The sequence below is a fragment of the Bacillus sp. YC2 genome (assembly GCF_019891195.1).
GTDB lineage: Bacteria > Bacillota > Bacilli > Bacillales > Bacillaceae > Bacillus.
The window spans coordinates 57,473-155,454 of sequence record NZ_JAHXDO010000009.1; the positions used below are offsets into that span (position 1 = coordinate 57,473).

A 97,982-nucleotide genomic window follows, 5' to 3' on the forward strand; every position below is an offset into this window, starting at 1 on the left:
AAGATCTTTCGCTTCTTGTAATCCTTTTTCAATGATCGCTTGAGCGTTGTCAGGTGCTGCGTTATGGCCTTCGATGACAACAGTATGCAGATCTTGGACTCCCCAGAAGCCGAGAACGGTTTTCATGAAGTTTAATGACATTTCAAGAGATGCCATCGGGCCTTCTGAATATACGCCTCCGCGTGCGTTTAAGAGTGCTACTTTTTTATCTCCCATCAAACCTTTAGGTCCTTCCGGAGTGTATGTGAATGTTACGCCTGCGCGAGACAGGTAATCAACATAAGTATGAAGCACAGCAGGTACTGTGAAGTTCCAAAGCGGGAATGCAAATACAACTTTATCAGCTTTGACAAATTGGTTTAGATAAATGTCAGCTGTTGTCGCTTGTTTTTTCTCTTCGTCTGTCATTTCCATTCCTTGAGCCGCTTTATATGTTCCGTTAATCATATCTCTTCCAAGGTAAGGAAGGTTTTCTTTATGAAGATCAAGTTCAATCACTTCATCATTCGGATTGTTTTCTTTATAAGCAGCTAAAAACGCTTCATATAATTTTACTGATACGCCTTCTTCAGCTGTACGGTCACTTGATTTAACAAATAATACTTGAGACATTTTATTTCCTCCCGGTAATCTTTTTATATTTACTTACAAATAGTATGTTACTTTCTTTTCTATATAAAGTCAATCAATTTATTTTGAATATGAGATTTTTTTACGCAAAAAAAACAGGCACTAATGAATGTGCCTGTTTTAGCGGTTACTGTGAATCCTGCTCCCGATCCAAGATTTCGTATGTTTGGGAGCTTTTTTGGTCAACGGTTTCTTTATTTGAAAGATCCTTCACCTGTTGATGAAACTCTCGCTCATACGAGGGGGCATCCGTCTTGAGATCACCCTCCGCCTCTTCCTGCGCTTCGACTGTCCTTCTGGCGTACGGGACAGCTTCCAGCCTTTCATAAGGGATTTCCTTTCCCGTTTTTTCGCATATGCCGTATGTTCCCTTTTCCATTCGTTCGAGAGCGGCATTTACCTCATCTAAAAGATTCTGATCCACTTCATCTAAGGTTTGGTTTGTGACCCTGTCCAGATAGATGCTGCTATGATCAGCTAAATGATTATCTACACCGTTTGAGAGTTCTCCCGTGTCTTCACTCATTGATTGATCTTCCTTTGACTCGCCATGGAGCCCTTCTTTTAAATCGATTAATTTATGATAAAGGCGGTCTCGTTGTTCTTTTGACAATGACACATTCATCATCTCCTTTTTCGTCTCTTTTCCGGCTGCCATAGTCTTTTCATACCCGTGAAAAAGGAGGCTGAAACACTATACATTAATGCTTTCCTGCCCTAATGGTGACATTTGGCGTTTTGTTTTGTGCCGCTCTTTGTTCTTTTAAATGATTTTTCTGATGTTTGTCCTGAAATTCTTCAGCATCAGCTTTTTTCAGCTGCTTATCCGGCGTATGGTAAGTCGCACCTATATTTAAGATACCGCTCAGCTCGTTAATACTGAGCCTTTCGAAATCGATATTGTATTCAACCTTGTCCACTTTGACGTGTTCGATATGGACATACGTTTTTTCTCCTTCTATCATTTGCGGATCAGCATGGCATTTATCCTCAAGTTCATCCAGCTGTTTTTCTAAGTTCTCAAGGCGTTCTAATTCTTCTTCGCATATTTTTTTGAAGAACTTTTTTATCATTTTTTTCAAAGAAAATCACTTCTTTCCCTGTTCACTCTTGGAAAGTTCTATGTCCTTCTCATCATGAATATATAAACATGGTATACAACAGAGGGGGTGAAATATGATGTTTTTTCCATCCGTTATCAATTTAGAAAACACTAAAATTAACAGTATCAGCGGCGGAGCGACTTTTACTACAGGCTCTTCCATGATGATAAGACGAACAGCTGTCAGTAAAAGAAATGAGGGATATGGTGAACAGAGCGGAGATTGCGTTGTCACAGTGATCCCTATCCTTAGTATCAATGATTATGATCAATTAGACAGCACCGCTAAGAAGACTAACCTTCGATAATAATGGGGCTTGCATTTCCTGTATGTTTGTCTATCGAAATATATAAAATCCCGTCTTTAAATACCGCCTGCATTCCCTTGGTTCCCTGAACAGAATGCGGAAGGTCCAGCTTCTTTTCAAAATCGCCGTATTTTCCGCTCTTCTGTTTAAAATCCTGTTCATTAAAAAAGGACTTCCTGGTGCCTTTCACTAAAATATATTCCCCATACGATAATAACTGAACATCTTGTTTTCTGTATCCGGGCAGGTATAGCAAATATTGCAGCTCATCATGGGTTTCAACAATATCTATAATAGGAAAATCACCCTCATTTCTTCTCATTTGCTGGTCTCCCTGCTGAAAAGGAAAATGAGAATGACCGCTTTGAAAAGATTTTATTTGCTCTTCATCGAAGACTGTTTTCCAAAAGTCGCCGCCGGACATGTTTTGCGCCATTTCCATCCATTGCTTCATCTTATCAAAGTCCATTTTTATCCTCCCTGTCTTAGCATACGGTAAAAAAAGACGGCATACACCTGTATTAAAGGAGGTTTGCCTGTGGTTCATCCAACTCCATATATCAATATTAATATTTTCATGTTGAAAATTAATTCCTTTGAAAATGCTTCAGCGGTTAATGTCGGACAGAATTTGCTGGCAGAATGGCAAAATTCAGATAAAAAGAATCAAGGTTACGGACAAAATTTCGGGGATGCAAGCGGATTTTTTGGAACAAACGGCAAAGTAGATGACCGCGACCAAATTGACTCACCTTCTTCATTTGAATCAACACCAGCCAACATACCTGCTGGAAAAGGAGGCCCATTATGATGTTTTCGCCGGCTTTGGTGAATGTAGGCGGATTTAAAGTAAATGCAATGGACCGGGGTTCTTCCGTCACGATTGGACCATATCAGCAAATTGACTATTTTTTATCGAATAAGATTAATTACGGGTTCGGTGAGGAGAACGGAGATTTGGCGCCAATTTATATTCCGATCAGTTCAATTGTTGATCCAGATCTCATTGATTCAACTTCTGGCAAAACAAGTATCGTGTAATAAAAAAGCCATCCGAATGTGAATTCGGATGGCTTTTTCGTGAAAATTATTTGCATAAATGCTTTGTCAGCACGGCTTGAACTTCGCTTAAATCCGTATCCTTTGCAAATTCTAATTCAAAGGTCTTGCTTCTTGTCATCAATAAAAGTCCGGTGTCCGGATCAAACATGCCGGCCTCTTGGATGGCAAAGCTTTCAATCGTTTTATATGGAAGAAATACGCGGACCTTCTTTTTAGAAAACATTTTATTATCAAAGAAAATGATCCGTTTATTTGTGAAGCAAATCTGGTCAACCCGGAGCTTATAGATTGATTCTATTCTTTCCCCCTCAACGAGCAAAGCCTCAAGCTTCTTTGTGTCAGTTGATCTGCTAACAGAAAAAATTCCCAATGAAGAACCCCACTTTCTGCTTCTATCTATTGTATTATCACGTTTTCCATAAAAAAAATAAGTTCTTTTTCCCTATATAAGAATACGACATAGACGGCATTTAAACCATTACGAACAGATTACATTTTTAGAACACCCTAATAAATGGAACCTTTTCCGCTCAGGAGATGCTGTTATAATGTAGTACGTGTAAGCAGGCGAGAAAGTTTCAGAATAAAGGATCTTTTTTTCGAAAAGTCAGTTTTTTACGTTTTTTTCTTTCTTTTTTCTTTATTTCCCTTTTTCTCAGGAAAAGCCCATAAAAAAACCGCGGCTTCTGAAATGCCGCGGTTTTCCTCATATTTCATCCCGATCCGTATCTTCGATTGTTCCTTCTTTATAGGTATCTGAGATTTGTTCAAGCGTGACGTCCGCGCCTTCTGCCGGATGCACTTGTTCTGTCTGGTCTGTTGTTTCGTTCTTACTGCCGTACTCTGATTTTTTCATTTTGCAGCCATCCTTTATGTGTAGTCTTTCTTTAGTATGGCTCGGGCAGCATGAATTCATTCGGTTTTAGATTTCTTCGAAGTATTCTTTATAAAATCCTCCGACCTTATTTGTATTATCAACGACAAAAATGAATTCTTCTGTTTCATTTTTGACTTCATACTCTGTTCCCGGCGTCAATACACGGTTGACAATGTATTTTTTTGCATCGGTATGTACGCATTTGACTTTTTTTACGGTTTCTTTCGTCCGCCAATTGTTATGAATCATGTAAAAAACTCCTTTTCTGATCGATAAGCTTATTGTAGCCGTTTTTTCTTGTGAATTGCAATAACGGTTATCAATTGATTTTATAAGGCGCTGTATTATAGAATGACTGTATGCGCTTACTTTGCGCGGACATCAAGATGCTCAAACAGACCATAAAAAAATTCGGGAGGTTTGTTACGAATGAGTTCTTTAACGATGCAGATCACAAAAAGGCTGGAAACATTTTTGCAAGGTACGAAGAAGCTTTACATTGACGGAAAGTTTGTCCCAAGTGCTTCAGGATCAACCTTTGTCACACCGAATCCGGCAACCGGCGAGACGCTGATGACTTTGTATGAAGCACAGGCAGAGGATGTCGACAGTGCAGTCAAAGCGGCACGCAAAGCCTTTGATCACGGCGAATGGCGCACAATGCCGGCCGCTTCCAGAAGCAGGCTGATGTATAAGCTGGCTGACTTAATGGAAGAGCACCAAACTGAACTCGCGCAGCTTGAAACACTTGATAACGGAAAACCGATTAATGAAACGACAAACGGAGATATCCCGCTGGCGATAGAGCATATGCGCTACTATGCCGGCTGGTCCACAAAAATAACCGGGCAGACGATCCCTGTCGCAGGCTCCTATTTTAATTACACCCGCCATGAACCCGTAGGCGTCGTCGGTCAAATCATTCCCTGGAATTTCCCTCTGCTCATGGCAATGTGGAAAATGGGCGCCGCCCTCGCCACAGGCTGCACGATCGTATTAAAACCAGCAGAGCAGACACCGCTGACAGCTTTGTATTTAGCGGAGTTAATTGATCAGGCCGGATTCCCTGACGGCGTCATCAATATTGTCCCGGGCTTCGGAGAGACTGCAGGAGAAGCGCTCACTAACCATGACGATGTCGATAAGCTCGCTTTTACCGGCTCTACAGAAATCGGCAAAAAAATTATGGAAAAGGCCGCAAAAACCATTAAACGCGTAACACTTGAGCTTGGCGGAAAATCGCCTAATATCATTTTGCCTGACGCCAATTTGAAAAAAGCGATCCCGGGCGCATTAAACGGCGTTATGTTTAATCAGGGACAAGTATGCTGCGCAGGCTCCCGTGTCTTTATCCATAAAGACAAGTATGATGAGGTCGTCAGCGAAATGGTGTCTTATGCCGAATCGCTTCGCCAAGGAGCCGGTCTGCACCAAGATACGCAAATCGGCCCGCTCGTCAGCCAGGAACAGCACGAGCGTGTGCTTTCTTATATTGAAAGAGGAAAAGCTGAAGGGGCAAAAGCCGTGACAGGAGGCGGCTGCCCATTTGAAGAAGGCTATTTTGTCTCCCCGACCGTATTCGCGGACGTGGATGACAGCATGACGATTGCCAAAGAAGAAATTTTCGGACCGGTTTTGGCCGCCATCCCGTATGAATCGGTAGATGAAGTCATTGAGCGGGCCAACCGTTCAGAGTACGGCCTTGCAGCGGGGCTTTGGACAGAAAATGTAAAGCATGCCCACTACATCGCTGACCGTCTTCAAGCCGGAACCGTTTGGGTCAACTGCTATAACGTATTTGACGCGGCGTCTCCATTCGGCGGCTATAAGCAATCCGGTCTCGGACGTGAAATGGGATCATACGCATTGAATAATTATACAGAAGTGAAAAGCGTATGGATCAATCTGGAAGATTAATCTCTTTATGAATAGAAACTGCTGCCTGTCAGCAGTTTCTTTTTTTGTCATGCGGTCATGTGTATATGAATATATATGCTTCTGAAGGAGTTGAGCGAGTGTGAGCACAATTCAGGAAAAGGTCAGAAGCCGACAAAAGAAAACCATCGCCCTATTAAGAGAAAAACAAAATGCGGACGGCTCATGGTCGTTTTGTTTTGAAGGGCCGATTTTGACAAACTCCTTTTTGATCCTCCTTCTCACCTCTCTTGATGACAAAGATAAAGAGCTGATCGCAAAGCTTGCAAAAGGCATTCGCGCTAAACAGCGCCCGGACGGGACATTCACCAACTATCCAGATGAACGGGAAGGAAATGTGACGGCAACGGTGCAAGGGTATGTCGGCATGCTGGCTTCAGGCTTATATCGCCGTTCTGATGCGCATATGGTTCAGGCAGAGCGCTTTATCATATCAAAAGGCGGCTTGCGCAACGTTCATTTCATGACAAAGTGGATGCTTGCAGCAAGCGGTCTTTATCCATGGCCTGCACTGCATCTGCCATTATCTTTCCTAGTGATTCCCCCTTCCTTTCCGCTTCACTTTTACCAGTTCAGTACATACGCGCGTATCCATTTTGTTCCGATGGCTGTGACGCTTAACAAAAGATTCACGCTGAAAAACCCCAACGTCCCTTCCCTCGGGCATTTGGACCGGCATATGACCAAAAATCCGTTTACATGGCTGCGGTCCGATCAAGAACAAGACCGAGATATGTCGTCTCTTTTGGCGCACTGGAAGCGTCTGTTACACATTCCGGGTTCTTTTCATCAGCTCGGCCTGCGGACGGCAAAAACGTATATGCTTGACCGGATTGAAGAAGACGGCACATTGTACAGTTATGCGAGCGCAACCATTTTTATGGTATACGGCCTGCTCGCTCTCGGTGTATCACGCCACTCCCCTGTTATCCGAAAAGCGCTGACCGGCACGAAGTCCTTATTAACAACATGCGACGGAACGCCATACTTAGAAAATTCAACATCAACAGTATGGGACACGGCACTTCTCAGCTATGCGCTCATCAAAAGCGGCATTTCTGAGAATGATCAGATGGTAACATGCGCCGCCCGATTTTTACGTGAACACCAGCATACGAAAATAGCGGATTGGTCCGTTCACAATCCTCACGCGGAACCGGGAGGCTGGGGCTTTTCAAGAATCAATACGAATAATCCTGATTGTGATGATACAGCCGCCGTGCTTAAAGCCATGCCGAGAAAGCTTTATCCTGCTTCATGGGAACGCGGACTGAGCTGGCTGCTGTCGATGCAAAACAGCGACGGCGGCTTCTCCGCCTTTGAGAAAAATGTAAATCATCCGCTCATCCGGCTGCTGCCGCTTGAATCCGCAGAGGAAGCAGCTGTCGATCCTTCGACAAGCGATTTGACCGGGCGGGTGCTGCGCTGTTTAGGAGAAACAGCGGGCCTTCTTTCTGACCATCCGCAGATTGAAAAAGCGGTTCAATGGCTGATCGATCATCAAGAACAGGACGGCTCCTGGTACGGCAGATGGGGAGTTTGCTACATTTACGGCACATGGGCGGCACTAACCGGCATGAAGGCTTGCGGCGTCAGCCAAAACCACCCGTCTGTAAAAAAAGCCGTCCGCTGGCTGAAGTCGATTCAAAACAATGACGGGAGCTGGGGAGAATCGTGCAAAAGCGCCGAAGTGAAATCATATGTCCCGCTTTCCTATGGAACGGTTGCGCAAACGGCCTGGGCGCTGGAAGCCTTGCTCCAATATGAAAAACCTCACCACCCGGCTGTCGTTAAAGGCATTGATTTTCTCATTGACGCCCGCCATTACGAAGGACCACCTTTCACATATCCTGCGGGAATCGGACTGCCGAAGCAGTTTTATATCAGGTATCACAGTTACCCGTATGTGTTTTCCTTACTGACGCTCAGCAGCTTTATGAAAGCAATTGAAAAGGAGGCGGAAAAATGAAACGGCACGCTTATCAAACGGAAATGCTGAATTGGTGTGAAACACTGAAGGAACAAGTCATTCAGCAAGGGCGCTTCGATCGCTTCGCGGCTCAAATTGACCGTATTTTTCACACCCTTCAGGATGACGGATTAACAGAAGCAGAGTGGTACGAACAGGCATCAGCCCTGTACCGGGACATTGCTGAGACAGAGGAGACGGAGGAACGCAGAGCCTACGTTCCGATCGGAAAACATGTTCTGCCTAATCTGCCTTACAGCTATTCTGCACTGGAACCGTATATATCGAGAGAAATTATGAAGCTGCATCACGACAAACACCATCAGAGCTATGTTGACGGATTAAATAAAGCAGAGTTGGAACTAAAAAAAGCGAGGCAGACCAAACAGTACGATTTAATTGCCCATTGGGAACGGGAATTGGCGTTTCACGGAGCCGGCCATTATTTGCACAGTATTTTTTGGTTTTCCATGAATCCAAACGGAAAAAGGCGTCCGACGGGTGCTCTGTTTCAAATGATTGATTTATCTTTCGGAAGCTATGCCGCCTTCAAGGAGCAATTTTCTCATGCGGCCAAAAAAGTGGAAGGAGTCGGCTGGGCTATTCTTGTATGGGCGCCCCGCTCCGGACGGCTGGAGATTTTAGCCGCTGAGAAGCATCAGCTCTTCAGCCAGTGGGACGTTATTCCATTGCTTCCGCTTGATGTGTGGGAGCATGCCTATTATTTACAATACAAAAATGACCGGGCAGCTTATGTGGACCAATGGTGGAACGTCATTGATTGGCGCGAGGCGGAAAAGCGGTTCGAGCAGGCGCACCGCGTGATGTGGCCGCTCTATTGAAAAACCCCCGTATCGCTGACGGGGGTTTTCTTTCTGTTTAAAAAATGCCGAGCACATGCAGAAAAACAATAATGATGGCTATAGGAGACAAGTATCGAATCAAAATAAGCCAGACGGCAAACCACTTCCGTTTTAAATCGGAGCCGCTTTTTAATTCATCAAACAGCGCCTGCTTCGGAATTTTTAACGGTACAAAAATGGCAATCATCAGAGCGCCAAACGGCATCAGTACGTTGCTGACAAGAAAATCGGCAGCGTCAAAAATAGACAGATGAAAAATCGAAACATCACTTAATACTCCGTATGACAGCGCCGACGGCACACCGACGGCAAAAATTGCAAGGCCGCCGAGCCAAGAATATCGTTTTCTTTTTGCTGTATCGCCTTTTGACAGAACTGCCACTAAAATCTCAAGCATGGAGAAAGCAGATGTCAAAGTCGCGAATAAAAACAACAGCAAAAAGGCCAATAAAAACACAATGCCAAACGGCATTTGGTTAAAGACAGTCGGAAGCACATTAAATAAAAGCTGCGGACCTTGATCCGGCTTCAGTCCGAACGAAAATACGGCCGGAAAAATCGCAATTCCCGCCATTACGGCAACAAGAACATTTAATACCGTAACCGATACAGCGGATTGAACGAGATTTTCTTCTTTTTCTAAATAAGCACTATACGTTACCATAACGGAAACACCGACGCTTAGAGAGAAAAATGACTGCCCCATCGCATATAAAACCGTATTGGCATTCATCGCCCCGAAATCAGGCATGAAAAAGAATTTTAATCCCTCCATTGATCCGTCTAACGTGACCGAACGGATGATTAAAAGGATAAAAAGAACAAAAAGCGCAGGCATTAAAACTTGGCTCACTTTTTCGATTCCGCTGCTTACCCCTTTAGCGACGACTAAAATCGTCAGCACGATAAACAGAAGCTGGCCGAAAACCGCCGCATAAGGGTTGGAGATAGTATTGATAAACAACGTATCAAAACCTGACGAAAGCGATAAACCGCCTGTAAAGCCTTTAAAAATGTAGATTAATATCCATCCCCCCACAACGCTGTAAAAGGATAATAGAATAAAACAAGTGATAATGCCGAGATAGCCGATCCAGTGCCACTTTTTCCCCGGCGCAAGAGCCTTATAGGACTCCACGGCATTTTTTTGTGTTTTTCTGCCGATAATAAATTCACCAAGCAAAAGCGGCAGTCCGATTAAAATCGTAAATAAAATAAAAATAAGCAGAAAAGCGCCGCCTCCGCTGGTTCCCGCTACGTAAGGGAACTTCCATATTGCGCCAAGCCCGATTGCAGAGCCGGCCGTAGCTAAAATAAATCCCAGCTTTGATGACCATTGATTAGCTTCTTTCACTTCAGCACTCCCAATTCATTCAGTATAAAGATTCATTGTAAGAATATATGTCTGAATAGTCAAGAAGATATTAGTTAACATAATATTTTTACGAACAACAAAAAATTAATATTGAATTATTCAGAATATTATTTATAATAGAGTGCAGAAAAGTCGGTTATATTTTCTGCTGACATACTTGTGCTACAGAAGGAGCTGTACTTATGGAATGGATTAAAAAAATAAGCGGTTTTGCGGGTCAAACCTTTGGCCTATGGGTTATCGTCTTTGCTGTCTTAGGGTTTTCCTTCCCTGGTTTGTTTTCTTGGATCACTTCTTATATGACCATTTTTCTGGGAATTATAATGTTTGGGATGGGACTTACCCTTCAAGCTGACGATTTTAAAGAATTAATCAGAAAACCGTGGCACGTTGTCATCGGGGTCTTCGCGCAATTCACGATTATGCCGCTTGCTGCTTTCGGGTTAGCGTTTGGACTGCATCTTCCCGCAGAAATTGCAGTCGGCGTCGTCCTTGTCGGGTGCTGTCCGGGCGGCACCGCATCTAATGTCATGACCTTTTTGGCGAAAGGCAATACGGCTTTGTCGGTTGCCGTCACCACGATATCGACATTGCTCGCACCGGTTTTAACGCCTGTATTGATTATGATGTTTGCCAAAGAGTGGCTGCCTGTTTCTTTCGGTTCGTTATTTGTTTCGATCATACAAGCTGTATTGCTTCCGATTGTTCTTGGTGTAATCATGAAACTGTTTTTCAAAAAGCAGGTTGCACAAGCGGTTCACGCGCTTCCTCTCGTGTCTGTCATCGGTATCGTAGCCATCGTTTCCGCCGTTGTCAGCAGCAATCGTGAGCATCTGCTTCAATCGGGTTTGCTGATTTTTTCTGTTGTTATTTTACATAACGGAATCGGATATTTGTTAGGCTATCTGGCTGCAAAGCTTTTTAAAATGGATTATTCCTCTCAAAAAGCGATTGCGATAGAAGTCGGCATGCAAAACTCCGGTCTGGGCGCGGCGCTTGCGACAGCGCACTTCTCCCCCCTTTCAGCCGTGCCGAGCGCGATATTCAGTGTTTGGCATAATCTATCTGGATCAATTCTCGCAACTTATTGGTCTAAGAAAAAAGAAAAACATAGTGCCGGAGGGGATGAAACGGCTAAGACTCCGCTTTCATGACTGAAAAAGGATAGGCGGCAGCCGCCCCTATCCTTGTTTTTTCTGCAGATCACAAAGCAGGCGCAAAAGCGCTTTTTTAGCATCCCCCTTAAATAAACCTCCATGATAACAAATCAATTGGCGGATATCATAATCGAGCAATCGGCGCACGGAACGGACTGCATCATTCATATGTAATGTATAGCGGGGGTTAGCGAGGTTAAGCTTTCCGTCTTCGATTACGACCGCATCACCTGCCACCATTGTTTTTTCGGCAGGCAGATAAAGGCTGATATGGCCGGGTGTATGGCCCGGCGTGGCCACAATGCGAATGCCTCCGCACCATGGCAGCAGCTCGCCGTCTGTTACCGTCCGGTGAACAGGAGCCGCTTCGACTGATTGAAGCGAGCGGATGAACTGTTTTGCATAAGGTTTTTCCTCCTCTTGCAATGAACAAAACGTTGATTCTGCCTGCTCAAGCCGTAATGATTTTTTAGAGCCATCAATATACGGCGCCTCACGTTCATGTGCTGTCACGCTGATATCCGGATGCGAACGGTGTAAGGCTGCAAGTGAGCCGATATGGTCTATATCATGATGCGTTGCAATGACTTTCGTCAGTGAATGAAGCGAAATTCCTTTTCGCGCAGAAGCCTCTTGAAGATGATTTATAAAACCGGGATATCCACAGTCTATTAAAATCGTGTCATGTTCGTCTTGCAGAAGAACCGGTGTGATAGAATGCAATTCTTGGTTATATTCAAATTCGATTTCAAGCGGATAACAGCTTTTCATATAAAGCCTCCTCCTTCTTTCATATAAAAAAGTACACCGCACTGCGAGCGGTGTACTTTTTTATTAGTCTGTCTCAATTTATCCTTCCAGTAACAGCTGTTCCGGATCTTCAAGCAGGTTTTTAATCGTTACAAGGAATCCGACCGCCTCTTTACCGTCTACAATTCTGTGATCATATGATAACGCAAGGTACATCATCGGACGGTTTTCAGAACGCTCTGCATCAATCGCTACAGGGCGAAGCTGAATTTTGTGCATGCCTAAAATCCCAACCTGAGGACTGTTTAAGATCGGTGTTGACATAAGCGAGCCGAATGTTCCTCCGTTTGTGATCGTAAAGGAACCGCCTTGCAGCTCACCCAATGTTAATTTATTGTTTCTTGCTTTTTTGGCAAGGTCGCCGATCTCTTTTTCGATGCCGGCAAATGTCAGGCGGTCGGCGTCACGCACGACTGGGACGACAAGCCCTTCTTCAGCCGCAACAGCGATTCCGATATCATAGAATTTTTTCACGATCAGCTCATCGCCTTGAATTTCAGCGTTAAGCAGCGGGTATTTTTTCAATGCTGCCACGACAGCTTTTGTAAAGAAAGACATGAAACCGAGCTTCACTTCATTTTGTTCAAGGAATTGGTCTTTACGGCGTTTTCTTAAATTCATAACGGCCGTCATGTCGACTTCATTAAAAGTAGTCAGCATCGCAGAAGTCTGCTGCACTTCAACCAGACGTTTAGCGATTGTCTGTCTGCGGCGCGACATTTTTTGCACTTCTACAGGTTTGTCAAAGCTTTGCTGTGTTTTTTGGGCCTGCTGCTGTTTCGGCTGTGCCGCAGGTTTTGCAGCCGGCTTTTCATAAGCTTCCACATCTTGTTTGCGAACGCGGCCGAGCGGGTCCCCTGTCGGAATTTGTGAAAGGTCAATTCCTTTTTCCCGTGCCAGCTTGCGTGCAGATGGAGACGCTACCGTTCTTGATTTCGTTTCTGATTGCGCTTCCTGGCTGACTTCTTGGGCAGCCGGTTCAGCTTTTGCTTCTTCTTTCGTTTGTTCAGTGCTTGCAGCATTTTCTGAAGGGGCAGGTGCAGAACTTTCTCCCGCGCCTTCTGTAATGGTACCGATAATTTCTCCAACTTGGACGGTATCACCCGAATCTTTCAATACCTCTTGCAGAACACCCGATTCTTCTGCTGTCAATTCAACATTTACTTTATCCGTTTCCAGTTCAAGCAAATACTCACCCTGCTCTACATAGTCACCGGGCTGCTTTAACCATTGGGCTATCGTTCCTTCTGAGATTGATTCTGCTAATTCAGGTACCTTAATTTCCGCCATTTTTTCATTTCCCCCTTAGTTTTTGCGAGTCAAGCTATCAGATACAATGCGTTCCTGTTCTTTTTTGTGAACCGTTGGGTCTCCCTCAGCAGGGCTGGATCGTCTTCTGCGGCCAATGTATTGAACACTTACCCCTTTTGGCGCTATTTCAGTCAGGTAAGGGCTGATATAACTCCATGCACCCATGTTTTGCGGTTCTTCCTGAACCCAAACGATCTCTTTTAAGTTCGGCAGTTTGGCGAAAAGCTCTTTCGCGTCTTTTGCCGGGAATGGGTACAGCTGTTCAATTCTGGCAATATGAAGCCAATCTTTATCGCCTTCCAGCTTATTAAAGTAATCGCTGATGTCAATAGACACCTTCCCGCTTGATAATACAAGGCGCGTCACTTTTTCATAAGCATGAGAAAGCCCGGACTGCTCATATACAGCCTTGAATTTGCTCTCGCTCAGTTCCTGTACCTCAGATACCGTATTCGGATTACGGAGCAGGCTCTTCGGTGTCATAATCACGAGCGGACGGATTTCCTCACGAAGCAGCATTTTCGCCTGTCTTCGTAAAATGTGGAAATACTGAGCCGCGCTGGTCAGATTCGCAACTGTCCAGTTGTTTTCAGCCGCCAGCTGAAGGAACCGTTCGATTCGGGCACTGGAGTGCTCAGGCCCCTGACCTTCGTAACCGTGCGGAAGCAGCATGACTAATCCTGATTTTTGTCCCCATTTTGCACGTCCGGCAGAAATGAATTGGTCAAAATACACTTGAGCCGCGTTGGCAAAGTCTCCGTATTGCGCCTCCCACAAGACCAGAGTCTCAGGCGAATGCACGTTATATCCATACTCAAAGCCGATAACTGATCCCTCAGACAGCGGGCTGTTATGCACCGCAAATGAAGAAGAGCAATCGTCTAAATGATGGAGCGCAACAAACTCTTTGCCTGTTTCACTGTCGTGCAGCACAAGGTTTCTTTGAGCGAACGTTCCGCGCTCTGAATCCTGTCCCGTTAACCGGATCGGCGTGCCGTCTTTAAGAATGGAAGCAAACGCAAGCGATTCAGCCAATGACCATTCCACTTTGCGGTCATCATCAAATGCTTTCGCACGTCTTTCCAAAATTCTTTTCAGCTTGCCGAAGACGTTAAAGGATTCCGGCCAGTTGACCAGTTCACCGTTCAGCTTGCGAAGAACGTCAAAATCAATGGATGTGTCAACATCAGGAAAACCGTTTGACACAGGTTCCGGCAATTCGATTTCGCGCACGGCATCTTCTTTTTTAGCGGGTACCTTTTTATAAGCGTCTTCTATTCGTTTGGTCACTGTTTGTTCAATGTTTTGCGCTTTTTCCTCGCTGATCAGTCCCTCTTTTACGAGTTTGTCCGCGAAGATCTGCTTGACAGTCGGGTGCTTTCTGACGGCGTCATACAGCATCGGCTGTGTCGTGGACGGCTCATCCATTTCATTGTGGCCGTACCGTCTGTATCCAATCAAATCTATTAAGAAATCTTTATTGAACCGTTTGCGGTATTCAACCGCAAATTTCACGGCTGCCAGGCATGCTTCAGGATCATCAGCGTTAACGTGAACGATCGGAATTTCATACCCTTTTGCCAAATCACTGGCATATTTCGTTGAGCGTGATTCTTCACTTTCAGTTGTAAAGCCGATCATATTGTTCGCAATGATATGAATGGCCCCGCCGACCTGATAGCCTTTCAGGGAACTGAGGTTCAAGGTCTCTGCGACGATACCCTCCCCCGGAAACGCAGCGTCCCCGTGAATTAAAATGGCAAGCGACTTTGTTTCATCCTGAACCGGATATCCTTTTTGCGTTCTTGTTTCCTGCGCGGCTCGTGTGCTTCCCTCAACGATCGGATTGATGAATTCCAGATGGCTCGGGTTGTTTGCAAGCGTGATTCGCGCGCTTTTCGTTTCAGCGTCCTGAAGCTGTCTGTCTGCTCCGAGATGGTATTTTACGTCGCCTGTCCAGCCGTAGCTGATTCCAGTGGAGCCTTCTGACGGCACAAGGTCTTTATTCGGCGCGTGCTGGAATTCCGAGAAAATAATCTCATAAGGTTTGCCGAGCACATGCGCCAGTACGTTCAAGCGGCCCCTGTGCGCCATTCCGATATTGACATTAGTCGTGCCTGCTTTTACAGACTGGGCGATAATGTCGTCAAGAACCGGTACAAGTGCGTCCAATCCTTCAATTGAAAAACGCTTTTGCCCGACGAAGGTACGGTGTAAAAATTGTTCAAATCCTTCTACTTCCGTCAGTCTTTCTAAAACGGCTGACAGCTTTTCCGGTGAGTTCTTTTGGAAAAGTTCGCCGGATTCGACCATTTTTGTAATCCATGCGCGCTCTTCGAAATCATGCACATGATCAAATTCGAAGGATATCGTTTTTTTATACGTATTGCGCAAATGCTGAATGGCTTCTATGCCGTTTGTTATATTGGCAGGTGCGTCCTTGCAAATGACGGACGCGGGTATAGCTTTGATTTCTTCTTCTGTAAGCCCGTAATCGGATAATGGAAAGAGCTCGCTCTTTTTTTGATCCTTTCTGAGCGGGTTGACGGAAGCGTTCAGATGGCCATAGGTTCGAATATCTTCTGCAAGTTTAACTGCTGATGCGATCTTTTGAATCAGATCTGCTGTTACGCGTCCCTGTTCCTTTGTTCCCGATGCCTCTTTGATCTGGCTTGGAGGAGCGCCGAGTTCATCAAACATGTCTTTCAGATCCGGGTCAATGCTGTTTGGATCTTCAACATATTGGTCGTACAGCTCCAATGCGTAGCCGAGGTTCGGTCCGTAAAAATCTTCCCAATTCATTCGTTGTTTCATACTATTTTGAAACATTTGAATATTACCCCCAACTTAGATAATCAGTGATGATTCACTATCTTGAAATAACTTTTGAACACTGTGCCCAAAATTATGTAATAAAAACGCTTCCAAGGGTATTTTACCACTGTTTGCGATTTGATTCTACCTTGATTGTTCACAAAATAGTAAAAAAATCATCTAATTAACGAAAAAATTAAATCATTTTAAAATAAAAAGCGAAAAAGCATAGGAAAAGCCCTATCCTATGCTTTTGTGAAGCAGTTTTTTCAAGAGAGGATACAGCACATCCGGCAGCTGATCGACATCCGGAACAAAAATGCTGAACTTTCCGTACATGTCTTGGATGGTTTTCATCTGCGATTCTTCTATTGCTGTATTGGACAGAAAAACATTTATCACTTCTATCCCTCTTTTTCTCGCTTCGATGACGGCCTCGCTCGTATCGACGATGCCGTTTTGCTCATAACCGAATGCCGCCGGTTCGCCGTCTGAAAACACGATTAAAAACTTCTGCGCCTCGCTCCGCCGCATCAATTGTTTCGTCATTTGTCTGATGGCGTAGCCGTCTCTGTTATCTTCCTCTGGTTCAAGCTGCATGATCAGCGGCCCTGCGGCCTGCTTCAGAGATTCTTCAAACGGGATGACCGTATTGAAATAGTTCGGCTGGCTCGTCTCGGTCGCATCGTTTGTGTCCTCCCAAAATCCGACGATCTGATGCGGGACGGACACGGATTTCAGTGCTTCATGAAAAAGAACGATGCCGCGTTTTGTTTCGTCCATTTTGTCGAACATGCTGGCGGAACAATCGACAAGCAAGGTAAAAGCGGCGTCAATCTCCGACGACGGATCCTGCTTTTTATAGAAAAGGCGCGGATTCCGCTCTGTAAAATAACGGAGCAATTTATTGTTCAGCCGTCCCGCGTGAAGGTCTGTCCGCGGTAACGTTTTCTTATGTTCAAGTGTTTTTTGAATCATTTGCTTCAGGCGTTTTTGATATGATTCTATTGTTTTTGCCTGCTCTTTATATGAAAGCTCTTCAGCGGGTGAGGATTTTTCGGGCGTTTTATAAATCGGGAAGGCAAATTTATTTTCTTTTCCGTCAGCCATCCCCGCTCCTGCCGGTTCATCCCGTTTGGATTCAAGGGCTTCCAGCTTGGAATAATCTTTTCTTTTCGTCTGGCGGGCGGAGCCTTGAACAGAGCCCAACGCCTGGTCACCGTCATCGCCTTCTCTCGCCGCGTCTTTTCCTAAATCTGATTTCGCGCCGTGCTCAATATCAAATTGAAGAAAACTTTTTGACGAAGCCTCGGTTTCACGATGCCATGTCGGCATTTCCTCGTCATGAATGTCTTCATCTCCGTCGGAAGATTCCGGGAGCGTAATATCATCACTTAATGACGGCGCTTCTTCGATGCTTTCAAATAAAGGCTGCTCGGCCGCTTTCTCGTAATCCAGTTCAGGCAGAAAGAAGTAAGTGTTCAGCATATCTTTTTCCAGCACTTCTTCAAGGCCTTCCATAAGGTCTTCGGTGATTTTTGCGATCTGCTCTGTAGAATCAGACTCATATACCCGAATGAGCTGCCCTTCGATAAACGGCCTCATCATATCGATGTCTTCACGCATTGAAGGAATGCCTTCCAGCGGAGACTCAGCTGTCAGTTTAACAAAAATCGCACAATACAGGGCATCGGTAAAAATGCTCCGTTCTAAATTCAATGTAAGCTGGGTCGTAAAATATTTTCTGTACATCTCTCTCCGCTTTGCAAATACATGCTTTGTTCCCGGACGCTCTTTTTTAATCAGTTCTTCAATTCTGATATCCTCAAGCAGCATAAAGAGCTGTTTTGCAAAGCTTTGATGGGTGAAACGGCGGTGAACGCCGTGTAAAAATCCGGCAAAATCCCTGAATGAGCTGCTGCGTGTTCCGACAGCACGCAAGTACACATCGCTTTTCAGACCGGCTTCCATATCTGCCGCCGACCTGTCCTTCCAAAAGTGACTCATATAAATTTTCTTTTCAAAAGGATTGTAATAGGATTGAACGCCGTACTCTACTTCCACTTCTTTGCTTTTGGTCAATGTTTTTGCCAAGTCGGTCAGCATCATGAATAAAAAGGAGTCAATCGTGCTGTCGTTGAATTTGATAAACTTCATTGTGAATCCCTCATTCGAACAGCGTTTCGGCAATATTTCGGACGGCGGCTTTTTCCCGGTCGTCATCAAGTTTTTCCACGATGCCTCTTTCGATCGCCCGTTTCGGCGGAATGTATGCCGCTAAATCACATGTATCAATTAAGGCTCTGATAGACGCTGCTTCCTCTGAGACTTGGCCGTTATGCGCTTGTACGATTAAATCAGATGACAATGTCATAAAGCGGTCAATCAGTTTCTCGTCTTTTAAAACAGATTGAGCAGTAAGCACTTGTTTTAACAAGCTCCCTTTAATATACGGAACATCAATGATGACAAAGCGGTTTTTGAGCGCTTCATTCAGCGGAACGGTGCCGACATACCCTTCATTAATGGCGGCGATCACACCGAATCCTTCACTTGCCTTAATGACCTCTCCGGTAAACGGGTTGGTCATCATTTTTCTGTAATCAAGCACGCCGTTTAAAATCGGGAGGGTTTCCGGCTTAGCCATATTGATTTCGTCAATGTATAAAAAATGCCCCTCATTCATTGCGGTCGTTACAGGTCCCGGAACAAATTCAATTGTCGCCTGCCCCTGTTCATTTTCAATCGTTTTATAGCCGACAAGCGCTTCTGCGTCGAGATCCACGGAGCAGTTGACGCTGTGCATCGGCTTATGAAAATAGCTTGACAGCGTTTCCGCTAATTTTGTCTTTCCTGAACCGGTCGGTCCCTTTAATAAGATATTTTTTCCCATTGACAAAGCGATGATCGCATCGAACAAAATGGCTTGATCTTCAGCTTCATAGCCCGGAGATCCGATCAAATGCTGAAATTCTTTGGAAACGGGATGATTTTGATAAGCTGTCAGCTTGTTTTTTATATCTGCCGGCAATGATAAGTGCTGTAATTCTGATGTCATAGGTGATGTTTCCTTTCCATTCGTATTCCATATCCGAGTATACTAAAAAAGCCCTTGTATACTCAATACAAAAGGGCTCATTCTCTGCGGGCGCTTTTTACCAGAGGAGCGCAGGCGATTCGGGCGCCGGAATTTCCGCTTGGGTTTGTTAAGTAATCATCCGTATGTTCATGAATAATAAACGCGCTTCCGTCCCCATCAAGCATGTTGAGCCTGCTCCCTTCTGTTAAAGATGTTTGCGGCGCATTCATAATGACATCAACTTTGCCGTCGGCACCAACCTCCAGATTAGGCAGATCCCCTGCGTGGTGGCCCATCGGATTGTTGAAGCCATGCTCTTTGTTCAAAGGATTAAACGGTCCGCCCGCTGATTCAAAATCCGGCGCTTTACAGGTCCCCTTTTCATAAATGTGAAAACCTAGTGAGGCTCCCGGCGGAAGATGGCTTGCTGATATGTGAACGTCCAGCCCTTCCTCCTTAGATTCCTTGACTTCGATATATCCGATGTTTTTTCCGTTTTTATCGATGAGTTCGGCATGCTCGCGGTATGAAGATGTTTCCAACGCGCGGCGTTCCGCTTGATCTTGCGGCCGTAAAGGCGCTTGTTTGCTGCCGCAGCCCTCAAGCACAAGCGATGCGAGCATGAAGAAAAGTAAGAGACGATACATGCTGCCTCCCCCTTATTTTTACCCTTCAGTCTTGTCAAAACTTAAAAACGGTAAACAAAAAAAGCCCCGAAAGGCTTTTTAAAAATAACTGCGTGCCCCTAAATAGGCTTTTTTCCAATAGGAATTGCTTAAGTTTGATATTTCAACGCCGGAGGAGCTTGCGTGAATAAAGCTGCCGCCGCCTAAATAAATTCCCATATGAGAAGGGCCCGCTTTATATGTCGTAAAAAAGACAAAGTCTCCCGCGGACGGCTGGCTGACATGTTTCATTGTATTCCAGTATCCGGCAGCACTCAGGCGGGAAACAGAGCTTACTTTATTCAAAAGGTAATAGATATAACCGCTGCAGTCGAATCCGGCAGGGGTATTTCCTCCCCAGCGGTAAGAAACGCCGACGTATTTTTTCGCTTCGGCTATCATTCTGTCAATCTTTGATCCTGTCTCAACGGGAGGAGATTCAGGCACAGGCGGCTTATTTCCCGGCTTCTGTACAGGTTCTTTCGTTTTATTCGTTCCGTTAATCACCAGAACTTGTCCGATTTGCAGCACATCGGTTGTGAGTTTGTTTTTTTCTCTGATGAATTGTGCGGTGATGCCGAACCGATTGGCAATTTTCCAGAGGGAATCGCCCGGTTTCACTGTATATGCAGAAGGCTTCTCAGAAGAATTTGGTTTAGAAGGTGTTTTTGTGCCGCTGTTTCCGCTCTTTGAAGAACCTTTAATTTTTAAGACTTGTTTCGGATACAGCATATTGGACTGTAAATGGTTTAACGTCTTTAATTCAGCGATTGTCATACCGGCTTGATTGGCGATTTTCCACAGCGAGTCGCCTGGCTTTACGGTATAAGTTCCTGATGGTGGCGCGCCTTTATCAGGATTAGTCTGTTTACCGCCTCCATCTGTGCTGCCGCCGGCTGAACCTTTAATTTTCAGTTTTTGGCCCGGATAGATAACGTCCGAACTCAAATGATTCAGGCTTCTTAGCTTTGAAACACTCATGCTGTGGTTTTTGGCGATGACCCATAACGAATCACCGTATGTAACAGTATAAGTTCCCGTACTGTTTTTGGCTTTTTTGGCTGCCTTATGTTTATTGCCGTCCGGTATGTTCAGCCGCTGTCCTGGGTACAGGATCGTTGATTTTAGTTTATTTTCCGACTGCAGGGCTGAAATGCTTGTATGATATTGACGGGAAAGTTTCCAAAGAGAGTCGCCGCTTTTCACTTGAATCGTTTTAGCTTCAGCGGGATGCACTGCGAATGTTGAAGTCATCACTGCAGAAACAGCCAAGCCGGCTGCGATCTTTTTTTTCATATAACGAAAAACCTCCTATTGTCATCATTGCTAAAGGAATCATCCGTTTTTTAGGACAATCTCTATCTTGCAGGATTTATTCAGAAGTCGACACCATTTTATTTCATTTGAGCCTATGATGAAGCAACGCCACACATTTTACATAAATAGAGATCATTTCACAAAAGACTTTGGAATCATTTTCATTTTTTTCGCGATTTTCCTCCTTTCTTGTCTGTTTTTCATACAATTCTCTTTTTAACGGGAAATTCCTTCCCAGAATGAGGCCAAAAAAAAGCCCGTTTCCTTTTTAGGAAACGGGGAGTCATTACAATGCTGCGGAATCAGCTGTTTTCACATCTTCTAATATCAGCTCGGCTGCGCGCTTTGCGCCTCCGGCAGTGCTCAGTGATTCTCCTATTTCATTTGCTTTTTCTTGATACTCAGGATTTTCACTTATTTCTTTTATCGTCTCTCTCAGCAGTTCAGCAGTTATATCTTCTTTTTTAAACAGCTTGCCTACACCTGTCTTTTCCACTTGTCGGCCGACAGCAAATTGATCACCGGCCATCGGAATCACGATCATCGGTGTTTTGTAATAAAGGCCTTCGCTCGTGCTGTTCATCCCTCCGTGAGTGATAAACAAGTCCGCCCTTTTCAGGATTTCAAGCTGCGGCACGTATGGTTTGACGATGACATGCGGCGGAATCTCATCCAGTTCAGCCGGGTCAAGATGCTTGCCGATAGACATGACGACCTTCCCCTCATAGTCCCTGCTTGCTTTTAGGCATTGATTAAATAATTCCTTTTGATTGTTGAAAATCGTGCCCATTGAAATAAACAGCACCTTTTCCCCTTCAAGCTGTTCAAATGGGAAATCGCTGTCTGCCGGCCTGTCGGTAATAGACGGCCCGACAAAAAGGTATGAGTCTCCGAAATACTCCTCCTTCGGCTGAAAAGCTCTTGAGGTAAACACGATCGTTTTCTTGCCGTCATTTGAGAAAACATCAAATGGAGCGGCAATATCTGCTCCGAACTCATTGTTTAATCGCCCGACCTTCTCAGTATATGCCGGATAAAATGGTGATTCTTCTGAAACCAAGCTCGCATTTGAAAAGACTTCTCTCACGAATTCTTCATTCATCGCAAACGTCGTACAAAGGGAATATGCCGGCAGTTTTAATATGTTTTTGACCAGTCTCCCTGCCAAGAAGTGGTGGTCGTACATCATGTAATCATATGATTCCTGCTTTACTTCCTCAATAATGCGGAGTGCGGCTTTTTTAGAGGTTTCGAGCATCAGTACTAAAAATTCTGTAGAATCTCTGTTCTCATCACCGGTAGCGTTTTTTCCGAATTGATCTTTTCGGAAATCCTCATATTCACGGAATTCCGCGCCGCTTGACACGATTTTATCTTCGTATTCCTTAACGCCGTAATACACAACGTTCTCACCTTTTGCCTTTAATTCCTTTACAACGCCTAAAGACGGGTTGATGTGGCCTTCTCCCGGAAAACCGATCATTAATACATTTGCCATCTCTCCACTCCCTTTTCCTTTTAAATTTTATGTATAATTCAACGATAACACGCATACAGAAAAAGGTAAAGATATTCACTTCATTAATATTTAAATGAGTACAATATTACTACGTTATTATTATTTATGAAGGGCGCGCTGAGATACAAGCGGATACAGGGCGCCATCTTTAGCGAAGGACATTTTTCCTGTTTCTTCTGAGACGACAAGAACAAGCGCATCAGTCACGGCCGAAAGACCCATTGCGGCCCTGTGGCGAGTGCCGAATTTGAGATCCACTTTTTTTGTTGTTAAAGGCAGTACGTTTGCAGCCGATACGACCCGGTTTTCCCGCACAAGTACGGCACCGTCATGAAGCGGGTTTCCGGGATAAAAAATGCTTTCAATTAAAGCGGAACTGATTTCCGCATGCAGACTGGTTCCTTTTTGGATAAGTGCGTCCAACGGGTCTCCACGCTCAATGACAATCAGCGCGCCGTGTTTTTCTTCGGCCAGATGCTGAACCGCCATCGCCAGCTCTGTATATGAAGGTGTAAAGTGTTCTATATATGACTGTAAGTAAAACGATGAGGCGATCGCCTGCATTTCCTGAAACGTATGGCCCAGTTCATCTAATTCGCAAAGAAGACATTGATCTTTTTCGTCCAATGTCCGCAATATCATTGCGGCATCCTCCGTAATTTGCTTCAAATAGGTTTGGACAGCAGCGGTAAACGCACTTTCGTTCATTTGGATTCGGCGCAAACATCATCAACTCCTTTCTCTTATTTTCCGCAACCCGCGCATGGATATGCGTTTTCGTGTACATCATAAAAAAGAAAGGAGGCGCGGCCCAATGGAGTTTGCACGATTGATGCAATATATCTGTACCTTTTTAGGGATCATTTCTCTTACATTTATTTATGCCCGGATGTTTAAAAAGCCGAAATCGGCGAAAAAAGAGTAGGCTAAGTGTCCATTGCTTTTTATACATAAAATGTTATAATTTCTCTCGTTAAAATAAAGAAACGGGGAACCCAACTTGAGAGAAACAATAACGAATGGTCAAAAGGTCAGACAGCTGTTACATATCTTCATTCCGATTTTAATTACACAGGCAGGCCTTTCTCTTATTACGTTTTTAGATACCGTCATGTCAGGGAAAGTGAGTGCAGCCGATTTAGCCGGCGTTGCAATAGGCTCCAGCCTGTGGACGCCGATTTATACGGGGCTTGCAGGGATATTGATGGCCGTTACGCCAATCGTGTCGCAGCTTTTTGGGGCGGTCAGGCATAAAGATGTCCCTTTTTCTGTCATCCAAGCCGTTTATGTAGCGGCAATTCTCAGCGCGGCCGTTATCCTCATCGGCTTTTGCACCATTGATTTGATTTTAGGAAGTTTGCATCTTGAACCGCATGTGCAGAACATTGCCAAACATTTTTTAGGCTTTTTATCACTTGGCATTTTTCCTTTATTTGTGTATGCGGTGCTGCGTTCGTTTATTGATTCACTTGGGAAAACGCGAGTCACCATGCTGATTACGCTTTGTTCATTGCCTATCAACTTTGCTTTAAATTATGTTTTTATTTTCGGAAAGCTCGGAATGCCTGCATTAGGCGGTGTGGGCGCCGGACTCGCTTCTGCCCTCACCTACTGGTGTATTTGTGCGATCAGCTTTTTTATCGTTTACAAATTCGAGCCGTTTGCCGGATATTCCGTGTTCCGTAAATTGTACCGGTTTTCTCTGTCCGAGTGCAAAAAGCTGTTAAAAATCGGCTTGCCCATCGGCTTTGCCGTGTTTTTTGAAACGAGCATCTTTGCGGCGGTCACATTGCTGATGAGCCACTTTCAGACAGTGACGATCGCAGCCCACCAGGCGGCAATGAATTTTGCTTCCCTGCTGTATATGCTGCCGCTCAGCGTGTCTATGGCGCTGACCATACTAGTCGGATTTGAAGCCGGCGCAAAGCGTTACAAAGATGCCCGTTCGTACAGTTTTATCGGTATTGTGATTGCCATTTGTTTTTCTTTATGCACGGCAGCTTTTATTCTGCTGCTCAGACCGCAAATTGCCGGGATGTATACGTCTGATCCGGATGTATTGCTTTTGACGCAGCACTTTTTAATCTATGCCCTGTTTTTCCAGCTGTCTGATGCGATTGCCGCCCCTATTCAAGGCGCTCTGAGAGGATATAAGGATGTGAATTATACACTCGGTACAGCTTTTGTCTCGTATTGGATCATCGGGCTGCCGGTCGGCTACGCTGTCGGCACCTATACGAGCCTGGGGGCATACGGCTATTGGATTGGTTTAATTGCCGGACTTGCCGCAGGAGCTGTCGGTTTGTTTTTCAGGCTGCTTAAGCTGCAAAAGCGTTATGTAAAAGAAACGAGGCTCTCATAAAGGAGGAGAATGATGCCAAAAAATATACAGCTATACGACTATTTAATGCAGCACGCGGAAAAGATAAGTAAAACTTGGTTTGAAACCATTCATGAAACGGACCAAAATTCTGTTTATGCTTCTTCTGATCCTGCGGTGATTGCAAATCTAAAAAAACAAAACCTGGCGTTCAACTATCAGATCAATCGTATTTTTTCTGATAATGAAGAAGTCTATACGTCCGCGTTAAAAGAGTGGGCGTTTGAAGCGGCTCAAGATAAGGATCATTTGAAAACGCCTATTCATTACATCATTCGGGAGTTTATCAGAGTGAGAGATTTGTATGTCGGCTATGTGAAACAGTTTATCAGGCTTCACCCTGACATCATGACGACAGAATACGCCGAGGATGCCTTTCATACGCTGATTAAATCGTTTGATTTGGTGATTCATATTTTTATAGAAGAAATGTATAAAAACACAAACACTCAGCTTGAAGCCCAGAAAGAATTGATAACTGAGCTGAGCTCGCCTGTGATTGTGCTGTTTCACAACGTCGGCCTGCTGCCCTTAATCGGGGATATTGACACTGCAAGAGCCAAACACATTATGGAGAATACGCTTCATCAATGTGCGCAAAAACAGATTACGCAGCTGTATATTGATTTGTCGGGAGTGGCGATGATCGATACGATGGTTGCCCAGCAGCTTTTCAGCTTAATTGAGGCACTCGGAGTGCTCGGGGTTGCATCGACATTATCGGGGATTCGCCCGGAAATTGCCCAAACGGCGGTTCAGCTCGGCCTGACATTTACCGAAATATCAGTACGGTCTTCACTTGCTGAAGCGATCGCTTCAGATCTGAAATTAAAAAAGGTATAAGGCTGAAAATCGCCTTATACCTTTTTTATTAATCTTTCCACGGGTATGTCCAATATACTTCTTCTTCAAACCACGTTTGGAGAACCGGTTCGTTATTTTTAATTTTTTCTTCAAGCTCTCTGAGCATGCCTTCTGTTTGGGTGCGGTGTGCTTTTAAGGCATTCATTTTAATATCAGCGACTTCTTTGATATCAAGTATGACGTCAGGCTTGCCGACAACTTCTTCCCTGTTGCGGGTGATCGCCATGCAAAGCGTGCGCGGACGATCCTCTTTTTTCTTCCTGTAAAGAGCTCTGATTACCGCTTCACCACAGGCATCATGATCCGGATGGACGCCGTGTCCCGGATAAAATGTAACGATTAGACTCGGCTTTACATCATCGATGATTTCTTCCATGATGTCCGCCAGCCACTCGTCATCTTCAAATTCAAGTGTTTTGTCACGTAATCCGAGCATCCTCAGATCGGTGATGTCCATCGCTTTACATGCATCAATCAGCTCTTGCTTTCTTAACAGCGGCAGTGTTTCACGATTGGCGAAAAAGGGATCTCCCATGTTCCGGCCCATTTCGCCAAGCGTTGCGCAAGCATACGTAACGGGAATATCTTTTTGTCTGTGTAAGGCAATCAGCCCTGCCACTCCGTATGATTCATCATCAGGGTGAGGCAGGATGACGAGTACGTGTTCTTTCATGATTTTCACCCTTTTCTTTAAACTGTAAACGGCTTTTCACTGATTTGAAGTGAAATTGCCAATTTTCCGCCCGGCAGATGCCCTGCCATTAAAAGACGGTTGTCGTCATCTACTGTATATTCAGTCAGGCCTTCTGCATAAATCCAGCCTTCTTCGGTTTTCAAACCGACGCGATACGGGCCGCTGCCTTTTATCTTCGCCTGCTGGTACGTCACTTTCGCATTGCGTATATAAGCTACAACCGTCATGTTTTTTTCATTCAGGTGTGCTGAATAAGAACCGGTTGTCGTTTCCAAATGGATATATACAGGACGATCCGCAAATCGTTCTAAAGAAGTTTGCACATCTTCTTTTATGATCGCTTTCATAGCTGCTCCCCTCTTTCTTCTCTTAAAAATTGCAAACGCTTCGTATGTAATTCAACCAATTCGCATTTCTCAATCGGTTCCAGCCGGGAATTCACAATTCGCTGCACCGCCAGCACAAACTTCTCCTGAAGCGGTTTTCGCAGCCTCGGATGTGTTCTTTGATCCAGCAGTTCAAGATCAATGGCCTCCTCCACTTCTTCAAGGGTTGAACCGGAGAGTGTACGGTTGTTCCACAGTGCGGTATAAGCTGCGGCTAAATCTTTATCAGTTCCCATTGTACAGCTCCTTTACATACTCGTAATGATTATACATAATTTAAGCTTCCGCTGGAAAGCGAAAGGCTTAGCGGCTTTTTAAAGGCCGTTTCCATTTCAGCTGTGAAACCGTAAACAACAGCAATGCGGCCCATATACAAATGAAGGTAAACACTTTTTGTCCTGAAAAAGGCTCGTGATATACAAATACTCCGAGCATAAGGGTAATGGTCGGCGCAATATATTGCAGAATGCCCACCTGATAAAGCGGCAGACGCTTTGCCCCCTCTGCAAACAGCAACAGCGGCAGCGCCGTAAATACACCGGCGAAAAAGAGCAGCGCCCATGTCCCTGCGCTCCATGAACCAGACGAGCTTCCATTAGCGGCATAACCTATATAAATAAGAGCCAAAGGCGTAATCAACAGCGTTTCCAGCGTTAATCCGATCGTGCTGGACAAGCTGGTTCTTTTTTTGCATAAGCCGTATAAACCGAAGCTGAATGCAAGGAGTAATGCGATATAAGGAACCGCGCCATACTGAAACGCGGAAAGGATGACGGCTGCTCCGGCAATAGACACTGCTGCGATTTGAAGCCGGTTCAGCTTTTCTTTTAAAAATATGATGCCCAAAAGTACAGAAACGAGCGGATTAATATAATATCCAAGACTTGCTTCAAGCAAAAAACCGTGATTTACGGCCCATATGTATACAAACCAATTGACGGAAATTAAAATGGAAGTGAAAAAAAGCGCCAACAGGCCTCCGTTCGCCTTCAGCAAACGCAGCTCCCGCCATCCCGTCCTCCACTTGCGAAGCACTGTCAAAAGCACACACATAAAAACAAACGACCATATGATACGGTGGGCTAAAATCTCCATTGCCGGGATATGTTCAAGAAGCTTCCAATAGACCGGAAACAGCCCCCACATGACAAATGAAACAGCGGTATAAATGATTCCTTTTCTTGCGGCATTATGTTGCACAGCCTTCCCCTTCCTTTCTGTAAACAGATTATATTATATCACGGGAAGCTTTAGGCAGGCATATACTATGTTGTCCGTTAAGAAAGGGTGAGATGCCGATGTTTGAATGGAATAGATATTTTCCCTTCCATAATCAGTTTTCTAAAGAAACGTTTAAAAATGCAGATCCGAAAGATGTCGAGTCATACGTCAACCGAGTGATGGAAAGTGTGTTCGGTTCCGATTATGCGGGGCAATTCCCATTTCGCGACCCGCTTTCCAAAAAAGCGGAGCCGGTCGAGGCCGAACCCCCGAAACCGGAAATTGACTTGTTCGAAACTTCTGACCATGTCTTTGCGAAAATTCCGGCTGAACAAGATGAACTTGATCATATCAGGATTAAGCATACGTCACACAGTCTTGTCATTGAAAACAGCAGTCTTTCGGAAGGGAAAAAAGAAATCGTTCTCCCAAGCCTTGTGAAACGGAAGGGAACGAAGGCGGTCTATAGAGACGGGATGATAGAAGTCATGTTTTCAAAACTAGAAGATTATAATTTGTCGGAAGTGGAAATTATGAGATAAAAAAACGGCCTGCATAACGCAGACCGTTTTTCTTTAATAAAAGGGCGGATAACCCGCCCCGGGTCCAAAGCCGCCGTATGGAGCTCCTCCGTATCCGTAACCGGCAGCACCGTACGGATACGGGGGCCTCGCAAACCCGGTAGCAAGCGCACCTCCGAGAAGGCCGCCTAAAAATCCGCCGACTAAAGGAGCGCCGAACAAAAAAGGACCTCTCGCCGGATATCCGCCCGGTCCGAAATTCCCGCGATACATTTCATGATGAGGGTACATGTTTTTTCCTCCTTTATGTCTGCCTATTCTTAAGAATATTCATAAAGGGCGGGTTTTGATTGGGCGGCCTTGCTGTTTGCAGCCATTACGCCTCTCAAAGCGTTTAACATCGAAATTGTAAGATTTATAATGTTCTTCAAATGAATGCGGCCTGATGTTAGCCAGAAAACGTTATGGCGAGATTTTGTACAATGAGTTTAAAATCTTACATTCCAGAGTTTGACGATATATTCTGAAGCATTTAGAAGAAAGATGCTGTTTCCCATAATTCAGCAGAAGGCGCAGCAAGTATTACTAAGATAAAGCCCCTCTCCTTAATGGATTGGGGCCTCATTCACCTTCGCAGCCAGGCTTCTTTTACATACGCAGCTGAAGTTTCTCTGCAGTTTTTTATTATCTGTACACCAGACCGCCATCAGTTAAGATGGCTTGCCCAGTAATATAATCTGAATCATCTGAAGCCAAGAAAGAGACTAAATTAGCAACATCTTCAGGTGTTTGATATCTTCTCAGGGCTATTTCTGAAGAGAATTTTTCAAATGCTTCTCCCGGATGTAAGTCATCACTATGTTTAACCATTTCTTCATCGATTCTATCCCACATTTTTGTTTTAGCAACCCCTGGACAATATGCATTAACTGTTATTTTATATTCCGCCAACTCTTTAGCAGCTGCATGTGTAAAAGCTTTTACAGCATGCTTGGATGCAGAATAGGTGCCGAGCATTTCAAATGATTCGTGACCAGCTATACTGCATGCATTAATGATTTTACCCTTTGTATTCTGCTTCATGAACTGGCCAGCGGCAGCTTGAGTGCCAAAAACAACACCATTTACGTTAACACGGAATAATTTATTAAGTTGTTCTTCCGTAATCTCTAAAAATGGAGAAACAGCTTCAATACCGGCATTGTTTACAAAAACATTGAGACGTCCAAACGTATTTGCCGCTTCCTTCACTAAATTAAATTGATCATGACGTTTCGACACATCCCCTTTTACGCCGATAACATCAAAGTTTTTTTCTTTGAAATCTGAAACAGTTTCGTTTAGCAGCGCTTCATTTATATCATGCAGCACGACACGAAAGCCATCCTTGCAAAGCCTTTCTGCTATGCCCCTTCCTAATCCTCCTGCAGAACCAGTAACGATTGCTGTCTTGGACATGAACATTCCCCTTTCGCAACGAGTCTTTAATCATAGTATGAACAGCTCAAAGTGTCTTAACAAGTTTGAAACTGCTGCCTCACATTCAGCTTATCTCAATTGAAATATTCATTGACAGTCGCCGATGTCAAAAGTGTCCGCCTATTTCAAAGGCAAAGATGCAATGGGAAGTACCGTTAGGATAAGCGAAGATAGGTAAATAAAAGATAAAAGAGGGATTTAAGTTGGGAAAAAAGTTATATTTATGTTTAATATGCGGGTTTAAAGGATTAGATGAAAGACTTTTGTATAACGGCGAGTATCAAAAAACATTTGAAATTTGTCCTTGTTGTGATTTTGAGTTTGGCTGCAGTGAAGATCATGATGTAAAATTAGGCTTTATTGTAACTCCGGATCATTTAATTGAGGCTGCATTTCAGATGTATCGTAAACAATGGATTAAGACTGGAATGAAAATTGCACACCCTGAAGATATTCCAGAAGAATTTGATTGCTTAAAACTCGATGTCTTATTAAAACAATTAAAAGACTTACATCTCGATTTAAATAATTTTGATATTGATGGTTTTCCGGAGATGTACCTGTAATAAAATAAGATGCCTAAGCCCTTCTCCTTTTAAAAATAGGAGCTTACAGCAGTTCTTTTGCATCAATAGCAGGTGCTTTCATTTCATTTTACCGTTTTATTGTCATACAGAAAGGCTGCCGGGAAAATATCCGGCAGCCTTCTGTCAAGGTCTGTCCTGCTCTTGTTCACATTTTTCGTCTCGTGCGGCCGCTCCCGGTTCGCAAAAACTGTCGGCCCACTTTTGCATTTCCTGAAAAACGGATTGCAGCGCCATGCCTTTGTCGGTCAGTTTATAAATGACTTTTACAGGGGTTTCAGGCAGCACCTGCCGCTCGACAATTTCATTTTGTTCAAGCTCTTTCAGCCGCTCCGCCAGCATTTTTTGGCTGATCATCGGTATAGTTTCAGTTATATCTTTAAAACGTTTCGGCCCGTCCATCAGCACATGGATGATAAGACCGTTCCAACGCTTTCCCAACAGCGAAAAAGCGGATTCCATTTTAGGACACATTGTATATCCCATGTGACTCCATCCCTTCATCTATTAATTGACAAGTTTTCAGTCATCCATTAAAATAAGTTTTCGAGTTACATTTAGTAAGCTTCTAACTTTTCTATTATGATAACACGTTTATCCGAAGGAGGAAACATTATGACATCCGTATTGGATCTTTTAAAAGAACGCGCATCTGTTAAAGAATACGATAAAGATGCGGTTATGACAAAAGAGGAATTAACAGAACTGCTTGAAATCACGACACAAGCGCCTTCCGCTTGGAATCTGCAGCACTGGCATTTCCAAGTATTTCACAGCGACGAAGCAAAAGCGGCTCTTCTTCCGGTAGCCTTTAACCAAAAACAAATTATCGAATCATCTGCGGTAGTTGCCGTTTTAGGTGATTTGAAAGCAAACGAAAACGGTGAAGAAGTATATTCTGAGCTGGCTCGTCAAGGCAATATCACAGAAGAAATCAAGCAAACGCTTTTAGGCCAAATTAACGGCGCTTACCAAAATGAACAATTCGCCCGCGATTCTGCATTTCTAAACGCTTCTTTAGCAGCGATGCAGCTGATGCTTGCCGCAAAAGCAAAGGGTTACGATACTTGCGCAATCGGCGGATTTAATAAAGATCAATTCGTAAAAGAATTCGATGTCAGCGACCGCTTCGTGCCCGTGATGCTTATTTCTATCGGTAAAGCTGTCAAACCGGCACATAAAAGCAACCGTCTGCCTGTTTCAAAAGTTTCAACTTGGCTGTAAGATAAAAAAAGCCTTAGTTCGCCTATACGAACTAAGGTTTTTTTTACATATGTTGCTCCCGGTACCACACGCGCGCTTGTTCTGCTTCATGCTGGGTAAGCTGATGGCCGCCCTCCTGCCAAAAAAGAGAAGCGGCTGCATTTGCTTCTGTCAGATAATGATGCAGCTCCTCAGACTCCTCTTTTGAACAAAGCGGGTCTTGCTTGCCTGCACCGATAAAAACAGGCAGCCCGGTCATATCCGGCAGCGCAAGTCCCCGGATCGGCACCATCGGATGATGCAGAATCGCCCCTTTTAATACATCTTGATAATGAAACAGGAGGCTCGCCGCAATATTGGCGCCGTTTGAATAACCGGCCGCAATGACGTTTCTTCTGTCAAATCCGTACGTTTGTGCCGCTTCATCGATAAAATTCTTTAGTTCTTTCGTCCGTTCAATCAAATCCTTTTCATCGAACACGCCTTCTTTCAGCCGCTTAAAAAAACGGGGCATGCCATTTTCGAGAACCGAGCCTCTGACACCGAGCAAATTCGCGTCGGGGTCGATAAAACGGCCGAGCGGCAACAGGTCATGTTCATTTCCTCCCGTTCCGTGCAAAAGCAGCAGAACGTTTTTTGACGTTCCTTTTTCATAAATATGTTTCATCGTATGCGCCTCCTTATATTTTCGGAAGAATGCCGGTAATTTGTTTGCGGTGTGCTTCCAGCCATTCCGGAAGCTTAAGCTCTGTACCGAGACCGTCAAATGTTTCATCTGTCATAAAGCCCGGTTCATCCGTTGCCATTTCAAATAAAATACCGCCGCTTTCTCTGAAATAAATAGATGTAAAGTATGACCTGTCAAGAATTTCAGAGGATGAGAGATGTGAAGCGGCAAGTATGTCCTTCCATTTTTCCTGTTCTTCGCCTGTTGTGCGGAAAGCGACATGGTGAACCGTGCCAAAGCCTCCGACACCGCTCTCTTTCGGCGCAAGATCAACATCTATCATATGTCCGATCGCAGCCTCCGACTGAAGCCTGACGATTTGATTTTCCTCCCCTATTTTCGAATAGCCGAAGCTTTCCGTCAGAAATCTGATAGTAGCTTCAGGACGGTATGAGTACAAAAGCACTCCCCTTATGCCTGTAATCGCTTCATTTTCCGTAATACCGTCGGGCGTCCATTGGCTTTTTCCGCTTCTTTCATCTTCCATGATTGCAAGCGGCAGATCCTCTGTATCATCGAACAAAAGCACTTGTTCAGATAGCAGCGTATGCTCCGTTACAGATAAGCCATTTTGTTCAAGGCGGTTCTTCCAATAAGGAAGCGCTCCTTTCGGCACGGAGAAATAAATCCTTCCGGCCTGGCCTTTTCCCACAGTGCCCCGGCGGCTGCCTTGAAAAGGGAAAAATGTAATAATTGTGCCCGGCTCACCGTTTTGGTTGCCGAAATAAAAATGATACGTGGCGGGGTCGTCAAAATTAACGGTTTTTTTAACAAGACGTAAGCCGAGCACCTCTGTATAAAAGCGCAAATTTTCAGCAGGGTCTTTCGCAAATGCGGTAACGTGATGCAATCCTGGTGTATTCAATATATCCACTCCTAAATATCTTGATTTCGAGATATTCATTATTTTAAATTGTTTCCGGTGCAAATGCAAACAAAGCGCTTCGGTTAAAATAATAATAGAAATCTTTTTTTTCTGAAAAATATCTTGTGATCTTATCTGACAACTGCTATTATAAGGAGCATTATCAGGTTCCAGGAGGAAAGTAAATGGTCAGAAAAGCACTAATTTTCATTCTTATCTTCATTCCTTTCAGCCAGCTTGCGTTTCTGTCGCTCGCTAATCGGATTGATCCCATTATATTCGGGCTGCCTTTTTTTCATTTTTGGCTGCTTTTATGGATAGCAGTCACTCCTTTATGTTCGTTTTGCATTTATAAGCTTCAGAAAAAACAAGGAGGATTGGATTGATGCCCGCAAATGTTACCGCACTTATTATTACAGCCATTATCGTTTTAACCGTCGTCTGTATCGGCTTTATCGCCGGAAGAGACAAATCAGCCCGCGCATCTGTTGAAGAGTGGTCTGTCGGCGGCAGGCGTTTTGGCGGATTGCTCGTCTGGTTTTTAGTCGGCGCCGACCTTTATACCGCTTATACGTTTTTAGGGCTGACCAGCACCGCCTATACCGGGGGAAGCGTGGCCTTTTTTGCGATACCGTATTCTGTGCTGGCATATTTTATTGCCTATTTCTTTTTGCCGAAGCTTTGGAAGGTAGCGAAAATACATAAATTGACAACACTTGCTGATTACGCCCGGGAGCGTTTTGACAGCAAGCTTTTGGCGAGCCTTGTCGCCATTGTCGGTGTCCTCATGCTGATTCCTTATATCTGTCTGCAGCTGAGCGGCATTCAGGATACGCTTCAGGTAGCCGGGACAGGTGTGATTAATGTCAACATGGTGGTCATCATTTCATTTGTTCTTGTTGCGCTTTATACCTTTTTCAGCGGGATTAAGGGTCCTACTTTTACAGCCATTATTAAAGATATTTTAGTATGGGTCATTATGCTGTTTATGGTTGTGTCACTCCCGCTGATTCATTTTCACGGCTGGATGCCGATGATTCACACGATGGCGCAAAAAGCGCCGCAAATGCTGACGATTCCTTCATCAGGGCCGAAAGGAATCCCTTGGTTTATTACGGCTTCCATCGTATCGGCGCTGGCTCTCTTTATGTGGGCGCATGCCGCGACAGGAGTATTTACGGCAAAAAGCGCTGATGCGGTCCGTAAAAACAGTATGTTTCTGCCGCTTTATAACATTGTCTTGATTCTTGTCATTTTTCTCGGCTTCATTGCGTTTCTTGTACTGCCGGAGGACACCAATCCGCGGCTCGCTTTGCTTAAGCTCATTCAAATGTCTTACGGCGGCGTCGCGCAGGGCTTTGCTTATTCAACCATCGCTCTTGCTTCTTTAATCCCGTGTTCCATTATGGCTATCGGGGCTTCTAACTTATTTGCGAATAACTTGTACCGCGATTTGATTCATCCGAATGTTTCACAAAGCAGGCTGACGATCATCACCCGTTCCATGGTGTTTGTTGTCATCGGTCTTGCGCTTTTGTTCGGAATGCTTTTCCCGACGGCGCTCGTTACGCTGCAGCTGCTGGGCGTTTCCGGAATGGTGCAGATTTTCCCGGCCATCGCCGTCAGCTTATTTTGGAAAAATCAAACGAAAGAAGCAACGATTATCGGTCTGCTCGTCGGTCTTATTGTGACGTTTACAGTAAACATAACCCAATCTTCCCACGGCATTTATGAGGGCTTCTGGGGTTTGGTTTCCAATTTGTCAGCCGTCGTTATTCTTAATCCGTTTTTTGTGAAAAAAGCGGCTTCAAACGCAGTGAAAGAAGGTTTATTCGGTAAAACATCCTCTGATAAATTGAATCAAAAAGGCGCGTAATATGAATAAGCCGGCACGTATCCCGTGCCGGCTTTGTGATGTGATTATTTCTTTTTATGAACCCATTTATAGGTTGCAACGGTTTTAGCCGGAATGACGGCTTCAAACTGCTCATCTTCCGAAACGGCACGGAATGTTTGATCCGAGGATGTTTGGTTGATGACGACCGTAACAATCGAATGGTCAGGATTAAGGAACGACACATTTGTCACTGTATTTTTGGAGCCGTAATTACTTTCAATCCGTTTTGCTCCTCGGTCCACAAATTTAGAAAAGTTCCCTGTTATATGGTAAATCGGTATGTTCCAATAATGATCAGGGTTCTTAGCATCCTGAATAAACAAGGTTGGATCAGGCGTACCTATCCAATGATGGGTTTGAATATGACTATCAAGCATTGTCACCCAGGCATTGTAGCTGGAAGCGCCGTTACGGAAATATTGAGCGATCCGATCCGCACCCTCTGTTCCCCACACAGAGCGTTCTGTTAAATGAATTGATTTTTCAGGATATCTCCTTCCGATCTCAGACATGACCGAAAGATCCCCGTCATAATCATGAAAAGCAATACCATCTGCTGCTTGATTTCCTTTTTTATTATCTAAAATCGGCGGGATATAGTTCCAAGCCCCGCTTGCATTATGATCATAGATCCATATTTTCGTATCTATTGAATGTTTTTTCATTTCCTTTTTCAATGTAATAGCGAGCACGCGCTGCTGGGCCGGCGGCATGTACATGCTCGGATAATCTATTTCCAGTAAAGGTTCATTTTGAAGAGTCATTGCGTAAATTGGAATCCCTTGTTTTTTATATGCTTCAATGAATTTTCGGTAATAGGCGGCCAATTCATCGACATATTGATTCTTAAGCTTTCCTCTGCTGAGACCTTCATTCGTTTTCATCCATGCCGGCGGACTCCATGGAGAAGCAATGATTTTAAGCTTAGGATTAATACGCAGCGCTTGCTTAATTGTTGCTGTAATGTTTAAATCAATATCCTTTTGAATAGAGAAATTTTTAAGCTTGGGATCCTTTTTCCCTTTAGGCATGTCATCATACGTATAAAACTCCTGAGCCGTAAAATCTGATGTCCCGATTGTAATACGCATCACATCCATACCAATACCCTCATGCGGATCCACCAGTTTTTTCAGCACTTCTTCTCTCTTCTCAGGAGACATTTTGGATAAATTATTTACCGTAGATTCTTCTAAAGACGAACCTATGCCTAACATACTTTGATAACGTTGTGACGGATCGATATAAATGGCTTGTGAGTCAGACGCTTTCTTCTTTTTTAACGTAAGGGGGGTTTGTTCGTCTAAAGCGTATGTGACTTCTTTTGGTCCATTATACCAGGAGCGGGACGCCGGGTCTTTTTCTGAGCTGTACCAGACTCGTACTTTATTTTCGCCGGTTCCCTTATGATCAGCCGCATGAACAGGATTGCCCATACTGCTTGTTAACAGTAAAGAAGTAAGCAGAAGAGCCGGCGATAATTTCAAAAAAGTCATATATCCAATTCCCTCCCCTTTTTTCATAATCCAATGGATGACAACTGTGAATCGGACTGATCCAATTCACCTCCTTTCGTTCATCTTCATCTCAAAAATCCACTGAGAATGCGCTTACAAAAAAGCGGATCCTCATAGAACAGACGGCGCCTTTGGATGAAGCTTTTCTAAACTTAAGCTGTACTCATTCTTCTCGGCTTATACGCAGTTTTGTCCATGCAAATAGCCGTTTTACAAGAAACTTGTTAAGCACACATCAGCCATGAAACTAAAATCATACTTTCCTCGTGAAACAGAAAACACCTGTTACATCATAACGCTAACGGTTTATGACGTAACAAGGTGTTTTTACTTGCGGCCTGCTATCGGGCTGCTACATTTTCTTTTTTATTGTTTCAATGGCTTTTTTCATTTGTGTATCGTTGTCGGCCAGCTTTTTCTGCAGATCCGTCATCAGTTTTGCCGTTGTGTCTCCCGTTAAGATTCCTGTTTGTTTCAAATTCTCTTTGGATTGGAATTGTTTAACGGCTGCTTCAAATGCTTTATCGTACGTGCTGTTTACATTCACTTTATATCCGAGTGCTTTCAGCATTTTTTGGGCATTTTTCACGTCTGTGCCAGAGTCACCGTATTGATATGTTTTTTTGGCATCTAAAAACGGCAGGTTCGCATAATCAGGAAGCTTTACTGCGTGTTGCGGCTTGATGCCTTTTTTATGGATCCATTCGCCATCGGCTGTCAGCCACTTCGCGATGGTCAGTTTAACAGTTGAACCGTCGCTGTAATCTTTTGCCGTTTGCACGGTGCCTTTTCCGAAAGTTTTTTCGCCAATCAGCGGAATGCGGGAGGATTCATGCAGCGCTGCCGACATAATTTCTGCCGCGCTTGCCGTACCGTCATTGACGAGCACGACTGTCGGTTTCGTCACTTTACGCTCTTCGGTCGCTTTCATGACTTCTTTCGTGCCGTCTTTATATTCCACCTGCATGATATTTTTTCCTTTATCAATAAACATATTGCTCATTTTAATCGCCTGATCCATCAGACCGCCGGGGTTGCCCCTTAAATCCAAAATATATCCTTTTGCACCCTGTTTCTCAAGGCTGTCAATAGCTGAGTTCAGCTCTTTTGCCGTTGATTCAGAGAAGGAAGTGATTTGAATTTCGCCGATGCCGCCTTTTTTCATTTCAGAATACACGGTTTCGACCGGAATGGTGTCGCGTTTAATCGACAGGTTTATATCGCCGACTCCCGCTCTATGTAACACAAGCTTGACGCTGGTTCCTTTTTTGCCGCGAATTAATGCAACAGCTTCGTTTACATTAAGGCCCTTAACGCTTTTGCCGTTCACCTTAATGACCTGATCATTCGGTTTAACACCGGCTTTTTCCGCGGGTGATCCTTTGATAGGAGATACGATCAGTATGCTGCCGTCTTTTTCTTCTACTTGCGCGCCAATGCCTTCAAATGAAGCGGAAATTGTTTCTTCAAAAGACTTTCCTTCCTGCGGATCCATATAAGATGAATACGGATCATCCAAGGAACTGATCATGCCTTTTATCGCTCCGTCTACTAATTTGCTGTCGTCTGTTTTTTGGTAATAATCACTTTTGATCTGCTCGTAAGCTTTATTGAATTTATCAAATTTGCTATTGCCAAGCGCTGTTGAGCCTTGTCCGAAAATGGTCGTATTGCCCGTGATAAATAACGTAAGGGCTGAGGCTGCAACTGCTGTGATCAGCACGATAAAAAACAGTTTAAATTGCCGTTTCAAGTAAACACCACCTTTTTATTCTTTCATTATTATCATAGACGAACTCTTATTCGTCAACTTCAAACGTGAGCGCCCTTCTTTCCCCTTTACCCAAACCTATACATTTCTCTCAACATATGCTGAGGGAGAAAGGAGGATTCGGACTTTGAGCAAATATTTAGAAATGCTGTCCTTATTCGGAGTCGGAGGGGCTCACCCCGGCGGACTCGCTTATTCTAAAGCTGTTCTCGCAAAAGCGGCTCCTCCTCCTGGCGAGCCGGTCCTTGACGCCGGCTGCGGAACGGGACAGACGGCCGCTTATCTCAGCCAGCTGCTGTATCCCGTCACCTGTGTTGATAAAGATCCTCTTATGCTTGAAAAAGCAGCAAAGCGATTTGCCGCTGAAGGCTTAACCATTCCGGTCTATTTGGCGGAGCTTGAGCGGCTTCCGTTTGCTGAAAACCATTTTTCTGCCGTCCTTTCTGAATCAGTTCTCACCTTTTCAAATCTTGATTCATCGCTGTCTGAAATACTGCGGGTCCTTAAACCCGGGGGCATGCTAATCGGCATTGAAGCAGCTTTAAAAAAACCTTTGCCGGAAAACGCCATCGCGCAGATAAAAGACTTCTACGGTTTTACCGTATTACAAGATGAAGCGGCATGGAAACAGAGATTGCTTCAGCAAGGCTTTCAGAAAGCGGATTTCATTCCCGCTTTCTATGAAAACAATGCGCAGGAGCCGACTACAGAAATGGATTTGTCGCCCGTTATCCAGCCGGTTCACTACGATACGCTGACGGCTCATTATGAGCTTATGCAGGCGTACGGTGAATATATGGGACACTGCGCTTTTGTCGCTTACAAGTAAAACGGCGATTGTCCTCCTGTTTTCGTCCAACCTTTTTATAGCACTCTATCATAAGCTGACATAGAAAGATAGGTTGGATAGGAGGAGAAAAGATGCAAAACTATTATCATATTTGCCGACAGCACCACGGAAAAGTAGCAAGGATTACAGAACGAAACGGCAGAGTCCATGTCGGAAGAATCGTACGGGTGACTAACAGCAAAGTGTATATCGCCCCTGTCGGCGGCCGTCACAGAGGCTACGGCTACGGGTATTGGGGAGGCTGGGGAGGCTGGGGAGCAGCCTATGGTATCGGCCTTGGTTTAATTACCGGATTTGCGCTTGGAGGTTTACTCTTCTGGTAATAAAGAAAGCCCGCTTTATGTTTATTAAGCGGGCTTTTTTTATTATTAAACTTTCTTTACTTCATTAAAGTATTCTTCAAGCGTTAATTGATGGTCATGGATGACTTTTGCCGCTTTTTTGCCTACATAACGCAAATGCCATGGTTCATACTCATACTTTGTCACATTTTCTTTGCCTTTAGGATAGCGGATGATAAAACCGTATTCATACGCATGGTCTTTCACCCATTTGCCGTCTGCCGTGTTTCCGAACGCTTCATTCAGCTCAAATCCGTTGCTTTTGCTGGAAATATCCATGGCAAGCCCTGTTTGGTGTTCGCTTTGCCCCGGAAATGCGACTGCTTCTTTCGCCTTCTTTTCACCTTTCAGGCTGACTTCATTATCGAAAATAACTTTCTGTCTGTCGTAAGAACGGTATCCTGATACAGCAACCAGGTCATAACCTTGCTTTTTCCCCGCTTTAAATAATTCCGCCAAGGCATCGGCAGCGGGTTTCCGAATATATCTTTTCTCTATTTTCTCAGTGAAAGAGAATTCAACTTTCGGTATGACGAGATCACTTGGTTTATAATCTCCCGGCAGTGTGTATGTCTTGTTCACAAGCGCGAGTGTGTTTTTAGGGTTTTGAATGGTCTCAAGCCCGTTCACTTCTTTAATATTGTTAAAATATTTACTTTCCAATAAAAAGTCGTTGTCTTGTGTCTTCGTTGTTTTTTTGTTTGATGCGTCGTCAGATTGTTTTGTTTCAGCAGTGGTTTTTGTGTCCTTATGGCTGTCGCTGCCTGAAATGCTGCAGCCGGTCCCCACGATAGCGGTTACGCTGAGAGCCGCAGCGAGCGAGAACCATTTACTGGATTTCTTCATTTTACCCTTACCTTTCTTTTTTTGAATCAGCTGCATAAAGAAGAGGCTGCTTTGTTTAGCATGCCCCTCATCTTGCTTTTACGATACAGTATGCAGCGCCAGCTTTATCATATCATGAAATGTCGTTTGGCGCTCTTCTGCCGTTGTTTCTTCTCCCGTTAATACATGATCGCTCACTGTCAGGATGGACAGTGCTTTTTTGCCGTATTTCGCTGCGAGCGTATACAATGCCGTCGTCTCCATTTCAACACCAAGCACGCCGTATCTGGCAAGCTTTTCGATTTGAGAGTCTTCATTGTAAAACTGATCCGCCGTAAATACGCTTCCTACCGCTACAGGCAGGCTGTTTTGCTGAGCGGCCTGATAAGCTTTATTAAGCAGATCAAAGTCCGCGCAAGGAGCATAATCTATGCTGCCGAATGCCACACGGTTCATTTGTGAATCCGTTGAAGAAGTCATGGCCAAAATGACGTCGCGCACTTTCACATCTTTGCGGATGGCGCCGCATGAACCGACTCTGATTAAATTTTGAACGTCATAGCTTTGAATCAGCTCATTCACGTAAATGGAAATGGACGGAACTCCCATTCCCGTGCCTTGAACGGATACCTTTTTGCCGTTATATGTACCTGTAAATCCATACATTCCTCTGACTTCATTGTAGCATTCCACGTTTTCAAGATACGTTTCCGCAATAAATTTTGCTCTCAGCGGATCGCCGGGTAAAAGCACTGTATCGGCAATCTGACCTTTTTCTGCGTTTATATGTACACTCATATCCTTTTCCTCCTGCCATATTAAAACTCCCAATCATTGTACACTGAATAACGTGATGAGACAATCATCAGCATTGATCATCCCGATTATGGGTAAAATAGCTAGCGATCATAAGCCGGAGAAGAAAAGGAGGGTCATGATGGGCAAAAAGCAGCGGAACCGGGTCACCGGCCAGAAGAAGAACAACCACATTCCCGTATCAGACGTGATTGCGGCTGATGAAGCACACGGAAAAGAGCATTCTGCCGCTAAACGGAAGCCATAATAAAAAAATGCGGATATCCGCATTTTTAGTGGGGAACAGCAGCCGGCCGGCCTTTTAAGCCGGCTGCTGTCTCATTTAGGCTGTACGAGCAAACGGTTAATTTTACTCCACCCCGCAGGATCGAGCCTGTAATAGGTCTTCCCTTTTCTGCCTTCGTCTATGAGAATAACATCTCCGGTCGCTATAAATCTGGCTTGATAGTCGTTTGGAACCGTGTCAGGCACGTTAAAAACAGAAAATGCCCTTTTCAGTGCGTCTTGATGATTGTCAGCAGCCAGCTCAGTCCGGTAGACGACTTTGTATCCTTTTTTCTCGCCATATCGGGGTGTTTGAAAAATCGTCACATCGTAGGCACAAGTCTTCTTTTTAAACACAGGCAGCGATAACAGCATCAAGATCCCTCCCTCTTATTTCTTAATAGTATTAGCGTTTTTTCTCCTTTTTCCTCTTTCTATTTTTGTCGAAACGGATGATACTTTTCGTCAAAGAACGCAAAAAGCGAGACGAGGCAAAGCCCCAGACTGAAGCCGGCAAGGACGTCCGTCGGAAAATGCGCGCCCAGATAAATTCTGCTTATCCCTATTAGGATAACGAGAATGCCGGTGCATACAGATACGATGCGCTTTTTTGCTGCAAAAAAGGGCACATGTTTGATAAAAAGGTAGGCGATAACGGGATAAATGACTGCCGCATTCATGGAATGACCGCTCGGAAAACTGTATGACGTTTCATGGACAAGCGGTTCATAAGCAGGCCTGGCCCGTTCGATCAGCTCTTTTACCTTTATGTTCATGATCCGTTCAATCAGAAACAACAGCGGCAAAAAAACAACATCCGGCGTCTTTTTGTAAAAATACAGCACCGCACATGACAGAAGAAGAAGAGGCAGTAAAACCGCGGTCGTGCCGAGCTCTGTTATCCACAGCATCACCTCGCTGACCCACGGCCCCCTGAGAGAGACCGCTGCTTCTATCACCCGCTCATCAAAGAGCTGAACGGCTTCGATTCGGATGGCCAGAGTTAACAATATAAATAATGTCAAGAGGCCGACTGGCTTGTACAACGTTTTCCCCCCGTTTTTCATTCTGGGAGCCGAATGAAAAAACCGAAGCTTCTCACTCCGGTTCCGCGTTTTCAGTCTTCATCCAGCTCTTCGTCTATCATACATTTTTCTAATAAATAGTCAAAGGTGATGTCGGCTATTTCAAAGATCTCCTCTTCACTCGGTATGTACCCGCGCTTAGCAAGCTGACTGTAAAAAAAATCAGCGATTTCTTCTGTGTCAATCACAAGATCTATTTCTTTCATGCAAACACCCCCTCCTTTTTTATGGTTTATGAAAAAATCCCCCGAAATATACCCGAAAGTTCTAAACGTTTTTTCCGCTCATATACTTTTAAAAAAACAAGCCCCGGAGGAATAAAATCATGATCACTAAAATGATGGCCGTATTGGACGGAGATGGATTTGATATTGTATTGGAAAAAGTGCTGAAAGGAATGTCTTTTGTCATCTTTGCCGGCTGTCTGCCCTGGTTTTTATATGTCGCCGTCCGTTTTTTTGCCGGCTAGCTGAAATGCTCCCGCAGGCTTTCCAGCACAAATTTCATCATGTCTTTATACTCCTCGTCACCGAACATGTTATACAGGATCTTATAATCGTTATAAATATCAAGCAGCTCATCTACAATCGATACCGCTAAAACATGCAGAGTATCGGGATCATCAGCATCGCCTTCAAACTGAAGAAGAGCAGACGTGACTGTATCCTCGCCGATCTCATGAGATGTCTCTCCAACATAGTGGACAAACAGCAGCTGATGCACAAACTGATCCATTTCATATTTTCTCAGAACCAGCGTGAGATCCTCTTCCTCCGTTTCAAGCCACTCTCCATCTTTTAATCGAGTCAGCTCATAAATGATATCTTCCCATCCATCCTCTAAATACCTCCATATTTCTGTTCTGTGGCCGATGACACGGAATAATTCTTTTCCGTAGTCCTTTACATACACCACGTCGCCAATCAGAAATTCATATTCGATATCAAGTTTTTCCATATCAACAATAACACCCTCATAATCTTTATAAAGCTGGATGGACGATTCAAAATAAAGCACTTCATTATGATTGACCTCGTAAAGATAATGTTTATCAATTTGATGAACCTTTGTAATGGTGCCGACGGTTCCGTACATCACGACGACCACGATATCTCCCACTTGAAATTTCGGTTTTTTTGGCTTCATGCTGTCTCCCCCTTGCCGCGGACTGTCATACGCTATCGTATGCCGGCCGCCATTATTTCGCATGGGCATGAAAACCACAGGAAATATCCATTTATCCGCCTCTTCAAAATGACAAAAAAACCGCACATTGTGCGGTTCACGTTTGAGCAAGTATCGGTATTATCTAGATTAATCTTTATAAATATGATTTGAAGACATCCATTCTAACAATTGCTGATACGGATAATAAACAGTGCCTTTCAATTCCACTTTTGGTGCGTTAGGATACTTGTGTAACAGCTCCTTCACCTCATCTTTATTTAACCCAAGGTAATAATGCAAGTCTTTTTCTTTTATTAATGTCGGGCAGTCAGAATAACTTCCTTTCGGGTTTTTAAAATTTTTCAACCCTTCCCCAATGAAATAGCCCATTAGAGCTAATCCAATGCCAATCCATAATGAATCCATTTAAAATACTCCTTTCTCCTTGATTAAACAAGCTTTTGAAAAAATGATGATCTTACCTCCGATTATACTGTAATATTCCATGTTTTTCCCTATATAAGTTTTCTGGTTTTTCTTTAAATTTTCTTTGGCGAAAGTCTTATCTAACAAAATCCCCATAGGCTGCGGGACACTAATGATGATTAATATTATGCCGCGGTCAATTATTGTCATATATTATTACTGTCGGCTCAGATCGCCTTTTCAAGTAATGACGCATTAAACCAGTTAAATAAATAAACAAAAGACTGCTCCAGATCAGGAGCAGTCTTTGTACGCTGAGTTCAGGCTGTCTAACCTTTCTTCAGTCCCTTTTTTTCCATCACTGCAAAGTAGTTTTTTTCATGATCAGCAAAGTTAAATACTCTGCCTGATGGCATATTTACGATGTCTCCGACTGTAATGTTTCGGTCCGAAAAGTCTTTATATAACTTATCGAGATTTTCTGTAAAAAACATGATCGAAGGTGTTTTCAGATTTAATTCCGGCTGCATTTTTGCAATGAATTCTTTATCATGAAGAATAATACTCGTTTCCGCTTCCTTTGTCGGAGCAATTTCGATCCATCTGAATCCTTGGCCGTTTTCATCAGAAACGACACGGAACCCTGCTTTTTCCGTCCAAAATTTTAATGCCTCGTCTTGGTTATTCACATACAGCATGATTTGGCCGACTTGATTAATCATTTTTCTTCCCCGCTCTCTTCTTATTAATGACTTTTCTTCCGTAGATTTTATTATATATTATTTAACTGCTTTACTGATTATATTACCTCTTTTGTTCCGGCCTCTTACAAATGGAAGCAAAAAAACCGCACAATGTGCGGTTTTCATCAGGCGTAATGCACCTCGGTCTCATATTTTTCCCAAGCTTCATCAAATGTCGACATTGTCTCTAAATAATCGGCGCTCAGTTCCAGGTAAGAACTGAGCTCATGATAATCGCTTGAGGTTTTCGGGAAGCTGTGGTCTTCATATGCCTTGTTTGCAAACCGGCTGATTGCGTCCTGAGGCTTAGGATGTCTGTATTTCATCAAATAGTGGTAAAAGGATTTCATGGGTTTCCCCTCCTGATGACTGTCTTTTGTTGTACTATTATACATTTCGAGTCTGAAATTACAACAAAAGAAATTTAGGAGAAGTCAAAATAATTGCGTTTTAAGATGCGTTCGGTCTGCATCAGCTCTTGATACGTAAGGGTTTGCGGCAATTTTTTGGCATCAATTAAGAAAAGCTGATTTTCTATTTCTCTGATGACAGCCTCTTCTTGGTACGTCATCCCGCAGGAGGCGCAGGCGAGAGCCGGCGTCTCTGTAATCTCAATCGCCCTCGTGCCGTCAGGAAGCTCCCAATATACAGTCGCCGCGCACGGTGACGTTTTCAGATCATTACACCACTCGCATGGCATCACGGCGACTCACCTGCCACTTCCGACTCCGACCCTTCTTTCTCTTTTTTTTGCTGGGCTAAAAATTTCTTTTCTTTTAATTCATCTCTTTTTTCTCTGCGGTTTTTCAGCGTTTCATGTTCAGGATCTGACGTAAACGCTTTCCTTCTGTTGATCCTTGATACGTTTTCAGGGGTAAATGAAACTTCTTTGTCTGCGAAAATGGCACTTAGGCCGACCGGCTCCCGCTTGTCACTGGTTCCCGGAAAGACGGATTCAAAATAGTCATCGGCCTGATTCGGGATATAGTTTTCCGGCTCAGGATAAGAGGTGATGACGCCCTCAAAATTTCTGAGCACGACCTTATCAGGGCTTTGGGACAGCAGATAATTCGGCTGCAGCGCGATTTTTCCGCCTCCGCCAGGGGCATCGACGACAAAAGTCGGCACCGCAAAACCTGTTGTATGCCCTCTCAATCCTTCAATGATTTCAAGACCTTTTGAGACCGGCGCCCTGAAATGCCCGATCCCTTCGGACAAATCACATTGATAAATATAATACGGACGCACGCGGATTTTCACCAAATCATGCATGAGCTTTTTCATGATCGGGACAGAATCGTTAATGCCTGCTAAAATAACGGCTTGGTTCCCGACAGGAACGCCAGCGTTGACAAGCTTTTCGCAAGCTGCAACCGATTCCTCCGTCAATTCAATGCTCGTATTAAAATGAGTGTTCAGCCAGACCGGATGATACTTTTTCAAAATTTCACATAGGTTATCCGTTATCCGCTGCGGAAAAACGACAGGCGCTCTCGTGCCGATTCGGATAATCTCAAGATGCGGAATCTCGCGGAGGTTTTTTAAAATGTATTCCAGGATTTGATCGTTAATGAGCAGCCCGTCACCGCCGGAAATCAGACAGTCGCGTATTTCCGGCGTTTCCCGGATATAGGCGATCGCCGCGTCCAGCTGTTTTTTCGGCACGCCCATACCGATCTGTCCGGAAAAGCGTCTGCGTGTGCAATAGCGGCAGTACATGGAGCATTGATTCGTCACCAGAAAGAGGACGCGGTCAGGATAACGGTGCGTCAGGCCCGGTACAGGTGAATCCTCATCTTCAAAAAGAGGATCTTCAAGGTCATATTTGGTTTTGTGCATTTCTTCTGACAAAGGGACAGACTGCATGCGAATCGGGCATCTCGGATTATCTGGGTCCATTAAAGATGCGTAATACGGCGTGATGTTTAACGGGATGGTTTTTACAGACATGTTGACGCCTTCTTCTTCCTCTTCCGTTAAATGAATGACTTTTTTCAGCTCATCGACGGTCCTCACAGTATGAGTCAGCTGCCACAGCCAATCATTCCACTTTTCTTCTGGAACGTCCTTCCACAGTTCAATCTCCTTCCAATGACGCTTCGGTTGAAACCATTTGTTTGCCAAACGAATTCCTCCTTATGGATAAGCTCTAAAGCTTATAATGTCTTGCACCATACATTCATATTTTCCAGTCCTTCAGAAATCCGGCAGTTATTCACAAGCCTTCCTCTGTAGCTGTATCCCGCTTGATACAGTACGGTATTCATTCCATAGGACAAAGCGCGGGCCAGAGAAAAAAGATGAAATATCCCTCTCCCGGCTAGTTCCTGCTCCAACGCTTCAAACAGGCGGGCGGTTACGGCATTTCCCCTGAAATCCGGAAGCACTGCGCAATCCGTCATTTCAGCGTGCCCTAATAAAGGATTGATATCTGCGCTGGCCGCGCCGATGAGGCGATCCTCATCAAACACGGCAAAATAAATGGTGTTTTCCTCCATCGTCTTTCTGATATATGAAGGATCAAAGACCGGCGTCGGGTAGGTGAGAAAAACGTTTTGATATAAGAGCGACAACCGGCTTGCATCTTTTGCTTCCGCTTTTCTGAGCGTCAGCGCTGTTTCTGTTTGGTTCATTCCCCGCGGCGGTTTTTCATATAACCTGTTCACAATCTCATCTTCTGATAAATATGAATCTGTCTGTCTCCGTTTCTCTGCAAGATACCGGACCATCACGGCGGCCTCTCGCCCCATGTAGTAGCCGTCTATGACACCCTCGGTAACAAACAGTCGCTTTAAAAGCTCCGGTTCATCACGCCGTTTGGCAAAGACAATCACCTTTTGGGCGTCTTCTTTTTCTGCTTCTGCTAAAACAGCCGGCACAAGCTCCGTTATGTTACCTTCATAGCGAATGACTCTGATCCGTTCATTAAAACGGTCAGCGTCTATCTCGGCGAATACGCCTTCACCCTTCAATTCCTTTATCAGCCGGGTCACCCCCCTCTGCAATACCGCACCATTCCATGATAAAGAGAGAAATGATTTTTGCCGCGTCAATTAATGCCGTGATTTCAATGTATTCATTTGCCTGATGAGCTGCTTTGACTTCTCCCGGGCCAAAGACAATGACCGGCGTTTGACCGGCATGATGCAGGAGTCCTCCGTCCGTTCCCCATGGAGAGGCTTCATGAATCGGTTTTTCCGCCTTAATTTTTTCATATGAGGATTCCAGGGAAGAAATTAACGGATGCCCGTCTTTCAGGTCATTTGGCAGCCACTGGGCCCCAAACCATTCGATCTCAACCGGATGGTGTTTAAACCATTCATCCTGATATTCTAAGTCTTTCAGCCAATTTGTGAGTTCTTCCTTAACGGTCTCTGGCTTTTCATTCGGAGCTATGCCGCATCTGCCTTCAATTGTGACCCGGTCCGCGACTGAAGACGGCCATGAGCCGCCGTGCACGGTGCCGATATTAATCGGAACGGGAATCGGAACATCCTGATAGAGCGGGTCCTTAATCCGGGCGTTGCGGACATTTTCCAGCTCTTTCAGGGCTGTAATGACGTGCAGGCTTTTTTCAATAGCGCTCACCCCTTCATAGCGGGTGCCGCCGTGGGCGGACAATCCCCTGACCGTAATGCGGAACCACATAGACCCTTGCTGCTTCACAAACAGCTTTAAATTAGTCGGTTCGGGAATGAGCGCCCCGTCAGCCTTGTAGCCTCTCATTACCGCCGATAACGTTCCGGCGCCGCCGCACTCTTCATCTACGACACTTTGGAACAAGACATCTCCTTTTAAGGTGACCCCGCAAGCATCAAGCGCTTCTAACGCAAAAAGCAGGGCTGTATTGCCTCCTTTCATATCGGTTGAACCGCGGCCGTATATTTTCCCATCCCTTTCAACAGCCAAAAACGGCTCATACGTCCATGCAGCGGGATTTCCTTCAGGCACGACGTCGATATGTCCGTTCAGTATCAGTGATCTTCCTCCGCCTGTTCCCTTTTTTACGGCAACGATATTCGGACTTTCGTTAAAGTCCTCCCGATCAGATATAAAATAAGGATGCTCTTTTAATTGTTTTACACTCGGCTCCCATACATCAATATCCATGTCAAACTGCCTGAGCTTTTCTAAAACGACAGCCTGAGCATTAAATTCTTTCCGATACGTGCTTTTTTCCCCTATCAGCCGTTTAAGCAGGCGCACCGCTTTTTCTGTGTTCTCCTCCGCCCACTCAGTGACTTGCTTTTCCAATTGATCCATGCACAGGCCCCCCTCTAAGAAAAACATTCATCTAAAATAACTTCGGCATCTGTTGTACGTATCACATCTTCTATTGTTGAGTCATTCAACAGCTCTTTTAAGACAAAGTTTCCTTCTTCTATGCTGAGCACAGCCTTCTCCGTAATAATGAGGTCCGCACAGCCCGCCGCCGTAAGCGGCAGTGAACAGCTGTCGACTAATTTAGGCCGGCCCTTTTGATCAGTATGGCTCATGACGACAACCACTTTTTTCGCGCCTTGAGCAAGCTCCATCGCTCCGCCCATTCCGGGCACTTTCTTCCCGGGAACGAGCCAATTGGCAAGATCGCCCGTTCGGCTTACCTGCAATGCGCCTAAAATTGTGATGTCAATCAAACCTTTCCTGATCATGGCAAAAGACAGCCCTGAATCAAAATAAGAGGCTCCCTTCACCGCACTGACAGGATAACCGGCGGCGTTGCACAATAGCGCATCCTCTTTTCCTCTCTCAGGGGTTCCGCCTATTCCGAGAACGCCATTTTCAGCCTGCAGCATCACCTCTGTGTCCGCCGGCAGAAAATTCGGCACCAAGGAAGGAATGCCGATGCCCAGATTGACGATCATGCCAGAAACAATCTCACGGGCGGCCCGCCTTGCAATCTGTTCTCTTTCCTCTATTCCCAAGCCCATTTCCACTTCACTCCTTCACTTTGCACGACACCTTCTACAAACACGCCAGGAGTTACAATATGCTCGCTGTCCAGTTCGCCGGCAGGGACAATCGTCACGGCCTCGGCGAATGTTCTTTTTGCAGCAGCCGCCATCAGCGGATTCATATTACGTGCGGTTTTGTCATATGTCAGATTTCCGAATTCATCAGCGACGTGCGCGGAAACAAAGGCAAAATCAGCTGTCAGCGCTTTTTCAATTAAATATGGCCTGCCATCCAGCATAACAGTGTCTTTTTTTTCGCAGACGGTTTTGTTATCAATCCCGATATCAGTTAAGATACCGCCGAGTCCCGCGCCCCCTGCCCGAATCCGTTCGGCAAGCGTTCCTTGAGGAGAAAATTCCACCTCCAATATTCCGTCAGTCATTTGTTTGCCGGCTACGGGGTTTGAGCCGATATGGGAAGCGATCAGCCTTTTCACCCGCTTATGAACGATGAGCGGGCCGATTCCGATTTCCGGAAACCCCGCATCATTACAAATGACGGTAAGCCCTTTGACCCCTCTTTCCAATATCGCTTCAATCAGTGACGGAGGAGAGCCGACTCCCCCGAAGCCGCCGAACATAAGGACAGATTCGTCATGAACATCAGCAATTGCGGCATCAATATCGACCGTTTTATTAAAAATAGACATTCAGCTCAATCCCTCTTCATCATTTTTTCAACTTGTGTTACGGTTTGTAAAAATTTGTCCGTCAGTTCTTCCAGCTCAGCATGCGAAATGGTAAACGGAGGAGCGATGATGACGGCATCCCCTTCGCCGCTGTCAATTCCAGGCTTGGCGGGGTAAATGAGCAGCCCCCGTTTTTTTGCTTCCTTAATAATATTTTCTGTAAGTGACCGGTTCTGAGGGAAAACCTCCTTCGACGATTTGTCCTTGACAAACTCGACCCCTAACAGCAGGCCCTTTCCGCGGACATCCCCGATAATCGTGCTTTGCTCCATCACATTTTCTAACTTCCGCAAAAGCACGGCGCCTTTTTCCTCTGATTGCCGGAGCAGATTGTGTTTCTCGATGTACCGCAGCACCTCAAGCGCCGCTCTTGCACAATACGGGTTGGCGCTGTACGTATGGCCGCTCATAATCAAACCTGAGCCCCGCTTTATGGTATCAATGATGTCATCAGACACAACGGCAGCCGCAATCGGCGCGTAGCCGGCGCTTAAACCCTTTCCGAGCACGGCGATGTCAGGCACGATGTTCCAATGCTCCGAAGCAAGCATTCGGCCTGTTCTCCCAAGCCCTGTCATCACTTCATCAGCGATAAACAATACCTGATGCCGGCGGCATACGTCCTGCAGCGCCTCATAATAGCCGGCCGGCGGAGTAATTGCCGCGCCGGCAGCCCCTATAATCGGTTCGGCTACAAAACCCGCGATAAATGAACCGCCGATCCGTTTAATGGCCGTTTCCAGTTCTGCGGCAGCAGCCTGCACAAATTCCTCTCCCTGTAACTCAGAACGATACAGATTAGGTGCTGAAACAGCGGGAAACCGTTCGATTAATTGTGTAAAACGGTATCTCCGTTCATAAAAACCTGATAATGAAAGCGCTCCCAAAGTTATACCGTGGTAACTGCTCCATCTTGATAAAAAGACGGATTTTTGGTACTGGCCTTTTTCCTGCCAATATTGAATGGCGATTTTCATTGCCGTTTCGACTGCCTCTGAGCCGCTGTTCACAAAAAATGACCAATTCAGCCGGCCCGGGAGATGATCGGCCAGAAATGAAGCCAGATCCTCGGCAGGTTTACTGGAAAACTGGGAGCGATACACGAAAGACACGGAATCAAGCTGCTCTTTTAAAGCCTCCGTAATGTCAACAGCCCCGTGGCCGATATTACAAGTCACCGCTCCGGATGATCCGTCAAGATACTTGTTCCCCTCCTGATCATACAAATATGATCCCTTTCCATAGCTGACAATCGGATAGACCGCGTCAAGCTCAGGTTTGATTAAATAGCTCCCCATATGTTCCACCTCGAAAAACCCTTTTGCTTCATTGTATGAACAGATGAATAGCGGCATTCTTATCCTCTGGAAAAGTTTTTTTCACGAAAAAAAGCCGCCCTTTGCAGGAAGGCTTTTTCCATTTCCTATATCAGACTAACAAATAAAAGCTGCACCAACGATGATTAATAAGATAAACAATACCACAATCAGCACAAACGTATTTGTTCCGCAGCCAAATCCTCCGTATCCATGACTGCCGCCGTAACCATAACCATATCCATATCCGTATCCGCACATACGAAAATCATCCTTTCTTCTTACGATATACGTCATTGTATGCGGGCCAAGACCCAATTGATTTATGCGAATGCCCAGTTATGTAAGAAAATAATGAAAAATCGTATGCATTCTCCGGAACCGTTTGAAGCCGAGTTTTTCATAAAAACCATTTACCCCATCCATGCCTGAGGCGACGAGATAAACGGTTTCCATACCGTTCAGCTTGGCTGCAGCCATCATTTCGCTCATTAATATTTTCCCGTAGCCTTTTCTTTGAAATTGATCCAAAATAGCGACTTCTTCAATTTTGGCGGTTTTTTCTTCTTTGTTTATGAAAAGCTCTCCGCAGCCAATCGGAATGGTACGCGAGGCGTCACTGTAGCAAACGACAAGCATAATCGTTCCGTTCTTATATAAAGGATATTTCCGCTGGAGCTTTTGTTCGGCTGCCGCCTCGCCAATATAAAGCGCGTCATAAATGTTCATGATCGATGATCCGTCAGCGAGGCTTTTTTCCGTTCCCCAAGCGGCGAGCGGATGTCCGGCCTGCTGCTTCCAATCCTCCAGCCCCCTTGCAAAAAACAGCTCATCCTCCACTACAAAGCCCTGCTTCACTAAGGTTTGTTTCAAAATGAGCGGAAATGTATGCAGCGAAGATGCTTTAACGTGAATATAATTGGTGTGAAGCATATTTGGAACGGACGAAAAAAACGGAAGCAGGCTGTCTAACGGAAATGTATGGTGCAGCTGAACAAAGTTATGCGAAAAAATCTGCGGCAGCAAAGGATCAGCATATACACTGTAATGATCAAACCTTTTAACGCCTGAAGTCAGTTCTATATATTGTTTCTCGGTTTTAGCAAATTGATCAGTCATGAAAGCTCTCCTTTTCCTCACATCCAACTGCATATCTCAACCCTTTGTGATATTGAGATTTCTTACAATTTCATCGTACACCGGATAAATCGGGTTTCCAATTGGTAAATGTTTAATCTTCTGAAAAGAAGTGGGTATCGGCCTCTGTTTGATAAAAAAACGCTTGACCACATCACCGCTGATCGGATGAAGAACACCCTGAACATATAAAAACAGCTCCCGTTCGATAAAAAACAAAATTCTCCCAGGAGGGTGATCAATACAGCCTGATCTCTCCCAGCCGATCGGCGGACCGTCCGGCAGCGCATGTAATTCTTCTTGCCCCAAAGGCACAATGTCTTGCCGTTTAAACTGGTAAAAGCGGAATGCCCGGTTTTCAATCAGCCTTTTTGCCCCTCCCTCGATATAGTAGACAGCATGATGATTCTGAACAAGCTGATAATTCGGAATGTTATTGCAGCTCTCCTCCTCATATTGAAATAAAAACGGATCTGGAATGACGACGGTTTTCCCTCCATATATCGGGCTCCACTGCTCCTTGACGGGACGCCTTTTATTTTGGTCAAGCTGATACACCTTTTGATCAGTACCTTTTACAAATGTTCCGTCGATTAATACAGCCGGAAGCGACTGGTACGTGTTCTGAAATGAATGAGGCGTTTTATAAGTGGTGTCTAACACTTCTTTTATCGGCAGAAATGGGGAAAATGTGTTTAGTCTCCCCCAAAAAATAGAGTCTCCGTGATTCCAATGTATGACATCTTCGTCCCAAAAGCTTCCGAACATTTCTTTCACGCGTCCGAGCAATGAACGGCGATGCATGACAGAACAGTGATCAACCTGAAAAGCCGCCTGATCAAGCACACGATCAGCAAAGCGGTAAAAATGAAATTGTTCTGCTCCGCGCTCATTTACATGAACAATCTTCTGACTGGAATATACCGCATCGCAATCGGGACAGTTATTAAGGACTTCCGCCATACGGCTGAGCCTTTTCGGATGGTACTCAGTGTCATCTGTAAGGTAGGTGATATACTCCCCCGCTGCACGGGAAAGCGCATAATTAATCAATACGGCATAACGGGTTGATTTTAACCGTTCAGCAGGCTGAATAAAGCTATTATAGTAATGAATGCGGTGATCTTTTATATACGGGCTGATCGCAGCCGAGGTTTCTTCATTTGAATGATCATCCATTAAAAAAAGCTCCCAATTCTTGTAGGTCTGCTTCATGACACTTTCAATTGCCTTTTTAATGAGATCGGGCTTGTTATAACTCGTTAAAATGATTGAAACCTTCTTTTCCACTCCAAAGCCTCCCTCTATCAACGTAAAAAACGGCTCCGAGTGAGACAGAGCCTGATGAATTGTTATTAAAAAGCACCCCAGCTGACAATGCTTGAAATCGCTACATTCGATCTGGTGTTATTAAGCGGATTTTGAAAAACAGCCAAATCTGACAGCACTTCCTTTATAATCACGTTTTGCAGGGTGCTGCCATTGATCAGATTAACCCGGGGCACAGGAATACCAAGCTCTTTAGCCATCACCAGCTGCCGCCGCAAGTCTGAATGGTCTCCGGATTGCTGACGCGATAATAAAAGAAGCAGAAGCAGTACGAGATTACATTCCTGTTGACCATCCTCATGATTCACAGTTTCTTCTGAATCCAACACAATTCCTCTCCCCCATTTTTTAATCTATACAACGTATGTAGCTCTCTCACAATCCGCATAGGCAGACGAAGCATGATTCGAAATTTCAGCAGTTTCACTAAATAAGAAAAAATAACGGCAAAGCGGCATTCGACTTATACCAATCAGACAGATACCGAATATGAATAAACGTGAGGTTGAAATGGAAAAGGAGGTGTATGTCAACATGAGCGTTGATCGCTTACAGCTCAAAAAGGATCTGATTAAAACCCTTTTGGACCCTTTATTTAATAACAGCGCCAGCGGCACAGATGGAGGAGATAACGTGGAAAACAAGATTAAAGATTTATTGGAAGCAGCAGTTGACAGAAAAGTGGATGAAGCAGCTGCCGAAGACAGCCTCAACAGTCAATCCGTTCTGGGCAGCGGTATTTCATTAGCAGCAAGATGGATTTTTGCGAGAGTTGCGCCGGGCACTGTCATCAGCATCGTGATGGATTCAGGCGACATGATCGGTCCGGTTCAATTTGTAGCTTTTGATCAAGTTCACGGAATCGTTTTTGTCACACAGGAAAATTCAGTGACACCGGCTGGCTCTTCAACAACGTTGCTTGATGTCGATAAAGTCGAAAGTGTCACTTTCACTACGTAACAGAATATGAACGTTTTATATATCCGTTCGGGATATAAGGGCATTTACACGTATTTTGACCGCTGGATTGAGGAAGGCTTTTTACAGTCTTCCGTCCGTTTTTTTTCTGTTTCTGAGCTTCAGGCAGATACCATCCGCAGCATTCAGGTATTCAAGCCGGATTTTGCTTTTATGATGGCGGGTGACAGAATTCCGTCTGAATGGCTCACATGGCTGAAGACAGAACAGATTCCGGTTTATGTATGGCTGACGGAGGACCCTTTTTATTTCGATGTCAGTTTGAAAATCGCACCGCTCGCCGACGCAGTTTTGACCATAGATCTAAATGCTCTCGATGCCTACCGGCAAATGGGCTTACGGCATGTGTATTATGTTCCCATTCCCGTCAATCAGCGGCTCTTTAAAAAACAAGCGGCTGATGCTTCCCTTCATTCAAATCTGCTGCTGATCGGATATCCTTATCCGAATCGCGTGGAGCTGGTGAAGGAGGCGGCGAAGCTTCCGTATACACTCCGTTTAATCGGCAAGGGATGGCGTAAACATTTACCTAAAAAAATCGTCAAACAGCAAAATGTGCTCATAACGGATGAATGGATTGAACCGGAACATGCCGCGGTATATTATAACAGCGCGGATTTGATCTTGAACCCGCATCGTTCTTATCGGTTTGCGCTCAATCAAAATGAACGCGGCATTCAAAATATCAGTTTAAATACACGAAGCCTTGACATTGCGGCTTGTCAGGCATTTCAGCTGACAGACCTTCCTCCCGCACCCCCTTTTTCATCCTTTGTTTCTTACAGCGGGTTTACGGATTTTAAGGAAAAGACCAATTTTTATATGGCACATCCTGACGAACGCAAACAAATCGCGGCGCATAATTATCAGGAAACGGTGCCGGCTTATACGTATGACCAGCTTCCGGCCGTGCTTACGGGTATCCGCTCAAGGCTTTCCCATGAAACATTCTTCACATAAAAAAGCAGCTTATGCCAAGCTGCTTTTTTACAATGTTTTATTTTCCGCTTCTGTCCGTCAGTTTTCTCGGATCAACTTGTTTATTCACCGGCGGATGGAAGCCGATGTTGTCAGCAATTCTTTCCCACGGCACCAATTTAAAATTTTGGTTGGCCTTTTGCCCATGATCTATATTCTCCCCGTCCTGCGCGATGAAAACGCCGAACGGATATTTAGGTCCTAATCCGAAGCCAAGTACGTCAATTCCGTCTGTATCACTTGTGCCGTCTGTTTCAGGCCCGTCTGTTATGCGAAAATCCGCAACATACTTATGCTGCCCTTGTCTTTCATAAATTGTGTAACTGCTGCTTCCCTGGCTTGATGCCAGAAGATATCCTTTTCCGTCAGCGGCATAGTAAATTGTCAATCCTTCAATATCAGGGGTTAAATGCTTGCCGTCGGCACGGTCGATAATCGTTCCGTTACTGCCGCCCTCTGGCTCAGCGCTGAATTTCCAAATGGCCGCATCTTCTTCTGCAATGTAAAGATTGCCGTATTCGTCGTCTGCCGCCATTCCTTCTGTCTGAGAATTCATTTTAAACTCCCGGACCTTTTTTCCGGTGACATATCCTTTTTTGCCTTCCGTCAATTCGTATTGTTCAAATTCGCCCTGTTTCCCTGTCACTAATGCATAGAATTTACCTGTTTTTTGACTGTGATATAAGCTGAAACCGTAAACCTCGTCAATCGTTGTTGCAATCGGATGGCCAGGATCGGTAATGCTTTTTAATGTTCCGTTTTTCCCGTCAATGGCGTATACCTCGATTGAATTTTTCCCTTCAGACCGATTTGATGCTGCCGCAATATCGACTTTTTTTCCGTTTAAAGGGAAATCGTACCTGATATCGACATTGTTCAGCTTGCCGGCATTATAGGAATGAAGCATTTTCCCGTCTAGATTATAAACAACTAAGCCTGATTTTTTATTGGTTGTAATGAATTTGCTGTTTTCAGGAAATTTCGGATCAAGCCAGATCGCCGGATCATCGGCCGCGTCTCCGGCTGTGTCAACCGGTTCCGTTTCCCCCGCCGCCGTCACCGTAAAATGATGCGGATCGGACAGCTTATGCTTAGCCTGCGATGAAACCGCACCGCATGTAAGCATGAGTCCTGCTGCCGCAGTTAAGAGAAATGTTTTTGAATGGGTCATGTTTGATTCCTCCTTTAGTTAATGTACACTCTCATTGTAAAATAAATGCAGATTCTCCAGTGTAAAGATTTTGTGAAATTTGTCTGAACGTGAGGAAAGGTGTATCACGAAGAAAAAAGGGCGCGGACATAAATCACTTTGAATATTTAGTACATTGTTTTGTTAGTTTTCATTAACTGATCTATTAAACCGTTTGAGACAAAATGAAAGCGCATCAGAATAATGATTTTCTCTAATTTTTGATTTATTAGTTGCTTTCATTAACTCGCAGAAATTGTTCAACATATGATGCATGGTAGAGAAAGAAGAGTTGGAGGATAAGCCATGCCTAAACAGCAAGCAGTAGAGCTAAAACCGTTTTTTCATGATAAAACTGTTCTCGTCACAGGCGGGACAGGATCAATCGGAAGCCAAATTGTTAAACGCCTTTTGCTCTTAACACCTAAAGAAGTCATTGTATTCAGCAAAGATGACAGCAAACAATATGTGATGAAGCAAAAATACGCTGATGAAAAAAGACTGTCATTTGTGCTTGGGGATGTCCGTGACTACAGAAGAGTAAACCAAGTGATGAAAGGTGTTGATATTGTCTTTCACGCCGCTGCGCTGAAGCAGGTTCCGACTTGTGAGGATCACCCGTTTGAAGCCATTCAAACCAACCTTATCGGCGGACAAAATGTCGCAGAAGCTGCTTTGCTGCAAGAGGTGACGCATGTGATTAATATCAGTACCGATAAAGCCGTTTATTAGGATATTAACAATAATACAGAAAAAAGAAAGGGCTATTCTGATTTCTTCAGAGCCCTTTCAAACAATAACTTTGCTATTTCTTGATAAAACACTCCTTCATTTTCACTTCCATATGTCTGCTCAATAAACCTGATTGAATAATTTCTCCTTTGGACGACTTTTATGGTCTTCTTCTTGAATTCTTCATACTCCTCTGAAGGCATTAGATCAACCCCCGTTTGCACAGGAGTATTATATGTAGGGATATGGTTGTCTCTTGACTTTTCTTTCTTAATTAAATCATCATCATGAGGAAATCATTAAAGATTTGCATACGCGGTCAAATTCAATCATTGTTAAGCGTTAATTTGGGATGGGGAATCCTCCCCTATACCTCATTTACTTTTTTCACTCTCAATGAACAATCCGGTGATGTATTTGGTTATTTCCTGGTCAACTCAACCAGTTTGATGTACTGTTATGCTTTTGACATTACCTTTACCATTCCTAAAACTGTCTTATCCTCAATCATTAAGCAGTACCGGCACCTAAAGTACAGCTGAAATCATTTACTTTCTGACGGTTAAGGCGGTATTGTATTCTTCACTTTCTCTCAATAAAATTTTAACGAATAGATTCACAAATTATCCTCATATTTCAAATGTTTAACATGTTATACTTGCGTTGTACTACAATCAAAACCTAGGGGGTAATTCTTATGAAAAAGTTTTACAAAGGATTGATTGTCTCAGCTTTATCGATTTCGGCATTGGCTTTTCCGACATTTGCGACACACGCATCTGCGCAGGAACCGGTAAGGTCTGATCAAGTTGTTCAGCTGGGCAGTCCTGTAGGAACAGTTGACTATCATATGCTAAGAAACTCTAATGTCTCCTTACTAAATGGTTATAAGCGCTGGGAAATAGTATCTGGAAGCAATCTTATAAGCATTAGTGCCAATGGAGTAGTGTCGTCCCACTCTTCACAATGATAATTATGTTATTTTTAAAATCACCGTTGAGGCTCGGTGATCATAAATTCACTTCTTTTATGAAACGATTTATTCTATATTTTTTTGATGTCCAAATAAGAGGCTCTAAAGAAAAGAGGCTCTTATTTATTATTCAGTTCTAGTATAACTTCGCCTCATTGTTCTTTAATGACTATGACTGTGATGAGTACCATGCTTATAATGTTTTTTGTAACTATGACTGCTCCTGCCATTGTTCTTCTTTTTCAGTTTCTTTAATTCTGATTCTTTTACCCACCATTTTGTACCCTTATCAGATCCATCTGAAAGTTGCACTCGAATCATTTCTTTTTTATCGTCGGTCTTAATTACTTTGATTTCTTGCTTTTTGTTTAATTTATAGAATGTAACCCCATCTGCATTAAACGCCCCATCATTTTCAGCTATTTTCCAGTGGTTAATGGTGTCGGCACCATAGATCGTTTTGGCTATCTTAAATTTGTCCCCTGTTTTATAGCTGCTGCATGCAGATAACATCAATAAGACTGCAATAAATAAACTTATAATTTCCAGCTTTTTCATCACAACTCCCCTGTCCCATTTATGTAATATTCTAATCAAATATTACGTTAAGAGTTATGTGAAAGTTTCATAGTAGAGAAGATAAAATAACAAGTTTTATATAAATGTTTCACTCTAAAACCCTCCATCCTCATTCTGTTTGAAGGAATAAAGATTTTGAAAAGGACTTGACGTTCAGATTCGTAATTATAGTTTCTGAACCTTTAAATCATGAGGATGGATTGAATATACACTTCTTTTAAGATATAAAAAAGATCGGCAGATGCACGACATCTGACCGATCTGTAATAGAATAGCTTCTTTATAGAATCTGCTTCACAGCATTCCATTTGATTCTAAAGGATTTGTCATTAAGTTTGTCGGATGAATCGAGATTCAACGTCATTGTTTTAAGTTTACATCAATAACGTTATAAAAGGCATTAGAGGTGTCCGCAACATCCCACACACCTAGAATGACGTGATAACCGCTGCGATCAGTTGGTACGAAAATCTTATGAGAAAGATTAGTGTCAGCCTTTGAACCATCGTGATTGACAGTTCCAATTAATTCAAACTCATCTCTTGTCAAAGGTTTATTGGGATTCCAATTTTTCTTGGTTATATAATAGTGCCACTTTGATGTGGCGTGAGGCGCAGTATAGTGCCAAGTAAAGGTATTCAGACCTCCGCGCAAGTCTTGTTTTACCCAATAATCTGCAGTCTGCCTGTCTAACCCAAAATCAATTTGACCAGAGCCTCCATTTGCCGACGCAATTTTCCCATCTGGCGGACCCGCGGATGGGAAACCTTTTGGCCCTTCTACTGATTGCGGATTATCAATTACAGAGCCATATTTTTGTGCAGCTGCCGTCCAACCGAGGGTTTGTTTTTCTAATGATCCCATGTACGCTCTGCTGGCGGGTTCTTTTATGTACCCGTGTGCAGATGCATCCCCTGCAAATAAAGTTGCACCAATACCTAGAGCAGCTGTCAAAATAACGCCTTTGATAAAACCCTTCATTACCAAATCATCCTCCCTTTGTAAAATTTTCTCTCTCCTATTATAGTATTCATTACGTGTTGTGTAATTTCCTTCTATATTTTTGACATTGTAAAACCCATGTGTCCAGTCCAGGACAGTGAACTTCAGGCTGCCGTTCATTTACGCCCCTTTTTTGTGATTTTCGCTTAACAAAGGTTATTTGCTACCATTCATCCGGTTCATCATGCTCAAAACCATAAAAACCTTTTATCCAAACGTCTCCGCATCCAGCTCTTTTAGTGATCTCTAAATAATGATTTCTGTTCGCATCGGCTTTCACCTGGTCTGTTGCACTTAGATTTAAATGGTTATCGGTGAAATTCTTCTCGCTAAGTGTAAAAGCATAACCTGCTAGAGTAATTCGCTGCAGTTTAAAATTCAACGTGCAGCCTTCAGCATTGTAAATGGTAAACCTGTAGCCCAGCTTAGTCGGCCAATAATCAAGATTTGTGTCATCAGACATAAAGAATCCGGTTTCATTTTCTGTCATTAGAATGCTTATCTTCTGCTCATCTTTTGTAATCTTCGCTGATACATCCCCTATGCTCAAAATCCACACCAATAAGACAGCAGCTGCACTCAAAACAATTTTCTTCATCTCCACTCCTCCTTTTCCAAATTATACAATATATAAGAAAAAGAGTATGTGAACAATCGGAGCTCTTAAAACAACGCGGACATTCTGATATGATTGATGTCCGCGTTTTAAGTCAAGGTTAGTGAAAGCTTTGCCTCTTCATCTTTTAAATTCACCTCATTTATGGTGCAAAGTTTAAGAGAAAACGTCACATTCCCAGTGAGTCTTTGAGAAAAGCTGTTACATATTCGACATTGGTTATTTTTTTGTTGCATTCGCTGCTATCGGCGCAAATCAGATTTCCGATGGCCTTGTAGTAATCCGGGTTTTTAGATTGTTTCGCTTTTGTTACGGTGGAAAAATAGACAACTTGGCCAAAGGAATTACAGAAGGAACAAACATTATGTTTACTAGTCGGTGCAAATTTACATTCAATGCCGACCATTTTTCCGTCCAGCTCATATATAATAAATTTTTTATTGGATCTTAGATCGTTCCAGCTTAAATAGGTCAGCTGGCTGTGATCTATCTTTGATAAATCAGGCAGCTTTAATTTTTTATGTTTCGGAAACATTTTTTTCAGCTGTTGCTCGGTGATTTTTGGAAAGGGAATCACAAAGGCTGAAAGCCGCTGGATGTATTGGTCATATTCGGCATCTGTTTTCAGCCTGGAAACATCCAGCAAATCTTGCTGATCCAATGTTGCATGTGGAATAAGATCCGAGATTTTGGCATTGGCTAAATCGATCACAGCAGCCAAAACGGTTGGGGCAACATTCTTCTTTTTACTGTCCTTAATCAACTCAATCTGTTTTTTTATAAAATTCAAATGTTCATTTTTAATAAATTTTTCGGTCATTACTTGACTCTCCTATCATCCTCTTTACACTTATTTTAAAAAATGCAGCGAGTTTCTGAAATGGAGAAAATGACTTAGAAACGTTTTTTACATAAAAAAACACTGATGAAAATGCTTCATCAGTGCTTTTCCCTTACTTTTTATGTGAATAAACAATTTTCTTAATGGTTTCGATTGAAAGGTAATATTCCTTCGCTAATTGCGGGATATCGGTGCCGCTAATAAAAGAATTTCTAATGTCGGCATTACGGCGGTCAAGCAGCTGTCTCCCTCCACTTGAAGTACCCCATTTCCGATGCTCCGTTTCCAGCTTGGGAATGTAAAGGGTTTCCCCCTGAATATACTTTTGAATTTCCACGATTAGTTTTTCAGGTAACACTTTATTTGCATTCATATATTTCAATTTTGCCCGCTCCTTATTTTGATTTTTAAAAAAATAAGGTGCAAAGCCAAAATATCAGAAAAGCTTATCAGCGATAAAATGAAATGTTTCGCCCCATGCAAAGTATCGCCTTTCCAATAATAGGCTTTGCATGAGTGGAAGAAGTACCAGAAAATCTTAAGTGATTCTCCATCTGTATTCACCCCCTTTCATTTATATGACAGCGAATTTTTTATAGGAATGGCTTGCCTACTCATTGAACGAATCATCCGGCTCCACAGAAAATAGTAATACCTCTGCCATCACGAAAAAGTAAACCTTTAGGCGATACGGCCATGTGAAAATGAAAATAATGGAGGCAAAACCGTCATATTTTTAGAGAGAACTGTTTATTTTAAAGATGAATGTGGCTCAATTATTGAAAAAGATAAAACTCAACCGATCAATTTCAGAAATGGTGAGGCCAAACAGAAAAGAATGGCCGGCTTACAAAGCTTACTGATATAATAATCAGTTTTACTATCAAAACACAAATCGAGAGGTGTGTTTTTTTGGAGTTAAAGAATATTATAAATTCATATGATATCACAAATATTCTCGGGTATCTCAGACGTTCGCGACAAGATTTGGAACGTGAAAAAAGAACAGGCGAAGATACACTCACAGAACAAAAAGAGCTGATGAACAACGTTTTAGCCGCAACTCAAATCCCATACGAACTAAGAATGGAGATCGGTTCAGGTGAAAATATTGAAGGCCGGCCTGTTTTTAAAGACTGTTTAAAGGATCTTGAAAATGGAAAATATCAAGCGATCGCAGTCAAAGAAATCACCCGTCTAAGCAGAGGAAGCTATAGTGATGCCGGACAAATTGTTAATCTCCTTCAAAGCAACCGCCTGCTCATTATTACTCCTTATAAAGTATATGACCCAAGAAACCCTGTAGACATGAGACAAATCCGTTTTGAGTTATTTATGGCCAGAGAAGAGTTTGAAATGACAAGAGAGCGAATGACAGGAGCTAAATACACTTATGCCGCGCAGGGGAAGTGGATATCCGGTCTGGCTCCGTATGGCTACAAATTAAATAAGAAAACATCACGACTGGAGATAGTTGAAGAAAGAGCAAAAGTGGTTCAATTAATCTTCCATCTCTTTTTACACGGATTGAATGGAAAGGATTACAGTTACACAGCAATCGCTTCTCACTTAACACATTTACAAATCCCCACTCCAACTGAGAAAAAGAAATGGAATCCATACACCATTAAAGCGATTCTTCAAAATGAAGCATATATCGGTACTGTTAAATATAAAGTCAGAGAAAAAACAAAAAACGGTAAAAGAACAATAAGGCCTGAAAAGGAACAAATTACAGTTCCAGATGCACATCCCCCTATCATTGACAAAGACCAATTTGGGCAGGTACAAACAAAGATTGAAAACAAAATTCCCCTTCTTCCTAACAGAAAACGTTTTGAATTAAATGAACTGGCCGGTGTATGTACTTGTGCTGAATGCGGTTCTTCATTGTCTAAATACGAAGCCGAAAGAAAGCGCCGAAAGAAGAATGGTACAGAAAGTATTTATCATGTGAAATTACTTCGATGTAAAAATAACAAGTGTATAAATGTCAGATACAATGATGTTGAAGAGGCGATTTTTGATTATGTAAAGTCTCTAAAAGCATTAAATGATACCGACCTTTCAAGACACATCCAATCAATAATTCATGCACATGAAAGCAAAAAGAACATGAAATCAAAAAAACAAATGAATGAACAATTCGAGCAGCGTAAAAAGGAGCTTCAACAAAAGTTGAATTTTATTTTTGATAAATATGAAAGCGGCATTTATTCAGATGAAGTTTTCTTACAAAGAAAGTCGGCTTTGGATCAAGAAATTCAAGAACTTCAAAAAGCTAAGGATGAAATTAATGGCTTAGCCCATATTAAGTCAGGAATCGATCTTGATCAGTTTAGAGACAATATGCAAACTGCTGTAGAGATATATAAAACTTCTGAAAGCAAAGAAGAAAAAAACAAGCTCCTTAGAATTATCCTTCAAAAAGTAATTGTCAAGATGACTGCCAAGAGAAAAGGCCCGGCCCCAGCTCAGTTTGAAATTCTTCCTATTCTCAGGTTTACCTTTTTAACAGGAGATCCTATTCTGATTGAACAAACTCATTGTTGATATCCTAAAAAACCGATAAAGCCGTTTCCCCGGTAAACACAATGGGAGCCACTAAGCTTTTGTCCGAGAAACTGTTCCATCAGGCGAACCATCATGTCCAAAACCGGGGGACGGTGTTTTGCTCGGTTCGTTTCGGCAATGTGCTCGGTTCACGCGGTTCCGTTATCCCTATTTTATTTGCACAGATGATGGCAGGCGGTCCGCTCACCATTACCGACAAAAACATGACAAGGTTTTTTATGTCGATTGATGACGCGGCAACCTTAACTTTACAATCCGCAGCAATCACAAAGGGCGGAGAAACGTTTATTTTCAAAATGGAATCATTAATGCTTGAAGAACTGCTTCACGGCTTTGAAGAATATGCCGCACAGCACGGGCTCCCGCGCCCTGCCGCTGTTGAAGTTGGAAAGCGGCCCGGTGAGAAGTTCCATGAAGAGCTGATCTCCCCTCACGAAACAGAATCTTTGTATGAATGGGGCAATCTATACGCGATATTGCCAGATCCTGCCAAACACCCGGAATTTAAGAAAGTCGGTCTGACTGGATATCAATCTGATCAAGCTCCGCTGATTACAAAAGACAGAATAGCGAAGATTATCGAATCATTGCATGAAGAAAAAAAAGCGTAGAAAAGAGACCTGTCTTCAAGGCAGGCCTCTCTTTTGAGCCTTACTTTTCAAATAAATGCTGATAGGCTTCATAGCCTTCTTCTTTCAGCTTGCCTTTCGGAATAAAACGCAGCGCGGCGGAATTAATGCAATAACGGAGGCCGCTTGGACCCGGGCCGTCATTAAACACGTGTCCCAGGTGGGAATCGGCTGTTTTGCTTCTTACTTCCGTACGGATCATGCCATGGCTCGTGTCCAGTTTTTCTTCGACCTCTTCATCCTCGATCGGTTTAGTAAAACTCGGCCAGCCGCAATGAGAATCAAATTTTTCCTTAGAAGTAAATAGAGGTTTTCCTGATATAATATCAACATAAAGCCCCTCTTCCTTATGGTCCCAGAATTCATTCTGAAACGGAGGCTCCGTTCCGTTATTTTGAGTGACTTCATACTGCATCCGGTTTAACGATTTAATCTTTTCTTCTTTATTAAAAGCCATGTTATTTACCTCCCCAATGCTCATTCAGAAAGCCTTGGCGGCCTGAACCCACGCGATAGTGCCCGTAATGCTCAGGGTTTTTCTTATAAAAGTGCTGATGGTAGCCTTCCGCTTCATAAAAAGGTTCAGCCTTTAAAATTTCTGTCACGATCGGCTTTTGAAAGATGCCGCTTTCTTCAAGCCGTTTTTTAGATGCTTCAGCAAGTTTTTTTTGTTCTTCATTATGGCAGTAAATTGCCGCTGTGTACGAACTTCCGCGGTCGGCAAACTGGCCTCCCGCATCAGTCGGATCGATTTGCTGCCAAAACAGTTCAAGCAGCTTCTCGTACGAATAAACGTCAGGATCGAATGTAATCTGAACGGCTTCGCGATGGCCGGTCGTTTCACTGCACACTTCCTCGTAGGTAGGGTTTTCAGTATGGCCTCCTGTATAGCCGGATACCACTTTTTTAATTCCCGGCTGTTCGTCAAACGGTTTTACCATGCACCAAAAACAGCCTCCTGCAAATGTGGCGATTTCTTTTTTTTCTGACATACGGGTGCCTCCTTTGTTCATACGTGGTATTATTACATTATAGCATGTATAAACATAATAAAAATAATTCTGCTTTACCCTAGGAATACCTAAGCCGAATGCCACGCTGATTACATATTGGAGGTTCATGATTTGAAAGTAAGAACACAAATGATGTATGATATGGAAGCTTTGCTTCGAAAAGTGTTTAAGCAAATCAGAAATGAAGTTAATGAAATTCTAGATAAAGAGCTGTCTCGGAACGAATTTACGATTTTGCGAATCCTCAGCGAACAAGGCCCGAAAAAAGTAACGGAATTCGCCCCTATTCTTGAGGTCTCAGCAAGCCACATTACCGCTGTTACCGATGCTTTAGTAGAGAAGGAATGGATTACGCGCATCCGCTCAAAAGAGGACAGACGAATTATCAGAATCCATATTACGGAATCCGGAGAGAAAATTGTCGATCACTTCAACCAGAAAAAAACAGAGTATTTCTTTAAACGGTTTGACTGCTACTCTGACGAAGAGCTTGCGACGTTAATCAGGCTGTTCAGCAAACTTGACAAGAAACGCTGAAATAAAAAAACACAAATCCCTCTGCGGATCTGTGTTTTTTTATGAGAACTTATTGCTTCGGATGATAGTATGAAAATTCAATCTCATCCGTATCAAGGTTGATTTTATCCGCCTTTACATACATGCCGTTATCTAATGGCATTTCCGACAGGCGCACTTCGATGCTTTTATCGCTCGGATGGACGTGCACAAATGACGGCAGTTCGTAGAAGCTGTCCATATAATTCAGGACAAAGCTGATTGGCAGGCTCAATTCGCCTAAAGAAAATTTCGTTACTTTAAGCATAACGTCTCCGTTTTTCTGAACGGATGGTTCAAATGTGACAACCGCATTAATCGATGTTGAGAATGCCTTGATTTTTCCCGCCACGTGCACATCGTTATTGATGTCCACTTTGTAATCAAGCTGGTTTGACGCCTTTTCTTTTAAGTACGCATTCACAAACGCGGCAAGAGATTCCTTCGAGCTTGTAATATGAAAGCCGTACTCGCTTTTTGTCTGATCCTGTATTTTCGCCTGCTCTCCCGGCATGACCGTCAATGTCACAATCACGGCGGCTGCGATGACATTTAATGCGAGAAGAACAAAAAACAGCAATTTCCATTTCTTCATCATTTCACCCTATTCTGCTGGTAACCCTTCTTTTTCCATTATTCCATACAATCGTTTTGCTATTAATGAATATCCTTTTGCATTCGGATGAAAATCATCATCCTCCGAAATTCGTTTGCTGTCGCTTTTCTTACTGAATAAATCTTCGACATTCGCCACAGCTGCATGAGGATCTTTTTTCAGCTCTTTTTCGGCAATTTGATTCCAGTCGGTTACGACTCCGTTAATCTCTTTCAATTCCGGCAAAGTAAATATGAAAGGATTGTACATGCTGACATACATCAGCTCAGCATGCTGATTATATTTGCGGATTTTTGATATGATGGCTTTAAACCTATTTTCAAAAGGTTTTTCTTCCTCTTGAAACGGCTGAATCGTCAGCTGCATAACATTTTGGCGAAGCACCTTCATTAAATCATTTCCGCCGATTGTAAAAAAGATGTAGTCGGCGCTTTTTAATGATTTCTGTACGTTTTTATCGTCGAGCTTTTTCAGCAAGTCAACCGTCCGGTCCCCTTGCACCGCATGATTTTTGATGTCTACCTTTTTCACATGTCCCTTTGTCTTGAGAGAGTCTGCTACCTTGCCGACATACCCTAAACCGTCAGGGTCTCCTACTCCCTCAGTCAATGAATCACCGACCGCGGCAATGACAATGTGATCTTTCGTTTTCGGTTCTTCAGCTTCAGAACCGGTCCGCTGGACAGAACAAGCGGATAAAAGCAACGCCAGTCCGGCGATTAATGAGAACATTCGCAGCTTCAATCTAGTTGCTCCTTCCCCGTCTACTAGTGGAAAGTGTAACATGTTTTTTGAGATTTGAAAATGTCTAATCTGCCAGTTTACTTGAGTGTCTCAGCCGCTTTTACATCTGCAAGAATATCATCGTACGGAATGTCCTGCATTCCATTATAGTCCTTAAGCACTTTGCCGTCCGGGCCGACTAAATAAAAAGCGGTTTGGTGGATGACCTGGTCCTCTCCTTCCAGCTTTTTAACGGTTGCTTTAAAACTGTTATACGCAAATTCTTCAATCTCTTTTTGGCTGTAGCCGGTCAGGAAATCCCAGTTTTCAAAAGAGAGCGGGTATTTGGCCGCAAATGCTTTCAGTTGTTTCGGCGAATCATTTTTTGGATCTACACTGAACGAAACAATTCGGACATCCAGGTTCTCAGCCTTCAGTTTCTTTTGAAGTTCTGTCATATGGGCGGTCATCGGCGGGCAGACCGTTTTGCAATTTGTAAAAATAAAGTCGGCAATCCAGACTTCCCCCTTTAAGCTTTTCAAAGATACCGTTTTTCCGTCTTGATTCTGGTATGAAAACGGCTCGATTTGATAGTTCAGCGGATCTTTTATTGCCTGTTCTCCGCAAGCGCATAAAAGCAGCAAACAAAAAACGCCAGCCATACTTTTTACCCGGTTCATCCTCATTTCCTCCCATCATTTAAAACGCTTACAACAAACAGCGGAACGCACAAAAAAATTCCCGCGCCTCCCTTTTATAAAGGAAGGCGCTAAGGAATACCAGCACCGTCATGCGTTGTGTTTTAACATCTCTTGATTGAAAACGGCCTCATAATCTTTCCACTTCATACGGCGCTTAACATACTGTCGGAATGAATACACTGTTCTCACACTTTGTGAAGCAAAAACTTCTCTCAAATAAAGCTCAAGATGCTGATGAATTTGAAAAAAATAATGTTCACCTTCCGTGACAACCGGTATGTCTGTCACTTTTACCTGAATCCCGTCCCGTCTTTTGAACTCTAGGCTTTTGAGTAACAAAATATCAATCCTTCTTTTTCGATTGTTTTCTTTTCATTATATACAATCTGATAAATCGTGTCTGTCATTTTGTGCGCCCGCTGCGAAAAAAAGTGTCAGATTAACAGATGGAACAGATCCTGATCTTTATTGACCTCTACATAATGAAAGCCTTTTTTATTCATCCGGGCAATGAGAGCGCCGTAATCTTCCCGGTGCTGAAGCTCAATGCCGACTAAAGCCGGCCCGCTGCTTTTATTGTTTTTTTTCGTATATTCAAAACGGGTGATGTCATCGGTCGGGCCGAGCACCTCATCAAGGTATTCGCGAAGCGCTCCCGCCCTTTGCGGGAAATTGACGATGAAATAGTGCTGAAGCCCCTCATAAATCATCGAACGTTCCTTCATTTCCTGCATTCTGCCGATATCATTATTTCCCCCGCTGACCACGCAGACTACATTTTTGCCTTTGATTTCTTCCTTGTATAAATCCAAGGCTGACACGGATAAAGCACCCGCAGGCTCAGCCACGATGGCGCATTGATTATATAATTCGAGAATCGTGCTGCACACTTTTCCTTCCGGCACAAGCAGGACATCATCAACGACAGCTTCAAGTGTCTTAAAGGTTTCAGCGCCGATTTTTTTCACAGCCGCTCCGTCGACAAATTTATCGATTTTATCAAGTTCAGTGACTTGTCCGGCTTTGTTGGATTCAAAGTATGAGGCAGCGCCCTTCGGTTCTGCCGCTATGATTTTTGTGTCCGGCGAAATGTTTTTCATGTATGTTCCGATCCCGGAAAGAAGTCCGCCTCCCCCTACGCTAGCAAAGAGAAAATGCGGTTCAACGTCAATGTCATTCAGGATTTCAATTGCCACCGTTCCCTGCCCGGCCATTACGTCCGGATCGTCGAACGGATGGATGAACGTGCGGTTTTCTTTTTCGCAGCATTCGACTGAACTTTGATATGCATCATCAAATGTGTCACCCGTCAAAATAATCTCTACAAATTCTTTACCGAACAGCTCCACTTGGGATACTTTTTGTCTCGGTGTGGTGGACGGCATGAAAATCTTTCCGTGTATGCCGAGATGTTTGCATGAAAATGCAACTCCCTGCGCATGGTTTCCCGCACTGGCGCACACGATCCCGTTTTCGGTCTGCTCGTTTGAGAGCTGCCTCATTTTATTATAGGCCCCTCTAAGCTTAAATGACCTGACCACCTGCAAGTCTTCTCTTTTTAAGTAAATATTACATTCATATCTCTCAGAAAGTCTGTCATTTCTTTGCAAAGGCGTATGTATCACAACGTCCTTTACATTTTGGTGCGCTTTTAAAATGTCTTTTACTTGGATGAGAGAGTATTCTTTAAGCAACGGTTTCATTTACAGAGTCCTTTCTTATTTTAAATCCCTATTTAATATGCCATTATAACACGAATATTCAAATAATAAGATAATTATTTGAATTTCGCAAATAAAAATAAGTGAAACGATTGATAAAGAAAAGGTGTTTTCCGTCGTTTAGGCATGTTATACTTAAACCAATAAGAACCAAAAGGAGCCAATTCATGACTGTTATTGCACATACTGATCTTTTTCATCAATTAGTCGGCGAGCATAAATCCTTTTTAGAGGCGAAACGATTGGCCTCCCAATTCGCGCTGTCCGACCTTCCCGTTTTTATAACAGGCGAAGTCGGAACTGGAAAAAAACAAATGGCGGCAGCCATCCACCATAAATCAGCCAGAAGCAGCGAATCCTTTATTACCGTTTATTGCAGCCAGAGCGCTGAACGGCTTGAACACGAGCTGTTCGGCGCTGACGGAGCCTTGGAAAAGGCATCCGGCGGGACACTGTTTTTATGTGAAATCGGAGACATGCCTCTTTCCGTGCAGGCCCGCCTTCTTTGCACATTAGACACTGAGCCTTCCGCCCGCATCATCTCAAGCAGCACAACACTGCTCACAGAAGCCGCAGCCGACAGCAAGTTCAACAAGGATTTGTTTTACAGGCTTAATGTGTTAAGCCTCCCGCTTCCCGCTTTATCTGAACGAAAAAGTGACATACCGCTCCTTTTACAGTATGTTCTGGCAAAAATGGGGCATCATTTGCATATTGATCCGTCGGTTTACCCGCTCATTGAGCAGCACACCTTTAACGGCAATATCAGAGAGCTCCAAAATGCAGCATGCTATATGGCGGCAGTCTCTTCCGGCGGCACGATTTATCCCGAGGACGCTCCTCCGGATATCCGAGACAGCCTGACGGCAAAAGCGGCTAAGAAAAAAGAAAAACGGCTGACTCTTATGGAAAAAGAAGAATTCCTGTTCATTTTGGAATCGATAAAAGACTTTAATACAAAAGGAGAAGCCGCCAGCAGGCGGAGCATCTCCGAGCTGAGCAAAAACAGCTCAACGCCGTTAACGCCCCAGCAGGTCAGAAACAGGCTTGATTACTTGGAAAAAGTAAACTATGTCACAAAAGGGCGCGGACGCGCGGGTACAAAAATCACATTAGAGGGTTTAGGGTTTTTACAGTCGCTGAAAAAACAAATCCTGTAAAACAAGGGGGACATTTGATTGTTCACGATAAAAGAAGAAATTGCAAATGCCGTTACACACGGAATCGGTGTTTTGTTATCGATTCCGGCGCTTGTCTTTTTAATTATTTTTGCGGTGAATTATGGTTCCGCTACGGATATCGTCAGTTTTTCTATCTTTGGCGCCTCCATGCTGCTGCTTTATCTCAGCTCCACTCTTTTGCACAGCATTCAGCATAAAAAAACGAAGGACATTCTTGAGATCATTGATCATTCCGCTATTTACGTATTAATAGCCGGCACATATACGCCCTTTTTGTTAGGGCCGCTGAAAGGCACACTCGGCTTAACGCTTTTGATTATTGTGTGGTCGCTTGCAATCGGAGGCATCGTATTTAAAATTTTCTTCGTGAAGCGGTTTATCATTTTTTCAACGCTTGTATATTTGCTCATGGGCTGGCTCATCATCATTGCTATTAAACCTTTGTACGCCTCATTGTCAGGTCCCGGCTTCAGCCTCCTGTTACTCGGCGGCTTATTATATTCTGCAGGGACGATCTTTTATATATGGAGGAAAATCCCGTTCCATCACGCCATTTGGCACAGCTTTGTATTAGGCGGCAGCGCCTCGATGTTTTTCTGTATTTTATTTTATTGCGTAAAAGTGCCGTTTCTCTGATATAAAAAAGCACAGCCTCTCGAAAAATCGAAGAGGCTGTGCTTTTTTTATGCACGCAGCTGTTTTTGAGCAGCCGGATAACAGGCAGGCTTCACATGTAATTCAATATCAGCCGTTTTCAATCGTTTAAAAAATCTGCCCCGTAAAAGCTTATCCGTACCTGACGTTTCGACATTCACGATCGGAAGCCCGAAACGCAGCGCCAGTTCCTCCGGATTGATCTTGCCGTCTTTAGAAAGAATGAGGCTTTGCCCTTTTTCGAGCCGGTCGGTCACATCTTCAAGCACGGTGTCTTGGCTGTCTCCGCCGGAAATAACCCCCATAAGCTTCAGCCATTTTCCGAGAAGCGGGATGCGGAAAGCTTTCTGATCAGCGATGAAGCTCGCGGGCTCTTCAAGGTGCCCCGCAAGCAAAACAAGTTCAGCCAGGCGTAATTGAGGATGAACGTACAATACAGGGCCGCTTGGTATCGGTTTATCATGGTAGATGCTGATTACAGACCCCGAAACGTCAATACAGCCTCTCATAAACGCTTTCGGCCGCTCATAAACCAAACTCATCTGCTTTTGATAGGAAAGCCGCGGATCAAGCAATTTTTGATTGGCATATTCCTGAATGTTTTTGATAAGCATGAATACAACGTACATTACAAGACAGCTGTAGCGAATCAATTCTTGTCCCCCTGCTTTACATCAATTCTTTTTTTCGTACACAAGGTACTCATAGTCGTAAGGGTTTTTTTCATCCTTTACTCCCTGCTTGCGGGAAATCAGTTCCCATTCACCTTCATTAAATTCCGGGAAATAACGGTCTCCGTCAAACGCATGGTGAATTTTTGTCATATAAAGCCTGTCCGCATAAGGAAAGAGCGCACTATACAGCTGGGCGCCGCCGATAACAAAACACTCTTCCCTTTCCGGAATAAGCTTCAGCACTTCCTCAGCCGAGCAAGCCGTCGTGCAGCCCGGAAATAAAGATCCGTCCTGCGAGGTAACGACGATATTGTGCCGGTTTGGAAGCGGTCGTCCGATCGACTCAAACGTCTTGCGCCCCATCACAATGGTGTGTCCTGTCGTCACTTTTTTGAAATATGCAAGATCATTCGGCAGGTGCCACGGCAAATCGTTATTTTTTCCGATCAGTCTGTTTTCATCCATTGCAAAAATAAACGAAATCATACGCTGACAGCCCCTTTAATATGAGGATGCGGATCGTAATCCTCTAAAATAAAATCTTCAAATTCAAAGCCGAAAATAGAATCAACACTGCGCGCAAAGCGAAGCTTCGGCAGCGGGCGGACATCTCTTGTCAGCTGCAAATTCACCTGCTCCTCATGGTTTTGATAAATGTGGACGTCTCCGAACGTATGAATAAACTCACCCGGTTCAAGACCCGTCACATGCGCGATCATCATTGTCAAAAGCGCATAAGACGCAATATTAAACGGGACGCCGAGGAATACATCCGCCGAGCGCTGATAAAGCTGGCACGAAAGCTTTCCATCCGACACATAAAACTGAAACAGGCAATGGCACGGCGGAAGCGCCATTTGGTCGATCTCTCCGACGTTCCAGGCGCTGACGATTAAACGTCTGGAATTCGGGTTCGTTTGAATGTCATGAATCAGCCGGGAGATTTGATCGATGGTTTCCCCGTCTGCTCCGCGCCATGAACGCCATTGAGAGCCATAAACCGGTCCGAGCTCTCCGTTTTCATCCGCCCATTCGTTCCAAATACGGACCCCGTTTTCCTGAAGGTAACGGACGTTTGTATCTCCCTTCAAAAACCAAAGCAGCTCATGCGCGATGGATTTGAAATGAAGTTTTTTTGTCGTAAGCATCGGAAAACCTTCTTGAAGGTCAAAACGCATTTGGTATCCAAATGTGCTGATCGTTCCCGTTCCCGTCCGGTCTCCTTTTTTTTCCCCATTTTCTAATACATGACGGCATAAATCTTTATATTGTTTCATTTTTTTCATCCTTTAAAAGTAGTCTTTTAGTAGTGTAACACAATAAAAAATCATTTCTGCATAATTTCTCAGAAATGATTTTTTTATTCTTAGCGTTATTACACGCTCATCCAGTTAGGAGGCGTGTTGCGATCCCAATAAATGCTGCCAAGCTCACGATGAGATTGAAATCCGTCTTCTGCGGTATGGTAATGAAAATTAAACCAATAGCCGTCTTGCGGAGGATGATCCCGGCGGACATGAAATCTTAAGAGATCCTCACCTGTCACCCGGTTGTACACATGAAATATTTTTTCTGTTTTTCCTGCCGACGGTTTGCTTGAAATGACAACATCCTGAAAAGCTTCATTATCCTGAAGCTTCGCTAAATGTCCGGTAATCACTTCTTCGATCTTCGGCATGATCTCTTTTCTGTAATCATCCTCAATGACCGGAGAAATTTTGTTTCCGAATTTTAAGAATGATTGATTTTCAGCATCGCCGAGAAGCTGCTCCCGGTGCGACTGAAAAAGCAATTCCGGCTCCAGCCTTGCTTTCTTTTCCCCTGACAGGGCATGTTCATCATAAAAAGCGGTGTAATCATTCTGCTCAAGGCTGCTGGGCTGTCCTGAAGGCTTGTCTGTCATCAGAGCAGCCGGAGGAGACACGAGCCCGAACGTTACAATCGTAAACAGAACCACAAGGGTCTTTTTCATCCACAATTTCATGATAGATTGTTCCCCTCTGTTTTATTGTCCTCTTCCGTTTATTCTAGCATAGATTGGCATCCGGCGTCATGCACGTTATCGTTTTGTCATACAATATAGGAAAATGGTAACTATGCCCGTCTCTATAAAACGCTTACAATAAAAGGAGAAAAAGGAGGGGATGAGATGATTAACGCCTTGTTTGCGACCGTATCACTTCTCACACTGCTTTATTTTGTCGTAATGGAAATTACCGATTAAACGAAAGATAAGCCCATGGCAATCATGAGCTTACATGTATGACACCGAAATGGAAAAGCGCCGTCTTTCTTTTAAACACCTTGAAGCCGTATCGTTCAAAACGCGGGCTTTTCCAATGGTCTTTTAAGACTACGCATTTCCTCGCTGCCCGAACGGCATGCTGAATGCACTCTTCGTTAAATCCCTCTTCTGCAAATGCGCGCAGCGGTGCAATGCCGTCGGACGTCTCAATCGGCTCATAAAACATCGGGTCAAAATAGATAACATCCACTGATGAATCAGGCAGGCTTTGCAAATAGGCTGCACAGTCGGCATGCTCAACCTTAATTCTTTTCATTGCCGTTTGGAGCGTCTCTATATCTGTTTCCCACGTATGAAGGCCTGTTTTGACAAGCAGCGAGACGAGCTTGTTTTTTTCCACCCCGACTACGGTTCCGCTTTCACCCACCGCCATACTTGCCAAAATCGCGTCGGAGCCCAGGCCGAGCGTACAATCTAAAAAGGAATCTCCCTCACTTAATCCTGAAGCTTTAAGCATTGGCTCGACTTCCCCTCTCAAAAACCGCTTCGCACGGAACATTGCTGTATTCGGGTGAAAAAAGAATTTTCCTCCTCGCTTTGTATAGAGTTCAAACCGCTCCTTTCCAATGACTAAAAGGTCGTTTTCTGCGATTTTCAGCATTTTTTCAATAGGCTGTTTATTTCGGCTGCAATAGCTGTCATTCAGCTTTTCAGCAAGTGTTTGCGCTGTACGTATCGTATCATCTGACGGTCTGTAGCTGGTTGTAATCATCTTTTTCTCCCAAAAGAAAATGCCCGGAATACGGGCATTTTAGCAGTGCACATCGAAGGCATCCGTCAGATTTCTCATAATCTCTTCCATCTCATGCCCTTCAATTTCGTGGCGGGGAATAAAATGAACGACCTCTTTTCCTTTTAAAAGCGCCATTGATGGGGATGAAGGTTCCTGGCCGGTAAAATATTCACGCATTTTGGCCGTCGCTTCTTTGTCTTGACCCGCAAAAACGGTAACGGTATGATCAGGCGCTTTATCATGCTGTAAAACAGCCTGAGTCGCAGCCGGACGGGCAAGTCCCGCGGCACATCCGCATACGGAATTGACAACGACCAATGTCGTGCCTTCTGCTTTTCCCATAAAGCTTTCCACTTCTTCTGCAGTTGTTAGTTCCTGAAAGCCGGCGCCTGTTAACTCGCGGCGCATCGGCACGACCAGCTGGCGCATATATTCTTCATAAGCCATTGACATAAAAAAGCCCCCTCTAAAAATCCTTATATAAAGTCAAGGATACTATAGAGGGGGCCGGAATTCAAATGTTCAATCCGTCAATTTAAATTTTCATGATGCCGCCTGTATTGGCGCTTGTTACGAGTTTTGAATACCGGGCAAGGTAGCCTGTTTTCACTTTCGGTTCAAACCCCTTCCAGTTCTCTTTGCGTCTTTCCCATTCATCTTGCGGTACTTGTACGTCCAGTGTCCGCTGTTCAATGTCAACGATGACATGGTCGCCGTTTTCAACGAAAGCAAGCGGTCCGCCTTCAGCGGCTTCCGGTGATACGTGGCCGATTGAAAGGCCGCGGGAAGCTCCTGAAAAACGCCCGTCTGTAATCAGCGCCACCTTCGGCCCAAGTCCCATGCCGACAATCTGTGAAGTCGGAGCGAGCATTTCCGGCATGCCCGGTCCGCCCTTTGGTCCTTCATAACGGATAATAACTACGTCGCCTTCTTTTACTTTGCGGTTAATAATACCTTCAAGAGCTGCGTCCTGTGAATCGAAGACGACAGCGGGCCCTTCATGTCTTGTAATTCCGTCCTGAACGCCGCCTGTTTTAATAATGGCGCCGTCCGGAGCTAAGTTTCCAAACAGTACGGCCAGCCCGCCTTTTTCAGTAAACGGTTTTTCGAGCGGGTGAATGACGTCGTAATCTTTCACCTCATGCCCGGCAATTGTTTCTCCAAGCGTTTGTCCTGTTACAGTCAGCGCGTCAAGATGAAGCGCGCCTTCTTTTTTGGCCAGTTCATTCAGCGCCGCCGATACGCCGCCGGCTTCATGCAGGTCTTCAATAAACACGTCAGAAGCCGGGGCAAGTTTTGCTAAATGCGGCACACGCTCCGCCACTTCATTGATGCGTTCCAAGGAGTAGTCAACGCCCGCTTCATTAGCGAGGGCAAGCGTATGAAGCACGGTATTGGTTGACCCGCCAAGCGCCATGTCTAACGCAAACGCGTTGTCGATCGCTTTTTCAGTTACGATGTCTCGCGGCTTAATGTCCTTTTTGATGGTCTCCATCAATTGAGCTGCTGATTTTCTGACAAATTCCCTTCGTTCCGGGGAAGCAGCAAGAATCGTTCCGTTGCCCGGAAGCGCCAGTCCGAGTGCCTCAGACAGACAGTTCATAGAGTTTGCGGTAAACATACCTGAACAAGATCCGCATGTCGGACAGCCGAACTGTTCCAGCTCCTGGAGGTCGCTTTCGCCGATTTTTCCCGCTTGGTATGCTCCGACGCCCTCAAATACTGAAGAAAGAGAAATTTTGCGGCCGTCACTTGTTCGGCCCGCAGCCATCGGTCCGCCGCTGACAAAAATCGTCGGAATGTTGATCCGCATAGCCGCCATCAGCATTCCCGGCGTGATTTTATCACAGTTCGGAATACAAACCATTCCGTCAAACCAATGGGCTGAGACGACCGTTTCCACTGAATCGGCAATGATTTCACGGCTTGGCAGCGAATATCTCATTCCGATATGCCCCATGGCGATTCCGTCGTCTACGCCGATAGTATTAAATTCGAAAGGCACTCCGCCTGCTTCTCTGATTGCTTCTTTTACGATTTTTCCAAATTCCTGCAAGTGAACATGCCCGGGAACGATATCGATGTATGAATTGCAGACCGCAATAAACGGTTTGCCGAAATCCTCTTCTTTAACGCCTGCTGCGCGAAGAAGGCTGCGGTGAGGCGCTCTGTCAATTCCCTGTGTGATCATGTTACTGCGTAATTCTGCCATGGTGATCCCCCTACATTCTTTCAATTGTTAGATTGTACTTTATTTTAACAATTTTCAGTTTATTTTGGACTAATGATGTCATATCTCCAAATAAGGCCGTCCCTGCCCTGTCTGTTTATCGGTGCATTTTTCTCTCTGTATATCGATATAAACCCTCCAACAATTAATATTGTTACTTACTATATATAGTTTTGAATCATTTTTCAACAATATTCACAATAATTTTTATAAAAAGCGAATTCAAATAAAAAAGGCGCATTTTGCGCCTTTTTGTTATGATTGTTCTTTTTTTCTGCTCTCTGTCATCTGCTTCCAGACAGATCCCTTCGCCTCTTCCCCGTGCTCAATCCGCTCAATCGCCATCTTCACTTGCAGGCTGACTTCGAATTCAGGATCATCTTCCGCAGCTTTTAACGCTTCAAGCGCGCTTTCATCACCGACTTCATACAGAAACATCGCCGCGCGCCAGCGTACAAGCTTGCTTGAATCGCCGAGTGATTTGATCATTGCCGGTATGGCGCTGGCGTCGCCGATATCTGAAAGGCAGTCGCCCGCCGTTCTTCTGACCGTCACCGTTTTATCTTCAAGCGCTTTGTATAGAAGCGGCAGCACATCCGGTTTCTCGATCATCCCTAAATAGACGACAGCTTGTCTTCTGATTGATGTTTTCGGATCGTGAAGCGCCTTTTCTAAAACAGGGATATCGTCTTCCTCAGGATCCATTTGCTCAAGATGCGCATAGCGCTGTTTCCAATCTTCGTCATCCAGCATGTCAAGCGTCACTTTATAGGCTTTGCGCTGGACAGCCGGTTTGGCCTCGCCTTTCTGTTGGACGGCTGCCTCTGTGAGGCGCTGAAGCCGGTCGTCACTGTAAGCTGCTTGAAGCTCTTCTGTTACATCGTGACCGATTTCCTTAAAATCTCCGAACCGGACGCCCTGTTCTTTCCAAGAGCGCTCAAAAACAACGTTTGAGGCTTCAGAACGCAGCTTTAATATGGCTTCTTGAAAGCGTTCCGGAAGGCCGAAGCGTTCTTCCCGTTCTCCGTCCGTCAGTTTCACCTGCATGGGAATGCCGCTGAACATTTGCACGAACACCTTGACTTCACCGAATGATTCCTGTTCAGAACGGCTCTCAGTCTGCTCTGTGCTCTCCATCCCGAAGGCGGATCGAACTTGCGGCAAAATGTCCTTCCAGTCAAAGCGGGCGTTTCGTTCCACCGCCAGAAAGTCAGCAACGTGATAAACGCCTTTTACACCCTCAATGTTTAAAATGTCACGCACGACGGCCGGAGCATCTTCTGCCTGGTCCGGCTTGTAATTGTTGCTTTTTCCTGCCGGAAGCTCTTCAGTCAAAATCACTTTCATCGTATTCGGACTTGGCGTCGGCTCTATTGATTTAATCTTCATAATGGTCCTCCTATGCACACAATCTGAAACTTATTCTAACATAGTCAGCACAAGCGTTCTATTGCGCCGCCTTACCTTTTCTGCACCATGGCCTCTTTTTCAAACTGTGCCGCAAACCGCAACAGAAATTCATGTCTCTCCTCCGCCAAACGCATCCCCGTTTTTGTATTCATCAAGTCTTTAAGACGGAATAATTTTTCCTCAAAATGAGCCAAAACTTCGGTTTGTGATCCGTACATCGGATAGCCCTTCGCACCGGCAAACATAAAAGCTCTGCCAATTCCGACGGCGCCGATCGCATCCAGCATGTCTGCATCCTGAACGGCTTTTCCTTCCAATGAAAGCGGGCGTTCCCGAAGCATTCCGCGGTGTCTGAAGGACATTCTCGTTATAATATCAGCGATCTCCTTAACGGTGTGGTCAGTGATTCCGAAAGCAGCCAATTGTTCTGTCACTTCACAAATGGTCAGCCTTTCGCTCTCAGACAGCTTGGCGTCAATGACGTCATGAACTAATGCTGCCGCCTCAGCAACAAATAGATTCGCATGTTCCTCTTTTCCGATATACAAAGCAAGCTCTGCAACCCGCGAAATGTGAAGCCAGTCATGTCCAGTGCGTTCATTGATAAGCTTTTTTTTGACCCAATGCCTGATATTCTCCAACTGATCTCTTTCGTGCACTGTATCACTCACCTCTTATTCGGCCAAAAGCCTTTGCACCGTATCCTCAAGCTCCTTCGGATTGACATTGGGCGAAAAACGGCCGGCAACTTTCCCGTGCCGATCCACTACGAATTTCGTAAAATTCCATTTAACCGCCTTAGTGCCGAGCATCCCCTTCGCTTCTTCAGTAAGAAATGTAAAAAGAGGATGAGCATTTGCCCCATTGACGTCAATTTTTGCAAACATCGGGAAGGTGACACCATAATTTTTTGTGCAGAATTCCTGAATCTCCTTCTCATTTCCCGGCTCTTGGTTCATGAATTGATTACAGGGAAAACCTAATATCTCAAGCCCTTCCTGCTGATATGTATCATAAAGCTCCTGAAGCTGCTTCAGCTGAGGTGTAAAGCCGCATTTGCTCGCTGTATTAACAATGATCATCACCTTGCCTTCAAAAGGCGAAAGGGTCATGTCTTTGCCCGTTATGGTCCTTACATTTATGTCGTAGATTGTCATCTTTAGCCTCCTCATACCGTTCTTCATCCATTCTACCTGTTTTACACTGGAAAACAAACGGAAACTGTCTCTTACAGCCGCCTTTTCCTTACTATATAATGGAAAACGTTTTTTCAGAGGAACCAAACCGCTCTTTATTCGTCATAATAAAGAATCATCCCGATTTTTCGGCTTTTTTTAAACCTTTCGCCCGTCCTTCTTCTTCATTTGCGGTTTATTACGCCATGATGGATTGAAAAATGGCTTAAAAATTTCTATAATGAAGAAAATTAACGGGGAATAACGGAGGTGGCATGTTGCCTATAAATATACCGAATCACCTGCCGGCTAAGCAGGTGCTTGAAAGTGAACACATATTTGTAATGGATGAAAACAGAGCGTTTCATCAGGATATTCGGCCGCAGAAGATCGTGATTTTAAATCTGATGCCGAAAAAAATCCAAACGGAAACCCAGCTCCTCAGGCTGCTCGGGAATTCGCCCTTACAAGTTCACTTTACGTTCTTAATTCCGAGCACACATACTCCAAAAAATACAGCAAGGCAGCATTTGGATGAATTTTACACTGTGTTTTCCAGCATCCGCCACAAACGGTTTGACGGAATGATTATTACCGGAGCGCCGATTGAACATCTGCCGTTTGAAGATGTTTCTTATTGGGATGAATTGAAAGAAATCATGGAATGGAGCAAAACAAACGTAACTTCGACGCTGCATATTTGCTGGGGCGCGCAGGCCGGTCTGTATTACCATTACGGCATCGAGAAGGTCGAAATGCCCAAAAAAATCTTCGGGGTATTTGAGCATACCGTTCTCAAGAAACATGAGAGATTGGTAAGAGGATTTGACGAGCTATACTATGTGCCCCATTCACGGCATACAGATATTAATACGGAGCAATTGCAATCAGCTCAGGAACTGAATGTCCTGTCCGCATCAGAGGAAGCGGGTGTCTGTTTAATCGTCTCCAAAGACGAGAAACAAATTTTCTTAACGGGGCATCCGGAATATGATACCGATACGCTTCTTCATGAATACGAAAGAGACTTGGACAGGAATCTTCCGTCCGTTGAGGCTCCTAAGCACTATTTCGCACCCGGCGGAAAAGAACCGGTAAACCGCTGGAAGGCTCATGCGACGTTATTGTTTATGAATTGGCTGAATTACTATGTTTATCAAGAAACCCCGTATGAGTGGGATTAATTTTTGTTTTAAGTGATACGGTGACAAAAATATGATAAAATACTCTTGATTCAGTATGTGCATAACAAAACTTTAAAATACTGGAACATATCAATTAAATTTAGTTTAAATATGTTGCCATGCTTATTATAAGATGATGTACTTGTGTTATGTTTATCTATAGACAATAACTCCTTACGATGCATGAAGCTTGCTTGTTGTTGATTACATTGAGGTGAATTTACTTGAATACCAATAAAAAAGTATTAATTTTGACTGCAAATTACGGAAACGGACATGTTCAAGTGGCCAAAACGCTTTATGAGCAATGTCTCCGTCTCGGCTTTCAGCATGTGACGGTTTCTAATTTGTATCAAGAGTCAAATCCGATTGTTTCAGAGGTTACTCAATACCTTTATTTAAAAAGCTTCTCAATCGGGAAACAGTTTTATCGTTTGTTTTATTACGGAGTTGACAAAATCTATAATAAACGCAAATTCAACATTTATTTTAAAATGGGAAATAAACGTTTAGGCCAGCTTGTTGAAGAGCATAAGCCGGACATTATTATTAATACATTTCCGATGATTGTCGTGCCGGAATACAGACGGAGAACCGGGAAAGTCATTCCGACGTTTAACGTTATGACCGATTTTTGCCTGCACAAAATCTGGGTTCATGAAAATGTAGATAAATATTATGTCGCCACAGATTACGTGAAGGAAAAACTGATTGAAATCGGCACCCATCCGAACAACGTAAAAATCACGGGCATTCCGATCAGGCCACAATTTGAGGAAACGATGCCGACAGAACCCATTTATAAAAAATACAGCATCTCCCCTGACAAAAAAGTCCTTCTTATCATGGCGGGAGCGCACGGCGTTTTAAAAAATGTAAAAGAGCTGTGTGAAAATCTCGTAAAGGACGATCAGGTGCAGGTTGTAGTGGTATGCGGCAAAAACGGCTCGCTGAAAGAGTCACTCAGCAGCTTAGAGGCCGCCAACACGGACCGGCTGAAGGTTCTCGGCTATGTGGAAAGAATTGACGAACTGTTTCGGATTACGGACTGCATGATTACAAAACCGGGCGGCATCACGCTGACAGAAGCAACAGCCATCGGCGTACCGGTTATTTTGTACAAACCCGTGCCGGGACAGGAAAAGGAAAATGCCATTTTCTTCGAAGAACGCGGCGCTGCCATTGTGGTTAACCGTCACGAAGAAATTTTAGAGTCTGTCACCTCCCTTCTTGCAGATGAAGAGAAGTTAAACCGAATGAAGGAAAATATAAAAGACCTTCATCTTCAGCACTCTTCCGAAGTCATTTTGCAGGACATCATAAAAGAATCAGAAATGATGACCGGGAAGGTAAACATGGCGCTTTCATAAAATTGAGCACACGGACGTTTTCGTGTGCCTTTTTTTATGCCTTGATCGAATCCTTTCTCATTTCTGGAAAAATAAAGATGAAAAATAGATATCGGCTGCTTGACGGGCGCTCCCATATGGTGTATAGTTGAACCATCATTTAACAACGTTTACATACGTACAGTTGGATGATGACAAAATTTTTTTTAGCACGAAGGTGCTACAGTACTAGGAGGAATTAAGCAATATGCAAAACGGTAAAGTAAAATGGTTCAACAATGAAAAAGGATTCGGCTTCATTGAAGTTGAAGGCGGAGACGACGTATTTGTTCACTTCACTGCTATCGAAGGAGAAGGATACAAATCATTAGAAGAAGGACAAGAAGTTTCTTTTGAAATTGTCGAAGGTAATCGTGGACCTCAAGCTTCTAATGTTGTAAAACTCTAAGCTCAATACATGTTGATTAGATGACAAATAGAGGAGAGGCGTATGCCTCTCCTATTTGATTGCTGTCTGAATCTCGATGGCTACAAGATTCTGCTTGCACCGCTGCTCGATCTCTTCGATCTGTTTCTCCATTGACGGCATTCCTTTTTTCGCCATTGTTGCTAAACTTCCCAAATCACCGTATATTTCTTTAAACGTCTGCTGAAGGATTGTTTTTAAGTCTTTATCATCCACGGCTGTTTTTCCCTTCTATACCAAGATACCCAGAATAGTAAATACGACCTAATCATTCAGGTTCAATAGTTATATCGGCTTATTTTCAACATTGTTTTCTATTTTTTGTACATATTTATAAAAAAAATCTCCAAACTAATCACGGAGGTGTTTTTTTATGGACTCTGAATTTTTTCCAAACGGACTTACTGATAAACGCCAGCTCGAATTAGCGGTGGAAACGGCACAGAAAACAACGGGCGCGGCTACACGGGGCCAAAATTCGACCTTGGTTGAATCTGCCTACCAAGCAATTCAGGATGCCAGAACGATGTCGCAATCGGGTGAATTGGAAACCCTTGACCAAGATTTTTTACAGAAGCAGCGCATGCTTCTGGACGATTGCCAGCATCAGCTTGATGAATTCAAAAAATAAAACCGCAGTTTCTGCGGTTTTATTTTTATTGGTTTGTCAGCACTTTTCCGTAGGCTTTCAATTTCTCCCCTACTGTGCATTGATTAATGCAAAATGAATGGGCGTGTGTTTTTCCGAATTCCTTGCGAAAATGCTGTTTAATAAAGCAATCCTTGCAATATTCGTCCTGCAGCTCGGTCAATTCTTTAAAAATGCTTTTTTTATCCAATATCAGTCATCTCCGTTACCTTCTAATATCATGCGGCTTTCAATCGGTTGATCCAAAAGAATTTTTTTGGCCAGATCATCTGCTTCTTGATTTTCTTTACGATTGATGGCTTCATATGTCGGGGTCAGCTTAAGGGAATCAAGCAGTGCTTCAATCTTATCCAGCCATTCGTTTTGGCTTTCGTCATAGCACGGCCAGCTGCCGTCAAGCTGATGGAAAACGACGAGGGAGTCTCCTCTTATGGTAATTGAGTTTCTGCTTGCTCCGATTTCCTTCACTTCCCTCAGCGCCTCGTAAAGAGCCGCATATTCAGCTTCATTGTTCGTATTGAGCAAAAGGCTTTTGTTTTTCCTTAATCGGTGCCGTTTGGCGCCGAGAGAATAATACACGACGATGCCCAGACCGGCCTGTCGGCTCTGTTTATCATAGCTGCCGTCAAAATACACCGTGATGTCATCCGGCTCTTGAGAAAGCTCTTCAGTGAGTTTTTCCAGTTCCTTGAGTGTCCAGCTTGCACCTTTTTCATCTTCAAAATGTATGTCTTTTATATACGGAAAGCGGTCGATTTCTCTTGCGAGCATGCGCGCTTTTGGAACAGTCAGCCAATCCTCCGATATAAATGAGATGGCCCCCGTTCCTTTTGCTTCCATTGTGATATACGGCTTAAGATTCATTCAAATCACCTTACCATTCATTAGTTGACGGGCATGTGCTATAATCAAACCATTCTATTTTTGAAAGGAAGTCAGCGGGTTTTGTTTAATGACGTTTTATGGATCATATTTGCGATCATTCATTTTATCATTGTTCTTTTGTTTTATAAAGGATTTGGCAAAACCGGCCTTTTTGTATGGATTGGATTCGCCACGGTGTGCGCCAACTTACAGGTTGTCAAAACAGTAGAGCTGTTCGGGCTGACGGCCACACTCGGCAATATCATGTACGGCACCGTTTTCTTCGCTACCGATGTGCTGAATGAAAAATACGGCCCTGCTGAAGCCCGCAAAGCCGTTTGGCTCGGTTTCTCCACCCTTTTGGCTTTGACATTCGCCATGCAGGGAGCTCTCTTGTACAAGCCAGCTTCGTCTGATATGGCGCAGCCGGCGCTTGAGACCATTTTCGGTTTTCTTCCGCGGGTCGCACTCGGGAGCCTCTTGGCCTTTATTTTCAGCCAAACGATAGATGTTTATGTATATTCGGCCATCAGGCGAATCTTTCCTTCTGACAAGCTCCTATGGCTGCGAAACAGCGGAAGCACTGCGCTCAGCCAGCTCCTGGATACGCTGATATTTACTGGAGTGGCCTTTATCGGTGTTTATTCCGCGGGCGTCTGGTTCAGTATTTTTATTTCAACTTATCTCATTAAATTTGCGGTATCATTAATTTCTGTCCCTTATGCATATGCGGCAAAACGAATGGTACCGGGCGGAGAGTGATGTTTTATGCCGGCTGAAATTTATGTAGACGGTGCAAGCGCCGGAAATCCCGGACCGTCCGGCATCGGCATCTTCATCAAAAATGAAGGAAAAACCGAATCTTTTTCGTTTCCGATCGGACACCATTCAAATCAGGAAGCTGAGTTTCTTGCATTAATTGAAGGAATGAAGCTGTGCGCCGCGCGCGGATATCAATCCGTCTCTTTCCGGACGGATTCCGATATCGTAGAGCGGGCCGCTGATCTTGAGGCGGTAAAAAACAAAGCGTACCAGCCGTTTGTCGATGAAATCATCCGATTAAAGGCTGTTTTCCCATTGTTTTTTATAAAATGGATTCCCGGCAAACAAAATCAAACAGCCGATCAGCTTGCAAAAAAAGCGATCCGGCTGAATGAATGACAGGAATGAAATCGTGTCTTGCTGTTCATCCTAAACACGAGGTGAACAGTATATGAAAAAAGAAAATAAAGGCCGGCTGACGGGCGGCGTAAGTCCTCAAGGAGACCTGGAAGGAAACGCGCATAAGGACCCAAAGTCAGCCCTTGAAAACAAAGCAAAAAAAAGCAATACAAAACGCTAGAGGATCATCAGCTGATCTCTCTGGCGTTCAGCTTTTCGAGCATTCTTTCAATTCCTTTAATCTGATGGCGCTGGAGCATCAATGATGCCTCGTCCATTTTCAGCGTAAAGAACGCTTCCTCAAGCGTACAGGCTAACGGCACTTCGCAATGTATTTCGGCAAGCTGCCTTGACAGCTCCAACTCTTTTAAGCTTTGCTGAATTTTACTTTGCTGGCCTTTCGGCAGTAAAGAAAGGCTTTCCAATAAACGGTCAACGTTTTCATATTCACGAATCAGCTTGTACGCCGTTTTTTCTCCGATACCCTTAACGCCCGGATAGTTGTCGCTTGTATCTCCCATCAGCGCCTTAATGTCAATAAGCGCTTGAGGCGGGACTCCCGTTTCTTCCATGAATACATCTTTCGTATACACTTTATAATTGCCGATGCCTTTTTGAAGCAGCGCCACTTGAACTTCATCATTTAACAGCTGAAGCAAATCTTTGTCGCCCGTTACTATCGTAATGTCGGCTTCACCCGAAAATAAGGCGGAAAGCGTGCCGATACAATCATCCGCTTCATAGCCTTTTATGCCGATATTTAAAATACCGAGTTCAGCTGCCGCTTCCTTCGCTAAATCAAATTGCGGAAGCAGCTCAGCCGGCGGCTCGCTTCGGTTGGCTTTGTAATCCTGAAACAGATCATTGCGGTACGTCTTGCTTCCCATATCCCAGCAGCAGACGACATGTGTCGGCAAAAAGGTGTCAACCGCCGTAATAAGGTGCTTTAAAAACCCGTTTACGCCGTTTGTCGGAATTCCGCTGTCATTTATCATAAAATTGCGATGGACGGCAGTCGCGAAAAATGAGCGGAATAAAAGCGCCATGCCGTCGACGAGAAGTAATTTATTGTTGTTCATATTGAAACTCCCTTTTTATTCAATGTTCCTATTTTACCATAGACGGGCCATAAAAAAACAGCATCCTCTTTTCAGAAGATGCTGCCATCCTATTTACTGCCCGTGTCTTTTATTGCTTGCCATCAGCTTTTCTGCTTCACGGCCGGCATAGGAATCAAATCTCTGTTCAAAGCCGTTTTTCTTTTTGGCATTATTATTTTGCTGTGCGTTTTTGTTTCCAAGTTTTGTCCTGCCCATTTTAGAATCCCCCCTTGCAGCGGATACTGATAGTATGCGCCGCAAGCGCCGCGTTCACACGCGGCAGGATCATCCATTACTGTTTGCTGACGAATTCTTTTACCATATCTTCCGTCACGAAACGTCTTGACGGCACAATGCCTTTTTTGGCCAGCTGGTTCATTTTCGAGGTAATTTCATTAATGGCATCCGTCGTGAACGGTTCATTTTGTCTGCATTTGAGAACGGCTTCTTCAATGGCCTGTTCACGCTGATATTCAAGCTCTACAAATGACTTGACGTGATGATGCTGTTTTGCGGAATGTGCTGAAATAGCTTTATGGACTTCTGACATGGATCATTCATCTCGCTTTTTTTCATTTAGTCTACCATGACTTGATATGCAAGCCAACCAGATTTTTATATTTTCATCATTTCATCTTCGTTTTTCCATGCCTTAGTGACTTGGAAAAGGTGTTCGATTTCGCCCGCGCTGCCGCTTTCTGTAAGCCCTTGTAAATAAGTGTCCTGCTGTTCTTGGATTTGAGACAGGCTCTTGTCCGCAATGTCTTCTTGTAATTGTTTCACATGTTCTGTATAACGTGCGACAAGGCTTTCCCTTTCGATCTTCAGCCAATTTTCAGTAACTTTTTGCAGATGCAGACGCATCTCTTCTGTAAATGCCGCTTTTCCGTTCTGTTCAAAAAATTGTTTAGGCGATTTCACTTCTTTCAAATGCGGCATAAATTCTGAAGCTTCGATATCCGCTGCTACCTCTTTCAGCTGTATGGCAAACTCGTTTTCTCCGCTGACATAAATGGAGAAATAGCCGTCTTCCAAAAGCTTCTTGCGGCAGTTTTCCATCCATTCCTCCGTGACGTGGCTTTCAATAAAACCGGTCATGCGGATGTCGAGTGTTTTCATTTCTTGAATATACTCGAACTGAAATCCCTTTAATGCTTCTTTAAGCGCCCCCGCTATGTTTTGTTTCCACTCGCCGTTTTGAAGACCCGGATGAAAGACTGTTTTCAGCATATCATTCGCATAAAATGACAGACGCTGTTTAATATGATAGAGCTGTTCTTCTGTATCTTTTATTACCTTGCGGATAATGACCTCAGAAGTACGGCGCTTTGAGATATCAGCGAGAGCTTTTTCAAAAGATGCTTGCAGGCTCTGTTTTTTCTTTTCTTTTTCTTCCGCCGATTGATGGAGTGATTCGTGAAGCTGTTCGACCGTTTCACACAATTTGTTTGCCTCAGTTTTCAGCTGTGCGGCAGAAGCTCTCATTAAATCTTCTTCTATAAAATGGGCCAGTCCCGCCTTCACATCAGAAAAGCGGTTATAAAATGCCTCCTTTTTACCGGCAAGCTCTTCTTTACTTGATACATGATACAGTTTAGGGCGGTGAATGCCTTCTTTGAGAAGCTCGGAGCGGACATAGTCTTTTACCGTCTCAAGCTCGCTTTCGGTTTTAGCAAGATCCGCCGCGTTAATGACAAAAAACATTTTATCCATGCCGAGCGATTCTTTTACAAGCCCCAGTTTTCTTAAAAAAGACCTGTCTCCCTTTGAAAAGGAATGCTGATAGTACGTCATATAAAAGAAGGCATCGGCATCTTTTATATATTGAAAAGCAAGCTCTGTATGCCGTTTGTTCATACTGCTCGCTCCCGGCGTATCAACAATGGTAATTCCTTTTTCCGTCAGGGGCGAATCATAATATACCGTTACTTCCTTTACGGCGCATGCGGTTGATTCTTCTGCTACGTAAGGCTTCAATTCTTCAACCGAGACCGTCATTGTCAATTGCTTTCTGATCGGGTCTTCATACATATCATACGCTTTTAAAATCGTATGAACCGTTTGCTTCAGGTCATGAGGGACTTTTCCTTTTTTAACGGCGTTTAGCCATTTCTCCTTGAGTGACCGGCCCTTTACATCAGCTTCCTTCAGCTCCGTAAGCTGGAGTAATTCAGCATGTAACTCTTCTTCCGTTTTAAAGATAATATCCGCTGTTTTATGTTTTTTTCCGTTTTCCGGCTTTGTGATTTTATTTATAGTGGCCGTTGTCGGCGTCGGTGAAGACGGGAGTACGTGTTCACCGACCAGCGCATTGGCAAACGATGATTTTCCTGAGCTGAACCCGCCGAATAACGCCAATGTGAACTGGCGGTTTTCAAGACGTTTAACTCTGCTTTGAAATGCTTCTGCCTGTTTTGCCAGCATGCTTGACGATTCAAGAATGCCTGCGAGCTGATAAAATCGTTGTACTTGCTCTTTTAGAGGAAGCTCTTTCAGCTCACTTTTTTCAGGATTGATGTCTTCAAGCAATACAGTCCGCTCAGGTTTTTTCTTTTGAACCGGGGCCGATGCAGCGCGTTTTTTCTGGGTGAACCAATCCCGGCTCCCATTATAGCCGGCCGGCTCCGTTTGTTCCCACAGGGCGCGGACCCGGGCTGCTTTTTCCTCGGCATGCCGTTCTTCTTCCGCAGCTTGGGCGAGCGCTTCCCGGGTTTTCCATTCTTCCGTTATCTGCTTTTGCAGTTCCTCTGCACGCGGGTTGTTTTTTGCCCGGATGTAAGCGGTCAGCTCCTCAGCGAGCTCTGCTGTCCTTATTTTGGCTTCTCTTCGGATCATGTCTGCAAGATCTTTCGTATAGGTCAATACATATTCAGCTGAAAACGCAGCCCCCTGCTTAACCGCGCGCTTCAAGATGTCTTCTGAAAGCGGTGTGTGGTAGGCCTGGATTTTCTTGATCAGGTCATCAGAATCCGCTTCATACCGTTTGGCTGCCTTGCTGAGTGTATCAATGATATGCCAATCCGCTTCTCCTTCCGTTCTTTTTCGGATGTCTGCGAAAAATTCCGTCTGCCTCTTTTCTTTTTCCGCTGCCGTTTTTGCCTTTGAAAAGAAAAATCCGGTTTTAAAGGAGGACTGCTGCGATTCTAAATACGCTGATGCCAGCTCACGCATCTCAAACGGCGTCAGATTTGCATTTTGTAATATGTTCTGCACCTCTGTCTTAATGTCACGCTCTGCGTCTTCGGCCTGCCGGGATGTTTTTTCAAGCTCCTGTTGTAAGGAACGGACGAGCTCGTCTTGTGTGTCAAACTGCTTTGAGACAGAGCCGCTCTTTGCATCTTTTGCCAGCATGTCCGCATGCTCTTTGACTAAGTGAGCGATTTTTTGCTCGGTTAAGAGCCGAAGATTTGCTTTTGCCTGCCGGTTCAGCTGCTTTAAGTGCTTTTTCAGATTTTTGATCCCGTTCAAAGGATGATCAGGCTCGGTTACTGACGTAAAGAAAAGCGACTCCTTCGGTATTCCTTCACCCTCAAGCATATCTTCAACCTGCTGCCGGTAATCTTCAAACCTCGTTTCCGTTTCATCATGCCGATCAATTTGGTTGACGACGAGAAACAGGTTTGGAATCCGATCTTTGATTGATCTGAGAAACATTATATTTTCTTCTGAATGGACGTGGTTATAATGGACGACATAAAATAAAGCGTCCGCCTGATGAAGAATGGAAGCCGCGGATAAAAAATGCGCTTCATCGGTCGAATCAATCCCCGGTGTGTCAATATAAGCGACATAAGGCTCCGCTTCTTTATAGGGAGCAAATACTTCAACCGTTTCAATTTGATCGCCGTCTTTGCAAAACCGCTGTACTTCTTCTTTATCATAGCTTCCTTTTATTTCCGCATAAGCCCCATCGGTCGTATGAAGGGCGACTCTGTTTACCCCGTTTCTGATCACAACAAGGTTGGCGCTTGTCGGAATCGGGCTTGTCGGCAAAATGTCTTCACCTAACAATGTGTTTAATAAGGAGGATTTCCCGGCAGAATAGTGCCCCGTAAATGCGATGTAGACCTCTTCATCAGCCGCTTTTTTCATAATGGCCGCGAGCTGATTGGCTCTTTTTTCATCGTCATTGTCCAGTAATTGTTCATATAAGGCTCCCGTTCTGCTGAAAATCTCCTCGTTATGGCGTTCTTCTGTCATGTGTCTTTACCCCTTTGTGTCGCATCAAATGACGTTATCGTTTTTAGAAAGCTCTGAAAAAAACCTCTCTCCCATTTTACACAAGAATGACTCACTTTTCTTCAGAAAACAGCAAAAAAGCCGCCGTTATCGGCAGCTTATAAAGAAAAACACCTGCGTCAGCAAAAAAACGCAGATGTTAAGAAGACATTGATTTATTAGAAACTTTTTTCAGCACGAACCCAATTAACACGCTGTATGTACAAACGGCTGCAAATAAAAATAACATTGTCATTTTTCGGCACCACCTTGAATGAGAATCATTTTCATATTTATATCTTACCACGGGTGAGAATGATTTTCAATCTCTATTTTGCAGTGTTTTCCTCTAGTGCCTTGTCTTCAGCGCGGATCCGCACAGTGAGGATGCAGGCATTTAAAATAGAAAAAATAAAAAGCGTCCAATATGCTCCGTATAAAAGCGGCAAAAAAATAAACTCTAAGACGACGACTGCATAGTTAGGATGCTTCATCCACTTGTACGGCCCCTTTTTGACCGGCACGGCATCAGGGACTACGAGAATTTTCGTATTCCAATAGCGGCCTAACGATAAAAGCGCCCAATATCTGATGCCCTGCACAAATAAAATGATTGCTGCAATGGCAGCCCACCAATGTGAAGGTTCTTTATGAAGCGCTGACACCTCACCTATGAGAGAGATAAAAAAGAGAACATGCATCAAAACGAGAAAGGGATAATGACCTTCTCCGTATTCAATGGCGCCTTGTTTTTTCACCTTGCGTTCATTCTGCCGGGCCACGGCCATTTCTGCAATCCGCTGTGCGGCTAACAACAAAATAAACAGCCAAAACATGGCTATGCCCCCTTTTCCCAGCTGAACAGTAAAAGCTCAGACGAAAAACCCGGCCCGAGCGCGCCGATCAGCCCTTTTTCATTTTCTTTCTGCCGTCCGTGTAAAAGCTGTTCTTTGATGACATAAAAAATGGTTGCCGAGGACATGTTGCCGTGCCTTCGTAAAATCGTTTGCGATGCAGCAAGCTGATGCGCCTCCATTGATAGGCTTGTTAAATAGGCATCAATGACTTTTTTTCCGCCGGGATGGGCGAGAAATGTTTTGATATCGTTATCCACCAGCCCTTGTTCAGTTAAAAATGCATCCACATTGTCTTTTAACCAATTTGAAACAAGGGTTGGGATGTCTCTTGAAAAAATAACGTTAAACCCTCTATCGGTAAATTCCCAGCCCATGACATCTTCCGCATCTGGCATCATAACGGATTGGGAAGCGCATATACGCGGAACAAGCGGCTGTTTGACGTCTTTCCGGCTCGCCTTTTCCCCTCCGATTAACGCAGCGGCGATCCCGTCGGCAAAAAGGGAGGTGCCGATTAAGTTGCTTTTTGACTTATCCTCCGGCTGAAACGTTAAACTGCAAAGCTCAGCCGCAATTACAAGCACATACGCTTCGGGATAGGCCCGGCAGTATTCAAACGCCCTGGAAAGCCCGCTGGCTCCTCCCGCGCATCCTAATCCCCATATCGGAATCCGTTTTGTGTTAAGAGAAAACGGCAGCTGATTCATCACCTTAGCTTCAATACTCGGTGTAGACAGCCCGGTACTGGAAATAAAAAAGATCGCATCCACTTGTTCATACGGGATGGGATTTTTCAAAAATTGCGGATTTGTTAAGCACTCAGCTGCCGCACGCACACCGTGCCTAACGGTTTCTTCCACATACAGCCGGTTTTTCTCTGAAAAGCTACGCGCTGTTTCATACCATTCAATTGGCCTGACAAACTGCCTTGATTCAATTTCGCCGTTTTGAAAGACTTTCAGAAGCCGATCAATGTCCTTAAATGACTGCGCAAACATCCCCCTTGCAAAATCTGCCGCTGTTTCTTGCGAGACATGATATTCCGGAATGCTAGTGCCGACCGATAACACATATGCCATGCCCATCACCTCTTTACATACAAGGTTTCCGCATTTTTCCTGATTGTATGCAAAGTTTTTGTGATTGTATCCTAAGCCGCAAAACATAAAAATGACCCTTTGCCCGATTAAAGCAAGGGGTATTATCTCCTTTCATCAGCCGCCTGCCGGTCTTTCGGCTATCAAAAAAAGCCTGCCAATACGGCAGGTTTTTATTCAGATGTGACACCATAAGCTGATTGTCAATTAAAAAAGGTTTACTTAATGGATTTCAAGCTCATATAAGTACAAACTGAGATCAACCCGGCCATCTGCAGTGACAGCTACTCCCTCAGCTTCAAGTGAGAGCTTTTGGACATAATACATTTCTTCGTCTTTAAATCCAATCTCACCTTTTGCATTAATGACCCTGTGCCAAGGAAGACGGTGCTTTTTACTCATTGAGTGAAGAATTCTCACAACTTGTCTTGCACCTCGCGGACTCCCGGCCAGACCGGCAATTTGTCCATAAGTCATCACTTTTCCTTCAGGTATTTGTTTTATAATGGCTAATGCCTGTTCCGTAAATGTCATGGAACCCCTCATTTCCTTCAATACCGTTAAGCTAGAAAAGCGGTCTTTTCTGCTTCATTTGTATTTTATAGTACAACAGTTTTGATGGAAAAGTCGTATGGGTAACTGCTGCAACTTGTTTCATATGCTCAATGAAATTATCGTCAAGCCCTTGTTTTTGAATAAATCCCAAACAAAGTCCGTTTCTGAAGAGCATGTCATTATACTTTGCTTGCAGATCTTTATGACTGTTATTGTTTATGGTCTTTTTCCTCCTCATAATTTAGATAAAAGTCTTCTTTTATTCGGAAATATTTCCAACAAAAATCTTTTGTGGTAAATTTAAATTAATGTACTTAAAGGAGTGTTAATTTGCGTAAAATATTCAAAATCAGTAGTTTATTGATAATATTGTTATTATTGTTTTATTCTTTCTTCAGTTCTAACTCACAATTATTTGTGTCTGTTCAGCTAATCTTTATTGCATTTTTGATTTGTTTTGGCATTAACTGTTTTGTTAAAAAAGAACGATACCAAGGTACTCTATACTTCGTAATTGCAATATGCAACACAATTATCAATCTTAATAAAATAAGCGAATTAATTCAGAGTATTCAACTTATACATATCTAAGTTTACCTTAGCTGAAGACATTTCAGGTCAGGCATGCTTTTAAAATTAGGAGGTGGGAAATTTCCTACCTTCTTTATTGTATAGGAACTAGTATTTCACATAAGTGATTATCAATCATTTGTGAAGTATATCTTTCTATAATTGGTTGTTCTCTTATTGATAGATTATTTTTTTCCATCTCAGAAAAAATAAGACCCCAAAATTCACTGACTGCCTCTTTTGTATGGTCAAGCAAGAAAACAGCGTATTTCCCTCCAGATAACTTACCAACTTGAGCTGGTTGCGGCACATTAAAATCTTTATTTATTACAACGCAAACATCATAACGACATTCCTCTTTAGGAGTAATACTTGGATTATCTTGTGGAATCCCTAAAATTGTAGAATTATGAAATACACCATTCAGCTGTGTCCACTTTTTAAAAGACTCCATCAGTTCTTTGTTTTGCTTTTCACCATACTCTCCAACGTTTCGGAAATAAGCAATTCTTGATTCAGGTAATTCTTCAATAGTTATTTTCATATTTTAATCCCCTTTCCTAGAAAAAGGTAATACGATTAAAAACGTTTTTCAAGATATTTTTTAAAATAATCTGATTATATCAGGGTTTAATTAATCTATACTCCCAAATCATAAACCAATTACTTAGTAGTAACCATGTCATAGGGGCTAGTTTCTTTAGTTTTTCCAAGAACAATCAATGGCAATGAAACTATCAAAAGAAAAAACACACTGGAAACAACCAACTTCTTCATCATTTTCCCTCCCAATTATTCGTTCATTTTTATATTATACGATAATAATTGGTAATTAAAGGATATTTAGTGGATGCTTTCAAATTTTAGATTACTGTTTTTGGCGGGGAAGATTCATTTAATTTTTTATACCAAATACGAATTTTTTGTCCTTTTTTCAAGTCATCTTTATTGTCAAGTTGACTAAGCCCTAGTAAAACTATATCCGACCTATACTTTTCAATAATCTCTTTTTCACTAAGATTTTTAACATTAGCTTTTTCATTGCGAGTGAAAATTGCTTGATTCTCACCTTTAAAAATGACATAACCAACCATGGTTTGCTCTTCTTCCACAAAATTTTTGCCATGTTGGTTTTGACACCCTGTGGTTATGCATAATAAAATTAAAACCATTCTAAACATTTTATACAAATACAAACCACCCTTCTTAAGTATTTGCAACAAGAATAAAACACTGTTTTGAGAAATTACAGATTAAAATATCTCATTTTTACGATTTAAACAACTTCACTCCAAGACCACATGTTCATTGTCTGTAGTGTAAAACCATCGGGGAGCTTTTTCATTTTAACATTTACATTGTATCTCTTCCCCGTAGTCTTATGGATCACGGCGAGGTCTTCAATTATAGAACCGCACAATTGCTTGATTCATTGCTGATCTACTACATAACCTTCTTTAAGCACTCTAATATAAAAATTAGGATCTGCTTTATAAAGCTCATATAACCTTTCCGCATAATGCCTATCTCTTAGCAGTCAAAATTAATTAGGGATATGTACAATTTTTCTGATATGTTCAGCTTGTTTTTGAAATACCGGATTGCTTCATCTTGTTCTTTTAGTAATACCATTACTTGATGTGCGGTTTTTCCTTTCTCACTTTTCAACTTGAACATTTAAACATCATTCAACCTTCCTCTTCTTTTTTCTATTTATTTTTGAAAATCTTAAAGAAAAATGATCTTTAAATTCAGTAAATAAACTCAGGTATTTATTCTCTTTTGGAAACAAAGTATTATTTACCTAAAAATGCACTACCTGGTGCAAAAGGAAACTGCAAGATAAAGAGGTTATAAGATAAAAAGAGTTGTTTTTACTTTGGTTTTATTGTTGTTAGTTACGAGTTGCACAAATAGGTACTCAGAAATTTCTTTCTCACAAAATGAATGCAAGAAAAATTGGGCACTATGTACAGTTTTCCCCCAAAAAAAAGTGAGACTTTACACACCAAAGAAACCTGTAAAGGTCGCAATGCTAGATAGTGGTATTAATAGTGCTATGTCAGTTTTCAAAAAAAGTTCAATAATCTCTTATAATGCTATAAACCATGATACTACTACCACCGATTCTTTAGGTCATGGTACAGCCATAGCAAGTGTTATTATAGCTGACAAAAATAAACAAACAATTCAAGCGTAAGTATTTTGCTAGCAGCATTACTAAATGGAATTGTATTAGCTTTTGGTTTAATCCTTCCCCTTGGTGCTCAAAATGTTTTTGTTTT

General features: G+C 43.6%; 119 protein-coding genes and 5 pseudogenes (1 of these 124 cut by a window edge). 38 read left to right on the forward strand and 86 right to left on the reverse strand.

What is annotated here, in order from left to right; translation table 11 throughout:
* From KY305_RS14690 to gerPC, 3 genes are all read right to left on the reverse strand, one after another.
* Window positions 1–612 carry the 5' portion of an FMN-dependent NADH-azoreductase gene (locus KY305_RS14690; protein ID WP_223063166.1) on the reverse strand. The gene continues 15 nt to the left of window position 1, outside the view, so the window shows 612 of its 627 coding nt (coding positions 1–612); the start codon lies at window positions 610–612; its stop codon lies off the left edge, out of view.
* A 145-nt stretch (window positions 613–757) separates the two neighbouring features.
* Window positions 758–1,249: a TraR/DksA family transcriptional regulator gene (locus KY305_RS14695; RefSeq protein ID WP_223063167.1), complete on the reverse strand. Its 492-nt coding sequence runs from the start codon at window positions 1,247–1,249 to the stop codon at window positions 758–760.
* A gap of 82 nt (window positions 1,250–1,331) precedes the next feature.
* Window positions 1,332–1,703, reverse strand: a complete 372-nt coding sequence (gene gerPC, locus KY305_RS14700) for a spore germination protein GerPC (protein WP_262417804.1) — start codon at window positions 1,701–1,703, stop codon at window positions 1,332–1,334.
* A gap of 103 nt (window positions 1,704–1,806) precedes the next feature.
* Here gerPC and KY305_RS14705 point away from each other — a divergent pair, with 103 nt between their 5' ends.
* The gene (locus tag KY305_RS14705) at window positions 1,807–2,040 is read left to right on the forward strand and encodes a hypothetical protein (protein WP_214813775.1); all 234 of its coding nucleotides are present in this window, start codon (window positions 1,807–1,809) and stop codon (window positions 2,038–2,040) included.
* Here the strand turns inward: KY305_RS14705 and KY305_RS14710 are convergent.
* Complete coding sequence (locus KY305_RS14710; protein ID WP_223063169.1) at window positions 2,027–2,509, reverse strand: Hsp20/alpha crystallin family protein; 483 nt, start codon at window positions 2,507–2,509, stop codon at window positions 2,027–2,029. The genes KY305_RS14705 and KY305_RS14710 overlap by 14 nt on opposite strands.
* A gap of 69 nt (window positions 2,510–2,578) precedes the next feature.
* Here KY305_RS14710 and KY305_RS14715 point away from each other — a divergent pair, with 69 nt between their 5' ends.
* Window positions 2,579–2,851 carry a hypothetical protein gene (locus tag KY305_RS14715; RefSeq protein WP_214813781.1) on the forward strand — a complete coding sequence of 91 codons (273 nt, stop codon included), beginning with the start codon at window positions 2,579–2,581 and terminating at the stop codon, window positions 2,849–2,851.
* On the forward strand, window positions 2,848–3,081 hold the full coding sequence (locus KY305_RS14720; protein WP_223063170.1) for a hypothetical protein: 234 nt from the start codon (window positions 2,848–2,850) through the stop codon (window positions 3,079–3,081). The genes KY305_RS14715 and KY305_RS14720 overlap by 4 nt, the downstream gene beginning before the upstream one ends.
* A gap of 46 nt (window positions 3,082–3,127) precedes the next feature.
* Here KY305_RS14720 and KY305_RS14725 read toward each other — a convergent pair whose 3' ends face one another.
* The 3 genes from KY305_RS14725 to KY305_RS14735 form a co-directional block, all read right to left on the reverse strand.
* A complete protein-coding gene (locus KY305_RS14725) occupies window positions 3,128–3,472 on the reverse strand; it encodes a PH domain-containing protein (RefSeq protein ID WP_214813788.1) in 345 nt (114 codons plus the stop codon).
* 336 nt (window positions 3,473–3,808) lie between these two features.
* Window positions 3,809–3,958 (reverse strand): DUF4025 domain-containing protein, encoded by a 150-nt coding sequence (locus KY305_RS14730; RefSeq protein ID WP_223063171.1) that lies wholly within the window; start codon window positions 3,956–3,958, stop codon window positions 3,809–3,811.
* A 66-nt stretch (window positions 3,959–4,024) separates the two neighbouring features.
* On the reverse strand, window positions 4,025–4,228 hold the full coding sequence (locus KY305_RS14735; protein WP_223063172.1) for a DUF6501 family protein: 204 nt from the start codon (window positions 4,226–4,228) through the stop codon (window positions 4,025–4,027).
* Between the two features lie 180 nt (window positions 4,229–4,408).
* On the opposite strand from KY305_RS14735, the gene KY305_RS14740 reads away from it, so the two are divergent.
* From KY305_RS14740 to KY305_RS14750, 3 genes are all read left to right on the forward strand, one after another.
* The gene (locus KY305_RS14740) at window positions 4,409–5,896 is read left to right on the forward strand and encodes an aldehyde dehydrogenase family protein (RefSeq protein WP_223063173.1); all 1,488 of its coding nucleotides are present in this window, start codon (window positions 4,409–4,411) and stop codon (window positions 5,894–5,896) included.
* A gap of 100 nt (window positions 5,897–5,996) precedes the next feature.
* Window positions 5,997–7,883: a terpene cyclase/mutase family protein gene (locus tag KY305_RS14745; protein WP_223063174.1), complete on the forward strand. Its 1,887-nt coding sequence runs from the start codon at window positions 5,997–5,999 to the stop codon at window positions 7,881–7,883.
* On the forward strand, window positions 7,880–8,725 hold the full coding sequence (locus KY305_RS14750) for a superoxide dismutase (RefSeq protein ID WP_223063175.1): 846 nt from the start codon (window positions 7,880–7,882) through the stop codon (window positions 8,723–8,725). The genes KY305_RS14745 and KY305_RS14750 overlap by 4 nt, the downstream gene beginning before the upstream one ends.
* Window positions 8,726–8,762: 37 nt before the next feature.
* Here KY305_RS14750 and KY305_RS14755 read toward each other — a convergent pair whose 3' ends face one another.
* The gene (locus KY305_RS14755) at window positions 8,763–10,100 is read right to left on the reverse strand and encodes a sodium-dependent transporter (protein ID WP_223063176.1); all 1,338 of its coding nucleotides are present in this window, start codon (window positions 10,098–10,100) and stop codon (window positions 8,763–8,765) included.
* Between the two features lie 203 nt (window positions 10,101–10,303).
* Here KY305_RS14755 and KY305_RS14760 point away from each other — a divergent pair, with 203 nt between their 5' ends.
* Window positions 10,304–11,275 (forward strand): bile acid:sodium symporter family transporter, encoded by a 972-nt coding sequence (locus tag KY305_RS14760; RefSeq protein WP_223063177.1) that lies wholly within the window; start codon window positions 10,304–10,306, stop codon window positions 11,273–11,275.
* Window positions 11,276–11,302: 27 nt separating this feature from the next.
* Here KY305_RS14760 and KY305_RS14765 read toward each other — a convergent pair whose 3' ends face one another.
* The 9 genes from KY305_RS14765 to cdaS all read right to left on the reverse strand — a co-directional run bounded on the left by KY305_RS14765 (window position 11,303) and on the right by cdaS (window position 23,501).
* On the reverse strand, window positions 11,303–12,049 hold the full coding sequence (locus tag KY305_RS14765; RefSeq protein ID WP_223063178.1) for an MBL fold metallo-hydrolase: 747 nt from the start codon (window positions 12,047–12,049) through the stop codon (window positions 11,303–11,305).
* 78 nt (window positions 12,050–12,127) lie between these two features.
* Window positions 12,128–13,378, reverse strand: a complete 1,251-nt coding sequence (gene odhB, locus KY305_RS14770) for a 2-oxoglutarate dehydrogenase complex dihydrolipoyllysine-residue succinyltransferase (protein ID WP_223063179.1) — start codon at window positions 13,376–13,378, stop codon at window positions 12,128–12,130.
* Window positions 13,379–13,393: 15 nt separating this feature from the next.
* Window positions 13,394–16,228: a 2-oxoglutarate dehydrogenase E1 component gene (gene sucA / locus KY305_RS14775; RefSeq protein WP_223063180.1), complete on the reverse strand. Its 2,835-nt coding sequence runs from the start codon at window positions 16,226–16,228 to the stop codon at window positions 13,394–13,396.
* A 225-nt stretch (window positions 16,229–16,453) separates the two neighbouring features.
* The gene (locus tag KY305_RS14780) at window positions 16,454–18,370 is read right to left on the reverse strand and encodes a vWA domain-containing protein (RefSeq protein ID WP_223063181.1); all 1,917 of its coding nucleotides are present in this window, start codon (window positions 18,368–18,370) and stop codon (window positions 16,454–16,456) included.
* A gap of 10 nt (window positions 18,371–18,380) precedes the next feature.
* Window positions 18,381–19,271, reverse strand: coding sequence for an AAA family ATPase (locus KY305_RS14785; protein ID WP_223063182.1), 891 nt, complete (start codon window positions 19,269–19,271; stop codon window positions 18,381–18,383).
* Between the two features lie 77 nt (window positions 19,272–19,348).
* Complete coding sequence (locus KY305_RS14790) at window positions 19,349–19,939, reverse strand: superoxide dismutase family protein (RefSeq protein ID WP_223063183.1); 591 nt, start codon at window positions 19,937–19,939, stop codon at window positions 19,349–19,351.
* Between the two features lie 78 nt (window positions 19,940–20,017).
* Window positions 20,018–21,253, reverse strand: coding sequence for a C40 family peptidase (locus tag KY305_RS14795; RefSeq protein WP_223063184.1), 1,236 nt, complete (start codon window positions 21,251–21,253; stop codon window positions 20,018–20,020).
* 307 nt (window positions 21,254–21,560) lie between these two features.
* Entirely contained in the window at window positions 21,561–22,772 is a 1,212-nt protein-coding gene (locus KY305_RS14800; protein WP_223063185.1) for a macrolide family glycosyltransferase, read from the reverse strand.
* 120 nt (window positions 22,773–22,892) lie between these two features.
* Window positions 22,893–23,501 carry a sporulation-specific diadenylate cyclase CdaS gene (cdaS, locus tag KY305_RS14805; protein ID WP_262417805.1) on the reverse strand — a complete coding sequence of 203 codons (609 nt, stop codon included), beginning with the start codon at window positions 23,499–23,501 and terminating at the stop codon, window positions 22,893–22,895.
* 292 nt (window positions 23,502–23,793) lie between these two features.
* Between cdaS and KY305_RS14810 the strand changes: the two genes are divergently transcribed.
* Both KY305_RS14810 and KY305_RS14815 read left to right on the forward strand, forming a co-directional pair.
* On the forward strand, window positions 23,794–25,155 hold the full coding sequence (locus KY305_RS14810; protein ID WP_223063187.1) for an MATE family efflux transporter: 1,362 nt from the start codon (window positions 23,794–23,796) through the stop codon (window positions 25,153–25,155).
* A 12-nt stretch (window positions 25,156–25,167) separates the two neighbouring features.
* A complete protein-coding gene (locus KY305_RS14815; RefSeq protein ID WP_223063188.1) occupies window positions 25,168–26,016 on the forward strand; it encodes an STAS domain-containing protein in 849 nt (282 codons plus the stop codon).
* 28 nt (window positions 26,017–26,044) lie between these two features.
* Here the strand turns inward: KY305_RS14815 and bshB2 are convergent, their stop codons facing one another.
* From bshB2 to rarD, 4 genes are all read right to left on the reverse strand, one after another.
* Window positions 26,045–26,710: a bacillithiol biosynthesis deacetylase BshB2 gene (gene bshB2 / locus KY305_RS14820; RefSeq protein ID WP_223063189.1), complete on the reverse strand. Its 666-nt coding sequence runs from the start codon at window positions 26,708–26,710 to the stop codon at window positions 26,045–26,047.
* Window positions 26,711–26,727: 17 nt separating this feature from the next.
* Window positions 26,728–27,078: a YojF family protein gene (locus KY305_RS14825; protein ID WP_223063190.1), complete on the reverse strand. Its 351-nt coding sequence runs from the start codon at window positions 27,076–27,078 to the stop codon at window positions 26,728–26,730.
* Window positions 27,075–27,353: a hypothetical protein gene (locus KY305_RS14830; RefSeq protein ID WP_061528298.1), complete on the reverse strand. Its 279-nt coding sequence runs from the start codon at window positions 27,351–27,353 to the stop codon at window positions 27,075–27,077. Before KY305_RS14830 ends, KY305_RS14825 begins: the two co-directional genes overlap by 4 nt.
* 67 nt (window positions 27,354–27,420) lie before the next feature.
* Window positions 27,421–28,317, reverse strand: a complete 897-nt coding sequence (gene rarD / locus KY305_RS14835; protein WP_223063191.1) for an EamA family transporter RarD — start codon at window positions 28,315–28,317, stop codon at window positions 27,421–27,423.
* A 98-nt stretch (window positions 28,318–28,415) separates the two neighbouring features.
* On the opposite strand from rarD, the gene KY305_RS14840 reads away from it, so the two are divergent.
* On the forward strand, window positions 28,416–28,880 hold the full coding sequence (locus tag KY305_RS14840; RefSeq protein WP_223063192.1) for a spore gernimation protein GerT: 465 nt from the start codon (window positions 28,416–28,418) through the stop codon (window positions 28,878–28,880).
* A 33-nt stretch (window positions 28,881–28,913) separates the two neighbouring features.
* Here KY305_RS14840 and KY305_RS14845 read toward each other — a convergent pair whose 3' ends face one another.
* Together KY305_RS14845 and KY305_RS14850 are read right to left on the reverse strand one after the other, a co-directional pair.
* Window positions 28,914–29,150, reverse strand: a complete 237-nt coding sequence (locus KY305_RS14845; RefSeq protein WP_223063193.1) for a hypothetical protein — start codon at window positions 29,148–29,150, stop codon at window positions 28,914–28,916.
* A 393-nt stretch (window positions 29,151–29,543) separates the two neighbouring features.
* Window positions 29,544–30,317 carry an acetoin reductase gene (locus KY305_RS14850; RefSeq protein WP_223063194.1) on the reverse strand — a complete coding sequence of 258 codons (774 nt, stop codon included), beginning with the start codon at window positions 30,315–30,317 and terminating at the stop codon, window positions 29,544–29,546.
* Window positions 30,318–30,541: 224 nt separating this feature from the next.
* On the opposite strand from KY305_RS14850, the gene KY305_RS14855 reads away from it, so the two are divergent.
* The gene (locus KY305_RS14855) at window positions 30,542–30,904 is read left to right on the forward strand and encodes a hypothetical protein (RefSeq protein ID WP_223063195.1); all 363 of its coding nucleotides are present in this window, start codon (window positions 30,542–30,544) and stop codon (window positions 30,902–30,904) included.
* 144 nt (window positions 30,905–31,048) lie between these two features.
* Here the strand turns inward: KY305_RS14855 and yodB are convergent, their stop codons facing one another.
* Window positions 31,049–31,408, reverse strand: a complete 360-nt coding sequence (gene yodB / locus KY305_RS14860) for a transcriptional regulator YodB (RefSeq protein WP_214813854.1) — start codon at window positions 31,406–31,408, stop codon at window positions 31,049–31,051.
* Between the two features lie 129 nt (window positions 31,409–31,537).
* Between yodB and KY305_RS14865 the strand changes: the two genes are divergently transcribed.
* Entirely contained in the window at window positions 31,538–32,146 is a 609-nt protein-coding gene (locus KY305_RS14865; RefSeq protein ID WP_214813857.1) for a nitroreductase family protein, read from the forward strand.
* 43 nt (window positions 32,147–32,189) lie between these two features.
* Here KY305_RS14865 and KY305_RS14870 read toward each other — a convergent pair whose 3' ends face one another.
* Together KY305_RS14870 and KY305_RS14875 are read right to left on the reverse strand one after the other, a co-directional pair.
* A complete protein-coding gene (locus KY305_RS14870) occupies window positions 32,190–32,792 on the reverse strand; it encodes an alpha/beta hydrolase (RefSeq protein ID WP_223063196.1) in 603 nt (200 codons plus the stop codon).
* A gap of 13 nt (window positions 32,793–32,805) precedes the next feature.
* A complete protein-coding gene (locus KY305_RS14875; protein ID WP_223063197.1) occupies window positions 32,806–33,717 on the reverse strand; it encodes a ring-cleaving dioxygenase in 912 nt (303 codons plus the stop codon).
* 185 nt (window positions 33,718–33,902) lie between these two features.
* Between KY305_RS14875 and KY305_RS14880 the strand changes: the two genes are divergently transcribed.
* Both KY305_RS14880 and KY305_RS14885 read left to right on the forward strand, forming a co-directional pair.
* A complete protein-coding gene (locus KY305_RS14880) occupies window positions 33,903–34,103 on the forward strand; it encodes a DUF3311 domain-containing protein (RefSeq protein WP_223063198.1) in 201 nt (66 codons plus the stop codon).
* Window positions 34,103–35,593: a sodium:solute symporter family protein gene (locus tag KY305_RS14885; RefSeq protein ID WP_223063199.1), complete on the forward strand. Its 1,491-nt coding sequence runs from the start codon at window positions 34,103–34,105 to the stop codon at window positions 35,591–35,593. The genes KY305_RS14880 and KY305_RS14885 overlap by 1 nt, the downstream gene beginning before the upstream one ends.
* Before the next feature lie 44 nt (window positions 35,594–35,637).
* Here the strand turns inward: KY305_RS14885 and KY305_RS14890 are convergent, their stop codons facing one another.
* Window positions 35,638–37,050 carry a glycoside hydrolase family 30 protein gene (locus KY305_RS14890; RefSeq protein ID WP_396021538.1) on the reverse strand — a complete coding sequence of 471 codons (1,413 nt, stop codon included), beginning with the start codon at window positions 37,048–37,050 and terminating at the stop codon, window positions 35,638–35,640.
* Window positions 37,051–37,483: 433 nt separating this feature from the next.
* Complete coding sequence (gene ctpA, locus KY305_RS14895; RefSeq protein ID WP_223063201.1) at window positions 37,484–38,884, reverse strand: carboxy-terminal processing protease CtpA; 1,401 nt, start codon at window positions 38,882–38,884, stop codon at window positions 37,484–37,486.
* A 145-nt stretch (window positions 38,885–39,029) separates the two neighbouring features.
* Between ctpA and KY305_RS14900 the strand changes: the two genes are divergently transcribed.
* Together KY305_RS14900 and KY305_RS14905 are read left to right on the forward strand one after the other, a co-directional pair.
* On the forward strand, window positions 39,030–39,731 hold the full coding sequence (locus KY305_RS14900) for a class I SAM-dependent methyltransferase (protein WP_223063202.1): 702 nt from the start codon (window positions 39,030–39,032) through the stop codon (window positions 39,729–39,731).
* A gap of 92 nt (window positions 39,732–39,823) precedes the next feature.
* Window positions 39,824–40,075: a hypothetical protein gene (locus tag KY305_RS14905; protein ID WP_223063203.1), complete on the forward strand. Its 252-nt coding sequence runs from the start codon at window positions 39,824–39,826 to the stop codon at window positions 40,073–40,075.
* A 45-nt stretch (window positions 40,076–40,120) separates the two neighbouring features.
* On the opposite strand, the gene KY305_RS14910 is transcribed toward KY305_RS14905, so the two are convergent.
* Together KY305_RS14910 and deoD are read right to left on the reverse strand one after the other, a co-directional pair.
* Window positions 40,121–40,939 carry a M15 family metallopeptidase gene (locus KY305_RS14910; RefSeq protein WP_223063204.1) on the reverse strand — a complete coding sequence of 273 codons (819 nt, stop codon included), beginning with the start codon at window positions 40,937–40,939 and terminating at the stop codon, window positions 40,121–40,123.
* A 78-nt stretch (window positions 40,940–41,017) separates the two neighbouring features.
* On the reverse strand, window positions 41,018–41,716 hold the full coding sequence (gene deoD, locus KY305_RS14915) for a purine-nucleoside phosphorylase (RefSeq protein ID WP_223063205.1): 699 nt from the start codon (window positions 41,714–41,716) through the stop codon (window positions 41,018–41,020).
* Window positions 41,717–41,855: 139 nt separating this feature from the next.
* Between deoD and KY305_RS14920 the strand changes: the two genes are divergently transcribed.
* Complete coding sequence (locus tag KY305_RS14920; protein ID WP_156476276.1) at window positions 41,856–41,981, forward strand: hypothetical protein; 126 nt, start codon at window positions 41,856–41,858, stop codon at window positions 41,979–41,981.
* Between the two features lie 71 nt (window positions 41,982–42,052).
* Here the strand turns inward: KY305_RS14920 and KY305_RS14925 are convergent, their stop codons facing one another.
* The 3 genes from KY305_RS14925 to KY305_RS14935 form a co-directional block, all read right to left on the reverse strand.
* Window positions 42,053–42,373 carry a YodL domain-containing protein gene (locus KY305_RS14925; RefSeq protein ID WP_214813878.1) on the reverse strand — a complete coding sequence of 107 codons (321 nt, stop codon included), beginning with the start codon at window positions 42,371–42,373 and terminating at the stop codon, window positions 42,053–42,055.
* Window positions 42,374–42,432: 59 nt separating this feature from the next.
* Window positions 42,433–43,044: a phosphatase PAP2 family protein gene (locus KY305_RS14930; protein ID WP_223063206.1), complete on the reverse strand. Its 612-nt coding sequence runs from the start codon at window positions 43,042–43,044 to the stop codon at window positions 42,433–42,435.
* A gap of 71 nt (window positions 43,045–43,115) precedes the next feature.
* Window positions 43,116–43,289, reverse strand: a complete 174-nt coding sequence (locus KY305_RS14935; RefSeq protein WP_223063207.1) for a YozD family protein — start codon at window positions 43,287–43,289, stop codon at window positions 43,116–43,118.
* Between the two features lie 119 nt (window positions 43,290–43,408).
* Here KY305_RS14935 and KY305_RS14940 point away from each other — a divergent pair, with 119 nt between their 5' ends.
* Window positions 43,409–43,552: a hypothetical protein gene (locus KY305_RS14940; protein ID WP_214813884.1), complete on the forward strand. Its 144-nt coding sequence runs from the start codon at window positions 43,409–43,411 to the stop codon at window positions 43,550–43,552.
* Here KY305_RS14940 and KY305_RS14945 read toward each other — a convergent pair.
* The 15 genes from KY305_RS14945 to cgeC form a co-directional block, all read right to left on the reverse strand.
* Window positions 43,549–44,229 (reverse strand): hypothetical protein, encoded by a 681-nt coding sequence (locus KY305_RS14945; RefSeq protein ID WP_223063208.1) that lies wholly within the window; start codon window positions 44,227–44,229, stop codon window positions 43,549–43,551. The genes KY305_RS14940 and KY305_RS14945 overlap by 4 nt on opposite strands.
* Before the next feature lie 168 nt (window positions 44,230–44,397).
* Window positions 44,398–44,676 carry a DNA-binding protein gene (locus tag KY305_RS14950; RefSeq protein WP_223063209.1) on the reverse strand — a complete coding sequence of 93 codons (279 nt, stop codon included), beginning with the start codon at window positions 44,674–44,676 and terminating at the stop codon, window positions 44,398–44,400.
* 329 nt (window positions 44,677–45,005) lie between these two features.
* A complete protein-coding gene (locus KY305_RS14955; RefSeq protein ID WP_223063210.1) occupies window positions 45,006–45,398 on the reverse strand; it encodes a VOC family protein in 393 nt (130 codons plus the stop codon).
* 146 nt (window positions 45,399–45,544) lie between these two features.
* Window positions 45,545–45,769, reverse strand: a complete 225-nt coding sequence (locus tag KY305_RS14960; RefSeq protein ID WP_223063211.1) for a YozE family protein — start codon at window positions 45,767–45,769, stop codon at window positions 45,545–45,547.
* A 74-nt stretch (window positions 45,770–45,843) separates the two neighbouring features.
* A complete protein-coding gene (locus KY305_RS14965; protein WP_262417807.1) occupies window positions 45,844–46,119 on the reverse strand; it encodes a YokU family protein in 276 nt (91 codons plus the stop codon).
* Complete coding sequence (gene kamA / locus KY305_RS14970) at window positions 46,119–47,543, reverse strand: lysine 2,3-aminomutase (protein ID WP_223063213.1); 1,425 nt, start codon at window positions 47,541–47,543, stop codon at window positions 46,119–46,121. The genes KY305_RS14965 and kamA overlap by 1 nt, the downstream gene beginning before the upstream one ends.
* Before the next feature lie 32 nt (window positions 47,544–47,575).
* Window positions 47,576–48,412, reverse strand: coding sequence for a putative beta-lysine N-acetyltransferase (gene ablB / locus KY305_RS14975; protein ID WP_223063214.1), 837 nt, complete (start codon window positions 48,410–48,412; stop codon window positions 47,576–47,578).
* Window positions 48,381–49,682, reverse strand: a complete 1,302-nt coding sequence (locus KY305_RS14980) for a peptidase (protein ID WP_396021537.1) — start codon at window positions 49,680–49,682, stop codon at window positions 48,381–48,383. Before KY305_RS14980 ends, ablB begins: the two co-directional genes overlap by 32 nt.
* 14 nt (window positions 49,683–49,696) lie before the next feature.
* Window positions 49,697–50,350, reverse strand: a complete 654-nt coding sequence (locus KY305_RS14985) for a 3-oxoacid CoA-transferase subunit B (RefSeq protein ID WP_223063215.1) — start codon at window positions 50,348–50,350, stop codon at window positions 49,697–49,699.
* Complete coding sequence (locus KY305_RS14990) at window positions 50,335–51,024, reverse strand: CoA transferase subunit A (protein ID WP_223063216.1); 690 nt, start codon at window positions 51,022–51,024, stop codon at window positions 50,335–50,337. The genes KY305_RS14985 and KY305_RS14990 overlap by 16 nt, the downstream gene beginning before the upstream one ends.
* 5 nt (window positions 51,025–51,029) lie before the next feature.
* Window positions 51,030–52,361 carry an aspartate aminotransferase family protein gene (locus tag KY305_RS14995; protein WP_223063267.1) on the reverse strand — a complete coding sequence of 444 codons (1,332 nt, stop codon included), beginning with the start codon at window positions 52,359–52,361 and terminating at the stop codon, window positions 51,030–51,032.
* Window positions 52,362–52,496: 135 nt separating this feature from the next.
* The gene (locus tag KY305_RS20375; RefSeq protein ID WP_223063217.1) at window positions 52,497–52,640 is read right to left on the reverse strand and encodes a YjcZ family sporulation protein; all 144 of its coding nucleotides are present in this window, start codon (window positions 52,638–52,640) and stop codon (window positions 52,497–52,499) included.
* A 78-nt stretch (window positions 52,641–52,718) separates the two neighbouring features.
* Window positions 52,719–53,498: a GNAT family N-acetyltransferase gene (locus KY305_RS15005; protein ID WP_223063218.1), complete on the reverse strand. Its 780-nt coding sequence runs from the start codon at window positions 53,496–53,498 to the stop codon at window positions 52,719–52,721.
* 36 nt (window positions 53,499–53,534) lie between these two features.
* Window positions 53,535–54,806: a glycosyltransferase family 2 protein gene (locus tag KY305_RS15010; RefSeq protein ID WP_223063219.1), complete on the reverse strand. Its 1,272-nt coding sequence runs from the start codon at window positions 54,804–54,806 to the stop codon at window positions 53,535–53,537.
* Between the two features lie 65 nt (window positions 54,807–54,871).
* Entirely contained in the window at window positions 54,872–55,171 is a 300-nt protein-coding gene (cgeC, locus tag KY305_RS15015) for a spore maturation protein CgeC (RefSeq protein WP_223063220.1), read from the reverse strand.
* Window positions 55,172–55,379: 208 nt separating this feature from the next.
* Between cgeC and KY305_RS15020 the strand changes: the two genes are divergently transcribed.
* Both KY305_RS15020 and KY305_RS15025 read left to right on the forward strand, forming a co-directional pair.
* Window positions 55,380–55,805, forward strand: a complete 426-nt coding sequence (locus tag KY305_RS15020) for a hypothetical protein (RefSeq protein ID WP_214813920.1) — start codon at window positions 55,380–55,382, stop codon at window positions 55,803–55,805.
* A gap of 6 nt (window positions 55,806–55,811) precedes the next feature.
* Window positions 55,812–56,783 carry a CgeB family protein gene (locus KY305_RS15025; protein ID WP_223063221.1) on the forward strand — a complete coding sequence of 324 codons (972 nt, stop codon included), beginning with the start codon at window positions 55,812–55,814 and terminating at the stop codon, window positions 56,781–56,783.
* Between the two features lie 37 nt (window positions 56,784–56,820).
* Here the strand turns inward: KY305_RS15025 and KY305_RS15030 are convergent, their stop codons facing one another.
* Window positions 56,821–57,972, reverse strand: a complete 1,152-nt coding sequence (locus KY305_RS15030; protein WP_223063222.1) for a phytase — start codon at window positions 57,970–57,972, stop codon at window positions 56,821–56,823.
* A gap of 324 nt (window positions 57,973–58,296) precedes the next feature.
* On the opposite strand from KY305_RS15030, the gene KY305_RS15035 reads away from it, so the two are divergent.
* Window positions 58,297–58,722 carry an SDR family NAD(P)-dependent oxidoreductase gene (locus KY305_RS15035; protein ID WP_214813934.1) on the forward strand — a complete coding sequence of 142 codons (426 nt, stop codon included), beginning with the start codon at window positions 58,297–58,299 and terminating at the stop codon, window positions 58,720–58,722.
* Window positions 58,723–59,419: 697 nt separating this feature from the next.
* The gene (locus KY305_RS15040; RefSeq protein ID WP_262417798.1) at window positions 59,420–59,692 is read left to right on the forward strand and encodes a hypothetical protein; all 273 of its coding nucleotides are present in this window, start codon (window positions 59,420–59,422) and stop codon (window positions 59,690–59,692) included.
* Window positions 59,693–59,857: 165 nt separating this feature from the next.
* Here the strand turns inward: KY305_RS15040 and KY305_RS15045 are convergent, their stop codons facing one another.
* The 5 genes from KY305_RS15045 to KY305_RS15065 all read right to left on the reverse strand — a co-directional run bounded on the left by KY305_RS15045 (window position 59,858) and on the right by KY305_RS15065 (window position 63,115).
* Entirely contained in the window at window positions 59,858–60,253 is a 396-nt protein-coding gene (locus KY305_RS15045) for a hypothetical protein (protein WP_223063223.1), read from the reverse strand.
* A 381-nt stretch (window positions 60,254–60,634) separates the two neighbouring features.
* Window positions 60,635–61,255, reverse strand: coding sequence for a lytic polysaccharide monooxygenase auxiliary activity family 9 protein (locus KY305_RS15050; RefSeq protein WP_223063268.1), 621 nt, complete (start codon window positions 61,253–61,255; stop codon window positions 60,635–60,637).
* A gap of 184 nt (window positions 61,256–61,439) precedes the next feature.
* Entirely contained in the window at window positions 61,440–61,874 is a 435-nt protein-coding gene (locus KY305_RS15055) for a hypothetical protein (protein ID WP_223063224.1), read from the reverse strand.
* Window positions 61,875–62,061: 187 nt separating this feature from the next.
* Window positions 62,062–62,712 carry a FusB/FusC family EF-G-binding protein gene (locus tag KY305_RS15060; protein WP_223063225.1) on the reverse strand — a complete coding sequence of 217 codons (651 nt, stop codon included), beginning with the start codon at window positions 62,710–62,712 and terminating at the stop codon, window positions 62,062–62,064.
* A gap of 133 nt (window positions 62,713–62,845) precedes the next feature.
* Window positions 62,846–63,115: a CD3324 family protein gene (locus tag KY305_RS15065; RefSeq protein ID WP_223063226.1), complete on the reverse strand. Its 270-nt coding sequence runs from the start codon at window positions 63,113–63,115 to the stop codon at window positions 62,846–62,848.
* Window positions 63,116–63,645: 530 nt separating this feature from the next.
* On the opposite strand from KY305_RS15065, the gene KY305_RS15070 reads away from it, so the two are divergent.
* Window positions 63,646–65,286 carry a recombinase family protein gene (locus KY305_RS15070; RefSeq protein WP_223063227.1) on the forward strand — a complete coding sequence of 547 codons (1,641 nt, stop codon included), beginning with the start codon at window positions 63,646–63,648 and terminating at the stop codon, window positions 65,284–65,286.
* Window positions 65,287–65,297: 11 nt separating this feature from the next.
* Window positions 65,298–65,918 (forward strand): annotated as a pseudogene (locus KY305_RS15075) (polysaccharide biosynthesis protein); the annotation flags it as partial.
* A 40-nt stretch (window positions 65,919–65,958) separates the two neighbouring features.
* Here the strand turns inward: KY305_RS15075 and msrB are convergent.
* Together msrB and msrA are read right to left on the reverse strand one after the other, a co-directional pair.
* Window positions 65,959–66,393 (reverse strand): peptide-methionine (R)-S-oxide reductase MsrB, encoded by a 435-nt coding sequence (msrB, locus tag KY305_RS15080; protein ID WP_223063229.1) that lies wholly within the window; start codon window positions 66,391–66,393, stop codon window positions 65,959–65,961.
* Window position 66,394: 1 nt separating this feature from the next.
* Complete coding sequence (msrA, locus tag KY305_RS15085) at window positions 66,395–66,928, reverse strand: peptide-methionine (S)-S-oxide reductase MsrA (protein ID WP_223063230.1); 534 nt, start codon at window positions 66,926–66,928, stop codon at window positions 66,395–66,397.
* A 132-nt stretch (window positions 66,929–67,060) separates the two neighbouring features.
* On the opposite strand from msrA, the gene KY305_RS15090 reads away from it, so the two are divergent.
* Entirely contained in the window at window positions 67,061–67,486 is a 426-nt protein-coding gene (locus KY305_RS15090) for a MarR family transcriptional regulator (protein ID WP_223063231.1), read from the forward strand.
* Between the two features lie 49 nt (window positions 67,487–67,535).
* Here the strand turns inward: KY305_RS15090 and KY305_RS15095 are convergent, their stop codons facing one another.
* The 5 genes from KY305_RS15095 to ilvA all read right to left on the reverse strand — a co-directional run bounded on the left by KY305_RS15095 (window position 67,536) and on the right by ilvA (window position 71,247).
* A complete protein-coding gene (locus KY305_RS15095; RefSeq protein ID WP_214813978.1) occupies window positions 67,536–68,099 on the reverse strand; it encodes a YpmS family protein in 564 nt (187 codons plus the stop codon).
* A gap of 9 nt (window positions 68,100–68,108) precedes the next feature.
* Window positions 68,109–68,864: an SGNH/GDSL hydrolase family protein gene (locus KY305_RS15100; RefSeq protein ID WP_223063232.1), complete on the reverse strand. Its 756-nt coding sequence runs from the start codon at window positions 68,862–68,864 to the stop codon at window positions 68,109–68,111.
* A gap of 77 nt (window positions 68,865–68,941) precedes the next feature.
* Complete coding sequence (locus KY305_RS15105) at window positions 68,942–69,523, reverse strand: SCO family protein (protein WP_223063233.1); 582 nt, start codon at window positions 69,521–69,523, stop codon at window positions 68,942–68,944.
* A 108-nt stretch (window positions 69,524–69,631) separates the two neighbouring features.
* Window positions 69,632–69,883 carry a DUF2535 family protein gene (locus KY305_RS15110; RefSeq protein ID WP_214813983.1) on the reverse strand — a complete coding sequence of 84 codons (252 nt, stop codon included), beginning with the start codon at window positions 69,881–69,883 and terminating at the stop codon, window positions 69,632–69,634.
* Between the two features lie 95 nt (window positions 69,884–69,978).
* Window positions 69,979–71,247: a threonine ammonia-lyase IlvA gene (ilvA, locus tag KY305_RS15115; protein ID WP_223063234.1), complete on the reverse strand. Its 1,269-nt coding sequence runs from the start codon at window positions 71,245–71,247 to the stop codon at window positions 69,979–69,981.
* A gap of 185 nt (window positions 71,248–71,432) precedes the next feature.
* On the opposite strand from ilvA, the gene KY305_RS15120 reads away from it, so the two are divergent.
* Both KY305_RS15120 and trhA read left to right on the forward strand, forming a co-directional pair.
* On the forward strand, window positions 71,433–72,425 hold the full coding sequence (locus KY305_RS15120) for a sigma 54-interacting transcriptional regulator (RefSeq protein ID WP_223063235.1): 993 nt from the start codon (window positions 71,433–71,435) through the stop codon (window positions 72,423–72,425).
* Window positions 72,426–72,443: 18 nt separating this feature from the next.
* Window positions 72,444–73,082: a PAQR family membrane homeostasis protein TrhA gene (gene trhA, locus KY305_RS15125; protein WP_223063236.1), complete on the forward strand. Its 639-nt coding sequence runs from the start codon at window positions 72,444–72,446 to the stop codon at window positions 73,080–73,082.
* A 47-nt stretch (window positions 73,083–73,129) separates the two neighbouring features.
* Here trhA and KY305_RS15130 read toward each other — a convergent pair whose 3' ends face one another.
* The 10 genes from KY305_RS15130 to KY305_RS15175 all read right to left on the reverse strand — a co-directional run bounded on the left by KY305_RS15130 (window position 73,130) and on the right by KY305_RS15175 (window position 81,609).
* Window positions 73,130–73,753 (reverse strand): lysophospholipid acyltransferase family protein, encoded by a 624-nt coding sequence (locus KY305_RS15130; protein ID WP_223063237.1) that lies wholly within the window; start codon window positions 73,751–73,753, stop codon window positions 73,130–73,132.
* A 21-nt stretch (window positions 73,754–73,774) separates the two neighbouring features.
* On the reverse strand, window positions 73,775–74,260 hold the full coding sequence (locus tag KY305_RS15135) for a dihydrofolate reductase (RefSeq protein WP_223063238.1): 486 nt from the start codon (window positions 74,258–74,260) through the stop codon (window positions 73,775–73,777).
* Window positions 74,257–75,051, reverse strand: coding sequence for a thymidylate synthase (locus KY305_RS15140; protein ID WP_223063239.1), 795 nt, complete (start codon window positions 75,049–75,051; stop codon window positions 74,257–74,259). The genes KY305_RS15135 and KY305_RS15140 overlap by 4 nt, the downstream gene beginning before the upstream one ends.
* A 98-nt stretch (window positions 75,052–75,149) precedes the next feature.
* Complete coding sequence (locus KY305_RS15145) at window positions 75,150–75,758, reverse strand: YpjP family protein (protein ID WP_223063240.1); 609 nt, start codon at window positions 75,756–75,758, stop codon at window positions 75,150–75,152.
* A gap of 262 nt (window positions 75,759–76,020) precedes the next feature.
* Window positions 76,021–76,791: a class I SAM-dependent methyltransferase gene (locus KY305_RS15150; protein WP_223063241.1), complete on the reverse strand. Its 771-nt coding sequence runs from the start codon at window positions 76,789–76,791 to the stop codon at window positions 76,021–76,023.
* 39 nt (window positions 76,792–76,830) lie between these two features.
* Window positions 76,831–77,265 (reverse strand): BrxA/BrxB family bacilliredoxin, encoded by a 435-nt coding sequence (locus tag KY305_RS15155; RefSeq protein ID WP_223063242.1) that lies wholly within the window; start codon window positions 77,263–77,265, stop codon window positions 76,831–76,833.
* 82 nt (window positions 77,266–77,347) lie between these two features.
* Complete coding sequence (gene ilvD, locus KY305_RS15160) at window positions 77,348–79,024, reverse strand: dihydroxy-acid dehydratase (RefSeq protein WP_223063243.1); 1,677 nt, start codon at window positions 79,022–79,024, stop codon at window positions 77,348–77,350.
* Between the two features lie 273 nt (window positions 79,025–79,297).
* Window positions 79,298–80,431, reverse strand: coding sequence for a conserved virulence factor C family protein (locus tag KY305_RS15165; RefSeq protein ID WP_223063244.1), 1,134 nt, complete (start codon window positions 80,429–80,431; stop codon window positions 79,298–79,300).
* A gap of 71 nt (window positions 80,432–80,502) precedes the next feature.
* The gene (locus KY305_RS15170; protein WP_223063245.1) at window positions 80,503–81,111 is read right to left on the reverse strand and encodes an HD domain-containing protein; all 609 of its coding nucleotides are present in this window, start codon (window positions 81,109–81,111) and stop codon (window positions 80,503–80,505) included.
* A gap of 15 nt (window positions 81,112–81,126) precedes the next feature.
* Window positions 81,127–81,609, reverse strand: a complete 483-nt coding sequence (locus KY305_RS15175; RefSeq protein WP_223063246.1) for a glutathione peroxidase — start codon at window positions 81,607–81,609, stop codon at window positions 81,127–81,129.
* A 296-nt stretch (window positions 81,610–81,905) separates the two neighbouring features.
* Between KY305_RS15175 and metA the strand changes: the two genes are divergently transcribed.
* The 4 genes and pseudogenes from metA to cspD all read left to right on the forward strand — a co-directional run bounded on the left by metA (window position 81,906) and on the right by cspD (window position 84,608).
* Window positions 81,906–82,811 carry a homoserine O-acetyltransferase MetA gene (gene metA, locus KY305_RS15180; RefSeq protein WP_223063269.1) on the forward strand — a complete coding sequence of 302 codons (906 nt, stop codon included), beginning with the start codon at window positions 81,906–81,908 and terminating at the stop codon, window positions 82,809–82,811.
* A 224-nt stretch (window positions 82,812–83,035) separates the two neighbouring features.
* Entirely contained in the window at window positions 83,036–84,181 is a 1,146-nt protein-coding gene (locus KY305_RS15185) for a diglucosyl diacylglycerol synthase (protein ID WP_223063247.1), read from the forward strand.
* A 99-nt stretch (window positions 84,182–84,280) separates the two neighbouring features.
* Window positions 84,281–84,392 (forward strand): annotated as a pseudogene (locus KY305_RS15190) (hypothetical protein); the annotation flags it as partial.
* Window positions 84,393–84,407: 15 nt separating this feature from the next.
* The gene (gene cspD, locus KY305_RS15195; RefSeq protein ID WP_003153604.1) at window positions 84,408–84,608 is read left to right on the forward strand and encodes a cold-shock protein CspD; all 201 of its coding nucleotides are present in this window, start codon (window positions 84,408–84,410) and stop codon (window positions 84,606–84,608) included.
* Window positions 84,609–84,659: 51 nt separating this feature from the next.
* Here cspD and KY305_RS15200 read toward each other — a convergent pair whose 3' ends face one another.
* A complete protein-coding gene (locus KY305_RS15200) occupies window positions 84,660–84,842 on the reverse strand; it encodes a hypothetical protein (RefSeq protein WP_214814064.1) in 183 nt (60 codons plus the stop codon).
* A gap of 157 nt (window positions 84,843–84,999) precedes the next feature.
* Between KY305_RS15200 and KY305_RS15205 the strand changes: the two genes are divergently transcribed.
* Window positions 85,000–85,257, forward strand: a complete 258-nt coding sequence (locus KY305_RS15205) for a DUF2564 family protein (RefSeq protein WP_223063248.1) — start codon at window positions 85,000–85,002, stop codon at window positions 85,255–85,257.
* Window positions 85,258–85,282: 25 nt separating this feature from the next.
* On the opposite strand, the gene KY305_RS15210 is transcribed toward KY305_RS15205, so the two are convergent.
* Window positions 85,283–85,465: a zinc-finger domain-containing protein gene (locus KY305_RS15210; protein WP_223063249.1), complete on the reverse strand. Its 183-nt coding sequence runs from the start codon at window positions 85,463–85,465 to the stop codon at window positions 85,283–85,285.
* Between the two features lie 2 nt (window positions 85,466–85,467).
* On the reverse strand, window positions 85,468–86,139 hold the full coding sequence (locus KY305_RS15215; protein ID WP_223063250.1) for a ribonuclease H family protein: 672 nt from the start codon (window positions 86,137–86,139) through the stop codon (window positions 85,468–85,470).
* Between the two features lie 81 nt (window positions 86,140–86,220).
* On the opposite strand from KY305_RS15215, the gene KY305_RS15220 reads away from it, so the two are divergent.
* The 3 genes from KY305_RS15220 to sspL are packed head-to-tail and all read left to right on the forward strand — an operon-like array spanning window position 86,221 to window position 87,481.
* Window positions 86,221–86,901 (forward strand): queuosine precursor transporter, encoded by a 681-nt coding sequence (locus KY305_RS15220; RefSeq protein ID WP_223063251.1) that lies wholly within the window; start codon window positions 86,221–86,223, stop codon window positions 86,899–86,901.
* A gap of 6 nt (window positions 86,902–86,907) precedes the next feature.
* On the forward strand, window positions 86,908–87,300 hold the full coding sequence (locus tag KY305_RS15225) for a reverse transcriptase-like protein (RefSeq protein WP_214814078.1): 393 nt from the start codon (window positions 86,908–86,910) through the stop codon (window positions 87,298–87,300).
* Between the two features lie 52 nt (window positions 87,301–87,352).
* Window positions 87,353–87,481, forward strand: a complete 129-nt coding sequence (sspL, locus tag KY305_RS15230; RefSeq protein WP_223063252.1) for a small, acid-soluble spore protein L — start codon at window positions 87,353–87,355, stop codon at window positions 87,479–87,481.
* A 7-nt stretch (window positions 87,482–87,488) separates the two neighbouring features.
* Here sspL and KY305_RS15235 read toward each other — a convergent pair whose 3' ends face one another.
* From KY305_RS15235 to KY305_RS20100, 9 genes and pseudogenes are all read right to left on the reverse strand, one after another.
* Entirely contained in the window at window positions 87,489–88,379 is an 891-nt protein-coding gene (locus KY305_RS15235; RefSeq protein WP_223063253.1) for a 5'-3' exonuclease, read from the reverse strand.
* Between the two features lie 93 nt (window positions 88,380–88,472).
* Entirely contained in the window at window positions 88,473–88,616 is a 144-nt protein-coding gene (locus KY305_RS15240; protein ID WP_214814104.1) for a hypothetical protein, read from the reverse strand.
* A 76-nt stretch (window positions 88,617–88,692) separates the two neighbouring features.
* The gene (locus tag KY305_RS15245; protein WP_223063254.1) at window positions 88,693–88,950 is read right to left on the reverse strand and encodes a YpbS family protein; all 258 of its coding nucleotides are present in this window, start codon (window positions 88,948–88,950) and stop codon (window positions 88,693–88,695) included.
* Between the two features lie 65 nt (window positions 88,951–89,015).
* On the reverse strand, window positions 89,016–92,600 hold the full coding sequence (gene dynA, locus KY305_RS15250; protein ID WP_223063255.1) for a dynamin GTPase: 3,585 nt from the start codon (window positions 92,598–92,600) through the stop codon (window positions 89,016–89,018).
* A gap of 178 nt (window positions 92,601–92,778) precedes the next feature.
* The gene (fbpC, locus tag KY305_RS15255; protein ID WP_025284905.1) at window positions 92,779–92,874 is read right to left on the reverse strand and encodes a Fur-regulated basic protein FbpC; all 96 of its coding nucleotides are present in this window, start codon (window positions 92,872–92,874) and stop codon (window positions 92,779–92,781) included.
* Window positions 92,875–92,947: 73 nt separating this feature from the next.
* Window positions 92,948–93,454 carry an isoprenylcysteine carboxyl methyltransferase family protein gene (locus KY305_RS15260; RefSeq protein ID WP_223063256.1) on the reverse strand — a complete coding sequence of 169 codons (507 nt, stop codon included), beginning with the start codon at window positions 93,452–93,454 and terminating at the stop codon, window positions 92,948–92,950.
* A gap of 2 nt (window positions 93,455–93,456) precedes the next feature.
* Window positions 93,457–94,554, reverse strand: coding sequence for a type III polyketide synthase (locus KY305_RS15265; RefSeq protein ID WP_223063257.1), 1,098 nt, complete (start codon window positions 94,552–94,554; stop codon window positions 93,457–93,459).
* Between the two features lie 240 nt (window positions 94,555–94,794).
* Window positions 94,795–95,106: an MGMT family protein gene (locus KY305_RS15270; RefSeq protein ID WP_223063258.1), complete on the reverse strand. Its 312-nt coding sequence runs from the start codon at window positions 95,104–95,106 to the stop codon at window positions 94,795–94,797.
* Between the two features lie 109 nt (window positions 95,107–95,215).
* Window positions 95,216–95,302: pseudogene (locus KY305_RS20100) on the reverse strand (hypothetical protein); the annotation flags it as partial.
* Between the two features lie 155 nt (window positions 95,303–95,457).
* Between KY305_RS20100 and KY305_RS15275 the strand changes: the two are divergent.
* On the forward strand, window positions 95,458–95,718 hold the full coding sequence (locus tag KY305_RS15275) for a hypothetical protein (RefSeq protein WP_223063259.1): 261 nt from the start codon (window positions 95,458–95,460) through the stop codon (window positions 95,716–95,718).
* A 73-nt stretch (window positions 95,719–95,791) separates the two neighbouring features.
* Here KY305_RS15275 and KY305_RS15280 read toward each other — a convergent pair whose 3' ends face one another.
* The 3 genes and pseudogenes from KY305_RS15280 to KY305_RS20265 form a co-directional block, all read right to left on the reverse strand.
* Complete coding sequence (locus tag KY305_RS15280; protein WP_223063260.1) at window positions 95,792–96,241, reverse strand: AraC family transcriptional regulator; 450 nt, start codon at window positions 96,239–96,241, stop codon at window positions 95,792–95,794.
* A gap of 319 nt (window positions 96,242–96,560) precedes the next feature.
* On the reverse strand, window positions 96,561–96,878 hold the full coding sequence (locus tag KY305_RS15285) for a DUF3221 domain-containing protein (protein ID WP_262417810.1): 318 nt from the start codon (window positions 96,876–96,878) through the stop codon (window positions 96,561–96,563).
* Between the two features lie 95 nt (window positions 96,879–96,973).
* Window positions 96,974–97,329: pseudogene (locus KY305_RS20265) on the reverse strand (hypothetical protein).
* 361 nt (window positions 97,330–97,690) lie between these two features.
* Between KY305_RS20265 and KY305_RS20380 the strand changes: the two are divergent.
* Window positions 97,691–97,897 carry a S8 family serine peptidase gene (locus tag KY305_RS20380; RefSeq protein ID WP_396021539.1) on the forward strand — a complete coding sequence of 69 codons (207 nt, stop codon included), beginning with the start codon at window positions 97,691–97,693 and terminating at the stop codon, window positions 97,895–97,897.
* 5 nt (window positions 97,898–97,902) lie between these two features.
* Window positions 97,903–97,982 (forward strand): annotated as a pseudogene (locus tag KY305_RS20105) (LysE/ArgO family amino acid transporter); the annotation flags it as partial.

Coding starts and splice junctions, on each gene's coding strand:
- gerPC (WP_262417804.1), bottom strand. CDS start 1,703: ATGATAAAAAAGTTCTTCAAAAAAATATGCGAAGAAGAATTAGAACGC.
- KY305_RS14705 (WP_214813775.1), top strand. CDS start 1,807: ATGATGTTTTTTCCATCCGTTATCAATTTAGAAAACACTAAAATTAAC.
- KY305_RS14710 (WP_223063169.1), bottom strand. CDS start 2,509: ATGGACTTTGATAAGATGAAGCAATGGATGGAAATGGCGCAAAACATG.
- KY305_RS14720 (WP_223063170.1), top strand. CDS start 2,848: ATGATGTTTTCGCCGGCTTTGGTGAATGTAGGCGGATTTAAAGTAAAT.
- KY305_RS14730 (WP_223063171.1), bottom strand. CDS start 3,958: ATGAAAAAATCAGAGTACGGCAGTAAGAACGAAACAACAGACCAGACA.
- KY305_RS14735 (WP_223063172.1), bottom strand. CDS start 4,228: ATGATTCATAACAATTGGCGGACGAAAGAAACCGTAAAAAAAGTCAAA.
- KY305_RS14740 (WP_223063173.1), top strand. CDS start 4,409: ATGAGTTCTTTAACGATGCAGATCACAAAAAGGCTGGAAACATTTTTG.
- KY305_RS14750 (WP_223063175.1), top strand. CDS start 7,880: ATGAAACGGCACGCTTATCAAACGGAAATGCTGAATTGGTGTGAAACA.
- KY305_RS14760 (WP_223063177.1), top strand. CDS start 10,304: ATGGAATGGATTAAAAAAATAAGCGGTTTTGCGGGTCAAACCTTTGGC.
- KY305_RS14765 (WP_223063178.1), bottom strand. CDS start 12,049: ATGAAAAGCTGTTATCCGCTTGAAATCGAATTTGAATATAACCAAGAA.
- odhB (WP_223063179.1), bottom strand. CDS start 13,378: ATGGCGGAAATTAAGGTACCTGAATTAGCAGAATCAATCTCAGAAGGA.
- sucA (WP_223063180.1), bottom strand. CDS start 16,228: ATGTTTCAAAATAGTATGAAACAACGAATGAATTGGGAAGATTTTTAC.
- KY305_RS14780 (WP_223063181.1), bottom strand. CDS start 18,370: ATGAAGTTTATCAAATTCAACGACAGCACGATTGACTCCTTTTTATTC.
- KY305_RS14785 (WP_223063182.1), bottom strand. CDS start 19,271: ATGACATCAGAATTACAGCACTTATCATTGCCGGCAGATATAAAAAAC.
- KY305_RS14790 (WP_223063183.1), bottom strand. CDS start 19,939: ATGTATCGTCTCTTACTTTTCTTCATGCTCGCATCGCTTGTGCTTGAG.
- KY305_RS14795 (WP_223063184.1), bottom strand. CDS start 21,253: ATGAAAAAAAAGATCGCAGCCGGCTTGGCTGTTTCTGCAGTGATGACT.
- KY305_RS14800 (WP_223063185.1), bottom strand. CDS start 22,772: ATGGCAAATGTATTAATGATCGGTTTTCCGGGAGAAGGCCACATCAAC.
- cdaS (WP_262417805.1), bottom strand. CDS start 23,501: ATGAACGAAAGTGCGTTTACCGCTGCTGTCCAAACCTATTTGAAGCAA.
- KY305_RS14815 (WP_223063188.1), top strand. CDS start 25,168: ATGCCAAAAAATATACAGCTATACGACTATTTAATGCAGCACGCGGAA.
- bshB2 (WP_223063189.1), bottom strand. CDS start 26,710: ATGAAAGAACACGTACTCGTCATCCTGCCTCACCCTGATGATGAATCA.
- KY305_RS14825 (WP_223063190.1), bottom strand. CDS start 27,078: ATGAAAGCGATCATAAAAGAAGATGTGCAAACTTCTTTAGAACGATTT.
- KY305_RS14830 (WP_061528298.1), bottom strand. CDS start 27,353: ATGGGAACTGATAAAGATTTAGCCGCAGCTTATACCGCACTGTGGAAC.
- KY305_RS14840 (WP_223063192.1), top strand. CDS start 28,416: ATGTTTGAATGGAATAGATATTTTCCCTTCCATAATCAGTTTTCTAAA.
- KY305_RS14845 (WP_223063193.1), bottom strand. CDS start 29,150: ATGTACCCTCATCATGAAATGTATCGCGGGAATTTCGGACCGGGCGGA.
- KY305_RS14850 (WP_223063194.1), bottom strand. CDS start 30,317: ATGTCCAAGACAGCAATCGTTACTGGTTCTGCAGGAGGATTAGGAAGG.
- yodB (WP_214813854.1), bottom strand. CDS start 31,408: ATGGGATATACAATGTGTCCTAAAATGGAATCCGCTTTTTCGCTGTTG.
- KY305_RS14865 (WP_214813857.1), top strand. CDS start 31,538: ATGACATCCGTATTGGATCTTTTAAAAGAACGCGCATCTGTTAAAGAA.
- KY305_RS14870 (WP_223063196.1), bottom strand. CDS start 32,792: ATGAAACATATTTATGAAAAAGGAACGTCAAAAAACGTTCTGCTGCTT.
- KY305_RS14880 (WP_223063198.1), top strand. CDS start 33,903: ATGGTCAGAAAAGCACTAATTTTCATTCTTATCTTCATTCCTTTCAGC.
- KY305_RS14885 (WP_223063199.1), top strand. CDS start 34,103: ATGCCCGCAAATGTTACCGCACTTATTATTACAGCCATTATCGTTTTA.
- KY305_RS14890 (WP_396021538.1), bottom strand. CDS start 37,050: ATGGGCAATCCTGTTCATGCGGCTGATCATAAGGGAACCGGCGAAAAT.
- KY305_RS14905 (WP_223063203.1), top strand. CDS start 39,824: ATGCAAAACTATTATCATATTTGCCGACAGCACCACGGAAAAGTAGCA.
- KY305_RS14910 (WP_223063204.1), bottom strand. CDS start 40,939: ATGAAGAAATCCAGTAAATGGTTCTCGCTCGCTGCGGCTCTCAGCGTA.
- deoD (WP_223063205.1), bottom strand. CDS start 41,716: ATGAGTGTACATATAAACGCAGAAAAAGGTCAGATTGCCGATACAGTG.
- KY305_RS14920 (WP_156476276.1), top strand. CDS start 41,856: ATGGGCAAAAAGCAGCGGAACCGGGTCACCGGCCAGAAGAAGAACAAC.
- KY305_RS14925 (WP_214813878.1), bottom strand. CDS start 42,373: ATGCTGTTATCGCTGCCTGTGTTTAAAAAGAAGACTTGTGCCTACGAT.
- KY305_RS14935 (WP_223063207.1), bottom strand. CDS start 43,289: ATGAAAGAAATAGATCTTGTGATTGACACAGAAGAAATCGCTGATTTT.
- KY305_RS14940 (WP_214813884.1), top strand. CDS start 43,409: ATGATCACTAAAATGATGGCCGTATTGGACGGAGATGGATTTGATATT.
- KY305_RS14945 (WP_223063208.1), bottom strand. CDS start 44,229: ATGAAGCCAAAAAAACCGAAATTTCAAGTGGGAGATATCGTGGTCGTC.
- KY305_RS14950 (WP_223063209.1), bottom strand. CDS start 44,676: ATGGATTCATTATGGATTGGCATTGGATTAGCTCTAATGGGCTATTTC.
- KY305_RS14955 (WP_223063210.1), bottom strand. CDS start 45,398: ATGATTAATCAAGTCGGCCAAATCATGCTGTATGTGAATAACCAAGAC.
- KY305_RS14960 (WP_223063211.1), bottom strand. CDS start 45,769: ATGAAATCCTTTTACCACTATTTGATGAAATACAGACATCCTAAGCCT.
- KY305_RS14965 (WP_262417807.1), bottom strand. CDS start 46,119: ATGCCATGCGAGTGGTGTAATGATCTGAAAACGTCACCGTGCGCGGCG.
- KY305_RS14980 (WP_396021537.1), bottom strand. CDS start 49,682: ATGGATCAATTGGAAAAGCAAGTCACTGAGTGGGCGGAGGAGAACACA.
- KY305_RS14985 (WP_223063215.1), bottom strand. CDS start 50,350: ATGGGCTTGGGAATAGAGGAAAGAGAACAGATTGCAAGGCGGGCCGCC.
- KY305_RS14990 (WP_223063216.1), bottom strand. CDS start 51,024: ATGTCTATTTTTAATAAAACGGTCGATATTGATGCCGCAATTGCTGAT.
- KY305_RS14995 (WP_223063267.1), bottom strand. CDS start 52,361: ATGGGGAGCTATTTAATCAAACCTGAGCTTGACGCGGTCTATCCGATT.
- KY305_RS20375 (WP_223063217.1), bottom strand. CDS start 52,640: ATGTGCGGATACGGATATGGATATGGTTATGGTTACGGCGGCAGTCAT.
- KY305_RS15005 (WP_223063218.1), bottom strand. CDS start 53,498: ATGACTGATCAATTTGCTAAAACCGAGAAACAATATATAGAACTGACT.
- KY305_RS15020 (WP_214813920.1), top strand. CDS start 55,380: ATGAGCGTTGATCGCTTACAGCTCAAAAAGGATCTGATTAAAACCCTT.
- KY305_RS15025 (WP_223063221.1), top strand. CDS start 55,812: ATGAACGTTTTATATATCCGTTCGGGATATAAGGGCATTTACACGTAT.
- KY305_RS15030 (WP_223063222.1), bottom strand. CDS start 57,972: ATGACCCATTCAAAAACATTTCTCTTAACTGCGGCAGCAGGACTCATG.
- KY305_RS15035 (WP_214813934.1), top strand. CDS start 58,297: ATGCCTAAACAGCAAGCAGTAGAGCTAAAACCGTTTTTTCATGATAAA.
- KY305_RS15040 (WP_262417798.1), top strand. CDS start 59,420: ATGAAAAAGTTTTACAAAGGATTGATTGTCTCAGCTTTATCGATTTCG.
- KY305_RS15045 (WP_223063223.1), bottom strand. CDS start 60,253: ATGAAAAAGCTGGAAATTATAAGTTTATTTATTGCAGTCTTATTGATG.
- KY305_RS15050 (WP_223063268.1), bottom strand. CDS start 61,255: ATGAAGGGTTTTATCAAAGGCGTTATTTTGACAGCTGCTCTAGGTATT.
- KY305_RS15055 (WP_223063224.1), bottom strand. CDS start 61,874: ATGAAGAAAATTGTTTTGAGTGCAGCTGCTGTCTTATTGGTGTGGATT.
- KY305_RS15060 (WP_223063225.1), bottom strand. CDS start 62,712: ATGACCGAAAAATTTATTAAAAATGAACATTTGAATTTTATAAAAAAA.
- msrB (WP_223063229.1), bottom strand. CDS start 66,393: ATGGCTTTTAATAAAGAAGAAAAGATTAAATCGTTAAACCGGATGCAG.
- msrA (WP_223063230.1), bottom strand. CDS start 66,928: ATGTCAGAAAAAAAAGAAATCGCCACATTTGCAGGAGGCTGTTTTTGG.
- KY305_RS15095 (WP_214813978.1), bottom strand. CDS start 68,099: ATGAAGAAATGGAAATTGCTGTTTTTTGTTCTTCTCGCATTAAATGTC.
- KY305_RS15105 (WP_223063233.1), bottom strand. CDS start 69,523: ATGAACCGGGTAAAAAGTATGGCTGGCGTTTTTTGTTTGCTGCTTTTA.
- ilvA (WP_223063234.1), bottom strand. CDS start 71,247: ATGAAACCGTTGCTTAAAGAATACTCTCTCATCCAAGTAAAAGACATT.
- KY305_RS15120 (WP_223063235.1), top strand. CDS start 71,433: ATGACTGTTATTGCACATACTGATCTTTTTCATCAATTAGTCGGCGAG.
- KY305_RS15135 (WP_223063238.1), bottom strand. CDS start 74,260: ATGATTTCGTTTATTTTTGCAATGGATGAAAACAGACTGATCGGAAAA.
- KY305_RS15140 (WP_223063239.1), bottom strand. CDS start 75,051: ATGAAACAATATAAAGATTTATGCCGTCATGTATTAGAAAATGGGGAA.
- KY305_RS15145 (WP_223063240.1), bottom strand. CDS start 75,758: ATGAAATTGTGGATGAAAAAGACCCTTGTGGTTCTGTTTACGATTGTA.
- KY305_RS15150 (WP_223063241.1), bottom strand. CDS start 76,791: ATGATTACAACCAGCTACAGACCGTCAGATGATACGATACGTACAGCG.
- KY305_RS15155 (WP_223063242.1), bottom strand. CDS start 77,265: ATGTCAATGGCTTATGAAGAATATATGCGCCAGCTGGTCGTGCCGATG.
- ilvD (WP_223063243.1), bottom strand. CDS start 79,024: ATGGCAGAATTACGCAGTAACATGATCACACAGGGAATTGACAGAGCG.
- KY305_RS15165 (WP_223063244.1), bottom strand. CDS start 80,431: ATGAAGATTAAATCAATAGAGCCGACGCCAAGTCCGAATACGATGAAA.
- KY305_RS15175 (WP_223063246.1), bottom strand. CDS start 81,609: ATGACAATCTACGACATAAATGTAAGGACCATAACGGGCAAAGACATG.
- cspD (WP_003153604.1), top strand. CDS start 84,408: ATGCAAAACGGTAAAGTAAAATGGTTCAACAATGAAAAAGGATTCGGC.
- KY305_RS15205 (WP_223063248.1), top strand. CDS start 85,000: ATGGACTCTGAATTTTTTCCAAACGGACTTACTGATAAACGCCAGCTC.
- KY305_RS15215 (WP_223063250.1), bottom strand. CDS start 86,139: ATGAATCTTAAGCCGTATATCACAATGGAAGCAAAAGGAACGGGGGCC.
- KY305_RS15225 (WP_214814078.1), top strand. CDS start 86,908: ATGCCGGCTGAAATTTATGTAGACGGTGCAAGCGCCGGAAATCCCGGA.
- sspL (WP_223063252.1), top strand. CDS start 87,353: ATGAAAAAAGAAAATAAAGGCCGGCTGACGGGCGGCGTAAGTCCTCAA.
- KY305_RS15235 (WP_223063253.1), bottom strand. CDS start 88,379: ATGAACAACAATAAATTACTTCTCGTCGACGGCATGGCGCTTTTATTC.
- KY305_RS15240 (WP_214814104.1), bottom strand. CDS start 88,616: ATGGGCAGGACAAAACTTGGAAACAAAAACGCACAGCAAAATAATAAT.
- KY305_RS15245 (WP_223063254.1), bottom strand. CDS start 88,950: ATGTCAGAAGTCCATAAAGCTATTTCAGCACATTCCGCAAAACAGCAT.
- dynA (WP_223063255.1), bottom strand. CDS start 92,600: ATGACAGAAGAACGCCATAACGAGGAGATTTTCAGCAGAACGGGAGCC.
- fbpC (WP_025284905.1), bottom strand. CDS start 92,874: ATGACAATGTTATTTTTATTTGCAGCCGTTTGTACATACAGCGTGTTA.
- KY305_RS15260 (WP_223063256.1), bottom strand. CDS start 93,454: ATGTTTTGGCTGTTTATTTTGTTGTTAGCCGCACAGCGGATTGCAGAA.
- KY305_RS15265 (WP_223063257.1), bottom strand. CDS start 94,554: ATGGCATATGTGTTATCGGTCGGCACTAGCATTCCGGAATATCATGTC.
- KY305_RS15270 (WP_223063258.1), bottom strand. CDS start 95,106: ATGACATTTACGGAACAGGCATTAGCCATTATAAAACAAATACCTGAA.
- KY305_RS15280 (WP_223063260.1), bottom strand. CDS start 96,241: ATGAAAATAACTATTGAAGAATTACCTGAATCAAGAATTGCTTATTTC.
- KY305_RS15285 (WP_262417810.1), bottom strand. CDS start 96,878: ATGTTTAGAATGGTTTTAATTTTATTATGCATAACCACAGGGTGTCAA.